Raw genomic sequence first — 115343 nt, 5'->3', positions numbered from 1 at the left:
CATAAGGGGCCAGCGGTTTGGCGCCGATCACCTCGCGGGATATCACCACGTTTTCGTTAAAGTACAGCGTGAGGCCCACGATCAGGCCCAGCCCTACCTGTCCCAGTATCTTGAACCGGCCAGCCAGCCCTTCCTTGTTCTTTTTAAATACCTTGATGTAATCGTCTATAAAACCGATCAGGCCCAGCCATACGGTGCACAGCAGTATCAGCCAGATGTACACGCTGAGGACCTGTGCAAAAAGCAGGGTAGGGATCACAATGGCGGACAGGATGATCAGCCCGCCCATGGTAGGCGTGCCTTTTTTGGTGTTCTCTCCCTGCAGGCCCAGCTCGCGGATGGTTTCCCCGATCTGCTTGCGCTGCAGGTACCTGACAATGCTTTTGCCCAGCAGCAGGGAAATGGCCAGTGATAACAGGAGGGCCATGGTCACCCGGAAGGTGATGTACTGGAACATCCCGCTGCCGCTGATGTTGAATTCAGTTTTCAGGTAATTAAAAAAATAATATAGCATACAGTTAGTTAGTCCTCGTTCGTTCGGTTATTTCTCCATCAGCTTCATCATTTCCTGCAGCACCTGTTTATCGTCAAAGGCATGTTTCACGCCTTTTATTTCCTGGTATTTTTCATGGCCCTTGCCGGCCACCAGCACAATGTCTTCTGCATTGGCCAGGCTGATGGCGGTTTTAATGGCGGCTTTCCTGTCGGTGATGGACAGCACTTTCTTTTTCTGGTGCACGGGCACGCCGGCTTCCATTTCCCGGATGATGGCGTCCGGGTCTTCGGAGCGCGGGTTGTCCGAGGTAAGGATTACCTGGTCGCTGTGCTCTGCCGCTACCTGGGCCATTACCGGGCGCTTGGCGGTATCGCGGTCGCCGCCGCAGCCTACCACGGTGATCACCCGCTCGTTGCCTTTGCGCAGGTTGGCAATGGTGGCCAGCACATTCAGCAGCGCATCGGGGGTATGGGCATAATCCACGATACCGATCACCCTTTCCCGGTCCGAAAGCAGGTAATCAAAGCGGCCTTCCGCACCCTGCAGGTTGCTCAGCGCCTGCAGCACGCTATGTTTGTCCTGGTCCAGCAGCACGGCTGCGCCGTATACCGCCAGCAGGTTATAGGCATTGAATTCTCCTATCAGGCGGAAATGCACTTCCTGCTCGCCTACCTGCATGATCAGCCCCGTGAGGTTGTTCTCCAGTATCTTGCCTTTGAAGTCCGCCATGGCGCGCAGGCTGTAGGTGGCTTTGCGCGCTTTGGTGTTCTGCAGCATCACGTTGCCCCGCTTGTCGTCCAGGTTGGTGAGCGCAAAGGCGGTGTTGGGCAGCCCGTCAAAGAAGGCTTTCTTCACCCGGATGTACTCGTCAAAGGTTTTATGATAGTCCAGGTGATCGTGCGTGATATTGCTGAAAATGCCGCCGGCAAACTGCAGCCCTGCTATCCTTTGCTGGTGTACGGCATGGGAGCTTACCTCCATAAAGGCGTACTGGCAGCCTGCTTCCACCATCCTGGCCAGCAGCGCATGCAGGCTGATGGCATCGGGGGTGGTATGGGTGGCCGGTATCACCGTATCGCCTACCTGGTTCTGCACGGTGGAAAGCAGCCCGCAATGGTAGCCCAGCGTGGTAAACAGGCGGAACAGGAGGGTGGCAATGGTGGTTTTACCATTGGTGCCGGTAACGCCTACCAACTGTAGCTGGCGGGAAGGATGCCCGTAAAAGGTATCGGCCATAATGCCGCAGGCGGCGGTACTGTCCGCCACCTGTACATAACATACGTTCTCTCTCCGCTCGGCCGGCAGGGTTTCGCAGATTACGGCTGCTGCGCCCTGCTCAATGGCTTTGTCAATAAAAGCATGCCCGTCCGCATGTACGCCTTTTACGGCAATAAAGGCATCGCTGGGGCGCACGGCCCTGGAGTCAATACGCAGCTCGTTCACGGAAATATCGTTGTTCCCGTGAACGGCCTGCAGGCTTACTCCGTATAATATGTTGCGTAGTACTGGCACTTCGTTTTAATTGCTTCAGCTTAATTCTATAATGATCTTCTGATCTTTTCCAATTTTTGTACCGCCGGGGATAGACTGGGTGCTGACCTTGCCGGCGCCCCTGATCTCTACCCGCAGCCCGGCGTTCTCCAACAGGTACAGGGCGTCTTTCAGCCCCATGCCGGTTACGTCGGGCACGGCCCCTTTGGTTTGTTTTACCGGCTGCAGGGCTACCTGCTGCCGGTCGTTCACTTCTGCGCTCACCCAGTTGGTGCTGCTTACCTTGCCCTGCCAGGGCAGGTGCAGGGTGGTCAGTATTTCCTGCCACTCGCTGCCTTTGCCGGCTTTCAGGGCCAGCGCAGAATCTATCCGCACCGTGGTTTGCAGGGGTTTCTGTTTTTCCACTGCAATGGCGTACAGTTTGTCCGCCACTTCGCGGAACACCGGCCCTGCTACAGAAGCGCCGTAAAACCGCGCGGCGTGCGGTTTGTTCTTGATCACCACCACGCAGGTGTATTGCGGGTCATTGGCGGGGAAGTACCCGGCAAATGACGATTGGTAGATCTTGTCTGCATACCCCCGCTTGCCGTTGGCCACCAGCGCCGTACCGGTTTTGGCGGCAAAAGGATAGTAGGGGGTCCACAGCTTTTTAGCGGTGCCTTCCAGCACTACGCCTTCCAGCATTTTCTTCACCTGTTTCAGCGTGCTTTGGGAGCAGATGCTGTCCATCAGCACGGTGGGCTCAAATGCTTTTACTACCTGCCCGTATTCCTGGATGGTGTTCACGAGGTAAGGCTTCATCATTTTCCCGTTGTTGGCTACTGCATTATACAACATGCAGGTTTGCAGCGGGCTGATAAGCACCTCGTAGCCAAATGCCATCCAGGGCAGGGTGGTAGCGCTCCAGGTGCGGCTGGCCGTGTTCTTGATGATCGGGCGGCCTTCGCCTACCAGGTCGATGCCGGTAGGATGGTGCAGTCCCAGCTTTTTCAGGTGGGCCACAAAATCATTGGGCCGCTTGTAATAATATTGGTAAGCCAGCTTGGCCATGCCCACGTTGGAGCTTAGCTCAAAGGCCTGCTTAACAGTTACATTGGTACGGTGGTGCGGCTCGGAGTCATACACCGTTCTGCGCCCTACCTGCCAGCGCCCGTAGTTCAGGTCTACCGTGCCGTTAATGGTGGTGTACCTGTCTTCCAGCACAGCGATCATGGTAGCCAGCTTGAAGGTGGAGCCGGGCTCGCCTACCTGCAGGGCATAGTTCATATCCTCCCAGTAGCTGCCGTCCTTTTGGCGGCCCAGGTTGGCAATAGCTTTGATCTTGCCGGTCTTTACCTCCATTAATATACAGGTACCGTGCTCCGCTTCATTCTGCACCATCATGTTCATGAGGGCGGTCTCCACGATGTCCTGCATGTTTACATCGAGGGTGGTGATGATGTCGCGGCCGTTTTCCGGCTCTATATCATATCCTTCCACCGGTACGTAGGTGCCGCCAGCAATGCGGCGCATCAGCCTTTTGCCGGTCACCCCTTTCAGGTAATCGTTGTAGGTTCTTTCCAGTCCCACGTTCTGCGCATTTTTGCGGGCCAGGCCGATGGTCCTGTTGGCCAGCAGCTTGAAGGGGTTGATGCGTTTGTTCTTTGTTTCCGCGATCATGCCGCCTTTATTGGGCCCCAGGCGGAACATGGGGAAGCCGCGCAATTCCCTGAACTGGCTGAAGGGCACGTCGCGCTTCAGGAGGTAGTAGCGGTCCTTGCTTTTATACCCTTCCCGCAGCAGTTGTTTGTACTCGCGTTTGCTGCGGTCGCCAAACAGTTGGGAAAGGTAGTAGGCCAGCGAGTCCACGTTCTCTTTAAATATCCTGCCGTCGTGCTCGCGCAGGCCGTCCGCCGCAAAATCCACCCGGATGTCGAAATAGGGAATGGAAGTAGACAGCATCCTGCCTTCCTCGGAGTAGATGGTGCCCCTCTCCGCGGCCAGTGATACATAGCTGGTATGCAGGCTATCCGCCATGCCGCGCCAGTAGCCGCCCTCCACGTTCTGGAGGATGAACACTCTGGCCAGTATGACCACGCCAAACAGCACCATGCCGATGAAGCACAGGTATACGCGCCATAATATGTCCTTCTTGACTTCCATGTTCTATTTATGAAGTATGAAGTAAGAGGTAGGAAGTATGATTATTGCGTTTTGCTACTTTTCTACCTCTTATTTCCTATCTTCTATTTCATATTTGCGAAGCAGTGTGCAGGAGTTATGATAATGTACACTTTCTTACTTCCTACTTCTTACTTCCTATTTCAATTTTCTGCGGTGGATTATTGAGCGGTTTCAATCCCAGCGGCTCTACTGCCTTGCTCACTTCGCTCATTTTGCTGCGGAACATCAGTTCACTTTTCACGTTCAGGTATTCCCAGCGCAGCTCTTTTATTTCCCTGCCCAGCTTGTTGATACGCCGGATCTTCTTTTCCGCCAGGTGGCTGTTGGCGATGTACACCAATGCCAATGCGCTGAGGAACAGGATAAAGGGCATGTTGTGCACCAGCGCCCGGTAGTTGATGCGCAGGCGCCATTCTTTTTTCTGCTCCGGCAGTTCCGGTATGGTATCCGGGCTTTCCTGCTGATTAATATCGATCGCTTCTGGCTCCATCACTTTTTTAATTATTTGATATGCAGCTATGCAGATGCGCAAATGAATAGGATGTTGTCAATCATTTGTCCATCTGCAGGTCTGCACCATTCACATACTGGTTTAGATCCTCTCCGCTACTCTCAACTTGGCGCTTCTGGCTCTTGGATTCAGCTTAAGTTCCGCGGCGCCTGCAATAATTGGTTTTTTGGTAATCAGTTTAAAAATCTTAGGGGGAATGTCGGTGGTGAAAGCGTAGGATGTGTCCTGGACCTCGAAATTTCCAGTTTTCATGAAATTTTTCACCAGCCGGTCTTCCAGCGAGTGGAAGGTGATAATGGCCAGCCTGCCGCCAGGCTTTAATACCTGGGTAGATTGCAGCAGCAGTTCTTTCAGCGCCCCCAGCTCGTCGTTCACCGCAATGCGCAGGGCCTGGAACACCTGTGCCAGGTACTTTTGCGGATTGCCTTTTACGATGGGCTGTATCAGGGACTTGAATTCGCTGATGGTGCGCATGGGATGTGTTTTGCGCTGCTGTACAATGGTTTTGGCCAGTGTACGGGCGTTGGTCACCTCCCCGTAGTCCTGGAAGAGCAGGTGCAACTGCGGTTCCGTGTAGGTTTGCAGTATCTGCGCTGCTGTGAGGGGGGAACGTTGGTCCATCCGCATATCCATACTGCCTTCAAAGCGGGTGCTGAAACCTCTGTCCGCTGTGTCAAACTGGTAGCTGGATACGCCCAGGTCCGCCAGTATGCCATCCACTTCCGTGGCCCTGTGCAGTTTCAGGAAACGCTGCAGGTGCCGGAAGTTTTGCTGGATAAAGATGACGCGGCTGTCCGGTATGCGGTTACGGTAGGCATCTTCATCCTGGTCAAAGACCAGCAGCCGGCCCTGCTCGTTCAGTTGCGCCAGTATGGCCCTGGCATGGCCGCCGCCGCCAAAGGTTGCGTCCACATAAGTGCCGTCAGGGCGTATCTGCAGGTGCTCAATGGCTTCCTGCAGCAGTACGGGCAGGTGATATTGGTGTCCATCTTCCATGTGTGTTTCCTATTTGAAGAAGGAAGTATGAAGTACGAGGTATGATGATCGTGCCCTTTCCTACATCCCGCTTCCTGCATCCTGTATCCTACTTCCTACATCTGACCTCCTGTCATTACCTGTTGCGCCAGATCACTGAAGGCCCCTGGTGAGAAATTTTCAAAGAACTCCTGGTACTTACTTTTATCCCAGATCTCGATCTTGTTCGTTGCCGAAGCCAGCACAATATCTTTTTCCAGGCTGGCATGCGTCATCAGGTTTTTGGGAATCAGCAGCCGCCCCGCGCTGTCCAGTTCCAGAATAGTGGCGCCGTTCAGAAAATAGCGGCGGAATTCTCTAACTTTCGGATCAAAATCGTTCAACTTGCTGATACGTTCAAAAATGGGCTGCCATTCATTCATCGGATACAAGGTCAGACACTTTTCAAACCCCCTGTTCAGCACAAACTGCTCCCCGGCGCCTTCTGCCAACTGCTTTTTAAAGCCAGCAGGTAGTAGAAAGCGCCCTTTTGCGTCCAGCGTTGCTTCATATTCTCCCAGAAAACCAACCATACAGTGGGGCGAAAGTCCTTGAAATCCATTTTCTAACACAAAATAACACTTTTTCCCACTTTTTAACGAAAAAATGAATTATAAATTTTTTCCACAGCAGGGAATTGCCTGAAACCAAGGTTTTGCACAGGGTGAGCCCGGGGGAGATGTGGATAGTTGAGGCTGTATTGTTAATAACCTGTTGAAAACGGTATATAAATTGTGGATAATGGCTGATTGCCCCTGAAACCTCCGCAGGCTGCCTTTCCCGCCAGACGGCCTGCTGACAAGTAATTACAAATCAATTTTTTGCAAAATTTTAACAACGGCCAATATTGTCCGGCCTTACATTTACATTTAATTCTTAACTTTGCCCTTCTTTTATGCGGAAATTTTTATTATACATCAGTCTCTTTGCCCTGGTTGCCACCGTTGCCTGTAATAATGAGCTGCGCAGGATCGAGAAAAGTAAAGACTTTGAGCGGAAGCTGGCTTATGCAGACAAGCTTTACAAGAAGAAGAAGTACACCCAGGCCCAACTGTTGTATGAGGAGCTGTTTCCCGTATACAAAGGCACGGACAAGTTTGAGCCGATCTATTACAAGTACGCCTACTGTTCCTATTATGTAAAGGACTATGTGCAGGCGGCCTTCCACTTCAAGAATTACCTGGACGCTTTCCCCAACAGCCCCCACGCGCTGGAGGTGGACTATATGCAGGCTTACTGCTACTATAAACAGTCGCCCCGGGTATCACTGGACCAGACCAATACTGTAAAGGCGATCTCCGCCATGCAGACCTTTATCAATAACTACCCTACATCCGACAAAGTAGCGGAGGCCAACCTGGTGATAGAGCTTTGCCGCCGCAAGCTGGAGAAAAAGGAGTATAACAGCGCAGAGCTGTACTACAACCTGGGATATTATAAGGCCGCTGCCATCGCTTTCAAGAACCTGCTGCGCAACTACCCGGACTCCGACAAGAGCGACGGCTATAAGTATATGGCTATCAAGGCTTATTACGATTATGCGAAGAACAGTGTACTGGAAAGGCAGAAAGAACGTTATGAGGAAGTGGTAACCGAGTACCTGGACTTTGCCGACCATTATCCCAACAGCAAGGTTAAGGACGACGCCGAACGGTACTATGGCATGGCCCAGAACAATATCAAGGACCTGGACAACCAACTGGCGCGCATCGAAAAGGAGCGCGCACGCCGGGCCAAAGCCGCAAAGGCAGACAGCACCAGCCGCAGCACTATCAACGAAACGATCAACACGCTTAATAATTCTGATAACAAAAACTAAAGCTACCGGACAATGAGCAAAATAAAGAGAGGTCTTACCAGTAGTATCAACCCCTGGGTGGAGACCAAAAATACCACAGAGATCAAAGGTAAAACCGGCAACCTGTACGAATCCATTGCCGTGATCGCCAAGCGCGCCAACCAGATCAACATATCTGTGAAGGAAGAGCTGCACTCCAAGCTGGAGGAGTTTGCCAGCCACACGGACAACCTGGAGGAAGTGCATGAGAACAAAGAGCAGATAGAAATATCCCGCTTTTATGAAAGAATGGCCAACCCGGCTATTCAGGCTACACAGGAGTTCCTGGAAGACAAGATCTACTTCCGCAGGAATGATGATGACCTGTACAGTTGATCAGCACAAATAAGTTGGCAGTCATTCGTTTACGGCCCGCCGTCATGAATAGCCGGCTGTATACGGAAGACTATCCACTACCGGTAAGGGCGGCAGAACGATTTTTTTCTGCCGCTTTTGTTTTGTAGCTTGCTTTGTTAAGTCTGCATATATCACAACATGTTACAAGGAAAAAAGATCCTATTAGGCGTATCCGGCAGCATTGCTGCATACAAGGCGGCCTCCCTCGTCCGCCTGCTGATAAAAGAAGGCGCCCAGGTAAAGGTGGTGATGACCGCCGCCGCCTGCGATTTTATCACTCCTTTAACGCTGTCCACTTTATCCAAACAGGAGGTATTACGGGATATCAATGATAACCAGAGCTGGAACAACCACGTGATGCTGGGCCGTTGGGCAGACGTGATGCTGATTGCCCCGGCTTCGGCCAACACCATCGCAAAAATGGCGCAGGGGCTGTGCGATAACCTGCTGCAGGCCGTATACCTGTCCGCCACCTGCCCGGTGCTGTTTGCGCCGGCCATGGACGAGGACATGTGGCATCACCCTTCCACGCGTGCCAACGTAGAAAAATTATTGTCATATGGTCACCGGATGCTGCCCGTGGAAAGCGGGGAACTGGCCAGTGGTCTTACCGGGGAAGGCCGCATGGCGGAGCCGGAGCACATACTGGAATTCCTGCAACAGCATTTTACCGCACCCGCCACCGCCGCGCTGCCCCTGAAAGGAAAGCTGGCGCTGGTAACCGCCGGCCCCACCGTGGAGCCGATAGACCCGGTGCGCTTTATCAGCAACCGCTCCAGCGGGAAGATGGGCATTGCTGTGGCCGACGCCCTGGCCCTGGCCGGCGCCACCGTAAAGCTGGTGCTGGGCCCTACCCGTTATGCCCCCACCGTGCCCGGCGTGGAGACCATACACGTAAAAACGGCGGCGGATATGTTCAATAGCTGCATTGCCAACTACCCGATGTCCGACATTGTGGTGATGGCGGCGGCTGTAGCGGATTACCGGCCCAAAACCGTGGTGGACACCAAGATCAAGAAAGGCGCGGAGGACGGGCTGACCCTGGAGCTGGAAAAAACGCATGACATCCTGCGCACCCTGGGCAATAACAAGGGGCAGGACCAGTTGCTGGTAGGTTTTTCACTGGAAACCAACAACGAGAAGGAATATGCGTTGAAAAAGCTGCACGAAAAGAACCTGGACCTGGTAGTACTGAACTCCCTCAAAGATGATGGCGCAGGCTTTGACCATGACACCAATAAAGTGACCCTGTTTGACCGCCTGGGCAGGGAAACTGCGCTGCCGCTCAAAACCAAGCTGGAAGTGGCGCAGGATATCGTATCGGCTATAATTGAATTGCAAAATGGATAAAAAGCAAAAGGCAGAAAGCAGAAAGCAAAAAGCTCAAAATGCCACGCATAGCAATGTAGCGCCTATATTAAGTGTTAGCAACAGTAACAATAATGGCTACCCTATATTACCGGTATCAGGTTTTCGACGTTATATCCACCTGAAGACCACTCTGGCTTTATGCTTTATGCTTTGGGCTTTCGGCTTGAAAGCCCAGGAGATCAGGGCTAATGTGACCGTGGTGGCCAACCAGGTGACCGGCGTAGATAAAAAGATATTTACCACCCTGCAAAACGCTATCCGGGAATTCCTGAATAACCGCCGCTGGACCTCCGACGCCTATACGCCCGCAGAAAGAATAGAATGCAATTTCCTGCTGAACATACAGCAGGAAATAGGCACCAACGCTTACAAGGCGGCCCTCACCATACAGGCTACCCGCCCGGTGTACAACTCCGGCTACGTGACCAGCCTGCTGAATACCCAGGATAACAATGTGGCTTTCCGCTACGTGGAGTTCCAGCCACTGGAATTCAGCGATAACCGCGTGGTGGCCAACGACCCGCTGGTGTCCAACCTTACGGCAACGCTGGCTTACTACGTATACATCATACTGGGGCTGGACTACGATTCCTTTTCGCCCCGCGGTGGAGACGCTTTTTTCAAAAGGGCGCTGAATATTGTGAACAATGCGCCGGACGGCAAGGACATTGCCGGCTGGAAAGCATTTGAGGGTAACCGTAACCGGTACTGGCTGCAGGATAACCTGCTCAATGCCAAGTTCAGCCGGTTTCATGATGTGATGTACCAGTACCACCGGCAGGGCCTGGATGAAATGTACGACAACATCAACAAGGGCCGCAGCGTGATCATGAACTGCCTGAACATGCTGTACGCCATTCACCAGGATGTGCCCAACTCCATGCTGCTGCAGGTGTTCTTCACCGCCAAGTCGGACGAGCTGCTGAAGATATTCGCCAAAGCGCCCCCGCAGGAAAAGAGCCGCGCGGCGCAAATGCTGGCCCAGATGGACGTAACGAACGCCAACAAATACCAGCAGATGAAATAAGGGAAAGGTAATGAACGGAATAAGGAACGATATACGAAAAATAGCGGTGGTATGCCTGCTCCTGTGCGTCGCCGCCTGCGGCATGGCGGACCGTGTGCCGGAGGGAGTGCTGCCCAAGGAAGCCATGCGCGACATACTGGTGGACATGAACCTGGCAGATGCGCACAGCTACGACGTCAGCCCCATGCGGGGCGGTCCCCTGCCGGACTCCGTGCGGCAGGTGCAGGTAAAGGAATACTACCGGCAGATACTGGACCTGCACGGGGTATCCGTGAAAAAGTTCATGGACAGCTACCACTATTATGAATCTCACCCGGACCGGCTCAAGGAAGTGTATGAAATGATGCTGGAGTCCATTGCGCAATACCGGCGCATACAGGAGGCTGAAGAAAGAAAGGAGCAGTATGCTGCTGACCCGGGGCGTTTTTTTCCATATCCGGAGAATACTGTAATTTCAAAAAAACAAGATACCATCCTGCCTTTTCTGAAAAGGCGGCGCTAACCCTTTAAAACACCAAAACATGAACAAAGTTGTGGCGAATGCCGATGAAGCCCTGCATGACGTGCCCGATGGCGCCGTGCTGATGCTGGGCGGTTTCGGGCTATGCGGTATCCCTGAAAACTGTATTGCAGCCCTGGTGCGCAAGGGCGTGAAGCAACTGACCTGTATCTCCAACAATGCCGGCGTGGACGATTTTGGTCTGGGCCTGCTGCTACAGACCCGGCAGATCAAAAAAATGCTTTCCTCCTACGTGGGGGAGAATGCCGAATTTGAACGGCAGTTGCTGAGCGGCGAGCTGGAAGTAGACCTGATCCCCCAGGGCACCCTGGCTACCCGCATACAAATGGCCGGTATGGGCATACCTGCTTTTTTCACCCCCGCCGGCTATGGCACCGAAGTGGCCAACGGCAAGGAGGTGCGCGAGTTCAACGGGAAGCATTACCTGATGGAGCTGGCCCTGCACGCCGATTTTGCCATGGTAAAAGCCTGGAAGGGAGATACCCTGGGCAACCTCGTGTTCCGTAAAACCACCCGCAATTTCAGCACGTCCATGGCCAAGGCCGGGCAGATCACCATTGCAGAAGTAGAGCACCTGGTAGCCCCCGGCGAGCTGGACCCCGACCAGGTACATGTGCCCGGCATCTATGTGCACCGCATTTTCCAGGGAAAGAACTATGAGAAGCGGATAGAAAGGAAAACGGTGAGGATGCAGTAACGCGGATGTTCTTAATTCCTATTTCTTACTTCTTAATTCGTACTAATTTATGCCTTTAGATAAATATGGTATAGCGAAAAGAATAGCGCAGGAGCTGGAGGATGGTATGTATGTGAACCTGGGGATCGGTATTCCTACGCTGGTATCCAACTTTATCCCGGCCGGCATCTCCATTATGCTGCAGTCGGAGAACGGGATGCTGGGCATGGGCCCTTACCCCACCGAAGCCGAAATGGATGCGGACCTGATCAATGCCGGCAAGGAAACGGTGACCCTGCTGCCGGGCGGCTGCTTTTTTGACTCTGCCGAGAGCTTTGGCATGATACGCGCCGGGAAGGTGAACCTCACGGTACTGGGCGCTATGGAAGTGGCAGACAACGGCGATATTGCCAACTGGAAGATACCCGGCAAAATGGTAAAGGGCATGGGCGGCGCCATGGACCTGGTAGCCTCCGCCCAAAACATCATCGTGGCGATGATGCACACCAATCCCAAAGGAGAAAGCAAGCTGCTGCCTCAATGTACCCTGCCGCTCACAGGGGTGCGCTGCGTAAAAAAGATCGTAACGGACCTAGCGGTGCTGGATGTTACACCGGCCGGGTTTAAGTTACTGGAGCGGGCCCCCGGCATCAGTGTGGAGGAGATACAGGCCAAAACCGCCGGGCGGCTGATAGTGGAAGGGGAAGTAAGAGAGATGGAGATTTTTTCGTAACTTAACATACTTACAACCTGTCACATAAAAAGCGTTCGAAGTGCAAGTTGGTTTTATATGTTATAACGGAAGATTCGTCCCCGGATCAGAACCTATTTTGACAGCAGACAACCGTTCCTTTCGATATGGAGACGGATGTTTTGAAACCATGAAGGTTTACCAGGGCCAGGTAATGCTGGCCGATCTGCATATTGAGCGGCTGCTGACCAGCATGAACAGGCTGCATTTTGAAGTGCCGCCCCACTACACAAAAGAATACTTCACCGAATTGATCACGGAACTATGCGCCATGAACGGCGTATCCCGGCTGGCCAGGGTACGGCTGACCGTGTTCCGGTCCAACGGCGGTTTTTATGAGCCAGTGGATAATACGCCGAATTTCATCATACAGTGTGGGGAGCTGAGCCGGCGCATATTTGAGCTGAATGAGAACGGGCTGAGCATAGACGTGTTCCCGGACGCCCGGAAAAGCAGCGATAAGCTGTCCAGCATCAAGTCCAATAACTGCCTGGCCTATGTAATGGCCGCCATGTTTGCCCGGCAGCAGATGCTGGATGAAGCCATCCTGCTGAACCACCATGGCCGGGTAGCAGATACCACCAATGCCAATATATTTATGGTGCGGCACCAGCGGCTTATTACCCCCCCGCTGTCCGAAGGCGGGGTATGCGGCGTAATGCGCAAATACCTGCTCCGCACCGAGCTGCCCTTCCGTATTGAGGAGCGCCCGCTTACCATCAGCGACCTGGAAAATGCCGATGAGATCTTTCTCACCAATGCTATTTACGGTATCCGCTGGGTGGGACTTTTCCGCGAAAGCAGCTATGGCAATGCCACCGCCGCTATTTTACACGAGCTGCTGTTTGAAGGAGTGATTTAAACAGCAGCTTTCATCAGCCGGTCTACCGCCGCATGACCTGCTGTTCCCAGGTCCAGGCTGAAATCATTTACATACAGGTCTATATGCTGGCGCATTACCTGCTCGTCCATTTCCTGCGCATGTTGTTTTACATAATCAGACAGTTGCGGGTATTGCCCGTAAGCATACTGCAGGCTCTGGTGTATCAGGGCGTCTACCTGCTGCTGTACCGGCGCCGGCACATCCTTGCGGATAAAGATGCCGCCCAGGGGAATGGGGTTGCCCGTGGTGGTTTCCCAGAACTCGCCCAGGTCTATGATCTTTACCAGTCCCTTCTGCTGGTAGGTAAAGCGGTTTTCGTGGATGATCACGCCGGCATCCACCCGGCCCTCCAGCACGGCATTCTCAATATCGGAGAACAGCATCACCTCCTTGCGCTGTGCGCCCGGGAAGGCAATGGAGAACAGCAGGTTGGCGGTAGTATGCTCACCGGGAATGGCTATTGTACAGTCTTTCACCGCTTCCTGCGCAATAGGCTTTTTAGCGATCAGTAAAGGGCCGCAGCCTCTTCCCAGCGCGCTGCCGCTGTTCAGCAGCCGGTACTGCTCCCGTACTTTCAGGTACACGGCAAAGCTTAGCTTGGTGATGGCCAGCCGGCCCTCCAGGGCCCATTTGTTAAGGGTTTCCACATCTTCCAGGGCCGTGTCAAAGCGAATGCCGTTCGTGTCGATCTTGTTGTTCACCATCGCATCGAAAATGAAGGTATCATTCGGGCACGGTGAGAATCCTAAGGTTAAATGCATAGATTTCATACTTCTTACTTCTTACTTCCTGCTTCCTATTTCTTCCACATATTTAATAAGCGCACTATTCAGTGTCTCCACTGCCAGCGGAATGTTCCATTTGCTCTTGTCCCTTACCTCCACGTAATTGGAGATGCTGCGCAACTGCAGGAAGGGTACCTGCTCCTGCAGGCAGGCATAGTGGAAGGCGGCACCCTCCATGCTTTCTATGTCCGGCGCATATTTTTCCCGCAGCCGCGCTATCAGCGGCAGGCTGCCGCTTACGGTGTTCACGCTTACGCCGGCGGCTACCGGCATGACTGGCACCAGGGGCAGCCCGGAAAAGGTATTCACCAGCCCGGTGCCTTCAAAAGGCGGCGTGCCGGCAGTCCAGAGCCCGGTATCAAACAGGTCTTTAAAAGTACCGGCATCATCCACGCCCAGGTCTCCCAGTTGTTCCCGGCCTACCGTCACTACCTGGCCCAGGGGCCAGTCATGCCGGAAACTGCCGGCAATGCCAGCCTGCAGCGCGATGTCCGGCTTTTGCCGGACCAGTTGTTTGCCCAGGCGCCAGGCGGTATGCATGAGGCCGATACCCCCGATGCAGGTGTCAACCTGGCAGCCGCGGGGAGCGCCCCGGGTGGCCAGGTATTCCTGGAACGGCTTTATTTCCAATGATGTTGCGGCGATTACAAGTATGCGCATCTTTTAATACGTGCCGGGAATGTTATCATGCCCGGTTTCATCCTGTAAACTTACGGCCGTCTCCGGGATTAATGGTATTTTTGCGGAAAATTTTGATAAAGTAATGATCTATTTAACGCGTGTGGAGAATTTCAACGCAGCGCACAAATTATCCAATCCCGCGTGGAGCAAGGAGAAGAACCTGGAAGTATTCGGTAAATGTGCCAACGATAACTGGCATGGTCATAACTACGAGTTGCACGTCACCATAAAAGGCAATCCTGACAAAGAAACCGGTTTTGTTTTTAATGCGAAAACACTGGGCGATATCATTAAAGACACGATCGTGGAGAAGGTAGACCACCGTAACCTGAACCTGGATGTGGATTTTATGGCCGGAAAGTTCACCTCTGCGGAGAACCTGGCCATTGCCATCTGGGACGAGCTGGCCAGCCACCTGCCTGCGGAAGTACAACTGCATTGTATCAAGTTGTATGAAACGCCCCGCATTTACGTAGAGTATTACGGTGGCAAATAACCGGTATATGCTCCCAGGTCTGTGATCTGGATATTGGAATTTGGAATTTTACATTTTGCATAATGGCTTATAAAAAGATAGAAACATTTGATGAAAAGGTGACGTCCGGTCTTATTGACAATTACAGGGAATGCCTGGGGTTGATAGGGGAGGATGCCGACCGTGAGGGATTGCAGAAAACCCCCGAGCGCCTGGCCAAAGCCATGCAGTACCTTACACAGGGGTACCAGTTGGATGCCAGGGCCATCCTGAGAGGGGCTAAATTCACAGAAGCCTACAGCGAAATGGTGATCGTAAAGGATATAGAGCTATACTCCCTGTGCGAGCATCATATGCTGCCGTTTTTCGGCAAAGCGCATGTAGCCTATATACCCAATGGTTATATTACGGGACTTAGCAAGATAGCGCGGGTGGTGGATGTATATGCCCGCCGCCTGCAGGTGCAGGAACGCCTGACGCACCAGATACTGGATGCGATACAGGAAACCCTGGAACCGCTGGGTGTAGCGGTGGTGATAGAGGCGCAGCACCTGTGCATGATGATGCGCGGCGTGCAGAAGCAGAACTCGGTGACCACTACCTCCGCGTTCTCCGGCCAGTTCGAGGACGGCCGCACCCGCTCGGAATTTATGCGATTGATCGGGAAATAATGGGTAGTAAGTTAGTAACAGATGTGCCATCCGCCAGCCGGCCGATGGCACATCTGATTTATTATTATATTTAATTGATTTATATTTAATTTGCTCATTTTTTCACCTTTTGTAAAAGTTATTGTACTTAAATCACAAGAGTAATGAAGCACGCTTACGTATTTCCCGGCCAGGGATCACAATTCCCGGGAATGGGAAAACACCTGTACGAAACCAGCACCAAAGCAAAGGAACTTTTTGAGCAGGCCAACGAAATACTGGGTTTCCGCATATCCGATACCATGTTCTCCGGTACGGAAGAAGACCTGAAACAGACCAACGTTACACAGCCGGCCGTTTTCCTGCATGCCGTGATCGCCTTCCTGGGCATAGAAAATGCCCGTCCTGATATGGTGGCCGGCCACTCCCTGGGCGAGTTTTCGGCCCTGGTAGCCAATGGCGTATTGTCTTTCGAGGACGCCCTGCGCCTGGTATTCATCCGCGCTACGGCCATGCAGCGCGCCTGCGAAAAGCAGCCCTCCACCATGGCTGCCGTGCTGGCCCTGGCCGATGAGAAAGTAGAAGAGATATGTGCCGCCGTAAGCAGCGAGACCGGCGAGATCGTAGTGCCGGCCAATTACAACTGCCCGGGGCAACTGGTCATTTCCGGTACTATCAACGGCATTAACATTGCCTGTGAAAGAATGAAGGCTGCCGGCGCCAAAAGGGCTTTGGTGCTGCCGGTAGGGGGCGCTTTCCACTCACCCTTAATGGCCCCTGCCAAGGAAGAGCTGCAGTCCGCCATTGAGCGCACCACTTTCAATACGCCTTCCTGCCCGGTATACCAGAACGTGGTGGCCCGGGCCGTAAGCGATCCTGCACAGATCAGGCAAAACCTGATCGACCAGTTGACCGGCGCGGTAAAATGGACGCAGTCCGTGCAGGCCATGGTGGCCGACGGCGCTGCGCAATTCACGGAAGTAGGTCCGGGTAAAGTGCTGCAGGGACTGATCGTGAAGATACACAAGGAAGCAACGGTGGCAGGAGTTAATTAATGTGCGGATGTGTAGATGTGCAGCCATGTGCGTCTACACATCAATGCTCGCATTCCACCATTCCTTATCATATTTCGCGTGGTATTTATCGTAAAAACGAATGGCGGGCTCATTCCATTCCAGCACCTGCCAGGTAATGCCGTTGAACTGCTTTTCCCTGGCTTCCGTTATCAGCCTTTCAAACAGCAGCCGGCCGATGCCTTTGCCCCGCCAGCTTTCCGTTACCACGATGTCTTCCAGGTACATGCGGCAGCCTTTCCAGGTAGAGTAGCGGGTATAGTACAGCGCAAAGCCGGTGATCTGCTCCTGCCCGTTTTCCGTAGTGGCGGCCACAAAGGCTTTCCATACGGGCGCAGGGCCAAAACCGGCCGCTTCAAAATGTTCCGGGCTTACCGTTACCTCCTGCGCAGCCTTTTCATATGCCGCCAGTTCCCTGATCAGCTCCAACAGCCGCGGGCAGTCTTCCTTTCGTGCATCCCTGATCGTTACACTCATATGCAGATGATTTTCAGGCACCAAAATACAATATCCTTCCCTGTCTAAAACGGTATATTTGCCTACCGGCATTAAGCCGGTAGCGTTATGGATACTACTTCCTTTTATGCCGGCGTTCCCAGGCACCTGGTAGCGGTGGACTGTATTATTTTCGGTTTTGAGAACGACCGGCTGAAACTACTGATCATACAACGCAAGGTACATCCCAGGCTGGGAGAGTGGTCGCTGGTGGGTGGCTTTGTTCAGGAGCAGGAAAGCACCGCCGATGCCGCCGCCCGCGTGTTGCGGCAAACCACCGGCCTGCAGCACATCTACATGGACCAGTTGAGCTGTTACGGGGAAGTGGAGCGGGACACCGGGGCCAGGGTGATATCCATTGCCTACTATGCCCTGATCCGTATCATGGAGCATGATCATATATTGTCGGAAGGGCATGGCGCGCACTGGCTGGAGCTGCACCAGATACCGGAACTGATCTTTGATCACGGCAGGATGATAGCCGACGCCCTTAAAAAGCTGCGGGATAATGCGCATTTCCACCCCATCGGTTTTGAGCTGCTGCCGGAAAAGTTCACGCTGTCGCAATTGCGCAGCCTGTATGAAGAGATCTACCAGCATGAGCTGGACAAACGCAATTTTCGCAAGAAGATCCTTTCTATGGGCATCCTGGAAAAGCTGGAGGAAAAGGACAAGACCACCTCTAAAAAGGGCGCCCATTTATACCGCTTTGATAAGCAACAGTATGAGCAGCTCGCAAAGCGGGGCTTCGTGTTCGAGATATAGCCCCTACTGTTCATGTCCTTTTTTTCCCTATTTTCATATCATATTTGTTTTTACATAGAAATTGTTTGGCATATTTTGGATCCACACAGTGAAAGAAAAGCGACACCACACCATAAAAGCATATTGATTGGATCGCATTCGATGTTGTAATACAATACGGAGGGGAGCATTATGTATTTGGCTGTTATGCCTGGCAGCATTGTTACACGCCCAAAGCAGTGAGATCAACGGGTGGAAGGCCCGGTTGCCCCGGTTGACGGACAGTGCGCGTTACGTGGACGCACTGAACCGCCTTTCTTTGCTTTACCTGCCGCAAAACCTCGATACCGCTTTCGGGTATGTAAACCAGGCCCGGGAAATTGCCGAACGCCAGGCCTATGCAAAGGGGAAGGCCGATGTATGGCGCAACCTGGGCAACTATTATGCCCTGCGCGCCAACAGTTACCTGTCTTACCGCTTTTACCTGGAAGCTTTGCAGGCCTATGAGGCCCTGGGCGACAGCGCTGCAGCGTGCCAGGTGCTGAGCAATATCGGCATTTACTATAAATACGCCGGGCAATTGCCTTCCGCGGTTCATTATACTGCAATGGCCATGGACAAAGCCAGCCGGCTGCGCCATGATTCCGTATATGCCGGTGTGCTGGTCAATTATTACTTTGTGCATATAGCCGATTCCGCCCGGCTGGATTCCGCGCAATGGGCGCTGGCAAAGGCACGCAGCATAGCGGAGCGGTATCACGATGAGCGCACCCTGCTGAATATGAGCAAGTATGAGGCCCATGAGCTGTTGCGCAGGGGAGATGCCGCCGGCGCCGAAAAACTGCTGCTGCAGGTTATCCGCAATGCCCGGGAGAACGGCTTTACCTACATTGCCATGTACGCCAGCGCCCAACTGGCGGGATATAAAGGTTATCTGCAACAGGCGGACTCCATGCAGTACAAGGTGGATATGGTAAACTACGGGATGGCCGGCGCTTACCGGGAAGTGATACTACCTATGGTCACCACCCTGTACAAATGGTACAGTGAGCATGGCCAGCAGGCAGCCGCCGCCCGGTACAGCCGCCTGATGCTGGATATCCTGGAAAAGGAGCAGGCCGCCAGAACGCAGGGCGAACTGGATTATACAGCCTACTTCATGCAGGGCCGCCGCCTGAATGCCTTGCGGCTGCAGCACCGCTCCCAGCAACAGCAGTTGGACAAAGAACTGCTGGAGAGCCGGCGCCGCCGCTATGTGCTGATTGGCATATACGCCCTGCTGCCCCTGGCCGCCCTGCTGCTGGCCTTCTTTTATTACGCTTATAAAAGGTCCCGGCAGCGTGCCGCCCTGCTGGCGGAAAAATACCGGGTGATCAGCGAAAAGAATGCACTGCTGAGCAGGCATGATGATTTCAAGAACAAGCTCATTTCCCTGATAGCGCATGATTTCAGGCAACCGCTGGTGCACCTCCTGGAGATCACCGATGTGCTGAGGGACAACCCGCTGGGGCAGGAGGAAACGGCTGCGCTGATGGTGAAGGTGGAACGTAACTCCCGGAACACCCTGCATACCTTTGACAGCATTCTCCGCTGGATCAACTCCCAGTTGTCCGGCTTTGTGTACCTGCCGGAGCAATGCGCGCCGGCAGCGCTGTTGCAGGAGGCTTTGGAGAGCCTGGCGGAAATGATCAGCGAAAAACAGTTGCAGGTAAGGGTTAGCATCCCGGACCACCTGCGGGTGATGGCGGAGCGGGAAATGCTGCAGTTTGTGCACCGCAATTTTATTCACAATGCCGTGAAGTTCTCCTCCCGCCGGGGCGCCATCAGCATTACAGCTACCGTGGCAGGCGGGCAGGTAACGGTAACCGTGGCGGATGAAGGCCCCGGCATACCCGCCGATATTTTGCCGCACCTGTTTGAATACCGGAGCAATGACCGTTCCGGGAAGGGAAAGCAGCAGGGCGCCGGCCTGGCCCTGATCATCTGCCGGGATTTTATGCAGATGATGAACGGATCGGTGCAGGCCGTCAATCAACCCGGCAGGGGCGCAGCCTTGTCGTATACCTTACCCCTTGTTAACTGATGATATGAGGCGGACCATCACATACCTGCTGCTCTGTTGCGGCGCCTGGCTTGGCAGCAACCGGGCAAACGCCCAGTCGGTAGAGATCGCGGATCTCCACCGCAGCCTGCCTTATGCCAAAGACAGCCTGGAGTACGTGGATATGCTGAACCAGTTGGGCATGTATCACCACCTGGGCAATGCAGACAGTTGTTTCTGGTTTGCCGTAAAAGCCAGGGAAATTGCCACCCGCCTGCAGTACAAAAAAGGGATGGCCGGCGCTTTAAAGAACCTGGGCATCTTTTATTCCCAGAAGCTTAACATACAGCAGGCCATTGCCTATGAGCAGGAGGCGCTGGAACTGTACCGCCAGGCCGGCGACTCCGCCAATGTATGCCACATCCTGAATAACCTGAGCATTGATTACGAAGAGAGCGGCGACACCGCGAGGGAACATGATTACCTGCGGCAGGCCATGTACGCGGGCAGCCGGCTCGACAACGATTCCATGTTCAGCCTGGTGCTCAGCAATTACATCCTGGAATATGGTAGTGACAGCACCCGGCAGGATTCCGTGCAATGGGCCTATCAAAAATTACAGGCCATTACCGCCCGCTACCCTTATTCCAGGGAATGGCTGTATGCGAAAATGTTTGAAGCCATAGAGCTGGTGAAAGATGGCCGGGGCCGCCAGGGCGAGCAACTGATCCATGACATTGCGGATACTGCCATCCAGAAGGGATTCCTGCACCTGGCCATTGCAGCGTACTTCCGTATAATCGATGATTTTATTCCTCTGGGCTATAATGCCGACAGCATGGTCTATACTGCCAGGATATTTCGCCTGGCGGAAAGGGCAGGGTATTACGATATCATGATGTCCGTGCTGCCGTCCCTGTACCGGCATTATGCGGGCCGGCAGGACAGCCGCCATACTGCTTACTATGGCAATGCCATGTTACAATTGGCCAGGCACCAACTGGGTTTGCGGAAAAGCAGCCAGGAGATCAACTATATGCGCTATTTCCTGAAGGAGCAGGAAATGAGGTCCCTGCAGTTGCAGAACCAGGTGCAGCGGCAGGCTATTGAGCAGAGCAACCTGCAGCAGGCTAACCGCCGGCTGCTGATATGGGGCCTGTCCGGGCTGTTGTTGCTGCTGCTGGTCGTGGCCGCTGTTTACTATCGGTTTTACCGCGCTTCGTGGCAGTATGAGCGCCGCCTGGCCGCCATGAACATTACCATTGCCGAAAAGAACCGGCAGCTCAAGGCCAACGATGATTTCAAGAACAAGCTTATTTCCGTGGTGGCGCATGATTTCCGCAACCCGCTCAACAATATTATCCGGATGGCCGCTTTGCTGCAAAGCCGCTCACTGAGCCGGGAGGAGATGATGCGGATCATTGAGCAGGTGGAAACCGCATCCGGTAAAACGCTCGCTGTTTTTGACAGCATCCTGCGCTGGATCAAATCACAGTTGTCCGGTTTTGTTTACGCGCCCGCACCTTGCCCCGTGAATGCGATGATGACGGATGCCCGGCAAAGCGTGCAGCAGGCCGCTGCTGAAAAGCAGGTAAGCATAGCCATTGAAGTACCGGACGACATACAGGTAGCAGCGGAGCGGGAAATGCTGCAGTTTGCGCACCGCAGCCTGTTGCACCACGCAGTAACGCTTGCCGCGCAGCAGGGCCGGGTGGTCATTACCGCGCAGGAGGCGGCCGGCGCCGTTAAAGTGCTGGTAACGGTGCCACAGGTAATTGCCGGCACGGCAATGTCCGGGCACCTGTTCGGGTACAGGGGCACCGCTTATTACCAGCAGCACAAACCGGATGATGCGGAGCTGGCACTGATCATCTGCCGCGACTTTATGGATAAAATGGGGGGGCATATCAGCGCCCGCCGGGAGGGAGAGGGGATGGTATTCGAGTATGAGTTGCCATCATTTCATTAATATGCGGATGTGCAAATGCGCACATCCGCATATTAATTATTTCGGATCATACGCCCACCTGATATAGCTGGCGCCCCAGGTAAACCCGCCGCCAAAAGCAGCCAGCACCAGGTTGTCGCCTTTTTTCAATTGCTTTTCATAGTCCCACAGGCATAAGGGAATAGTGCCGCCGGTGGTGTTGCCGTATTTCTGGATGTTGACCATCACTTTTTCATCCGGCAGGCCCATACGGTGAGCGGTGGCGTCTATAATGCGTTTGTTGGCCTGGTGCGGTACCAGCCAGGCTACGCTGTCGGCCGTGAGCTGGTTGCGCTCCATGATCTGGTGCGCCGCTTCAGACATATTGGCTACGGCGTATTTGAATACCATTTTGCCTTCCTGGTACACAAAATGCTCGCGTTGCTGCACGGTTTCCAGGGTAGCGGGACGGGCGGAGCCGCCTGCTTTCATGTGCAGGTACTCGCGGCCGTGGCCGTCGCTTTTAAGGATGCTGTCCAGCAGGCCGAAACCTTCGGTATTGGGCTCCAGCAGCACGCCGGCGCCGCCATCGCCAAAAATGATACAGGTGGTACGGTCGGTATAGTCAATAATAGAGCTCATTTTATCGGCGCCTATCACCATTACCTTTTTATACCGGCCGCTTTCAATAAAGCGGGCGCCGGTATCCAGCGCATATAAAAAACCGGAGCAGGCCGCGTTGATGTCAAATCCCCAGGCATTTTTGGCGCCTATCTTGTCTGTTACCACGTTGGCGGTAGCGGGAAAAACCATATCCGGGGTTACGGTCGCTACGATCAGCAGGTCTATCTCTTCCGGGCTGATGCCGCGCTTGCGGCATATTTCCAGGGCTACCGGCGCACATAACTCGGAAGTGCCCATGTCCGCCCCCTTTAATATCCTTCGTTCCTTGATCCCTGTGCGGGTGGTGATCCATTCATCCGTCGTTTCCACCAGCGTTTCCAGTTCCTTGTTGGTCAGTACATAGTCAGGAACATAGCCACCCACCGCTGTAATAGCGGCCGTAATTTTGCTCATATAATTGAATAGTTATTTTAAACAAGGCGTAAAAATACGATATTAAAAGAATTTCAAAAGTCTTAAGTTATCAGGCATAGTTCGTCGCCGCCGGTTCCGGTGATCACTTACGACTTTTTCCGTAAGTTTGTTCACTTATTAATCCTTATGATCGCTTATCTGAACGGAAAATTAACCCACAAATCGCCTGCCATGGTGCATGTGGAAGTGATGGGAGTTGGCTACGAAGTACAGATCAGTTTGAACACCTATTCCCGGATCCAGGGATTGGAGAACTGCAAACTGCTCACTTACCTGCATATTAAAGAAGACGCCCATACCCTCTATGGCTTTTTTGACGATGCGGAGCGTAATATGTTCCTGCTCCTGATAGGCGTATCCGGCATCGGTGCGGGCACGGCCCGGGTCATGCTGTCCTCCCTGCAGCCCGAGGACATCCAGCGGGCCATTGCTATGGAAAACGAAAAGATGCTGGAAAGCATCAAAGGCATTGGCGCCAAAACGGCTAAAAGAGTTATTTTGGAGCTGAAAGACAAGATAAGAAAGCATAAGGAAACAACCCCGCAATTATCTGTTGCATCAAACAATACATTGCAGGAAGATGCGTTAAATGCATTGGTGACCCTTGGCATAGCCCGTAACGTGGCAGAACAGGCTATACAAAGGGTCCTCAAGGCTGAACCACTATTGCAGGACCTGGAAGGGCTCGTAAAAAAAGCCCTGAAAAGTCTATAATTTTATTACCCTGACCTCTATAAAAACCTATTTCGCTTGGCAAGAAAGACATATTTTGGTGCTTTTGCAGTAATAGGCGTCGTATCTTTTTTTATTGTTGACACTGCCGCAAGAGGAAGTTCGGGAATTGGCCACAAGTATGTAGAATATCAAAAGACAGATACAACCGCTAAAGATACCAGACAGCAGAAAGATACCCTGAAATACCCCCTGGAGGACCGTCATGGCAACGGTATAACAGACCCTGTGCGGAACGCGATCGATCTGAAAGACCCTTCTAACATCAAAAGGTCCGTGGAATACGATCCCGTGACCCGGCAATATATCATCACCGAAAAGATCGGCGATCACTATTACCGGAACCCCACTTACATGAACTTTGACGAGTTCTATAAGCTGCAGTCCGAAAAGAGCGAGCAAAGCTACTGGCAGAAAAGAGCGTCCACCCTGGGCAACCTGAACCAGATAGGCTCCGGTCCCGCCCTGTACAGCGGCAGCAGCCTGTTTGACCGCGTATTCGGCGGCAGCAAGGTGGATATCCGCCCCCAGGGTAGCCTGGACCTTACCTTCGGCTACCAGGGCCAGAACATCAAGAACCCCGTGCTGGTAGAACAGGCCCGTAAGAACGGCGGGTTTGATTTCGACATGAACATCAACATGAACGTGACCGGCCAGATAGGGGACAAGCTGAAGCTGATCACCAACTACAATACCCAGTCTACCTTCGATTTTGAGAACCAGATAAAGCTGGAGTACACCGGCTATGACGATGAGATCATCAAGAAGATCGAGGCCGGTAACGTGAGCTTCCCGCTGCGCAGCCAGTTGATCTCAGGCGTACAGTCCCTTTTCGGTATCAAAACCCAGTTGCAGTTTGGCCGCCTGACGGTGACCAGCGTGCTGTCCAACCAGAAATCACAGAAGCAGAACCTGATGCTGAAAGGCGGTACCCAGGTACAGGACTTCACCATCCGGGCAGACGAGTACGAGGACAACCGCCACTTCCTGCTGGCGCAGTTTTTCCGGGATACCTTCAATTACGCCATGTCCAACCTGCCCATTATCCGCTCCCTTTCCTACGTGAACAGGATAGAAGTATGGGTGACCAATAAAACCGGCGCCACCACCAACACCCGCGACATCGTGGGCCTGATGGACCTGGCGGAGCGCCGGCCCTACAATACCAACCTGCAGGTAACCGGCTCCCAACTGCCATCCAACGGTACCAACAACCTGTACAGCCAACTGGCCAACGACGGGGGCGCCCGCTACACCGGTACGGTGGTAAGCCGCCTGCTGGCCCTGGGCCTGCAACCGGTGCAGGAGTTTGAGAAAACATTCGCCCGCAAGCTGGATTCTACGGAATATACCCTGAACCGGCAACTGGGCTACATCTCCCTGAACCAGCAGTTGCAGCCGGACGAAGTGCTGGCGGTAGCCTACCAGTACAGTTACAATGGCCGGGTATACCAGGTGGGGGAGTTTTCCCAGGATGTGCCGCCGGACCAGAACAACAGCGCCAACCAGCAGATATTGTTCCTGAAACTGCTGAAAGCCACCTCCGCGCGTCCCAGCCTGCCCATCTGGGACCTGATGATGAAGAACATTTATTCTACCAACGCCTTCCAGTTGAACCGCGAGGACTTTAAGCTGGATGTGTACTATAAAGATCCCGGCACCGAGGACCGCGCGCCCAGCGACAAACGCTATATACCGGATGCGCAGGGCCAGTACGCCGGCGCGCCCATTATCACCATCCTGAACCTGGACCGCCTCAATAACCAGAACGACCCCCAGCCCGACGGGGTGTTTGACTATGTAGAAGGTTATACGATCAACTCACAGAACGGGCGTATTATGTTCCCGCAACTGGAACCCTTTGCAGAAGGGCTGCGAAAGGCCTTTGGCGGTGACCCCGCCCTGGAGAAGCAATACCTCTATCCCGTATTGTACGACTCCATCAAGGTGGTGGCGCAGCAGTTCCCGCAACTGAACCGTTATATACTAAGAGGCTCCTACAAGTCCGCCAACTCCTCGGAGATTTCCCTGGGCGGTTATAACATTCCTCCCGGCTCCGTGACCGTTACGGCCGGCGGGCAATTGCTGCGGGAGAACGTGGATTACGTGATAGACTATAACCTGGGCCGTATCAAGATCATTAACGGCGGGGTGCTGAACTCCGGCGTGCCTATCAATGTGCAGTTTGAGAACAATGCTTTGTTTGGCCAGCAGGTGCGCAACTACTTTGGCACCCGCCTGGATTACCTGGTGAACGACAAGCTGAGCTTCGGCGGCACCATGGTGCGCATGAGCGAACGACCCTATTACCAGAAGGTGAACTATGGGGATGACCCCATCAAGAATACCGTGGTGGGCCTGGATGTGAACTATAACTCAGAATGGAAAGGGCTGACCCGCCTGCTGGACAAGCTGCCCAACTACAGCACCACCACGCCTTCCAACATACTGTTTACCGGCGAGGTGGCCCGCCTGTTCCCCGGCCACAGCAAGCTGGTAAACGCCGCCGGCACCAACCAGGGGCAGGTGTTCATCGACGATTTTGAAGGCTCCCAGAGCGGCTACGACCTGAAGTTCCCGGCCACCAGTTGGGCCCTGGCCTCAACACCTGCCTACGCTACGGATGCCAACGGCAACATCCTGTTCCCGGAAGCCACCCTCCCTGATTCACTGGATTATGGCAAGAGCCGGGCAAGGCTGGCCTGGTATATCATTGAGCCTACCCTGCAGATACCCAGGTCACCCGGGCTACCCTCGAATATTACAACCAGGGAACAGTCCGACCCCAGGACACGCCTGGTCTACCAGAGAGAGGTGTTCCCCAACCGTTCTACGGACTTTGGGCAAAGCCAGCTCAGTACCCTGGACCTGGCCTACTATCCAACAGAAAGAGGGCCCTATAACTTTTCACACATGACTTCCGACGTGGAAGCCAGCGGGCGCCTGCGGAACCCGCAGCGGAAATGGGCCGGTATCATGCGGGCGATTGACAACAGCGATTTTGAGACCGCCAACGTGGAGTTCATCGAGTTCTGGATACAGGACCCGTTCATCAAAAATCCCAATAGCAGCGGTGGTCAATTGTATTTTAACCTGGGTAACGTATCTGAAGATGTGCTGAAGGATTCCCGCAAATTCTTCGAGAACGGCCTGCCGGACCCAAACCAGAATGCCAACCAACTGGATTCCTCCCACTGGGGCCGCATTCCCAAGTACCAGCAGCAGTTGACGCAGGCATTCGATAATGATCCCAACATCCGCTCTTACCAGGACGTGGGATATGACGGCCTGCGCTCTACAGCGAACGACAATGCGGAACGAATCTTCTACCGGGATTACCTGAACAAGCTGCAGGCCACCTTTGGCGCCAGCTCTCCCATTTACCAGCAGGCGCTGAACGACCCGGCCAATGATGATTACCACCATTACCGCGGCGAGGACTACGACCGGGCAGGTTTGGATATCCTGCAGCGCTACAAGCGCTTCAGCAACCCGGAAGGCAACTCGCCCGTATCCACCGGCAATTCCCAGTACTCTTCCGCCGCCACGAACATACCGGAGTCCGAGGACCTGAACCGGGACAACACCATGAATGAAACGGAGGAATATTTCCAGTACCGGGTAGAGTTGAAACCCAATATGGACGTAGGGGAGAATTACGTGGTGGACAAGATCACAGTGGATGTAACGCCACCGAATGATAGTGCTTACCAGGAAGTATGGTACCAGTTCAAGGTGCCGGTAAGCCAGTACGACCGCCGTGTGGGCAATATCCCGGACTTCAAGTCCATCCGCTTTATGCGTATGTTCCTTACCGGCTTCCAGGACTCCGTGGTGCTGCGCTTTGCCAAGCTGGAGCTGGTGCGCAACCAGTGGCGCCGCTACCTCTACAAGCTGCAGCCCGGCGATCCCGTGCCGGTGGATGAATCTACCAACTTTAACACTACCGCTGTAAACATTGAGGAGAACTCTTCCCGCAAGCCTATCCCCTACGTGATACCACCGGGCGTGGTGCGGCAGAACACCATCAGCACCAACAACACCACCCTGCAGTTGAACGAGCAGGCCCTTTCCTTACAGGTGTGTAACCTGCAGGACGGCGACAACCGCGGTATTACCAAGAACCTGGGCCTGGACATCCGCCAGTACAAAAGGCTGCAGATGTACGTGCACGCGGAGGCGGTAGACAATCCTACCTCCCTGAAGGACGGGGAGCTGCGCGCTATTGTGCGCCTGGGCAGCGATTTTGTGAGCAACTATTACGAGTATGAAATACCGTTGACGGTATCGCCCTGGTCCAACTCCACCGATGCCTACCAGATATGGCCCGAAGCCAATAACCTGGACCTGGAGCTGGCCAAGCTTACCCAACTGAAGCAAAGACGTAACCTCTGCGATACCTGTTCGCCTATTCTGCCCTACACGGAGCAGGACGGCAACAATTTTATGAGCGTGGTAGGTAATCCCAACCTGGGTGATGTAAGAACGATCTTAATAGGGGTATACAATCCCAAGAACGACGGGCTGGCCAAATGTACCGAGGTATGGTTCAATGAGCTGCGCCTGACAGACTTTGACGAGAAAGGCGGCTATGCGGCCACCGCGCGCATGGACCTGCAACTGGCAGACCTGGGCAGCATCAGCGTGTCCGGCAACATGCACACCGCCGGCTTTGGCAACGTGGACCAGCGGGTGAACGAGCGCTTCCGCGACAACTACCTGCAATACGACGTGGCGGCCAACCTGGACCTGGGTAAGCTGCTGCCCAAGAAAGCCGCCATTTCCATACCGGTGTATGCCGGTTACTCACAGTCCGTGAGCAACCCGGAATATGATCCGTATGATATGGACATCAAGCTGAAGGACAAGCTGCGTATGGCCCGGTCCGATGCGGAGCGGGATTCCATCAAGCGAGATGCGCAGGACTTTACCTCCATCAAGAGCCTGAACTTTACCAACGTGCGCAAGCTGAACCAGGGAAAGTCCAAGCTGCAGTTGTGGGACATCGAGAACTTTGACCTCAGCTATTCCTTTTCCCAGATCAACAGTCACAACCCGCTGATAGAGAATGATGTGCTGACCAAGCACCGCTTTGGGCTGGGGTATAATTTCGCCGGGCAGAGCAAGTTCCTGACGCCGTTCAAAAAGCTGTTCAAGAGCAAGTCCAAATGGCTGGACCTGATCCGCGACTTCAACGTGAATTATGTGCCCTCCATCATCAGCTTCCGGGCAGACGTGTCCCGGCAGTTTGGCGCTACCCGCATCCGCAACATAGGTGGCGACGGCACTTACAAGCTGCCTGAAACGTACAACAAGTACTTTACCTTTGACCGGTATTACGGCCTGAAATGGGACCTGACCCGCAGCCTTACCATAGATTTCAACGCGGTGAACAACGCCCGTATCGATGAACCGTCCGGCCGTATAGATACGGACGCGAAAAAGGACAGCGTGCGCAGCAACCTGTTCAAGGGCGGCAGAACCACCAACTATTTCCATTCCGCCAATGTCACCTATACCCTGCCCACCAGCAAGCTGCCCCTGCTTAGCTGGACCAACATTGCGCTGGGCTATAACACGGAATACCGCTGGACAGGCGCCTCCCGCCTGGCCCTGGAACTGGGTAACGCCATCGAGAACTCGAACAACAAAACCGTAACGGCCGAGTTCAAGTTTAATGAGCTGTATAACCGCTCCAGGTTCCTGAAAAAGGTGAACAGCACCGGGCGCTCCGGCGGCGGCAATAATAACCGCAATATGCAGGGCAACAACCAGAATATGCAGAACAACCAGCAGCAAAACAAGCAGCAGAAGAAGGACGATGAGGAGGAAGCCGAGATATCGCCGCTGCTGAAAGGCCTGCTGCGGCCCCTGCTGTCCATTAAGCGCATTGCCATCAACTATTCTGAAAATGCGGGTACCCGCCTGCCGGGGTATATAGACAGCACCAAGGTGCTGGGTATGAACTGGGCCTCCATGGCACCGGGCCTGGGATTTGTGTTTGGCGCGCAGCCGGACAAGGCCTGGCTGGATGATTTTGCCGCCAGGGGATTAGTTACCCCGGATACCCTGTTCAACATCCAGTTCCAGCAGCAGTTTACCCAGCGCCTGGATGCGCAGGCGCAACTGGAGCCGGTACCGGACCTGCGTATAGACCTGAACATTACCAAATCATTTACCAAAACGCATACGGAGCTGTTTAAGAATACCACGGACTCCCTGGGCAACGAGCTGGGCTTCCAGCACCTCAGCCCCTATGATGCCGGTGGTTTTGAGATCACCTACATTGCTATCAAAACCCTTTTTGGTAAGATCAACGCGGAGAACGGCATGTCTGAAACGTTTAGGAATTTTGAGAACTACCGTCAAACGATTTCCCGGAGGCTGGCGACTCAAAATCCCTACAACAGCATTCCGGGCACGCCTACCTATAATACCAAGGACCCGACCTATTACTACGGTTACAGCCGTTACGCGCAGGATGTGCTGATACCTGCTTTCCTGGCCGCCTATACCGGCAAGGACCCGGAAACCATCGGGCTGCTGAAGCAGAATAATTCCAATGTGCGCAGCAACCCGTTCAGCAATTTTATACCCAAGCCCAACTGGCGTGTTACCTATAACGGGCTTACCAAGCTGGAGCCTTTCCGCGATGTGTTTACCAACTTCGTGCTGTCGCATGCCTATACCGGTACGCTCAGCATGAACTCCTACAACACCGCCATGCTATACCAGGATCCGCGGCTGGCCGGCTATCCCGGTTTCATTGATACGGTGTCCGGCAACTACATCCCGTACTTCCTGGTGCCCAACCTGACGATGACGGAACAGTTTGCACCGCTGATCGGTTTTGACATGACCTTTACCAACAGCCTCAATGCGCGCCTGGAGTTCAGGAAAAGCCGTTCCCTGAGCCTTAGCCTGATAGACTACCAGCTCACGGAGCTGCGCTCCACGGAGATCATACTGGGCGCCGGTTACCGCATGCGCGGCTTCCCGCTGCCCTTCCGCATTGGCAAGGATGGCGGCAAAAAGCTGGAAAATGATATGAACTTCCGCCTGGACCTGAGCTACCGGGATGATAAAACGGTGAACAACCGCCTGGATGCCGACCTGGTGATACCCACCAGCGGACAGAAGGTGATCGGCATTATGCCTACTATTGACTACGTGGTAAATAACCGCCTGAACCTGCGCTTCTTCTACGACCGCAGGCAGACCATACCGGTGATCTCCACGGCCTATCCCATCGTGAACACCCGGGGCGGGATCACGTTACGGTTTATGCTGGCGCAATAGGAAATCCCAAATTCCAAAATGCAGGTAATCGTCCAATTACCGGTAACAGTTCAGTATTATTGATGGCCTGCCTGCATTTTGGGATTTGGGATTTGGAATTTTATATTCTGCACTACTCCTCCACCATCTCCTCAACGCCCAGCTTCAGGGCCCCGTTGGTCCAGGTCCTGATCTCATCACAGAGGCCGGGGTTGTCAGAAAGCCTCAGGCCGTAGGAGGGGATCATTTCCCTCAGCTTGCCCTGCCATTCAGGGGTGGCCATCTGGGTGGCGAAGCAGCGTTTCAGCAGGTCCAGCATGATGGATACGGCGGTGGAAGCGCCGGGCGATGCGCCCAGCAGGGCCGCGATGGTGCCGTCTGCCGCGCTTACTACCTCGGTGCCGAATTCCAGCACGCCGCCGTGCTCGGGATCTTTCTTAATGATCTGCACGCGCTGCCCGGCGGTTTCCAGTTCCCAATCCTCCATTTTAGCGGTGGGCACATAGGCCTTCAGGGCTTCCAGGCGGTCTTCGGGCGACTGCCGCACCTGCTCTATCAGGTAGCGGGTCAGGGGGATATTGTCGATACCCGCCGCCAGCATGGGGCGGATGTTGTAATACTTGATGGATAACGGCAGGTCCAGGAAAGAGCCGTATTTCAGGAACTTGGTGGAGAAGCCGGCGTAGGGGCCAAACAGCAGCGCCTTTTTACCCTCGATCACCCGGGTATCCAGGTGCGGTACGGACATGGGGGGGGCGCCTACAGCAGCTTTGCCATATACTTTGGCCGCATGTTGCTCAATCACTTCCGGGTTATTGCAGATCAGCCATTGCCCGCTCACCGGGAAGCCGCCAAAACCCTTGCCTTCCGGGATGCCGGATTTTTCCAGCAGGGGCAGCGAGCCGCCGCCGGCTCCTATGAATACAAACCTGGTGGTAACGGTCCGTTTGATGCCGGTAGTGGCGTTCCTTACCGTAATATTCCAGCGCCCGTCCTCGTCCTGCTCAATGTCGCGTACTTCGTGGGCGGTGTAGATGGTTACGCCCTCCTGTTCCCGCAGGTAATTGCACAGGCCGCGGGTAAGCGCGCCAAAGTTCACATCGGTACCGGCCTCCATGCGGGTAGCGGCCACCTGCTGCGCAGGGTCGCGGCCTTCCATTACCAGGGGCATCCATTGCGCCAGCAGGGAGGGGTCTTCGGAGTAGGCCATGTCCCCGAACAGCGGGTTGCTTTTCAGCGCCTCCTGCCGTTTTTTCAGGTATGCTACATTGGAAGCGCCCCATACAAAGCTGATGTGGGGGATCTGCCGGATAAAGCTTTCGGGAGATTTGATGTAGCCTTCCTGTACCAGGAAAGCCCAGAATTCCTTGGATACTTCAAAAGATTCAGCGATCTTGACGGCCTTGGAGATATCAATACTACCCTCCGGGCGCTCCGGGGTGTAATTCAGCTCGCAAAAGGCGGAATGACCGGTGCCGGCATTATTCCAGGCATCGGAACTTTCCCCGGCAATAACGTCCAGCCGTTCAAAGATATCGATGGTGATTTCCGGCTGCAGTTTCTTGAGCAACATACCAAGCGTAGCACTCATTATGCCTGCCCCAATTAACACAACATCAGGCGCTGCTTTTGAAGACATATCTATTTATAGCTTTTAAGCCTGCAAAATTAATACTTAATGATCAAAACTAAAACGGCCCCGGCTTTGTAGCCGGGACCGTTCCAAAATCTTTCTTCTACATTGCATACATCAACTGTAGCTGAGCGAGTAGCCCTTTTCGTCCGCCCAGTCCTTACGCATGGCCCAGCGGCCATAGTTGTTTTTCCGGGATCTGTCGGCGTAAAAGCGCCATTCTGCTTTCCACCTGGGATAGTACAGGCGCAACATAAATACTGTTACAAAAGTAAGCATAGGGATATGGTTATAGATTATAGGATAGTTAGCATAGCCTTGATGAAAAGTGTAACAAATAATTAACGTCGTTCCAAATATATGAAAGTTTCCAAATATATTCAAAATATTTAACCTATAAAATCACATGTTGATGTTAATTTAATATACGGGCATTATTGCCGGTGGTAATAGTAGGCGTTGGCCTGCTGCAGGGGGGTAAGCACCAGGTCGTTAATGCACACGTGCGGCGGCAGGGAGGCGCAGTAGCAGATCACATCCGCCACGTCGGCCGCGCTGAGCGGCGTCAGCCCGTTGTATACGCCTTTGGCCCTGTCTTCATCGCCTTTAAAGCGCACTACGGAAAATTCTGTTTCCGCCGCACCCGGGTGTATGCCCGTTACCTTGATGCCGTAAGGCAGCAGGTCTATGCGCATGGCCTGGGAAAGTGCGTCCACGGCCGCTTTACTGGCGCAGTACACATTTCCGTTGGCATATACCTGCCGGCCCGCTATGGAGCCGATATTGATAATGTGGCCCCGGCCCTGTGCCTTCAGCCAGGGGATCACGACGCGCGATACGTATAGCAGCCCTTTCACATTTGTATCCAGCATGGTGTTCCAGTCCTCCGTGCTGCCTTCCTCCACGCTGCTGAAGCCTAGCGCCAGCCCGGCGTTGTTTACGAGCGTGCGCACCTTTTTCCATTCCTCGGGTATGCCGCCCAGCACGGTGTTTACAGCATCTTCATCGCGTACGTCAAAAACAAGGGGCAGCACCCTGATGCCGTGCTGCTGTTCGAGTTTTGCTTTTAATGCGGTGAGTCTTTCCTGCCTGCGCCCGGTGAGGATCAGGTCATGTCCCTGGCCGGCAAATTTCTCTGCGCAGGCGGCTCCAAAGCCGGCGGTTGCGCCGGTGATCAGTATGATAGCCATTCGTTTGGTAGTTTAAAAAGTAATAAGGTATGCTGCAAGATAAACCTGAAGTAGGAAATAGGAAGTAAGATTCTTACTTCCTATTTTAATTACCGCACTAAAGTTACCGTTCCTTTCCGTAAGATGGTCTGGCCGTTCAGATCTTTTCCGCGTAGTATCCAGATGTAGGTATCCACAGGAGCGGGCCTTCCCCTGATGGTGCCGTCCCATCCGTTGCGGAAATCAATGGAAGCATGTATCTCCTCTCCCCAGCGGTTGTAAATGCGGAAGAAGTCGTAGCTGACAAAGCCTACGGGAATGAAACGGAAGCGGTCGTTCATCCCGTCGCCGTTGGGAGAAAAAGCGTTGGGTATATAAACATCCGGGCCCAGGTAGTATTTTATATTAATGGTATCATAGCCCACGCATCCCTGCGAGTTGGATACCCGCAGGAGGTATTGTATGTCCTCATGCCAGTTTACCACCGGGTTGGCAATGCCGTTATTGCTGAGGCCAAGGGCGGGCTGCCACTCATAGAATTCCCCGCCGCTGGCCTGCAGGGGCAGTAGCTGGCCCCTGGCCAGTATGGTATCATTTCCGGCAAAGGGCTTTACTTCGTATATCCGTAACTGCTGGGTGACGGATTTGTTGCAGCCCTTGTCCGTATCAATGGTAAGCGTAATGGTATACATGCCTCCCTCCGGGTATTGCAGGGCTACGCGCTGGCTGCCGGCCGTGAGGTTGGGCAGCCCCAGGTCCCAGTGCCGGCTGGTGATCTGCCCGTATACATAAGAGGAGGTATCTTCAAAAACAACCGGCCGTTCCCGGCACAGCCCGTCCACTGTAAAGCCCACCCGCAGCCCCGGGTAATTGTTGATAATGCCGGTGCTGCTGTCCACGCAGGGCAATCCGCGGTTTACCACCAGCTTTACGGTGTAGCGGCCGGTATCGGGAAACTGGTGGTAGAAAATGGCTTTATCATACGTAGTGGTGTCCGTACCATCGCTGAAGCTCCAGTAATAGGAGGAGGTGAAGCCGGCATTGCTGAAATTGGGAATGGCCACGCGGAGGTCCGCGGTATCGGTGCAATTGTTCAATACATCGGGGAGGTTGGCCCTTACCGTTGTTTTGCAGCTAAATACCGTTAGCAGGATATCCTTGTGATGGGTGCCCAGGAGCCGCCCGGTCACCCGGTCGTATTCGCTTACGCATACGGATACCACAAACTTACCGGGCCGGTTAGGCGTACCGGTCAGCATGCCATGGCTGTCAATCGTGATCTGCGGCGAGCCGCCCATGGGATTGGCGCCGGAGTAGGGAGGGATGTACCGCACCAGGTCGTCATAAGGCGGTGGCGTAGTGGCATTGCTCTCATTGCGGGCGCTGCCGCCTGTCAGGGCGCTGCACAGGCTGTAGGTCAGGCTGTCGCCATCCGGGTCCGTAGCGGCGTAATCATACCGGAAAGGGAAATCGGCGCAGATCACGATCCCTACATCCTTGCTGAAATAAGCGCTGTTATTATTAGGCCGGCTTTCCGTGCCGGGGATCACGGTGTAATAAGTGCTGCCTTCCTGCTCGGAGCTGTAGATGTTGGCCAGCTTTTCGCCGCGGCAGCAGCGCTGGTAGGCAATATAGTACCCGCCGTAACGCGGGGCCAGGTCTACCGTGTCGCGGTAAAACGCTACGGCCAGGTGCTGGGTTTGCGGCGCCAGGCAGGGGTTTTTTAGGGTATCCCTCAGCGACCTGGTTTCCTGGATGTACAACAGTATAGAGGGGGTGGTGCGCATGCCGTCCGCAGTATAGATGTTAATGGGCACCGGGTTCTCAAAGCGGTCCAGGCAGCCCTGCCGGTCCCCGCAGGTAAAGTCCGCATCCCGGTACAGCTTCAGTGTGACCAGGTAGCGGTATTGCCCGCTGATGGCGTTATAGCCTACGGTCTGGTAATAGATCTCTCCCCCAATAATGTGGTAGGCAACTGCTATAACGTGGATCAGACAGCAGCAAATGGTGAGGAGAAGTAGTTTGCTCATGTGATTTGCTAGGGGATGCTGGCATATACCTCTCTGAATTTACTAAAATTCCCGCACTTCCTGAAATGAAGTTGATAACTGGTAGCCGATTGCCTGTAAGTGGATCAGCGCACCAGGGTAACGGTGCCTTTCCGCAGCAGGGTGTTGCCATGAATGTCCTTGCCCTGCACTACCCACACATAAGTGCCGATGGCGGCGGGGCGTCCCTGGAAGGTGCCGTCCCAGCCTTTCATATACTCCACGTTGCTGTACATCATTTTGCCCCAGCGGTCAAATACGCGGAAAAAGTCCATCTGCACAATGCCCACGGGCAGCGGCCGGAAAACATCGTTCAGCCCGTCTCCGTTGGGCGAAAACCCGGTAGGGATGTATATTTCGGGACCGGTAATGAACCGCAGGTGTATATCGTCCGATGCAAAGCAGCCTTCCGCGGTATACACTGTTACGGTATAGGTGAAGTCGCGGTTAATGAAGGTCCAGGGGGTGTCAATGGCCGGATCGCTCAACCCGTCTACAGGCGTCCACTCATAGCGCGTGCCGCCGGTAGCATGCAACTGGAAAGGCTGGTCCTTGATCAGGATGGTATCGTTGCCTGCAAAGGCGGGCACCGGTGGTACTACATTGATGCGCACCGTGTCGTTCACGGCTTTGGGACAGCCCAGTACATCGGTGACCGTTACAATAAAATCGGTGGTGTCCGTGGGCCGGGCGGCGGTTACGGAGCGGGTGGGGAAGGTCACCAGCGAGGCAGGCGTCCACTGGTAGGAGGAGCCGCCGCTGGCCTGCAGGTTCACCTGGTCGCCGTAACAGATGGTGGTATCCTCGCCGGCATAGGCGGCAGGCGGGTCTACCACCCTGTAATTGATGGTGTCCCGTGAGCTGCAGGAGCCCAGCGTTACCTCCACGGCATAGGAGGCTGCCGGGGCAGGGGGTGTTATGTAAGCGTCCGGGTTGTTGCTGACCACTGTATTGGTGGCCAGGTTCCACCAGGCAAATGCGTAAGGCCCGTCGGCTGTTGCCTGCAGGTACAGCTCATCTCCGGTACATACCGTACTGTCCGGCGGTCCGTATACCCGCAAAGTATCTTTTATATCTATAGCTATCCGCTGGCTGTTCACGCAGCCGGTGGCATCGGTAAACGTAACGGTATAGGCCGTATCCTGCGGAGGGTCTACTATGGGCGTGGCCGTATTGGCCCCGGTAATGAAATAGTTATTGGGGGTCCAGGCATAGGTGCCGTTCACAATGCTGGATGCGCTTAGTTGCAGCCGGTCCTGGTGACAAAGCGCGGTATCGCTGGTGGTGGTCAGCGGCGGTCTGTCATAAATGGTAATGGAGTCATGAATGGTGCGCTCGCAGCCCTGGCTGGTGCGTATTAATAATTGCACATCATATACGCCGGGCGTGGTGTATTGATAGGTTGGGCTGTTCAGCAGCGAGGTATCGTCCGTGGCGGCGGTATTGCCAAAATCCCAGCGGTAATAATTGATCGCATCACTGCCGCTGCTGGTGGTGGAAGTGTTGCGGAACTGCGTGGGCCGGGTGGTGCACAGGCCGCTGTAGTCAAAGTCCGGCCGCAGCATGGGAAATACATATACCGTGGCGGTAGCGCTGTCGCCGCAACTGCTATTCCGGTCCACGTACAGCGTCACCGTATATACGCCATCCTGCGTATAGGTATGCTGCAGCGGGTCCAGGCTGGTGGTAGTGGAGTCCGTACCATCGCCAAAATCCCAGTAATAGGTTTTGCCCGGCGTGCTGTTGTTGACGAAGTTGATCGTATAGCCGTCGCAGTCAGCATATTTGTCCGGCATGGAAGCCGTTACCAGCCGGGTGCAGGTAGTTACGGTCACGTGAAAGTCCTTGCGGTGCACGCCGATCAGTTGATTACCCCGGTACTCGCGCACGCATACGGTGATCACGTACTTGCCGGCCGGCGGCGCTATGCCGGAGATGACCCCGGTTTGCGGATCGATGGTGGCATCGGCGCCCAGGGGGCTGCTGCCGGAGTAGGGTGTTTGATACGGCACACTGGAATACGGCGGTCCTACTGCCGCAGGGGGAATGCCCGTCTGGTCAGTGGTTTGCCCCCCTCCGTAAGCCTCGCAGAAGTAGTATTCCAGGCGATCCCCGTCCGGGTCGGTAGCAGAGAAATCATACGTGAATTTTTTACCTGCGCAAACCACCACGGCCTGGTCGTTGGTAAACACGGGGCTGGAATTGCCGAGAATACCGTTATTGCGGCCCGGCAGCTCTGTATAATAGGTGGCGCCGTTGCCGGGGTTGTTAGGATCGCCGGGTACGCGGGTATCTATAATGTTCTCTATAAAATTATCGCGGCAGCAGCTCTGGAAGGCTACGGTGTACCCCTGGTCGTTTTCAGGTACGGTGATCGTGCCTTCATAAATGCCGATCTCGAAACATATCTGCGGTGGGTTTACAATACAGGGGTCCACCTGCCCGGAGGTGACGATCTGCACAGGGCCGCTCCGCGGAAACTGTTGCAGGTCGGTCCGGCTGCCGTTATCCTTGCTGAAAACGGCAAAATATACGCTGGGCGGCATTTCTGCGATATTGCCGCCATGCTCGCACACGCGGAACAGCTTGAGGGTGATCCGGTACTGGTGCATACCTGTACCAGCAGGTCCCAGGTATTCGTAGTACATTTCCCCGCCTATAATATGGGAAGCCTGCGCAATAGATACACAGGCAAGGCATATTATCAGGAGAGAAAGACGTTTCACTTGTGTCAAATAAGGTTAGGTTATTGGGTGCGTAGCCGTTACTACGGCTATTATATTATAACTGGCAAAAATCCATGAATTGCTGCAGCGCCAGGGTACTTGCTTCCGCTGTTTCCCACATGCCCATATGCCCGGTATCCTCAAAAATGTGGATGCTGCTGCGGCGCGGCAGTGTTACCTGCGGCAGCACGCTGTCAATGGGTACGGCCGTATCATCTTTCCCGATGATGAACAGCACCGGCACCCCTGCTTTCTCCAGCACTGCTTTCCGGTCCGGGCGGCGCAGCATGGCTTCGTAGTAAGCCAGCAATGCTTCTACCCGGCATTGCATGCCCATTTGTACCAGGGCATCTACCAGCGCCGGCTGGCTGCTTTTGGTGGCGGGGCTGAACATGCCCGGCACCGCCTGCCGTATGAAAGCTTCCGCGCCATATTGTTCCATCAGTTTGATGGACTTGCGGCGCGCTTCCTTTTTTTCCTCGGTGTCTGCAGCGGCAGTGGAATGCACCAGCCCCAGTCCCTGCAGCAGGTGCGGGTATTTTTCCGCAAAAGCCAGTGCCACATAGCCACCCATGGAATGGCCTGCTATTACCACCTTGTCAATACCTTCTGCTAACACTATGGCATGTACGAAATCCGCCATGCTTTCTATACTCAGGGGGTAAGTGAGCGGCGAGTTGCCGCTGCCGGGCAGGTCGGGCGTAATAACACGGTAGCGCTCCTGCAGCTTGTTTTGCTGATGCTCCCAAATAGCGCCGTTTTCCGGGAACCCGTGGATGAGCAGCAGCGGGGCGCCTTCGCCGTTTACCTGGTACGCGCCGATCGCGTTCTGATCGTTAACTTCTTTCCACATATGCTTTCCTGTTAGTGAAGCGTAAAACAATCGTGTAAACAATCAACAATATACAAAATATCAGCGCTCCCTTGGAAAGCAGGTCGCCGTACCTCACATAGAACGTAAAAGTATACCCAGGTGTTACATTTCCCTTTATAACGGCTTCTTCCCAGTAGGGCTGGGGCTGCTGCAGTTTCCCCGCAGGGGTAATGAAGCAGGAAATGCCGGTATTGGCGCTGCGGGCTATCCAGCGCCGGGTTTCAATGGCGCGCAGCCGCGCGTACTGCAGGTGCTGCCGGTGCCCTTCGGTGCGGCCCCACCAGCCATCATTGGTGATAATAAACAGCAGGTTGGCGCCCAGCCGTACATGTTGGGCCACAAACTCGCCGTAAATAGATTCATAACAGATAGTGGGAAATGCCTTTATGTGTTGTGCGGTGTTTTCCAGCACTTCCGCCCCCGGCGTGCGCCCATAGCTGCCGGTAATGCCGCCCATGTCCAGCGCCCAGCTTTCCATAAAGCGGAGGTAGCGGGAGTAGGGCACCAGTTCCACCCCTGGCACCAGCCTGGATTTATGATATACCTGTATGGTGCGGGAGGTGTCTATCTGCAGGGCGGAGTTAAAAGCGTCAAAATACCCGCCGTTCTCCATAGGCCGGGCGGAGTAAGGCGCTTCTTCCTTGTCCTTGTAGTATTTAAGCGTGGTGGCGCCGGTGATCAGCCTGGCTTTGGGATATTGCCGCAGCAGCTCGCGCACTTTTTGTACGGCCAACTGCTCATTCAGGTTATGCTCCCAGGCGCCGTGTGGGAACAGCGCGGTTTCCGGCCAAACAATATAAGCGGTGTTGCTGTCCGCCTGTTGCCGGGTCAGCGCCAGGAACTTTTGTAGCTGTGGGCCTTCCGCATCGCTGGCAAACTTGTCATAGGGGTCTATATTGGGCTGTACCACCACGATGGGCAGCGGGCTGGCCTTTGACGAGCGGGATACCTGCATGCCCATGCCCACGGCTACGATCGTGCTGACCAGGAAAGGGAGGAGGATCACCAGGGCGGGTTTCCAGGCTTCTTTCCAGAGAAAAGTGCTAAAGGGCACCTTATAATCCCCGCGGTGCTGCCAGCAGGCGTACAGGGCAATATTACCGCCCAGCACCCACAGGGCGCCGCCGCTGCCGCCGGTGTATTCATACCACTGTATCCATTCCGGGTGCATGGCAAATACATTGCCGAGGTTCAGCCAGGGCCAGCTCAGTTCCCAGTTCAGGTGGATGTATTCAAACGTTAACCAATATACGATCAGCGCAAAGTAGCTGCCACGGTTGCCCAGGCGTTTGCGGCTGTTCTTGAACCCCAGCCAGGGCACGGTCATGATCAGGGCATTGGTTACATTGGCCAGTACGCCGCTTATGGGTACCGGCGTATTGCCCACCCACCAGGTAGTGCCCACGTTCCATACCAGCATGGCCAGGAATACGCAGCCGAAATATACGCCCCGGTGCTGTACCAGGTCGGTAAGGCGCAGCAGCGGTATAAAGGCGATGAAAATGAGCAGCGTAAGCGGAGAAGTAGGCCATGCCGCCCACAACAGTAAGCCGCTGAGCAGGCCTAACAGCCAGGGAAGAATGCGTTGGGTACTACGGTTAGCCATATATTATGCAATAGTGGTCAAAAATAAGGTATTGATGTTAACGGTACATGAAAAATCGATCACCGGCCGGTATCTGCCGCTTATGCCGGTGGCGCCATGCGCATAAAAAAGGCCGGGAAAAAATTCCCGGCCCTTTTTCTCTATTTAGCATGAACATTTCTCAGGTTTTTTTCAGCCTTTGGTTAACGGCTGTAGTTCGGCGCTTCCTTGGTGATCACCACATCGTGCGGGTGATTCTCCTTCACGGTAGCCGCAGTGATCTTGATGAACTGCGCTGCCTGCAGGGCCTTCACATCTTTGGAGCCGGTAAGCCCCATGCCTGCGCGCAGGCCGCCTACAAATTGCGCGATCACTTCAGACAGGGTGCCTTTGTAGGGAACCCGGCCTACGATGCCTTCCGGCACCAGTTTCTTGATATCGTCCTCTTCCTGGAAGTAACGGTCCTTGCTGCCTTCCAGCATAGCTTCTACGGAGCCCATGCCGCGATAGGATTTGAATTTACGGCCTTCGTAAATAATGGTCTCTCCGGGGCTTTCTTCCACGCCGGCAAATATGGAACCGGCCATGATGCAGGAAGCGCCTGCGGCCAGGGCTTTTACCATATCGCCGGTATAGCGGATACCACCGTCGGCTATCACCGGTACGCCGTACTTTTTGATCGCTCCGGCAGCATTCATGATGGCGGAGAGCTGCGGAAAGCCTGCGCCCGTTACCACGCGGGTGGTGCAGATGGAGCCGGGGCCCACCCCTACTTTTACCGCATCCGCGCCGGCATCCACGAGGGCTTTGGCGCCTTCGCCGGTAGCTACGTTACCGGCAATGACCTGCAGCTTGGGGAATGCTTTTTTCAGTTTCTTCAGGGTGTTCAGCACGGCAATGGCATGGCCATGGGAGCTGTCCAGGCAAACTACGTCCACACCTACCTGTATGAGGGCCTGCGCCCGGTCCTGCACGTCGGGAGTGATACCCAGGGCGGCGCCTACCAGCAGGCGGCCGTATTCGTCTTTAATAGCATTGGGATAGCTGGTCAACTGCAGGATGTCGCGGTAGGTGATCAGCCCTACCAGCTTACCCTGCTTGCTGACTACCGGCAGCTTTTCGATCTTGTATTGCTGGAGTATTTTTTCTGCTTTTTTCAGGTCGGTGCCTTCGGGAGCGGTTACCAGGTTGTCTTTGGTCATTACCTCGCTTACCAGGCGTTTGGCGTTCCTTTCAAAGCGGAGGTCGCGGTTGGTGAGGATGCCTACCAGTTTCTTCTGCTCATCTACAATGGGAATGCCGCCGATGCCGTTCTCTTTCATCAACTGCAAAGCCTGTCCAATGGTGGCATTGGCGTGCAGGGTAACAGGGTCCAGTATCAGGCCGTTCTCGCTGCGTTTTACGCGGCGCACTTGCTCTGCCTGCTTTTCTATGCTCATATTCTTGTGCAGTATGCCGATACCGCCCTCCCTTGCCAGGGCAATTGCCAGGTTGGCTTCCGTCACCGTATCCATAGCGGCGGACACCATCGGGATGTTCAGCTTTAATTGCTTGGTAAGTTGGGTGGAGATATTTACTTCTTTCGGCAATACTTCAGAATAGGCCGGAACCAGGAGTACATCGTCAAATGTTAGGCCGTCATCTACAAACTTCGGTTTGGTTTTTCCCGCAGGCATGTTGCAATTATTTGTGCTGTTTAAAAATAATTGCACGCAAATGTACGGCTATTTACGGAATTAGAAAAACGTGTTTTGGGGTATTGCCCTGCTTAGCATATTAATCTATACCGCTGCCCCGGCATGCTTTTTACCAGGCTATACATCTCCAGCTTGAGCAGCACGGCGTTCAGCATGCTGCCCGGCAGGCGGCAGTGGCGGGACAGGTCGTCAAAATGCCGCTCGGGGTTTTCCTCGAAAAAGGCCACCACCTCCTGTTCTTCCGGGTCCAGGGGAACGAACATCGCCCGCTGGCGTACGGAGGGCGCCGGGGCGGCAGGCTGCCAGCCCATGAGCTCCAGTATGTCCGCCGCACTGGTAACGAGGGCGGCGCGGTGGGTTTTGATCAGGTGATGACAGCCATCGGCATGTGGATCGCCAACACGGCCGGGAACGGCCAGCACATCGCGGTTATAGCTGTTGGCAATGGCGGCGGTGATCAGGGAGCCGCCCTGCAGGCCGCTTTCTATGACCAGGGTAGCGTCGCTGATGCCGGCTACGATGCGGTTGCGTTTGGGAAAGTTCTGTTTGTCCGGCGCGGTGCCGCTGATAAAGTCGGTGAGCAGGCCGCCGTTTTCCAGCATGGCGGTGGCGGTGCTTTTATGCGCGGCCGGGTAAATACGGTCCAGCCCGTGGGCCAGTACGCCAACAGTGGGTATGCCGTGTTGCAGTGCGGCTTTGTGGGCAATGATATCTATACCGTAGGCCATGCCGCTGACGATGGTTACATGGTGCCCGGTCAGCCCGGCCACGATCTGCTCGCATATGTCCCGGCCATAGCTGCCCGGCGTACGGGTGCCTACAATGCTGAGCACCCGGGAGGTATGGAGCGGGGCATTGCCTTTAAAGTACAGCAGCAAAGGGCTGTCATAGCAGTCCCGCAGCTTTTGCGGGTAGGCGGGGTGCCCGTAAAAAACGGGCTGTATGTTGTATTTTTCAATGAAGCGGATCTCCGCCTCCACGCGGTCAAAATCCCGGAACTGCTTGATGGCGGCGGCTCTTACAGCGCCTATTTCCGGTATCTTTTCCAACTCCCGTTGCAGGGCGCTGAAAATGTTACTGGCGTTACCAAAATGATCTGCTAATTTTTTGGCGAGCACGTCGCCGATCTGTGGAATTTGCGTCAGGGCTATCTGGTAAAATAATTCAGTAGGCGCAAACATGGATGTCCTAAATTTATCCTAAAATACTACTTTCCCTTTGGCCTTAAAAATTTTCTTTTCCACAAGCATGCGTAAACAACAAACAGGCATTGCCGTGATAATCACCGTGTTAATGGCATGCAGCACTCCCCGGCCGCTGCCGCAAAAAGCAGCTACTGCTCCCGCTTCCCTGCTGCCTTACGGCCCCGCATGGGGTGCATTGTGGCAGCAACGCGCGGCGGAATACAAGGCATTATGCTTCCAGGCGTATAACACGGCCGCCCTGCGACTGGACCAGTACCTGCAGCAGGACAGGGCAAAACCTCCTGCTATTGTAACGGATATTGACGAAACCATCCTGGATAACGGTCCCTTTACCGTGCACACCGCATTGGCCGGCCGTGCGTACAGCGACAGCGCCTGGCAGCGCTGGACCGCCCAAGCAGCCTGCGATACGGTGCCCGGTGCATTGTCTTTTCTACGGTATGCGGCATCCAGGGGGGTGCGGGTGTTCTATATTACCAACCGTGCGGAAGCGGAGCGGGAAGGCACGCTGCAGAACCTGCGGCGATGGGGATTCCCGGATGCGGACGCACAGCACCTGCTGCTGAAGACCGTCAGCTCCGGCAAAGAGCCCCGGCGGCAGCAGGTATTGCAAACGCATGATATCCTCCTGCTGCTGGGAGATAACCTGGGCGATTTTTCAGATATCTTCGACAAACAGCCTTATGCGGCAAGGGAACAGGCTACGGACAAGACGGCTACAGCTTTCGGGCGCCGCTTTATTGTACTGCCCAATGCCATGTACGGCGACTGGCTGGGCGCATTGCTCAACTTCCGGTACAACCTGCCGGTACAGCAGCAGGATACGTTGCTGCAGGGGAAACTGGAAACCTACTGATCAAAGCCCTACCACCTTGAACTCCGTTCGCCTGTTCTTTGCACGGCCTTCTTCCGTATCGTTATCTGCCACCGGCCTGGTTTCTCCATAGCCTTTGGCGCGCAGGCGGTCTGCTGCAATGCCATGTTCGGTAAGATAGGCCACCACGGCTTTGGCGCGGTTGGTGGACAGCAGTAAGTTATCCTCGTCGGAGCCCACATTGTCCGTATGCCCGCTGATCTCCGTTACCAGCCCGGCATTTTCCTGCAGTAGTTTTACGAGCTTGTCCAGCTCTGTTTTGGAGGCCGGTTGCAGGGTGTACTGTTTGCTCTCAAAGAAAATGTTGTGCAGCACTACAACGGCATTGGCCTCAATGGGCTGCAGGGGAATGTTCTTTTCAGGCGGCACGCCGGCCTGTTCCTGCGGCAATGAAAAATTACCGGAGTAGAAGAGGTAGCCGCGTTTGTTCACGTTAAAGGCATAGGCTTTTCCTACAGGCAGGGGCACCAGGTACCGGCCGCTGTCACTGCTTTGCACCCGGGCCACGGTAAAGCCGGTCTCCAGGTCTGTCAGTTCCAGGTCGGTAGTCAGGCGTTCCTGCGTTTTAGCATCATATACATAGCCTGTTACGTATAAGGTGGGCAGGGGCCTGGCCGCAGGGTACAGCTCAAAGCTGTAAATGTCCAGCGCGCCCCGGCTGTCCGTACGGTCGGAGGCGAAGTAGGCGGTTTTGCCGTCCGCCGCTACGATCAGGCTGGCGTCTTCGTCAATGGTGTTGATAGGATAGCCCAGGTTGACGGGCGTACCCCAGGCGCCGTCCGGCTGCCGGCGGCTGTAGAAAATGTCCATGCCGCCATAGCCGGGGTGCCCGTTGGAGGCAAAGAAGAGCGTCTGGTTATCTGCATGTATGAAAGGCGTGGTTTCGCGGCCGGGGGTATTAATATTGGGCCCCAGTTTTTCCGCTGTTCCCCACCGCCCGTCGGGCTGCCGCTGGCTCATAAAGATGTCTGCGCCGTTGTCCGGTGTTTCCCGTGTAAAGTACAGGGTCTGTTTGTCTGCGGACAGGCAGGGTTGCGATTCCCAGTCGCGGGTATTCACGGCGGCGCCTATATTTTTGGGGGCGGACCAGCCGTCCTTTGTTTTCAGGGAGTAGTAAATATCGCAACTGCCTCTGCCGTTCGGAAATTCGCAACCGGTAAATACCAGCATCTCGCCATCCTGCGATATCTGCTGGGCGCCTTCATTGAACGCGCTGTTCACCGGCTCGCCCATATCAGCAGCGGGCTGCCATTGAGCGCTGTCGCGCCGGGAAATGAAGAAGTCCTCATTTTTACCATCCACCCTGCGGGTAAAGATCAGCGTCTTATCATCAATGGTCAGGCTGGGGAAATATTCAGGATCTTTTGTGTTCACCGGGTCGCCCAGGTTGTGCGGCTCAAAAGGCACCTGCCCGGAGGGTGCTTTTAAAGCAAATTCGTAGCTGGCTTTCTGTTGCTCCGCCTTGGGGTTTTTCCTGCCGGAGATCTGCAGGTACCGGTTGATCATTTGCAGCGCTTCAGCAAAGCGGCCGTTACCAGCCAGCGCCCTCGAATAAGAGAGCAGCGCAGGGCGCAGGCCGCTGCTGTCCAGTTGTTGCAGCTTTTCAAAGCTGGCAATGGCCTCCGCGTACTTTTTCATCTGCACATAGGTAATGCCCATCTGCCCGTAAGCATCTGCAAAATTCGGCTCGGTGCGGATCGCTTCCTGCAGGTAACGAATGGCTTCCGCATCCTTATACTCCCGGATGGCATTAATAGCATTGTCAAAGCTGGCCTGTGCTTTCTTGCGAGCGTTCTCATAGGTCACCGCCTGTGCCTGCGCATATATACCACCTAATAACAGGCAACCGGTCAATAGTAATTTCATCATGTGCTTAATAATGTGCTGATGTGCAAATCTGCTGATGTGCTAATGAATTAACGCGAAGATATATTATATTATTTCCTCATCAGGATATAGACATATCCGCACGTTGTCAGGGCACATTGATATACTTGTGTACCTGCAGGCTGAGTTGCCATTCCGGGTGGGCTTTGATGTAGTCAATGATCAGCGGGGTCATTTCTGCGGCACGGTCCCATTCCGGCTGCAGGTACAGTTTGCAGTCTTTGCCGGCGAGCGCGGCATATTTTTCCGCCCAGGCAAAATCCGTTTTGTTGAAGATCACCACCTTCAGCTCATTTGCCTGCGCGCATATTTCCGGGAGGGGGGCTTTGAATTTTTTGGGCGAGAGGGTGATCCAGTCCCATTGCCCGCTCAGGGGAGAGGAGCCGGAGGTTTCAATATGGGTACGGAATCCCTGCTGGTGCAGGGCCTGGCAGAGGGCGTCCAGGTTGTGCATTAGGGGCTCACCGCCCGTGATAACGGCAATGCGGCCCGGATGCTGCGCGGCTTCAGCAGCCAGCTCCGTTACCGGCAATACCGGGTGCCGGGCGGCATCCCAGCTATCCTTTACATCGCACCAGTGGCAGCCAACATCACATCCGCCCAGGCGTATAAAATACGCGGCCTGGCCCTGGTAGAAGCCTTCACCCTGCAGGGTGTAGAAGCGCTCCATTACAGGCAAGGTCTCCGTCTGAACGTTACTATGGGTAATGGTTGTTGACATACTGCAAAGGTAGTGAAAAGTGAAAGGTGATCACTTTTCACTAATTCATGTTCACCTTCTGGCCGATAGATGCATGATACGTGTTCTTCAGCAGGGCTGCAATGGTCATGGGGCCTACGCCGCCCGGCACGGGGGTGATGTAGCTGCATTTGGGCGCTACCTCGTCGTATTTTACGTCGCCAATAAGGCGGAACCCGCTTTTCTTACTGGCATCCGGTATCCGGTTGATGCCCACGTCCACTACTACCGCGCCTTCTTTCACCATATCGGCGGTTACAAAGTTGGGCCTGCCGATGGCTGCCACAATGATATCCGCCTGCCGGCACAGCTCGGACAGGTTGGCCGTTTGCGAGTGGCAAAGCGTAACCGTGCTGTTGCCGGGGTAGCTGTTACGGCTCAGCAGTATGCTCACCGGTGTGCCTACAATATGGCTGCGGCCTATTACCACCGCATGCTTTCCCCTGGTAGGGATATTGTAGTGCTCCAGCATCAGCATGATACCGTAAGGCGTAGCCGGGATAAAGGTGGGCAGCCCGCTCACCATCTTGCCTACGTTCACCGGGTGAAAACCGTCTACGTCCTTGCTTGGATCAATAGTGTTGATCACCAGCTCTTCGTTGATATGCTTGGGTAAGGGTAATTGTACAAGAATACCATCCACATCGGCGTTTTCATTGAGCAGGGTGATATTGTCCAGCAGGTGCTTTTCTGATATCTGCGCGTCAAAGCGCAGCAAAGTGCTGTTATACCCTATTTCCGCGCAGGATTTTACTTTGGATGCCACGTACGTTTCACTTGCCGGATTATCGCCAACCAGGATGGCTGCCAGGTGAGGGATTTTTTTTCCGGTGAGCTTTAGTTCGGCCACTTTCTCGGCCAGTTGGGCTTTTATAGCCGCTGAAACAAGTTTCCCGTCTAAAATTTGCATGCGCAAAAGTAATTAATAATTAAGAATGAATAATTAATAATATCCGTAGCACAAGTCTTTCAGCGAAACACCTGATGTAATGCCTATTAATTATTCATTCTTAATAATTCCGAAGGGGGAGGGGGTCAGGGCGGGTAAGTCCCGCAAAACAAGTTCCCGTGTACTATCCCTACAGGATAAATTTACTGGAACTTGTTTTGCGTTGGCGGCTGAAGGCGCGCTGGTGGAACTTACAGTTGATGGTTTAGTGGAAATTATAAAAGCACAAGGCCTACAATATAGGCACTTTTTCGTAAAAGTTAAATTTTATACAAATTTTTTTTAGTTGTTATAACAGTTATGTTACAACATCTTTGGCGCGGCGGCCAGTATCTCTGCCGGTGTTTGTGCGGCGTACTTGCTGAAGTTCTGCACAAACTGCGCGGCCAGGTTACCGGCCTGCCGGTCATAAGCGGCCTTGTCCTCCCAGGTACTCCGCGGGTCCAGTATATCCGCCGGTACGCCGGGGCACAGCTCGGGAACGGCAAAGCCGAAGATGTTATGCTCCATGTAGGCCAGCCTGTCCAGCTCGCCATCCAGGGCAGCGCTGATCATCGCCCGGGTATAGCCTAGTTTGATACGCTGGCCGGTGCCATAAGCGCCGCCGGTCCATCCCGTGTTCACCAGCCATACATTTACCTGGTGCTGCCGCATTTTTTCACCCAGCATGCGGGCGTACTGCACAGGGTGCAGCGGCAGGAAGGGCGCGCCGAAACAGGCGCTGAAAGTAGATTTTGGTTCCGTGATGCCTGTTTCCGTGCCTGCCACCCGGGCCGTATAGCCGGAAATGAACTGGTACATGGCCTGTGCCGGCGTAAGCCGGGAAATGGGGGGCAGCACGCCATAGGCATCACAGGTTAAAAAGAAAATGTTCTTAGGGATACCTCCAATGGATGGTTCCATGGCATTATCTATATAATGCAGCGGGTAGGAAACGCGGGTGTTTTCCGTAATGCTTTTGTCGGCATAGTTCACCTGCTGCGTACCGGGGAAGAATTTGATGTTCTCCAGCAGGGCGCCGGACCTTACCGCCCGGTAGATCTGCGGCTCCTTTTCCTCGCTCAGGTCTATACATTTGGCATAGCAGCCTCCCTCGAAGTTAAATATGCTGCCGGCAGACCATCCATGCTCATCATCGCCGATCAGCTTGCGCGCCGGGTCGGCGCTCAAAGTGGTTTTGCCGGTGCCGCTCAGCCCGAAGAAAACAGCCGTATCGCCGTCTTGTCCCTGGTTGGCGGAGCAGTGCATGCTCAGTACGCCTTTATAATGCGGCAGCTCGTAGTTCAGGATAGTAAAAATACCTTTCTTGATCTCGCCGGTGTAGGCAGAGCCGCCGATCAATATTATTTTCTTCGTAAAGTTCACCACGGAGAAGTTATGCTGCCGGGTGCCGTCCGTGGCCGGATCGGCCAGGCAGCCCGGGGCCTGTATAACGGTCCAGTCCGTATGCAGGTACTCCAGTTCTTCCTCGTGGGGGCGCAGGAGCATGTTGTAGGCAAACAGGTTGGCCCAGGGTGTTTCCGTGATCACCCGTATGCTGGTGCGATGCTCTGGCGCCGCGCAGGCATAGCAGTCCCGTACCCATACTTCTTTTCCTGCAAAATACCGGGTAATCCTGCCGTACAGCTTGTCAAAATACGCCGGGGCGATGGGAATGTTAAAATCGTTCCAGTTAACAGTGTTGGCGGTGTTTTCGTCCTGTACAATGAATTTGTCTTTGGGGCTGCGGCCGGTAAATTCCCCGGTGTGTACTGCCAGCGCGCCGCTATCGGCTAGCACACCTTGCCGCCGGGCTAAGGTCTGGGCCACTAATTGGCTGGGTGAAAGTTGGTAATAAGTGTCAGTTGTGTTGGCAATACCTAACTCCCGAAGCTCAGCTACCGGGTTTCTAATGCTGCTTATTTGCATACAGCAAGATTGTTTTGGTGTACCAGCAAAACTAGGTAATTTTTGATTTCATCTAATTTCATAGGTGTTGTTCCATGTAAATTTAGAAAATTTGACTGTAAAGTGGCTTTTATGTTGAAAATATTTAAAGGGATTCGATTACATGCTAATGAAATTTTAATGGTTTAGCTGCCGCTGCAGGCCCGGCTAAAAAAAGTGTAGCTTTGATCCCGTTTTTGAAACTTTAAAATGTTTACAGATGAAGTATCTGCCACTGGACCCGCAGCTTTTTACCAGGAACCGTCAGCGCTTTATGGCCAAAATGCAACCGCATTCCATCGCCATCTTTAATTCAAATGATGAACTGCCCTCCAATGGCGACGCTTTATATCCTTTCAAACAAAACTCGGACCTCTACTGGCTCACCGGTATTGAGCAGGAAGATACCATGCTGGTACTGTACCCGGACAATCCCGACCCCAAATACCGGGAAGTGCTGGTGCTGGTACGCCCCAATGAGCTGAAGGAAAAGTGGGATGGCCGCCGCCTGCGCAAGGCAGAAGCACAGGCCATTTCCGGCATTGCTACCATCATCTGGCTCGACAGCCTGGATGCCGCCCTGCAGCAATGGATTCATGAAGCAGACAATATCTACCTGAATACCAACGAGAACAACCGCAAGGCCAGCCTGGTGCCGGTGCGCGACTACCGCTACGCCGCTGAAATGCAGGCCCGATACCCGCTCCATCATTACCTGCGCGCCGCCAAACTGGTAAAGGAGCTGCGCGTGGTAAAAACACCGGAAGAAATTAAAGTGATGCAGCAGGCCATGGATATCACGGAAAAGGCCTTCCGCCGCCTGCTTGGTTTTATCCGTCCCGGCGTATGGGAGTACGAGATACATGCCGAAATACTGCATGAGTTCCTGCGCAACCGCGCTACCGGCGAGGCATACAGCTCCATCATCGCCAGCGGCGACCGGGCGCGTATTCTCCATTATATTGCCAATAACCAGGAATGTAAAGCAGGAGAACTGATACTCATGGACTTTGGCGCTGCTTACGGCGGATATAATGCAGACCTGACCCGCACCGTGCCGGTGAGCGGAAAGTTCACTCCCCGCCAGCGCCAGGTGTACGATGCCTGCCTTCACCTGCACAACTATGCCAAATCCATACTGAAGCCCGGCATTACCATTGCCGCTTACCATGAAAAAATGGGCGTGGAAGCCGGGAGGCAGTTCGTGCAGTTGGGATTGCTCACGGAAGGAGATATCAACAACCAGGACCCCGACAATCCTGCCTACCGCAAATACCTGTACCATGGTATTTCCCATTACCTGGGTGTGGATGTGCATGACCTGGGGCCCTCTTTCCAGCAGCCTATACCGGAAGGCGCAGTGCTGACGGTAGAACCGGGTATTTACATTGAAGAAGAGCAGATGGGCATCCGTATTGAGAACAACATCTGGATAGGCGCCAATGCCAATACGGACCTGATGAAAAATATACCCATCACCGCGGATGAGATTGAAACCTTGATGAAGAAATAGTCCTAAAAGCACCTGAATGGTGAGCGGATGTGTGTATATTGCAAAAAAAATGTAGGCATTGAAGCAACTTTCGAACGTTCTTACCCTGGGAAACCTTTTTTGTGGTGCGCTTGCTATCATCTTCATTTTATATACGCCGCAGTATATAGCAACGTTTAACGGTATCGATTATACGGTAACCAACCCGGCGCCGGTATACTGGGCTTCCGGCATGGTGGTGCTGGCCGGGGTGCTGGATTTTTTCGACGGCCTGGTGGCCCGCTGGCTGGGCATACAATCGCCTATGGGCAAGGAACTGGATTCCCTGGCGGATGTAGTGAGCTTTGGCGTGGTGCCCGGCATGATCCTGTTTCGCCTGTTGCGCAGCGCTTATATGCAGCAGCCCGATGTATTTGACGTGTCTTATTTCAACCTGGCCCCGGCCCTGCTGCTGCCCTGCTTTGCCGCCTACCGCCTGGCCAGGTTTAACCTGGATACCCGGCAGTCCCATTTTTTCATTGGCGTGCCTACGCCCGCAGTAGGGCTGCTGGTGGCTTCCTTCCCGCTGATCATGCTCTACAATTCCTTTAACCTGGCGCACTGGCTACAGAATATCTGGCTGTTGTACATCATTATTGGCCTGCTCTGTTACCTGATGGTAGCGGAGATACCCATGATCAGCCTGAAGTTCAAAAGCCTGGGCCTGGCGGAGAACTGGCCCCGCCTGTTGTTGCTGCTGCTGGCCATTATCAGCATACCGCTGCTGCACTATGCAGCCGTGCCGTTTGCTTTTGTATGTTATGTGATACTGTCGCTGGTAGCCCCACCGGGGAGAATAATTAATAATGAATAATTAAGAATTAATAATACCCGTAACGCCGGTGTTGCGCTGCAGCACCAGTGTTCCGTCTATTAATTATTCATTATTAATTATTAATTATTTAGGTTTGCACTCAAAATTTTAGCACAATGACATTTACTGCACACATTAATGTGATGCCACTGAAAGAATTGCTGGATCCCCAGGGGAAAGCGGTGATGAGCGGTTTAAAGAACCTTGGCCTGGGCCAGGTGCACGATGTAAGGATCGGCAAGCACATTACCCTGCAAATAGAGGCCGCTTCCAGAGAAGAAGCCCAACAACTGGCGGAAAATGCCTGCCAGAAGCTCCTGGCCAACCAGGTAATGGAATTTTATGAAGTAAATATTCAGTAAGCCTTTGGCCGCGTAGCTTCGTAGCTACGCAGCTAAAAGCTACGCAGCTAACATAATGTCCAGGCTCTACATCGTTCCTTCTCCCATTGGCAACCTTGCCGATATCACCTACCGCGCTGTAAAAGTGCTGGAAGAAACCGACCTGGTGCTGGCGGAAGATACCCGTACCTCCGGCGTGCTGCTGAAGCATTATAATATCAACAAACCGGTAACGCCTTACCATCAGCATAATGAGCATAAAGTGCTGCAGCACCTGGTGCAGCAGTTGCAGGCCGGTAAAACCATGGCCCTGCTTACGGATGCCGGCACCCCCGGCGTGTCCGATCCCGGTTTCCTGCTGGTACGGGAGTGCATACGCGCCGGCATACCGGTAGAGTGCCTGCCGGGCGCTACGGCCTTTGTGCCTGCCCTGGTGGTGAGCGGCATCCCTATGAACCGCTTCACCTTTGAAGGCTTCCTGCCCCCGAAAAAGGGCCGCCATACCCTGCTTACGCAGTTGGCGCAGGATGAGCGCACGATTGTTTTTTACGAATCCCCCCAGCGCCTGGTAAAGACCCTGGAAGAGCTGGTGCAGTATTTCGGGCCCTCCCGCCCCTGCTGCGTATGCCGTGAGCTGACCAAGCTGTTTGAAGAGCACGCCCGCGGCACCCTGCAAGAAGTGGCGGACCATTTCAGGGAAAAAGGTGTTAAAGGGGAGATTGTGGTGATAGTAGGCGGCGCATGAATGTAAATACCGATTAAATTAGCAGTTTAAACCTACGAACGGATGAAGCAATCTTTCTCAGGAGCTGTCCTGCTCTTATTATTATTGGCAGGCGCATCATTGCACGCACAGCCCGACCGCTGGCAGCAACGGGTAAAATACACGATGGACGTGCAAATGAACGTGCAGACCAACCGCCTCAACGGCCAGCAAAAGCTGGAGTACTTCAATAACTCGCCCGATACCCTTTATAAAGTGTTCTATCACCTGTACTGGAACGCTTTTCAGCCTAACAGCATGATGGATGTGCGCAGCCGCGAGCTGGGCAAAACCGTTCTGCCCAATGGCCGGCAGGACTGGGATGGCCGCGTGCGCGACCGCATCTCCAGGCTGCAGCCCGATGAGATCGGCTACCAGAAAGTAATATCCCTGAAACGCGACGGCCGCCCCCAGGAATATAAAGTGGTAGGCACCATCCTGGAAGTGATGCTGGACAAGCCTGTATTGCCCAATTCCAAAACCGTGTTCGACATGGATTTTGAAGCGCAGGTGCCGGTGCAGGTACGCCGCAGCGGCCGCCAGAACGCCGAAGGAGTGGATTTTTCCATGTCGCAGTGGTATCCTAAAATGTGTGAGTACGATTATGAAGGCTGGCATCCCACCTTTTACGTGGCCCGCGAGTTCTACGGTGTATGGGGCGACTATGATGTAAAGATCACGATCGATAAGCGCTATGTGCTGGGCGGCACCGGCTACCTGCAGAACCCGGAGCAGATCGGCTATGGCTACGAAGCGCCCGGCGCCACCGTAAAGCGCCCCGCCGGCAATACCCTTACCTGGCATTTTGTAGCGCCCAACGTGCATGATTTTATGTGGGCCGCAGACCCGGATTATAAGCATATTACCCAGCAGGTAGATGGCTTTACGGCGCACTTCCTGTACCTGGAGAATGAGACCACCCGGGAAACCTGGCCACAGTTCGCCAAAATGGTGCCCCGCGCCTATGCCTGGATCAGGGACCATTACGGCCCCTATCCTTACAAGCAGTATTCCTTTATACAGGGCGGCGATGGCGGTATGGAATATCCTATGGGCACCCTCATTATGGGCAACGGGAAGCTCAGCGGCCTGTATGGCCTGGCCATGCACGAATGGATGCATACCTGGTACCAGATGATGCTGGGCACCAACGAAAGCCTCTACCCCTGGATGGATGAAGGCTTTACCACTTTTGCGGAAGACAATGTAGTGTATCACACGATTGACTCCCTTAAAGGCAGGAACCCCCATGCCGGCTCTTATAACGGTTATTTTATACTGGTAAAAGCCGGGCTGGAAGAGCCTATGTCCACCCATGCGGACTATTTTGACACCAATGCCGGCTACAGCCTTTCTTCCTACGCCAAAGGCGCCGTGTTCCTGGAGCAGTTGGGCTACGTCATCGGTGCGCAAAACCGGGATAAAGGGCTGCTGCGCTATTACTGGGAATGGCGCTTCAAGCATCCGAACGTGAACGATTTCATGCGCGTCATGGAAAAAGAAAGCGGCCTGCAACTGGACTGGTATCGCATGTTCTTCGTAAATACCACCAGGCATATTGATTACGGTATTGACAGCCTGTATGAGCAGAACGGCAAGGCCGTGGCGCGCCTGCACCGCATTGGCGGCATGCCTATGCCGATAGACCTGGTGCTGACCACCACGAATGGCAAAAAAGTGATGCATTATATTCCCCTGTCCTCCATGTTCGGTGAAAAGCCGCAGGAGGACAGCAGCATGGAACGCGTTACGCACGCCTGGTGGCACTGGACGCATCCTACCTATGAAGTGGAGCTGAATGTGCCGCTTAGCGAGGTGAGCAGCCTGGAAATTGATCCCAGCTACCGCATGGCGGATATAGACCGGGACAATAACGTGATGAGAACGGAGTAAGCAAATTTTACATGCATATATAACTGCATGGCGCATGGTATTACCGTGCGCCATGCTGCTTTTGTGGCTTAGGAGAGCTGATTTCCGGACGAGACAACTACCGCCCGTTACCGGACATCCCTGTACCAAAACCGGACACCCCTGGTTACCCTAAATAACTGATTCCCATTCAATTCATCAATTGGCATATTTTTAACGGGAATAAGCGCATACCTCTCTGTTATGATAAAGAACTATTGCAAAATAGCCTGGCGAAACCTGGTCCGCAATAAAGCCTTTTCCGTGATCAATATATCCGGCCTGGCGCTGGGACTGGCCTGCAGCCTGCTGATCATGCTATGGGTGCAGGATGAGCGTAGGGTGGATGGCTTTCATGCCAATGGTAAGCTGTTGTACCAGGTATATGAGCGCAGCTATTATGATGGCCAGGTAGATGCGGCTTATTACACCCAGGGCCTGCTGGCCCGCGAACTCAAAAGCGCCGTGCCCGAAGTGCAGTATGCCTCTGCATTGGAGCGCAACTGGCCCGCTACACTGTCCGTGGGCGATAAAGTAAGTAAAATCGCGGGCGCTTCTGCAGATGCCGATTTTTTTAAAATGTTCAGCTATCCCATACTGGCAGGCGCCCCGGCTACGGCGCTGCATGCGCCGGGTTTAATAGCGGTGTCCCACAGGATTGCGGAGGCGTTCTTTGGCAGTCCTGCCAATGCCATTGGCAAAACCCTCCGTTTTGATAACAGGCTGGACCTCCAGGTATCCGCCGTTTTTGAGAACCTGCCGGCCAATGCCTCGCAAAAATTTGAATTCCTGAGAAGCTGGGACGACTATATTAAAGAGAACCCCTGGGTGAACAACTGGAGTAACACCAGTCCCGGCACCCTGGTGCAGTTACGTCCCGATGCAGATCCCGCCAAAGTGGAAGCCCGGATCAAAGATTTCATTTACCGTTACAGGAAACCGGAGCCGGGCAACCGGGTAGAGCTGGGCCTGCAACCATACCCGGAAAAATACCTGCACAGCACTTTTAAGAACGGGCAGGTGGATGGCGGCCGTATTGAATACGTGCGTCTTTTCAGCCTGGTGGCGGTATTTATTTTACTGATCGCCTGCATCAATTTCATGAACCTGGCTACGGCCCGTTCCGCAAAAAGGGCCAAAGAAGTAGGCGTGCGTAAGGTGATAGGCGCCGCCCGTACCGCCCTCATCGCACAGTTCATCGGTGAGGCGCTTTTGCTCACCTGTTTCGCGATAGTGGCGGCCCTGCTGCTGGTATGGCTGCTGTTGCCCGCCTTTAATGCGCTTACCGGCAAGCAGTTGGCGCTGCCTGTGGGACAACCTGTTTTCTGGGCCGCCCTGGCAGGCCTCTTGCTGCTTACCGGTATGGTCGCCGGCAGCTATCCCGCGTTGTTCCTGTCTTCGCTTAGCCCGGTGCGCGTGCTGAAGGGTACGCTGAAATTTAGTATGGGCGCCGTATTCTTCCGCAAAGGCCTGGTAGTGTTCCAGTTTGCATTGTCCGTGATGCTGATGATCAGCATGATCGTGATCTACCGGCAGATGGATTATATACAGCACAAGAATCTGGGTTACGATCGTGAAAACCTGTTGTATATCCCGGTAGAAGGAAACCTGGTCAATAAGTACGAGCTGTTCCGGGAAGAAGCCCGTAAAGTGCCCGGCGTGCTGGCCATCTCAAAAATGAAAGAATCGCCTACGGTAATTGGGCATCACCGGGGCGACATTGAATGGCAGGGTAAGCCGGACGACCTGGCCACGTCCTTTGCCGACGCTACGGTAGGTTATGATTTTGTAGAGACCATGGGCCTGAAAGTAAAAGTAGGGCGCGGTTTTTCCCGTGCGTACGGCGCTGATTCCACCAGCTATATGATCAATGAAACGGCCCTGGAAAAAACAGGTTACCGGGATCCTATCGGCAAACCCATGTGGTGGGGTGGCCGCCGGGGCACCATCATCGGCATACTGGAAGATTTTCATATTAATTCCATGCACCAGGCTATTGAGCCGCTGATCCTGCGTGTAGACGAAAACATTCCCTGGGGCACCATCCTGATACGCATCCGTGGCGGCAAAACAAAGGAGGCGCTGGCCGGCCTGGAACAGCTCTGCAAAACACTGAACCCGCAGTTCCCTTTCACGTATACTTTCTCCGACCTGGAGTTTGCGCAGTTGTACCGCAGCGAGCAGGTGGTGAGCAAACTGGCCGGCATCTTTGCCTTCCTGGCCATTTTTATTTCCTGCCTGGGGTTGTTTGGTCTGGCCGCTTTCACGGCGGAGCAGCGCACCAAGGAGATCGGTATCCGCAAGGTGCTGGGGGCATCTGTGCAGCAAATCGTAGCCCGCTTGTCCGCCAGCTTCCTGAAGCCGGTAGCCCTCGCCATGATCATTGCCTTCCCGATAGCGTGGTACGCCATGGACCGCTGGCTGCAGGATTTTGCCTATCGCATTCACGTGGAGTGGTGGATGTTTGTGCTGGCGGGGTTGCTGACAGCCGGCATCGCCCTGCTCACCGTAAGCTTTCAAAGTATAAAAGCAGCAATCATCAACCCTGTAAAGAGCCTGCGGGCAGAATAAACCCTAAAACAGCACCATGTTCAAAAACTATTTTAACAGCATATACCGCCACTTGCTAAAGAACAGGATCGCATCCGTGATCAACATAGGCGGACTGGCCATTGGCCTGGCGGTAGGTATCCTCATCATGATATGGATACAGTATGTTACCGGCTACAATCAATTCCACAAGCGCCTGCCGCAATTGCATTTACTGATGCAGCATACAAAAGTCGGGGGAGAGATTTATACGCACCGGTCTATGCCGGTGCCATTGAAAAGCGCGCTGTACAAATTGCCGGAGATCAGGCGTGTTGCGCGCGCTACTGATGCCGGGCAACAGTTGGTAGCGGCAGGCGACAACAACTTTTACGAAAAAGGGTTGTATGCAGATCCCGACCTTTTCAGCATGATGACCTTCCCTGCCCTGGATGGCAATCCTGTAGCGGTTTTGCAGGATGCAGGCTCAGTGGTGATCACGCAAAGCACGGCCCGGAAATTGTTTGGAAATGAAAATGCGGTAGGGAAGATCATCCGGCATAATAACCTCCGTAACCTGAAAGTAGGTGCGGTGATCCGCGATGTTCCGCATAACAGCACCCTGCAGTTTGATATGGTGCTGCCCTTCTTGCTATATGAACAGGAGAATAAAGACTGGATCGGCTCATGGACAAATTACGCCATCAAGACCTGGATAGAAACGCTGCCGGGCGCCAGCCTGCCCCGCCTCAACAGCAAACTGGAAAAAATGCTCAGCGAGCATAGCGGCAATGACCAGCAATTGTTTGCCTATCCTTTTGCCAGGCTGCACCTGTATGGCACTTTTGAAAACGGGGTGCAGGACGGCGGGTTGATAGAAGTGGTGCTGGTAATGGGCATTACCGGCATAATGGTGCTGCTGATTGCCTGCATCAATTTTATGAACCTGGCTACGGCCCGTTCCGAAAAGCGCGCACGCGAGGTAGGCGTGCGCAAGGTGATGGGCGCTTCCCGCCGCCTCATCATCTTACAGTTCCTGGCGGAAGCTTTGTCCATGGCTTTCCTGGCGCTCATATTGGGTGTGCTGCTGGCCTGGCTGATGATACCCTGGCTCAATCGCCTGCCGGACCTGTATTTCAAACTGGACCTTTCCAACTGGCAGTTATGGTCCGGGCTGATCATCATGACGCTGCTCACCGGCCTGGTGGCGGGCAGTTATCCTGCATTCTTCCTCAGCAGCTTCCGGCCGGTACGTGTGCTCAAAGGCGTTATATTCACCGGCAGGGGAGGAGGCGCTTTTCGCAAGGCGCTGGTCACCTTCCAGTTTATCGTTTCTATTTTCATGATCATCGCTACCATTGTAATGGTCCGGCAGCAGTACTATGCCCAGCAGCGGCCCATCGGCTACGACCCGGAACACCTGCTGGATATACCGGCCCGGGGCGATATGGCAAAAAAATACGAGGTCCTGCGGGCCGGCCTGCTACAGATTGCCGGCGTGCAAAGCGTGTCTGCCGGCAACAGCAACCTGATCCGGTTCAACAGCTTTACAGACGGCCTGCAATGGCCGGGGAAAACTGCAGACGAGCGTTTGTCCGTAGCTATTGCCGATGTGCAGTATGACTGGGTAAAAACGATGGGCCTTAGCCTGGCCGAGGGACGGGATTTCAGCCGCGCTTATGGTGCGGATTCCATGACCTGCCTCCTCAATGAAGCGGCCGTTAGGGAAATGGGGCTGCAAGCGCCGGTTGTTGGGACCAGGGTAGGTGGCAAAACCGTGATCGGGGTGGTGAACGATTTTGTCTACAACGGGCCGATGACCATTCCCCGGCCCATGGTGGTATGGCTGGATAATGGCGCTATCAGCCATTTCTTTGTGCGCTTCCGTAACGACCATAACTGGCGTAATACCCTGGCCCAGGTAGAAACGGTCTTTAAGGAGATCCACCCCGGCTATCCGTTCGAATTCCGTTTTATCAAAGAGGAATACCAGCGATCTTTCGAGGGCGTGAACGCCGCTACCAGCCTGATGGTTTGGCTGGGAGGCCTGGCTATCCTGATCTCCTGCCTGGGCCTGTTTGGCCTGTCTGCTTTCGTGGCGGAACGGCGCACCAAGGAGATTGGCGTGCGCAAAGTGCTGGGCGCCGGCGTAGCCGGGATCTGGGTGATGCTTTCCGGCGATTTCCTGAAGCCGGTATTGATCGCGTTTGCGCTGGCCACGCCGCCGGCCATATGGGTCATGAAAAAGTTGTTGTACAGTATTGAATATCACACGGAGCTTTCCTGGTGGATGTTCGTACTGGCGGGCGCGTTAGCAGTGATCATTGCATTGGCTACGGTCAGCTACCAGGGAATAAAAGCGGCCCTGGTGAACCCGGTAAGATCGTTGCGCGCGGAGTAGCTTTACAACAGCGGCCTATTTCAACTGAACAGTCTTTCCGCCACTTCCATGCCTTTTGCCAGCATGCCCTTCATTTCCTCCGGGTTGAACTCCAGTCCGCCGGGGCCTCCGCCCAGCGGCGCGTCCGGCCGTATGAGGTGGATGGTCAGCTCCTGTTTGCCCAGGAAGGGGTTGGCTCCCGGCACGTCAAAATAATTTTCAATATCCGCCGGTGGTATGCCTGCCGCCTGCATCCGCTGCTTAACGGCGGCTATGTACTGCAGCGCGCGGTTGTACAGCAGGGGTATCTGCACATCATTTACCGCTACATCGTTCGTAAACCAGCCGATGGTTTGCTCCAGTATGCTGAAGGTGCTGGTAAAGCGCTGGTGGCTGGTTTCGGGGGTTTCGGGCGTCAGCAGGATGGCGTAGATCTCGGTGGCGCCGTTATCGATGGCCAGTTGTATGGGCGCATATTCCCGCAGCCCGCCATCTACAAACTGCCGGGGCTTTTCCTCCACCCCGCCGGTTTCTATCGGCGGCATGAACACGGGCTGGCAGCAGGAGGCCAGCACGGATTCCCGCAGGGTTTGCCCGTTGCTGATCCGTACCACATCATACTGTGGGTTCAGCATCGGCATACCGGTAGTGCTGAAATAAGTGATGCGCCCGGTTTGCAGGCATACGGCGGTGAGGAACAGTTCCTTTTTCAGGGCGGCCAGCCTGCGGAAGCGCTCGTCCGTATACACTTCCGTGATCTGCCGGGCCAGGGGGGCGGCGTCGTACAGGGAATTGGCGCGCACAAAACGGTTCACGATATTGCCGGTGAGGACCACATCGGCGGTTTTTTTGGTGGTATACAGGGTTTCCAGCAGCGCTATTTCGTCCAGGGCTACCAGGGGCAGTATTAAAGCGCCGGTGCTGGTGCCGCACAGCGTATCAAAGCGGATATCCGGCCGGTTTTCCGCCAGGTATTTTATCACACCTACGGCAAAGGCGCCCTTGGAGCCGCCGCCGCTAACTACTAAAGCTGTTTTTCCCATAACCGTACATTTTATGCCCGGCCTACCGTATGTCATCAAACGGGTTGTCCGAAGGCTTTTTGCTGAATAGATGCACGCCCAGGCCAGCGCTCAGCCACCATGCGCCCAGGCGGTAATCCCGCAGGGCCTTTAATGAAAAGGTGGCCAACTGTCCCAGCTCCGCGGTGAGCCCGCCGCCGGCCAGGCGCTGTTCCCCGGTGCCCCAGCAATGTTCGGCAGTCAGTTGCACGTTCAGTACCGTACTGTTCAGCACCCTGGGCTGGTCTGTCAGCAGCACGGCCAGGTGTGGCCCGGCAATGCCGTAAACACGCTTGCCGGTATAAGCGCCGGCTACGGTAGCGCCTGTACGCAGGCGGCCGGTTATCAAAGTGTATTGTGGCGTAAAAGAAAGGCTGCCCAGGTACAGATCGGGCGTGTGATCAAAGGCGGTAACGGCGCCTTGCCCTATTTCCAGGGGGAATACCCAGCCTTTGGGAAATTCCTGCGAGGCGGTGATGGCAGGAAACAGTATGCCGGAAAAAAATACGCAGGCTGGCAGCAGTATTTGGGGAACTCTCATACCTATAAGTTACGCAAATTTTCCCCGTTTTCCCGCTTTAATCCAGTATCTCACACAGGAACCCCTGCTGCTGTACAAAATCGATCATCGTATATTCATCCACCTTCATTTCGGTAATACGCAGCACTTTGTCGCAATCCTCCAGGTCCACATAGCAGGTGCCTACCTCAAAGTTGGCCTGTATGGCGGAGATCATGTGTTGCCTGTCTTCATGGGTTGCTATATTGGTCCTGAATATACCTATCATAGCATACGGTTTGGTTTGTTCAAGAATGGCGTGCATAACAGTATATTTAAGCGTTATTGTTGTTCCTTTTCTTCCCAGAAGCCCCCGCCAAAGCGCTGCCGGCAGCGGTCCTTCATCCGTTCCCTTTCTTCGGGCGTCATGGCTTCCATGCGCCGGCGCATCTTTTCCTTCCAGCGCTGTTTCCAGCTCCAGCCGCCGCCATGGGCATGTCCATGCCAGCCAAACAGCAGCTTGCTCAGAAGCAGCAAGCCCAGTGCCTGCCAGAAGCTAATGACCGGTCCGTGAAAAAGGCAGGGTACCAGCCAGTTCCAGAGGCTCATTACTACAAAGCCCAGTACGGTGAGGAACAGCGCTCCCAGGAAAATAAATTTCAGTACGCCCAACCCTGGTCTACGTTTCATTTGTCAACAATTTATTTTTTAGCAGTCAAATGGAACCTCGCATTAGCATGTCCTTGTGTAGGAGTGAAGTACCATGCCCGGTTTCATTTGTCAATATTTTATTTACTTTTTCTAATCATTAAGCAGTTCCCGGTACAGCTCCGCCAGCCGTTCCCGCAGGTACAGCACGGCATAGCGTTTACGGGACAGCAGCGTGTTAATGGACAGTCCTGTTTCAGCGCTCATTTCTTTAAAGGATTTGCCTTCCACCTCATGCTGCAGGAAAACTTCGCGTTGTTCGGCCGGCAGTTCGGCTATGGCCTCCATAATGGTTTCCGCCAGCATTTTCCGCATCATGGGCGTATCCGCCTTGGCGGTATGGTCAGGTAGTATTTCGGAAAGGAACAGCGTTTCTTCCCCCTCGTATTCCAGGGCATTGTCTGAAAAACTGCTCTCCCGCTTTTTGCGGAACCAGTCGGTGATCTTGTTCCGGGTTACGGCAAACAGCCATCCGGTGATGGAATCTATCTGGCTGCCCAACCGCAGGTATTCGGTGAACTGGTAAAATACATCCTGCAAAATATCCTCCGCATCCGCCACATTATTTACCCTTTGCCGGATAAAATGCAGCAAACGCTTGCGCTCCTTTTGAACGGTCTCCTGTATGCGCGCGTTTTGTTCTAAGGCCATAGCTGTCTTTGAGAGGAGCAACTTTTGCATCTTAATTAGGAAGACGAAGGAATGGGCAGGATATTTTACCGGTTTTTCATTTTTTTGTCATACATCCTGCTTGCTTCCATCTCCTGCATCGCACTTCTTACCTCCTGCTTTCTTAAATTTATATCATGTCTCACCATCACCAGCACACACATGCGCCTGCCGGCCAGGCGAACCTCAACAGGGCATTTATCTGGGGAATAGCCATGAACCTGGGCTTCGTGATAGTAGAATTTGTAGTGGGCCTCCTGAACGGCTCCCTGGCACTGTTGTCGGATGCCGGGCACAACCTCAGCGACGTGGCCAGCCTGGCCCTTTCCCTGCTGGCGTTCCGGCTGGCCCGCGTAAAATCCAGCTCCCGCTACACCTACGGTTATCGCAAAAGTACCATTTTGATCTCGTTATTGAACGCCCTCATCCTGCTGGTGGCCGTAGGCGCCATTGCTTACGAGGCGCTGCGCCGTTTTAGCGATCCCGCCCCGGTGCCGGGCAGCACTATGGCCATTGTAGCAGGTATCGGCATCTTCGTCAATACGGCCTCAGCCTTCCTCTTTTTTAAGGACAAGGAGAGCGATCTGAATGTAAAGGGAGCTTACCTGCACCTGGTGGCGGACGCCCTGGTATCCCTGGGTGCGGTGGTGGCCGGCCTGGTGATCATGGGCACCGGCTGGTACTGGGTAGACCCGGTGGTGAGCCTGCTCATTATTATCGTGATCGTGTACAGCACCTGGGGACTGCTGCGCAGCAGCCTCCGCCTTTCCCTGGATGCGGTACCGCCCGGCATTGATATGGAGGAGGTGCGCAAAACCGCGCTGCAGGTACCCGGGGTAAAGGATATATATCATATCCACATCTGGGCCATGAGCACCACGGAAAATGCGCTTACCGCCCAATTGGTGGTAAAGGAGGAGCTGGACCGCGCCGCCGTGGCACAGCTTAAAAATGCGCTGCGCCACGAGCTGGAGCACCTGGGTATCCATCATGTTACGCTGGAAACGAATTTTGGTGAAAAAGAGAGGAATATTCCATAATAGCGATGAAACAATGAGAATTTTTGCTAAATTGGAACAGTTTCTTTAGCAAACCGTTTATCACCCTCAAAGTTTCATTTTTTTTCACCCTCAAATCACCAATTCTATGGAACCTCAAATCAAAACCAAGGTAAAAGCATCTGACGTTAACCTGAACGACGCCATTACGTATGCCCAGCTTATTGCCACCGTTCACGCTGTTTTTTATGGAGTGGGTAATACAAAGGATAATCCCGGGAAAGTTACCAACCCTTCATTGTCCGCCTATCAAAAGGCAATTAAAGATGCATGTGACCCTAATTCTGTTAACTATGACCCATCTGTGTATCCCGGCTTTCTGGAGGATTATCAGCTATTGCATAACATCCAGATGACGGACTTTGCCACTAAAAAAACGGAGAAGGACATCCCTGTCTACTATGGATTCATAGCCAAGTATCTAAAATCGCCCTACAACTATGTGGTAGCGATCCGTGGTACGGAAACGCAGATGGAATTTGAAGACGACGAGCAACTCGATCTGCAACCCTTTACCGAAGTTTCCAATGGAGGGAAGGTGATTCGTGGTTTTCATACGATCTACCAAACAATCGTCCTGCTTACGCCACCCGATGCGGATAAAGACGCCTCCTCCAAAGTGCTCTTGAAGGATGTGGCAGCAAAACCATCTATTGCATTGAGGGATGCCGGGAAGGTGCCCACGGTAGTGACCGGCCACAGCCTGGGAGCCGCCCTGGCTACCATGTATGCAGCCCAGGCGGCTAACAGCCCGGGTAATAGTGGTGAGATGATCGTATATACGTATGCATCACCCAAAGTGGGCGATGCCGACTTCGTAAAAATGTATAATAACAGCGTACAGGAAAATTATCGTATCTATAATACGCAGGACGATGTGCCCAAGCAGCCATATTTATGGGGGCAACATGTAGATGATGGTTACCCGCTTGATTCAAGCCAATATCCCGAGATCGTCGGTTCCAAAAATTGCAATGATCTTCTCAAGTGCCTGGGATGTGCGCATGTCCTACCAACATATTTGTATATGCTGGAAACAAAGAATGGCAGCAACCCGGCCCCGGCCATGCTGAATGCGGAAGGGAATTCGTGCTGGAACAAAACAACTAAATAATTTACCCCTGAAGCAGGTAAGCCCCTTACCTGCTTCAGTTTTTTACCACTACGATATATTTTTCCTTAAAATATTCCTCCGGGAACAGTTTGTAAATATCTACCAGGGCCGGCCGGCAGCCGCTCTCGGATATTTCCTGCGCCAGGTCGCCGCCTTTGAGGCAGATCAGTCCGCCTGCTGCACCGGCAGGCCGGTGGCTGCTTTTCTGCAGCAGGGGCTTGCTCCATCTCCACAGGTCCTTTAAGGGCGCTACCGCCCGGGACACCACCACGTCAAACTTTCGGTTTTTGATCTCCTCCGCACGGGTATGGGCGTAGGTTACATTGGTTAACTGCAGCGCGGAAGCAATACCTTCCACTACTTTTATTTTTTTGCCGATGGAGTCTGCCAGGTGAAACTGTACTTCCGGGAAAAAGATTGCCAGCGGAATGCCGGGGAAGCCGCCACCGGTGCCCAGGTCCAGCACCCGCGTGCCTGGCGGTAGGTCCGTAGTGGCTGCTATGCTCAGGGAGTGCAGCACATGCTTTTCGTACAAGCTGTCAATGTCCTTGCGGGAGATCACGTTGATCTTTTCGTTCCATTCCCGGTACAGGCCATCCAGCGCAGCCAGTTGCTGCAACTGCAAAGGCGTAAAATCAGAGAAATATTTCAGGATAATGTCCATGTGGGTTCACCCTCACCATTTATTCTTCGACTTGAAAAACAGTGCGGGTGCGAAGATAATGTAATACAGCCACATAAACAGGTCCATGAACCAGGAGAGCTTGAACAGGTCGCCCTCGCCCAGCTTGCGCAGCGCAAAAAAGGAGATCACAGTCTGCACCAGCAGCCGGCTGCCAAACGCGATCAGCGTATAGTACAGGAAGGGCTGGTAAAAAAGGCTCACAATAAAAGCGGGATAGAAGAGGAAATGCGTCAGGGAGAACAGTCCCAGCAGGAACTTATGCCCGAAACGGTAATGTTTGCCGGTGGACATATGCCGCGTTTTCTGGCGGAACCAGCGGTCCCAACTGGTCTTGGGCTCGGAATAGGTAAAGGCTTGTTTGTCGAGCACCACGGCTACGTTCCGGCTGTTGGCGGCGCTGTTCACAAACAGGTCGTCGTCGCCGGAGGCTAGGTGCTGGTGGTTGGTAAAGCCCTTGTGCCGGAAGAACAGCTCTTTCTTATAGGCCAGGTTGCGGCCCACGCCCATGTAGGGGATGCCCGCCATGGCAAAGGACAGGTATTGCAGGGCGCTGAAAAAGGTCTCATAACGGATCACCTTGTTCAGGAAGCCCGGTTTTTTATGATAAGGGCCGTAGCCCAGCACGATCTCCTTCCCGTCCCGGAACCCCTGGGACATGATAGACAGCCAGTTAACGCTGGCGGGCTTACAGTCCGCATCCGTCAGCAGCACGTGCTCATGCTGCGCACCCTTGAGGCCGATGGACAGGGGATACTTTTTGCCGGGAATGAATTTGGCCTGCTGCTTCAGCTCTATATGGCGGTAATGCGCATAGCCCGGCTCTATGGAGCGCAGGTAATATTTCGTGTCGTCCTCGGAATTGTCGTTCACCACAATTACTTCGTAATCAGGGGCATGATTGGAGCCGTACCGCTGCTGCAGCACCGTGGGCAGGTTTTTTTGGAGGTTCAGCTCCTCGTTCTTGGCACAGATGATTATGGAAAAACGGTTGTCAGGCGTTTCGTCGCTGTTGAACCTGCGACGGTAAAAAGCTACACGGGAAAAAAAGATCAGGTAGTACAGCACCTGTATACCAGCTATGGTAGCAAAAACATAAAAGGCGATTAAACCCAGGCTTTCCGACATATTGGGGACAAATATATATGTTTTTGTTTATCTGTCTATCGATGGGGATAAAAAAGTTATAGGCTACCTTTGCCCCTGTTTTATGCAGTTCGATCTTATTACCACAGACCACAATTCCCGCGCCCGGGCCGGTGTGCTTACCACGGACCATGGCGCCATTGCCACGCCCATTTTTATGCCCGTAGGCACGGTGGGCAGCGTAAAGGCCGTTACCCAGGAACAGCTCCGCAGCGATGTGCAGGCGCAGATCATCCTGGGCAATACCTACCACCTGTACCTGCGCCCCGGCCTGGAGGTGCTGTCCGCCGCCGGCGGCCTGCACCGGTTTAACGGTTGGGACCGTCCCCTGCTTACGGACAGCGGGGGCTACCAGGTGTTTTCCCTGGCGGCCAACCGCAAGATCAAGGAAGAAGGGGTGGTGTTCCAGTCGCATATTGACGGCAGCCGGCACCTGTTCACCCCGGAGAATGTGATGGATATCCAGCGCACCATCGGGGCGGATATCATTATGGCTTTTGACGAATGCCCGCCCTATCCTTCGGAGTACCGCTACGCCCGCAAGTCCATGGAGCTGACCCACCGCTGGCTGGACCGTTGCATACAGCGCATGCGGGAAACGCAGCCGGCCTGGGGTCACCAGCAATCGCTGTTCCCTATTGTGCAGGGCAGCACCTTCAAGGACCTGCGCACCATTTCCGCCACGGAGATTGCCGCCCGCGAATGCGACGGCAATGCTATTGGCGGCCTCAGTGTAGGGGAGCCGGAAGCCGAAATGTACGATATGTGCGGGCTGGTATGCGATATCCTGCCCGCGCACAAACCCCGCTACCTGATGGGCGTGGGCACGCCCTGGAATATCCTGGAGAACATAGCCCTGGGCGTGGATATGTTTGACTGCGTGATGCCTACCCGCAACGGCCGCAACGGCATGCTGTTCACCTGGCAGGGCGTGATCAATATCAAGAACAAAAAGTGGGCGACCGACTTTTCGCCGCTGGATGAGCAGACCGACTGCTTTGCCAGCAACCACTACACCAGGGCCTATCTCCGCCACCTTTTTGCAGCCGGCGAGATACTGGGCATGCAATTGGCAAGCATTCACAACCTGGCCTTTTACCTGCAGTTGGTAAAAGCCGCCCGGGAGCAGATACTGGCGGGCAATTACGCCGCCTGGAAAACAACAATGGTTAAACAATTGCAAACAAGGTTGTAAAAAGTGAAAGGTAAATTGTGAAAGGAGAAGGGAGAATGGAAAAAGGAAAGGGGGAGCGAGTTTGTTCCCTACTCGCAGCTTTCTCCCTTTTCCTTTCTCCTTTTTCCTATTTTTACACTATTATATATGACAAAGATAGATTGGTATATACTTCGCAAATTCATAGGCACTTTCATTTACTCCCTCATGATCCTGCTGATCATTTCAGTAGTGATCGACATTACGGAAAAGGTGGATGATTTCATGACCCACAATCTTTCGCTGCAAACGATCGTGGTGGACTATTACTTTGGCTTCATCCCCCATATAGCCGCCCTGCTTTTTCCCCTGTTCATATTCATCTCGGTTATATTTTTTACATCCAAGCTGGCCTACCGTTCAGAGATCATCGCTATCCTGAGCGCCGGGGTGAGCTTCCGGCGCTTCCTGCGCCCTTACTGGATCGGCGCTTTCCTGTTCGGCGGCATCCTCTGGCTGGGGAACCGCTGGACCGTGCCCAACGCTAACCGCATCCGCACTACTTTTGAGAATACCTACATCAGGTCGCGCGATGCCGGTAAAACCCAGTACGACCGCACCACCCGCATAGACAGCTTTACTTACGTGACCTTCGGCTCTTATGATCCCGGCTACAAGGGCGGCAGCAATTTCGTACTGGAAAGGGTGGAAGGGCTGGACATGACCTTCAAGCTCCGCGCCGACCGTATTATGTGGGACTCTACCAACGGCACCTGGAAGCTCAGCTATGTATCCCTGCGCCGCATCAACGGGCTGAAGGAGCAGTGGTGGAACAAGCAGGATACCACGCTGAAAATACCCCTCACACCCAAGGAGCTGGTGGAGGAAAGAAATATCCAGGAAGCCATGACCACCCCGGAGCTGAACCGGTATATTGACCGGGAGGAGCTGCGGGGGGCAGAAGGGCTCAACACCTTCTACGTGGAAAAATACCGCCGTACCTCCTCCGCCGCGGCAGTGATTATCCTGAGCCTTATCGGGGCCATCATTGCCTCCCGTAAGGTAAGAGGGGGCAGCGGCCTGCACCTGGCCCTGGGCATTGTGATCAGCGCCAGCTATATTATCTTCCTGCAATTCTCGACGGTGTTTTCCACCAAAGCCAGCCTGAACCCGCTGCTGGCCGTATGGATACCCAATTTTCTGTTTGGCGGCCTGGCAGTATGGCTGTATATGCGGGCGCCTAAATAATAAAAAATTCACATTTCTTTAATAAAACCGCTCAATTGCTTTATTGCCGGGCTAAGTAGCTGTATAACAGTTTTCCGGATTGGCCGCCCGGCAGTGTCCGGTCGTTAACAACTGTCAAAAGACGTGCAACTTCGTTAACAAATCATTACTTTTGACAATTGATCGATTTTGTTTTACTTACCAAACTATAGTATCAGATATGGGATACATAAAAGAAAAATTCAAGGTAAAGGCCGAAGAGCTGGGTCTCGAAGTAAAGGAACTGATTAAGAATCATGGTAGCAGGAAAATAGATGAGGTTACTATTGGGCAGGTATACCAGGGTATGCGTGGTATTACCGGGCTGGTATCTGAAACTTCCCTGCTGGATGCCAATGAAGGAATACGTTTCAGAGGTTATTCCATTCCTGAGCTGAGGGAGCACCTGCCTAAAACGCAGGGTGGCGCGGAGCCCTTACCTGAAGGTTTGTTTTATCTCATGCTGATAGGTGAGCTGCCTACTGAGGCAGATGTGCAGTATCTGTCCGGTATGTGGGCCCGCCGTTCTCATGTGCCGAATTATGTATTTGATGCTATAGAAGCGTTGCCCATCAGCACGCACCCCATGACGATGTTTAACGTAGGCATTATGGCCCTGCAGACGGAATCTGTTTTTGCCAAAGCCTACGCGGAAGGGATGAGCAAAAAGGATTACTGGAGCTACATGTACGAGGACACCATGAACCTGATTGCCCGCCTCCCGCATATTGCCGCCTATGTATACCGCCGTAAGTACAAGGGCGGTCACCATATACAGCCCAACGGCATGCTGGACTGGGCTGCCAACTTTGCCCACATGCTGGGATATGACGATGATGGTTTCAAGGAGCTGATGCGCCTGTACATGACCATCCACGCCGATCACGAAGGTGGTAACGTAAGCGCGCATACGACGCACCTGGTAGGTTCCGCCCTCAGCGATGCCTACCTGGCCTTTGCCGCCGGTATGAACGGCCTGGCCGGCCCCCTGCATGGCCTTGCCAACCAGGAAGTGATCAAGTGGATACTGAACATGCGCGAGGAACTGGGCGGCGGCATTCCCACCAAGGCGCAGATAGAGCAGTATGTGCGTAAAACCCTGTCAGAAGGTAAGGTAGTGCCGGGTTACGGCCATGCCGTGCTGCGTAAGACAGACCCGCGTTTTACCGCGCAGATGGAGTTTGCCAAAAAACACCTGCAGAACGACGAGCTGGTGCGTATTGTGTGGATGGTGTATGACACCGTACCGGGCATACTGCAGGAACTGGGCAAGGTGAAAAATCCCTGGCCTAACGTGGATGCGCATTCCGGCGCGCTGCTGGTGCATTACGGCTTTGTGGAATATGAATTCTATACCGTGCTGTTCGGCGTATCCCGTGCGCTGGGCGTACTGGCTTCCCTGTGCTGGGACCGGGCGCTGGCCCTCCCTATAGAACGTCCCAAATCCGTGACCACGGAGTGGATGAAATTGTTTGTAGAAGGTAAGTTGGAAGCAATCGCAGATTAAATATATCAACCCGTTCAGCCATATTATCCAATCCCATCGAGTACCTGAAGGGCGTAGGACCGCAGCGGGGCGAGCTGCTGCGTAAAGAACTGGACCTGCACACCTTCGGCGACCTGCTGCATTATTTTCCCTTCCGCTATGTAGACCGTACCAAGGTGGAAAAAATAGCCCGGCTGCATGGCGGGATGGATTATGTGCAGATACGGGGCCGCATTACCTCCCTGGAAACAGTGGGAGAGAAGCGCGGCAAAAGGCTGGTGGCCACCCTCCGCGACGAAACAGGAGAGATAGCGCTGGTGTGGTTCCAGGGCTGGCAATGGATGCAGAAATCCCTGCGTGAGCAGGTGGCCTACCTGGTATATGGCCGCCTCTCCATTTTTAACGGCGTGCTGCAGATGGCGCACCCGGAAATGGACCTGCTCACGGAAGACATTGCCGACGGCAAGCAGTTCCTGGAGCCGGTGTATTACACCACGGAAAAGCTGAAAGCCCGGGGGCTCACGGCCCGCGCCATCGGGAAGCTTACCTTCCACCTGCTGGAGCAATTGTCGCCCCTGGAGATCCCCGAGAACCTGCCTGCGCCCATATTGCAGCAATACCGTTTACTACCCAGGCCCCTGGCCTTTTTCAAGATACATTTGCCGGCCGGCGAAGAAGAGGCCCAGCAGGCCCGCCGCCGCCTGAAATTTGAAGAGCTGTTCATTTCCCAGGTACGGATATGCCGGCTCAAGATCCGCCGGCACCGGCAGTCCCAGGGGTTTATATTCAACGCGGTAGGCACGCATTTCAATGATTTCTATAACCATCACCTGCCCTTTCCCCTGACCGGCGCCCAAAAGCGGGTGTTGAAGGAAATAAGGCAGGATACCATGAACGGGCGGCAGATGAACCGCCTGCTGCAGGGCGATGTAGGCAGCGGTAAGACCATCGTGGCCTTGCTTACCATGTTGCTGGCCATTGACAACGGTTTCCAGGCCTGCCTGATGGCGCCTACGGAAATACTGGCGCAGCAGCATTTCAAAGGCATTGCGGAATTGCTGGAGCGGATGGAGCTGAAGGTAGCCCTGCTTACCGGCAGCATTAAAGGCAAGGCCCGTAAAGAGATACTGGCCGCAGCAGCGGATGGCAGCCTGCACATCCTGATAGGCACCCATGCCCTGCTGGAGAAAGAGGTGCAGTTTCAAAACCTGGGCATGGCCATTGTGGACGAGCAGCACCGCTTTGGCGTGGCCCAGCGGGCCCGCCTCTGGCAAAAGAACACCATCCCGCCGCATATCCTGGTCATGACCGCTACGCCCATCCCGCGCACCCTGGCCATGACCATTTACGGCGACCTCGACGTATCCGTGATAGATGAACTGCCGCCTGGCCGCAAACCCATTACCACCGTGCACCGCACGGAGTACCAGCGCCCGCAGGTAATGGAGTTTATCCGGGAGGAGATCGGGAAAGGCAGGCAGGCGTATATTGTGTACCCGCTAATAGAGGACTCTGAGAAGCTGGATTACGAGAACCTTATGAAAGGTTACGAGGAAGTGAAAGCTTTCTTCCCGGAACCAAAGTACTACATCAGTATGGTGCATGGCCGCCAGCCGGCGGAGATGCGGGAAACCAACATGCAGCGCTTTGCCCGGGGCGAAACCCATATCATGGTAGCCACCACGGTGATCGAAGTAGGCGTAAACGTGCCCAACGCTTCCGTAATGGTGATAGAAAGCACGGAGCGTTTTGGCCTTTCCCAGCTTCACCAGTTGCGCGGCAGGGTAGGGCGGGGCGCAGAGCAGTCCTACTGCATCCTGATGACAGGCTATAAGCTGGGTAATGATTCCAGGGAAAGGATCAATGTAATGGTGCAAACCAATAACGGCTTCCTCATCTCCGAAAAAGATATGGAGTTGCGCGGCCCGGGCGATATGGAAGGCACCCGCCAGAGCGGCATACTGGATTTCAAGCTGGCCGATATCCTGCAGGATAAGCCTATACTGGATGCGGCCCGTGCCTGCGCAGAAAAGCTGCTGCAGGAAGACCCGGACCTGGCGCTGCCGGAAAACCATCCTTTACAGGAATTTCTGGCTGCCCAGCGGGGAAAATCCCAATGGAGCAAAATTTCCTGAGGGTTTTAACGTTATACAACCGTAAATCTGTCCACAGCCTGCCCATTATGGCGCTCCGCATTTGCCTGCCAGGTATATGCAGCGGTCCGTAATAGGTTGGCTGTGGATTTTTAAATTTATATGCCCTTGAAAATCACTTCCCTTGCCGTTTTTTTAGGTATCTCCCTCGGGCTGCTGGCAAGCCGGCCTGTTAAAGGGCAAACGCCCGCCAATACGAATTTTACCCCCCTGGAGTTTGTGGAGAACAAAGGCCAGTGGGAGGGAGATTTCCTGTATAAAACAAACCTGGGTGGCAGCACCGTTTTCCTGAAACAGCATGGCTTTACCTTTTACCTGCTGGAAAAGGAAGGCCTGGAAAAAGTACATGATTACATGCATGGCCACGCCGCTACGGGCACGGATAAACCGCCTTATGTGGACTATGATGCCAAAAGCGCTGCTAACGCCAACACCGCCGCCCGGTCGTCCGCATCCGGTCAAAGCAAACCGCAGCCGCTGGTAGTAAAGGCGCATGCCTACGAAGTGACCTTCCTGGGCGCTACCCTGAAACCGGAAATTGTGCCGGATAAACCCCGGGAAGCCTATTCCAATTATTTTATCGGTAACGACTCTACGAAATGGCGCTCCGGTGTAAGATCCTACCAGGGCCTGCTGTACAGGGAGCTGTACAAAGGCATAGACATGCAGGTATATTCCGAGGCTTCCCTCCTGAAGTACGACCTGGTGGTGCATCCCGGCGCTAACCCGGATGACATCCGGCTGCAGTATACGGGCGCCGACAAGCTGGAGATAAAGAAGGGCCAGTTGGAGATCACAACTTCCGTAGGCGTTGCTACCGAGCTGGCGCCCTATGCTTACCAGTATATCAACAACCAGCGTGTGCCCGTAAAGGTAACTTACCGCCTGCATGGCAACGAGGTTAGCTTTAAGGTGTCCGGTAAATATGATCCGCAATACACATTGGTAATAGACCCTACCTATGTTTTTTCCACCGTGTCCGGCGCACGGGCAGATAACTGGGGCTTTACGGCCACTTACGATGCGCAGGGGAACTTCTATGGAGGCGGTATTTCATTTGACCCGGGTAACTATCCCGTTACCCCTGGCGCCGTGCAGAACGCTTACCAGGGCGGGCAGTTCGACATCGCTATCAGCAAGTTCGACCCTACGGGCCGCAGTTTGTTGTATGCCACTTACATTGGCGGCAACGGGGTGGAGCAGCCCCATAGCCTGATCGTGGATTCCCAGGGCAACCTGGTCATCAGCGGCCGCACTACCTCTTCCAACTTCCCCTTCACCAATGTGGTGGGCACCCGGGGGGGCTGGGATATTGCCATCGTAAAGCTCAATGCCGCCGGTACTGCCCGGATTGGGGCGCTTTGTGTGGCCGGCAGCGCAAATGACGGGGTGAATATGACTGATAACAGGGAGGCCGGCACCCAGGTGCTGTTGCGCAACTATGGAGATGATGCCCGCAGCGAGGTGGTAGTGGATGAAAATGATAACGTGTATGTAGCCAGTTGTACTCACTCCGCCAATTTCCCGGTGACCACCGGTGTTTTCCAGACCTCCTTTGGAGGCGCCCAGGATGGCGTGGTGATGAAGCTGACGCCCGATTGCACCGGGTTGCAGTGGGCCAGTTTTATAGGCGGCTCCAGGGAAGATGCGGCATACGTGCTGGCAGTGAGCGGCAATACCGTCTATGTGGCCGGTGGTACGGCCAGCTCCGACTTCCGTACCACGGCCGGCAGTATATATCCCTCCTTCCGGGGCGGTGTATGCGACGGTTTTGTTTCGCATATCAGCAACGACGGGGCTACCGTGCTGCAAAGCACCTTCATGGGATCAGACAACCCTTCGGCCGACCAGGTGTATGGCATACAACTGGACGCCAACGGTTTTGTGTACATTATGGGGACTACGGAAGGTACCTGGCCTGCCAGGCAGCCTGCCGGCACCGCTACTTTTTATAATGATAATTCCAGGCAGTTCATCAGCAAGCTGCAGCCCAACCTCTCTGCCTTTGTGTACTCCACTACCTTCGGCAAGAATAACCAGTTGCCCAGTATTTCCCCGGTAGCCTTCCTGGTAGATAAATGCGAGAACGTGTACATATCAGGTTGGGGTGGCGGCCTTAACAAAACAATCTATGCAAACTCCGGCACCAGGGATTTGCCGGTGAAAAATGCCCTGCAGCGCTCTACAGACGACCAGGACTTTTACTTTTTTGTGCTGCAACGGGATGCTACCGATGTATTGTTTGCCAGCTTCTTTGGCGGTAATGGCCTCTACGAGCATGTGGATGGGGGCACCAGCCGCTTTGACCGCAACGGGGTGATCTACCAGGGCATTTGCGCCTGGTGCGGCAGTGCGCCCAAGCCACGCTATCCCACTACGCCGGGTGCCTATTCTTCCACCGCCCCATCCAACTGCAACCTCGGTGCATTGAAGATCGCTTTTAACCTGGATGGGGTGAGGGCCGGCATCAAGACCCTGGACCGCAAGCAGAACTACTGCGTACCGGCAGACGTTACTTTTGTGGATACCACCGGCACGCCTGCCCAGTCCCGTACCTGGAACTTCGGGGACGGCACGCCGCCCGTTACCGGTAACCTGGATACCGTTACGCATACTTATGCACAAACCGGCGATTACATTGTACAGCTCATCAAATGTGATCCTTCCAGTTGTAACGGTTGCGATACCGCATTTACGGAAGTAAGGATACGCGCGGACGAAGCGACCGTAAACCTGGTGGCCACCCGCCTGCAACCCTGCGAAGCGCTGAGCTACGAGTTTACCAACAATTCCGTGGCGCCTGCCGGCAAGCCCTTCACCAACCAGTCTTTCATACTGGATTACGGGGATGGCACGCCGCCGGTAACGGTAGGGCTGGGCACCTGGCAGCATGCCTACCAGGCAGACGGCATTTACAATGCTACGCTTACCCTGGTGGATACCAACTACTGCAATGCACCGCATACCGATACCGTTCCCCTGCGTGTGGCCGCTAACGTAGTGGCCAGCTTTGTGCCCATGCCGGACAGCGCCTGCGCCCCGGCGGAGATCAGCTTTGACAATACGACCAGGGGCGGGGAGAGCTTTACCTGGGATTTCGGGGACGGCAGCCCCGTTTCCACGGATATTTATCCTACCCATACTTACGCCAACCCCGGTACGTATACCGTAACTCTCCACGCAGTAGATAACAATACCTGTAACCTGGAGGACGACGCTTCCATGACCGTATTCGTCAGCGAATCGCCTACGGCAGATTTCACTTTCTCCCCGGACAAGCCGGAGGAGAATACGCCGGTCACTTTCGTGAACCAGTCCATAGGAGCGGTCAGCTACCTATGGGAGTTCGGGGACGGGCAGGTATCCGCGGAGACCAACCCGGTTCATCAGTACAACCAGTCCGGCACGTATAACGTATGCCTGTACGCTACTAACCAGACAGGTTGTACGGACTCTGCCTGCACCCAGGTGGCTGCCATCGTCATCCCCCTGTTTGACGTGCCGAACGCCTTTTCACCCAACGGCGACGGGATGAACGATGTGCTGCTGGTGCGGGGTTTTGGTATCGCAAAATTCAACCTGAAGATATTCAACCGCTGGGGACAGCTTGTATTTGAGTCCAATGACCCGGCTATTGGGTGGGACGGGCGCTATAAGGGGGCTTTACAATCGATGGATGCGTATGCTTATACCGTATATATCGAGTTCAGCGACGGGACAAAAGCCAATAAGAGTGGCAGTATCACCCTGTTAAGATAAAAGGCTCCCGGATAACAATTTTTGCAACGGCCCGGACGTTTTATTATTGTCCGCCGCCGACAGCTACCTCATTAATTTTTGTGTTATGCATTATACAACCTGTTTATCCGCTTCTTCCGTATAACTGTAACTTATTGAGCGCATGAATGTTGCCTTTAACGGTAACAATTCTGCTCCTTTCCCCGTTAATTGTAGTATATTAGTTATAGGAAAAAACGTAAAATCTATTCCGTGAACTTTACTTTCCGCGCCGGTTTTTTGGGTGTTGCTCTTTGGCTGATTGCAGGACTGCCGGCTCAGGCGCAAGCACAGGAGAACAGTAATTTCACACCTTTGCAGTTTGTTGAGAACAAAGGTCAGTGGGAGGGCGATTTTTTATATAAAACCGACCTTGGCGGCGGCGCCATCTTTCTCAAAAAGAACGGGTTTACCTTTTATCTCCTGAACCGGGACGACTATGTAAAGCTGACCGAATACCTGCACGGCCATGCCGAGCCTCCTGCTCCCCCTTCCGTGGACTACGATGCTAAAAAGGCGGGCGGCGCTGCTGCTGCCGCTCCTGTCAAAGAAGTGCCCGGTTTTGCCAAACCGCCCAAGCCTGTGGTAAGAGGGCATGCCTACGAAGTGACCTTCCTGAACGCATCCCCCAGCCCGCAGGTGCTGCCCGACAAGCCAACAGAGGGGTACAGCAACTATATTATCGGCAGCGACTCCACCAGATGGCAGTCCAATGTCCGGTCCTACCAGCGCATCATGTACAAGGCGCTGTATCCCGGCATCGACATGCAGGTGTACTCCGAAGCCTCTTTACTGAAATACGACCTCATCGTGCATCCCGGGGCCAACCCGGATGCCATACAATTGCAATATACCGGCGCGACCAGGCTGGCGCTGAAGAAGGACCAGCTTGAGATCACCACCTCCGTGGGCACTACCACTGAGCTGATGCCGTATGCTTACCAGTATATCAACAACCAGCGTGTGCCCGTAAAGGTGAACTACCGCCTGAACGGCACCCGGGTAGGCTTTAAGGTGTCCGGCCGGTATGACCCGCAATACCCGCTGGTAATAGACCCTACCTATGTCTTTTCTACCGTATCCGGTTCCCGGGCGGATAACTGGGGCTTTACGGCCACCTATGACAACCAGGGCTTTTTTTACGGCGGCGGCATTGTATGGGCGCAGGGCTACCCGGTAACCACCGGCGCTGTGCAGAATGCCTTCCAGGGCGGGCAGTTTGATATCGGCATCAGCAAGTTCACACCCAATGGTCGCAACCTGGTATACGCCACCTATATAGGGGGCAATGGCGATGAACAGCCGCACAGCCTGTTCACGGACGCACAGGGCAACCTGGTGATCAGCGGCCGGACTACCTCCTCCAATTTTCCTTTTACTACCGTGGCGGGCACCCGCGGCGGCTGGGATATTGCCGTGGTAAAGCTCAATGCCACCGGCACGGCCCGCATTGGTTCCATTTGCATAGCCGGCAGTTCTGATGACGGGGTGAACATGCGGGAGAACCGGCAGGCCGGCGCCTGGGTACTGCTGCGCAACTACGGCGACGACGCCCGCAGCGAGGTGGTGCTGGACGATGCCGGGAACGTGTTTGTAGCGAGTTGTACCCGCTCCGGTAATTTCCCGGTAACCAGCGGCACTTTCCAGACCAGCTATGGCGGCTCGCAGGACGGTGTGGTGATGCGGATAAGCCCGGACTGTAATAACCTGGTATGGGCCAGCTATATAGGAGGCGATAAGGAAGACGCCGCCTACGTGCTGGCGCTGAACGGCGGCTCGCTGTACGTGGCCGGCGGCACGGCCAGCGCCAATTTCCAGACCACCGGCGGCAGCATCTACCCCTCCTACAGGGGCGGTATCTGCGACGGCTTTATCACGCATATCACCAGTGATGGCACCAGCATCCTGCAAAGCACCTTCCTGGGCGCAAACAACATTGGCGCAGACCAGGTGTATGGCATCCAACTGGATGCCAATGGCTTTGTATACGTAATGGGTACTACCGATGGCAGTTGGCCGGTACAGCAGCCGGCCGGCACCGCTACTTTCTATAACGACAATTCCAAACAGTTTATCGCCAAGCTGCAGCCCAACCTGTCGGCCTTTGTGTACTCCACTACCTTTGGCAAACAGGCCACGGATCCCAGCCTGTCTCCCGTAGCGTTCCTGGTAGACCGCTGCGAGAATGTGTATGTGTCCGGCTGGGGCGGCGGTATCAATAAATCATTGCGCTACCCGAACTCCGGCACCAGCGGGCTGATTACCAGGAACCCGCTGCAGCGTACCACGGACGACCAGGACTTTTACTTTTTTGTGCTGCAGCGCAATGCCACGGACGTGCTGTTTGCCAGCTTCTTTGGCGGCAACGGCCTTTACGAGCATGTGGATGGCGGCACCAGCCGTTTTGACCGTAACGGGGTGATCTACCAGGGCATCTGCGCCTGGTGCAATGTGTCTGCCAATACGCAGGCCAAGCCCCGCTATCCTACCACGCCGGGGGCCTACGCCAGCTCCCCGCCTCCTTTCTGTAACCTGGGCTCGCTGAAGATCGCCTTTAACCTGGACGGGGTGAAGGCCGGCGTTAAAACCCTGGACCGCAAAAGGAACTACTGCGTACCGGCCACCATCACTTTTGTAGATACCACCGGCATTCCCGCCGAGACCTGGACCTGGAACTTCGGGGACGGCTCCCCGGAAGTGAGCGGCACGCAGGATACGGTGACGCATACTTATACGCAGATAGGCGATTATACAGTTATGCTGATAAAATGTGATCCCGCCAGTTGTAACGGCTGCGACACCGCCTATACCGAAGTGCGCATACGGGCGGACCAGGCAGATGTAGAGCTGACGGCCACCCGCCTGCAGCCCTGCCAGGACCTGCTGTATGAGTTTACCAATAGCTCCGTAGCGCCGGTTGGCAAGCCTTTCACAGACAGCTCCTTTGTGCTGGATTTCGGGGATGGCACGCCTCCCCAAACCGTAGGGCTGGGGAGCTGGCAGCATGCTTACCAGGCAGACGGCATCTACAACGTGATGCTCACGCTCGTGGATACCAACTACTGTAACGCGCCGCATACCGATACCATTCCTTTACGTGTAGCCGCCAACGTGGTAGCCAGCTTTGTAGCGCCGGACAGCTCCTGCGCGCCCGCTACCATTAGCTTCAACAATACCACCATGGGCGGCGAAACCTTTACCTGGAATTTCGGGGATGGCAGCCCGGTATCGAACGAACCTTATCCCACGCATACTTACCCGAATCCCGGTACCTATACGGTAAGCCTGGAAGCGGTAGACAACAATACCTGTAATATACGGGACGATACCACCATTACCATCACCGTGTTTGGTCCGCCTTCAGCAGACTTCACGTTTACGCCCGTGAAGCCCGTGGAAAATACGCCCACTACTTTTGTAAACCAGACCATTGGCGCTGTGAGCTACCTGTGGGAGTTTGGCGACGGGCAGGTATCTACTGAAACCAACCCGGTGCACCAGTATAACAAGACCGGCACCTATGACGTATGCCTGCTGGCTACCAACGCTGCCGGCTGTACGGATACCGTGTGCCAGCAGGTAGCCGCTATCGTGATACCTTTGTTCGATGTGCCCAATGCCTTCTCGCCCAATGGCGATGGTATGAATGATGTGCTGATGGTACGCGGGTTCGGTATCGCAAGATTCAATTTCAAGATATTCAACCGCTGGGGGCAGCTCGTATTTGAGTCCAACGATCCCAACATAGGCTGGGACGGCCGGTTCAAAGGCGCGATCCAACCCATGGATGCATACGCATATGCCGTGAACGTAGAATTCAGCGACGGTACCACAGCCACCAAGACAGGAAACATAACCTTATTAAGATGATTGACCCATGAAGCAGCAAGTAAGATTAAAATATTGTATAACCGGTATGGTGCTCCTGTTCGCAGCAGCACAGGCAACGGCGCAGGACCTGCATTTTTCGCAGTTCTTCAACTCACCGCTTACCACCAACCCTGCCAATACGGGCTTTATCCCCGACGGTAATTACCGGGTGGGGATCAACTACCGTAACCAGTGGGCAAGCGTTCCCGTACCATATAAGACCATGTCGGCCTTTGCCGATTTCCAGTTGTTCCGCGACCGGCTCGAATATGGCTGGGTAGGCGTTGGCGGGGTGATCCTGCGGGATGTAGCGGGCAGCGGCAATCTTTCTTCCACCAAAGTATATGGTTCCGTGGCTTACCACCAGCTCCTGGGCCAGAGCAGCCTGCTGTCCCTGGGCTTTAACGTGGGATCTGCCAACAAACGGGTGGACCTGGCCAAGCTCACCTTCGGGGACCAGTGGAACGGGAAGTTCTTTGACTCCCAGTTGCCCACGGCAGAGCCCATCACCCAATCAAAGGTGAACTACTTTGACATGCAGGTGGGAATGAACTATGCCTATTTTCCAACGGACAATATCTATATCAACGGCGGTCTTTCCGTGCAGCATGTGAACAAGCCGCGGGAAAGCTTTTATGAAGGCAACAACCAGATAGACCGGCGCTATATCGGCTTCCTGAATGCCATTATCAAGCTCAGTGACAAGGTGATCGCAAACCCGGCCGCCTACTACAGCCGGCAGGCCGGCTCCCGGGAAACGGTGGTGGGCGGCAACCTGGCCTATAACCTCTCCGGCGACGGCACCAAGCAGGTATTTGGCGGCGCCTATTACCGGTTTGACGATGCAGCCGTATTCCTGGTAGGCTATGAAATATCCCGGGTAAGGATGATGTTCAGCTATGACGTTACCACCTCCCAGTTGGCCGCCTCCAATGGCCGCCGCGGGGCTTATGAAATAGGCATTATCTATACCGGCCTGTATCCTAACCGCAGCTTTAACAGCGCCCGCAGGGCCACGCTTTGCCCGTCATTCTAACGGGCAAATGTGCGGATGTGCAGGTATGCAGATGATGGGGCAACGCAAGTGTCTTCGCTGCATTTCATTTGCACATCTGCATATTCGCACATCCGCATATTAGATTTATCTTTGCTGCATGACTAATTTCTCCAGGCTACAGGCCCGGCACCTGGAACTGTTCCGGGACATTGTAGGAGCGGCCAATGTACTAACAGACGAGGAATCACTGGACAGATACGCACATGACGAAACAGAAGACCTGCATTATCCGCCGGAAGTGGTCCTGAAGCCGGATACTACCGCCCAGGTAAGCCGCATTATGCAGTTGTGCAGCCGGGAAAACCTGCCGGTAACGCCCAGGGGCGGCGGCACCGGCCTGAGTGGCGGCGCCTTGCCGCAATGGGGCGGGGTCCTGCTTTCTACCGAACGCCTGAACCGGATCATACAGATAGATGAGCGCAACCTGCAGGTAACCGTGGAACCGGGGGTGATCACCGAAGTGCTGCAGAATGCGGTCCGGGAAAAAGGGCTGTTCTACCCGCCCGATCCCAGCAGCCGTGGCTCCTGCCTGATCGGTGGTAATATTGCAGAGAACTCCGGGGGGCCTAAAGCTGTTAAATATGGAGTGGTGCGGGACTATGTGCTGAACCTGGAGCTGGTGCTGCCCTCCGGCGAGGTGATATGGACCGGCGCCAATGTATTGAAAAACTCCACCGGCTATAATCTGACACAACTGGTGGTAGGCAGTGAAGGTACCCTGGGGGTGGTCACCAAAATCGTGTTGCGCCTGATCCCCCTGCCTAAATATGACCTGCTGATGCTGGTGCCTTTCCGTTCCGCGGAAAATGCCTGCGCAGCGGTCAGCGCCATTTTCCGGGCCGGGTACACACCCTCCGCCCTGGAGTTCATGGAGCGCGACGCCCTGGAATGGGTGACCCGTTACGTGGACAGCAGCACGGTGAAGATTGAGGACGATGTGCAGGCCCACCTGCTGATAGAGGTGGACGGCAACTACCCGGATGTATTGATGCAGGAAATGGAAGGCATAGCGGCGGTGGTCACGGAATTTGACTGCGGGGAGATCCTGTTTGCGGAAGACCACCAGCAGAAAGAGGAATTGTGGAAGCTGCGCAGGCGCGTGGCGGAAGCGGTAAAGGCCAACTCTGTGTACAAGGAGGAAGATACCGTGGTGCCCCGGGCAGAGCTGCCCGCGCTGCTGAAAGGCGTGAAGGAGATAGGCCGTAAATACGGCTTCCATTCCGTATGCTACGGCCATGCCGGCGATGGCAACCTGCATGTGAACATCATCCGCGGGCAGTTGACGGAAGCACAATGGAACGGCACCCTCAAAGAAGGCATCCGTGAAATATTCCGGCTGGTAAAGCAACTGGGCGGCACCATTTCCGGGGAGCATGGCATAGGCCTGGTGCAAAAGCCCTATATGGACGTAATGTTTGAAGCGGCGCACCTGCAGCTTATGAAGCAGATCAAGGAGGTGTTTGACCCGCAGCATATATTGAACCGGGGAAAGATTTTTGACTGATAAACGAATAAAACATTAACGAATGAAAGCGAGCTTCGTCTGCCTGGTTGATACACTGTTTAGGGCGAAGTTCCATGAGACCAATAAAAAAATAAAACATTAACGAATGAAACGTTTGCTTTTATGCCTTTTATTCCTGGGTAGTATACACCTGGCCCATGCACAGTATTACACAACAGATACCGCGCGCAAAGGCTTCGATCCTTCCCGCCTGATGATCGGTGGCTCCCTGGGCCTCATCTTCGGCGATTATACCAATGTGAATATCTCGCCGCTGATAGGATACCGTTTTTCAGAGTTGTTTGCCGCCGGTGTCAGCATCAATGCGCAATATGCTTCCGAGCGGGAGCGGTATATCAACAGCAATGAAACCGCCTACCGGTACACGTATACGGTGTTTGGCGGCGGCGTGTGGGGGCGCATTTACCCGCTGGAAATGCTGTTCCTCCAGGCCCAGCCGGAATACAACTACGTAGGCGAGAAACTGACTGACTATACGGTAGATCCCAAGCAGACCGTCAAATCCAACTACGGGGTGCCCAGCCTGCTGCTGGGCGGCGGCTACTCGCAACCGCTGGGCGCCGGCAATTCTGCATTCTATATCATGGTGCTGTACGATGTGATACAGGATACCCGCTCTCCCTACCAGAACCGCCCGCTGTTCCGCATGGGCTTTAACGTGGGGCTGTAAACCCGCCGGCCGGCAGCCCGCTACCTGGCTGCCGGCTGCTGCCTGACTAGGACACCATAGGATAATTAACCCCTGCTGCCCGTTATCTTTATATTGCAGCAATAGCGTTGCACATTCCGTTCCACGTATGAAGCGTTTACTACTCCATACCTTTTGCTGTTTACTGACGATCCATCTCTGCGCGCAGGAACTGCCGGTAAATCCCGCATTGCTGAAAGGTTCCTGGCCTGCCGCCTGGATATCGGCTGCCGGTATTGCCCCCCGTGACTACGGCGTGTATCATTTCCGCAAAACGTTTACGCTGGCAGTAAAACCTGCCTCCTTCGTCATACATCTTTCCGCGGACAACCGTTACCGCTTTTGGGTAAACGGCCAGGCCGTATGCGCCGGCCCCGCCCGTGGCGACCTGTATAACTGGAACTTCGAGACAGTGGACATTGCCCCCTACCTGCAGGCTGGCAGCAATGTGCTGGCCGCCCTGGTATGGAACATGGGCGTGCATGCCCCTGTAGCGCAGGTATCCAACCAGACGGCCCTGGTGGTGCAGGGCGATACGGACAAGGAAAAAGCCGTGAATACGGACCTTTCCTGGAAAGTGTTCGTGGATACCGCCTACACGCCCTGCTCCACGGATAATATGCAGCGCCTCCATACCTATATGGTAATAGGCCCCGGCGATCATGTAAAAGCCGCCGCCTATCCCTGGGGCTGGGAGCAGCCGGGTTATGACGACAGCCGCTGGCAGCCGGCCGTGAAGGTAACTACGCCGGTGCCGGCCGGCTATGGTACGGATAACCTGTGGACGCTGGTGCCCCGCAGCATTCCGCTGATGGAGGAAACCCCGCAACGCCTGTTAAAGGTGAGGCGGGCAGATGGAGTGGCCGCTACGGATGATTTCCTGGCGGGTACTGCGCCGATTACCATACCCGCCCGTAAAACCGTAAGCATCCTGCTGGATCAGACCTTTAATACCGTGGCCTACCCGGAGCTGACCGTGAGCAAAGGGGCGGGCAGCACCATTAAAATGACCTATGCGGAAGCCCTGTTCCGCGACCGCAAAAAAGGTAACCGTAATGAGATTGCCGGCCGGGAGATCATGGGCAACTACGATATTTTTGAACCGGACGGCGGCGTGCAGCGCACCTTCCGGCCCTTATGGTTCCGTACCTACCGCTACCTGCAACTGGACATCACTACCGGCGCTGAACCGTTAGTGATCAACGACCTGCTGGGCACTTACACCGGCTATCCCTTTGTGCGCAAAGCCCGCTTCAGCAGCAACGATTCTTCCCTGCAGGATATCTGGGAGGTAGGCTGGCGCACCGCCCGCCTCTGCGCCGGCGAAACTTATTTTGACTGTCCTTACTACGAGCAGTTGCAATACGAAGGCGATACCCGCATACAGGCGCTCATATCCTTATACGTAACCGGCGACGACCGGCTGATGCGCAAGGCCATCCATGACTTTTACTGCTCCCGCGTGCCGGAAGGGCTGACGCAGGGCCGCTATCCCAGCAACCGCCTGCAGGTGATACCGCCCTTTTCCCTGTACTGGGTGTCCATGCTCTATGATTACTGGATGCACCGTCCCGACGACGCCTTTGTGCAGCAATATTTAATGGCGGTGCGCGGTGTGCTGGACTGGTATGAAAAACATATAGATGCACAACAGCACATGCTGGGTCCTATGCAATGGTGGGGATTTGTAGACTGGAACCGGGCCTTTCCCAACGGTGTGCCCGATGGCGCTACGGATGGCCATTCCGCCGTGATCACCCTGCAATATGCCTATACGCTGCAGCAGGCCGCCGCCCTGTTCAGGCATTACGGTAAGGAGCGGGAAGCGCAGCATTATGATCAATTGGCCACTGCGTTGAATGAAGCCACCTACCGGCTTTGTTTTGATCCGGCCCGCCGGGAAATGGCCAATACGCCGGAGCGCCGTACTTTCAGCCAGCATGCCGGCATTATGGCTGTGCTGGCCGGCGCCATACCTGTTAGCGAGGAAAAGACCGTACTGCAGCGGGTGCTGGAGGATACTACGTTGAGCCAGGTCACCTTTTACTACCGCTTTTACCTGAACCAGGCCTTGAAAAAGGCCGGCATGGCCAACCTCTACTACGGGCAGTTGCAGCCCTGGCGGGATATGCTGCATACAGGGCTTACCACTTTTGCGGAGAACCCGGAGCCTACCCGCTCCGACTGCCATGCCTGGAGCGCCAGCCCGGACTATGATTTCCTGGCTACCATTTGCGGTATCATGCCGGACAAGCCCGGCTTTGCCGCCGTGAAGATACAGCCGGCGTTAGGCGCGCTGCAGGAAGTGTCCGGCACTATGCCGCATCCGCTGGGAGATATAACGGTTACGCTAAAACGAACAGGAAGCAGCGGCATAGCTGCAGAGGTGACTTTACCAGCCTCGCTTACCGGCCGCTTTATATGGAACATCAGCACCGTGCCCCTGAAGGGAGGAAAACAAAACTTTTTGATAAAAAATTAGGTTATGAGGAACATTATTATTAATTTTTGTTAAAACCACGTTATTATGCATCAGGCAGAGCAATATATCTCGCTGCTAACCCATTCTAATTATCATTTTAAGAGCACCATATAAGTTTCTGTACTGTACGAATGCATGTGCATAATAATGGTTTCCGGCTTCGTAACAATTAAATAATTGCTGACTTTAGATAAAGAGAATGCAGCGCTTAAGCACATAAGCGGCTGCACGTTCATAACGTGTTAAATGTACAGCAGGTTTCTGTCAAGTTACCTGCTCTTTTTTTACAGCGGATACTTCACCCTTCACTGAAATCAGCCACAAGCCTGCCATCGTGATCAGCGCGTTCAGTATCAGTAATTCAATACCGATGTGGAACCCGGAGAACCAGCGGGCGGCATTCTCCGCCAGCAGGTAACAGATCACCGGCGCCGCCAGGCAAACGATCAGCGTGGCAGGGCCCTGCCTTACCGGCCGGCGGGAAAGGATGCCGAAGGCGAACAGTCCCAGCAAAGGGCCGTAGGTATAGCCTGCCAGGGTGAGGATGATATTGATGATGGATTTGTTGTCAATCCATTTGAAGATGATCACGCACAGGAAGAAGATAACGGTAAAGGTAAGGTGCACGGCCCGGCGGGTTTTCTTTTTGCCACGTTCGTCCAGGTCCGTTCTTTTTTTCAGTCCCAGCATATCAATGCAGAAGGAAGAGGTGAGGGCCGTTAAAGCGCCGTCCGCACTGGGAAACAGCGCGGAGATCAACCCGATGATGAACATGAATGCGATCACCGGCGGCAGGTAGCCCAGCGCAATGGTGGGAAACAGGTCATCGCCCGTGATGCCTATCTGCCTGCTTTCCGCAAATACATACAGCAGTCCGCCCAGCAGCAGGAACAGCAGGTTTACCAGCACCATCACCGTGCTGAAGGTGATCATATTCTTCTGGGAATCTTTCAGGTTCTTAACGCTGATGTTCTTCTGCATCATTTCCTGGTCCAGCCCGGTCATGCCTACCGTGATAAAGGCCCCGCCCAGTATCTGTTTCAGCCAGAAGCTGCCGCTGTTCACATCCGGGTTGAATACCTCCGTGTAGCCTTTGGCGCCCAGCGCATGCACCGCATCCGGCAGGGAAAGGTCCAGTTGGCTCATGATATAGACAATGCATACCACCAGGCCTGCCAGCATGAAAGTAGTTTGCAGGGTGTCTGTAAACACGATGGTCTTTACCCCGCCTTCAAAAGTATACAGCAGTATCATGAGCAGTATTACAAAAGTGGTAAGCCAGAACGGTACGTGCAGGTTGTCCAGGATAAAGAGCTGCAGCACGTTGATCACCAGGTAGAGGCGGGCCGTAGCGCCCACCGTGCGGGATATGATGAAGAACAGCGCGCCTGTTTTATAGGCCACCGTTCCAAAACGCTGCTCCAGATAGTGGTAGATGGAAGTGAGGTTCAGCCGGTAATACAACGGCAGCAGCACATAGGCCACAATGAAATAACCGATGAAATAACCGATCACCACCTGCAGGTAACCGAAGTTGTTGCTGCCTACCGTACCGGGCACGCTCACAAACGTTACGCCGCTCAGCGAGGTGCCGATCATGCCAAAGGCCACCAGCATCCAGTTACTGTTGCGGTTACCGATAAAGAAGGAATCGTTGTTGGAATTGCGGCTGGTGATCCAGGCTACGACGAGCAATACAAGAAAATACGCGATGACTAAAGTGAATAGTAAGGTAGCTGACATGCTGGTTGCTTAGATGTAAGTACTAAAAATAAGAAAACTGTTCTTAAATCATAAGTTTTAGCAGCGCTTCGGCCGTGGGGGCCATGCGCAGGTGCTCTACCAGCATGCTGGGCGCAAACTCATGATCGCGGGCGCGCAGCATGTGCTGGTACAGGTGCTCATAGAAATTATCTACGTTCAGCAAGCCTACCATTTTGCTGTGCAGGGTCAACTGGTTCCAGGTAATGATCTCGAAAAACTCATCCAGGGTGCCAAAGCCGCCGGGCAGGGCGATGGCGGCATCGCTCAGCTCATACATGATGGTTTTGCGCTGGTGCATGGTTTCCACCTGGATCTCCTGTGTCAGGTTTTCGTGCTTACGCTCCCGCGTGTTCAGAAACTCAGGGATCACGCCAATTACCTTGCCTCCCCTTTCCAGTACGCTGTCGGCTATAACGCCCATCAGCCCTGCTTTTCCGCCTCCGTATACCAGCGTGATGTCGCGTTCCGCCAGCAGAATGCCCAGTTGCCGGGCCTCCCTTGCATAGGAGGAATGTACGCCCAGGCTCGATCCGCAGAAAACGGCGATATGTGTACTCATAGGCTCTTTTTGAACATTTACTGCCAAATCTAATGGTTAAATGGCTAAATTGCTACACTGTTAAAACTAATACTAAAGATGAACGGTACTTTAAAAAACCTGAAAGAGCGGGACTGGACGGAAACCAAAGCCCATTCCAGTTGGCAGATATTCAAGATCATGGCCGAATTTGTGGATGGATTTGAGGCGCTGGCCAAAATGGGGCCCTGTATATCCATGTTCGGTTCTGCCCGCACCAAGCCGGGGCACAAGTATTATGATCTCACCGTGGAAATAGCCCGCCGCCTGGCAGAGGACGGTTTCGGCATTATATCCGGGGGCGGCCCCGGCGTAATGGAAGCGGCCAACAAGGGCGCGCAACTTGGCAAGGGAAAGTCCGTAGGTGTGAACATTACCCTGCCGCATGAGCAGTATCCCAATAATTTTATAGACCATGACAAGAACCTGCACTTCGACTATTTTTTCGTGCGCAAGGTGATGTTCACCAAGTACGCACAGGGTTTTGTGATGATGCCCGGCGGCTTTGGCACCATGGACGAATTCTTTGAAGTGGCCACGCTCATACAGACCAAGAAAATGACGGAAACCCCCATGGTGCTGGTGGGCAAGGAGTACTGGAATGGCCTGCTGGAGTGGATCCGCAACGTAATGATGGAAAAGGAAAGCAATATCAACCCCGAAGACCTGGACCTGCTGCAGTTATTTGATACCGCAGATGAAGTAGTGGAGTACTTCCGGGTGTTCTATACCACCAACAAGCTCCGGCCCAATTTCTAATTAAGCATAAAGCAAAAAGCTGATGCCGCGGATAAACTCGCTAGGATCAGCTTTTTGCTTTCAGCTTTCTGCCTTATGCTTTTTTCCGTAGGTTTGCAGAAATTTTTCCTTGCGTATGGACGTTATTCCTGTAACGGTAGAAACATTTGCAGAAAAATACACCAGCCCGGAAATTGATGTGCTGCACCGTCTGAACCGCGAAACTTACCTGAAAGTAGAACAACCGCATATGTTAAGCGGGCACCTGCAGGGTCAGTACCTGTCCATGGTCAGCTATATGCTGCAGCCCCGCCGTATACTGGAGATCGGTACGTATACCGGCTATTCCGCCATATGCCTGGCCCAGGGCCTGGCGGCGGACGGCTTGTTGTACACGCTGGATATTAATGAAGAACGGGAGGAGATGTGTAAACGCTATTTCCAGGAGGCCGGCCTGGCGGACAAGATACAGTTGCGCATTGGCAAGGCGGCGGACATTATCCCGCAGTTGCAGGAAACGTTCGACCTGGTGTTCATTGATGCCGACAAGCAGGGATATGAGCAGTACTATGACCTGGTATGGGACAAGCTGCGCCCCGGCGGTTTTATGCTGGCGGATAACGTGCTCTACCACGGCGAGGTGCTGCAGGAGGAAGCGCAGCAAAGCGCCAATGCCAAAGCCATGGTGAGGTTCTGTGAAAAGGTGGCCGCCGACGGGCGCGCCACGCAACTGCTGCTCACCATCCGCGACGGACTGCTGATGATCAGGAAAAATACTTACTAGCCCATTAAATATATACCCATGCAACTAAGGAAATCTCTGCTGGTGGTTAGTTTTCTTATTGGCTGCATGCCTGTGTTGAAAGCGCAAACCATGACTACGCAGCAATACATTGCTACGTACAAAGACATTGCGATAGAAGAAATGCGCCGCTCCGGCGTACCGGCCGCCATCAAGCTGGCCCAGGGCATCCTGGAAACGCAAAGCGGCAACGGCTGGCTGGTGCTGCACTCCAACAATCACTTCGGCATCAAGTGCAAGAACAACTGGATAGGTGAAACCGTTAATTACGATGATGACGCCCGCCAGGAATGCTTTCGTAAATATCCCAGCGCGATGGATTCCTACCGGGATCACTCCACTTTCCTGCGGAACAATCCCCGCTATGCCTTCCTCTTTGAGTTTGCCCCGGACGATTATAAGTCCTGGGCCTATGGCCTGAAGCAGGCCGGGTATGCTACCAGCCGCATCTACCCGCAACAGTTGATAAAGATCATCGAGGACAATCACCTGGAGCAGTACACACAGGAAGGCCTGGGCGCACCCCGGAATACCTCCCTGGCGGTGTCCCGCGACAATACCCGTCCCGAAGACCAGCGCCCGCCGGCCGTGACCCGGCCTGCAGCCCGGCCTGTTAAAACTGCCGCCCGCCGCCCGGATGCCGCTAAAGTATTTGAGATCAATGGCCGCAAAGTGCTGTACCTGCCCAAAGGCACCGCGCTGATACAGGTAGCCGACCGGCACAATATACGCCTGAGCCGGCTGCTGAAATATAATGACCTGTCCACTGATGCGCCCCTGCCGGCAGATATGTACATCTACCTGCAGAAGAAGAGCAAGAAAGGGAAAGACGACTACCACGTGGTGGCGCAGGGAGAATCCCTGCACGATGTGGCGCAGGCGGAAGGCATCCAGATGAAATGGCTGCGCCGGCGCAACCGGATGCAGGAAGGAGAGGAACCCGCCCCCGGCGAAAAGCTGGCCCTGGACGGCTATTCCAATCGCACGCCCCGCCTGGTAAAAGGCGCCACACCCAGGACGGACGAAGATAACTATTCCCTTACGCCGGAAGGCCAGGGCATCACGAAGCAAACCGATGCGCCTGCGCAAACCGCCCCGGCGCCCGCTCCTGCACAGCCGGCGGCCGCCCCGCAGCAAAGCAGTGGCATACCGGTGGCCATGGTAGAAGACCTGAAGAAAGTAGCGCAGGTAAAGCCGGCCGGTGGCGGCCCGCAGGCGGCAACGCCGCAGCCGGATACCACGCCCGCCGCACAGCCGGCCCCAGCGCCTGCCGGCAACCCGGCAGCGGCAGACCGCATTACCGGCATACTGCAGTATCATGACGTACAGCCGAAGGAAACGGCTTACGGTATTTCCAAACGTTATCACATTACCATAGAACAGTTGCTGCGCTGGAACAACCTGCCCACCACGGACCTGAAAATAGGCCAGCGGCTGCTGGTAGGCAAGTAAGCTGTTTATTCAATATCATAAACCGATCATCCGCATGTCAGTTATCAAGGTGCACGACAAAGAATTTCAGCCCTATATCGGTTCAGAGGAGCTGCAACTGCGCATACAGGAAATGGCCGCGCAGCTTAGTAAAGACCTGCAGGGAGAAAAGCCGTTGTTTATCGCCATTCTCAATGGCTCATTCATGTTTGCCGCCGATATTTTCAAGCACCTGTCCATCGAGGCGGAGATATCCTTCATCAAGCTGGTGTCCTACAAAGGCACAAAATCCACCGGCAACGTGGTCACCTCCATTGGCCTGGACGAGGACCTGTATGGCCGTACGGTAGTGATACTGGAAGACATCGTGGACACCGGCAAAACGCTGCACCGGTTCCTCCCGCAACTGGAGCACCAGCAGCCTAAAAAGCTGCTGATAGCCGCCCTGCTGACCAAGCCCGAGGCGCTGACGCACCCCGTGAAAATTGATTACCTGGGCTTTTCCGTGCCCAACAAGTTCTTGCTGGGCTATGGCCTGGACTACGACGGCCTGGGGCGCAACCTACCGGAAATATACCAGTTGATAGAGTAATTAATAATGAAGAATGAATAATGAATAATATTCGCAACGCTGTTGTCTCAATGAAACTTTGGCGTAACGGGAATTATTAATTATTCATTATTAATTATTAATTTTAATTATGCGTGAGCTCCTCCTTTCATTGTGCTGCATATTATTAATGGGGGTACCTGCGGGCGCGCAAACAATATGGGTAACGGGAGCGGTAGAAGACAGTATTACCCATAACCCCCTGCCCGGGGTAACCGTGAGCGTTATGAATGATACGGTAAAGGTACTGACCAACTCCTATGGCCTTTTCCGTATAGTGATACCGCCCGGCGGCAGCGGCCTTTTATTCGAACATCCCCGCTATGTGAGCCGTACCATAGCCATAGAGAACTACGGCCGGATGCTGGTGGCCCTTACGCCCAAAGACAATGGCGCAGATGATATCGCTATTGCCAAAGCCAAGGCCAAAGCCAGGCTGGCCCACAGCTCCAATCCCAATTACGGTAATATAGGCATGGGCATTCATGCCTTTTTTGATGAGACCTACGGCACCATTTATGAGAACAAGTTTGTAGAGACCATGAAAAGCGCCAGCTCCAACTTTGCACTGGACGTGGACCGTGCGGCTTACAGCAATATCCGCCGTTTTGTGCGCCTGAAGGAGCGGGTGCCGGCCGATGCCGTGCGTATAGAGGAGATGGTGAACTATTTCCATTACAATTATCCATTGCCAGACAGCAACCAGCTACTGGCCATTCACACCAGCTACGCTGTATGTCCCTGGCAGCCGGCGCACAAACTGCTGCAGGTAGCCGTGCGCGCCAGGCAGGTGGATATTGACAGCCTGCCGGCCAGCAACCTGGTGTTCCTGATAGACGTATCCGGCTCCATGGGCACGCCCAATAAACTGCCCCTGCTGCAGGCCGCTTTCCGGGTGCTGGTCAATAATCTCCGTCCAAACGACCGCGTGGCCATTGTAGCCTATGCCGGGGCGCCCGGTATCATACTGCCCGCCACCCCCGGAGATCAGAAGGAAAAGATACTGAACGCCATTGACTACCTGAGCGCAGGCGGCGCTACTGCCGGCGAAGCGGCCATTAAAATGGCGTACCAGATAGCGGTGGAGAATTTCATTCCTGATGGCAACAACCGCGTGATCATGGCTACGGACGGTGATTTTAACGTGGGCCAGACCAGCGACCACGAAATGGAGGAGCTGATCCTGGAAAAGAAGGAGAGCGGCGTGCTGCTGACCTGCCTGGGCTTCGGTATGGGCGACTACAAGGACTCCAAGCTGGAAACCCTTTCCAGTAAGGGGAACGGCAACTTTGCCTACATTGATAACCTTGAAGAGGCCAACAAGATATTTGCGCAGGAATTTGGCAGCACCTTGTTCACCGTGGCCAAGGACGCCAGGGCGCAGGTATGGTTCAATCCTGAAGTGGTAAAGGCCTACCGGCTGATCGGCTATGAAAATAAAGTGCTGAAAGAGGATAACAGCAACGGGGATAAGATAGTGGGCGGCATTATTGGCGCGGGCCATTGTGCAGTGGCCCTGTACGAGATCATACCCCGGGACAGCGCCGTGGCGGCAGACAGCCTGCTGGGGGAAGTACGGCTCCGGTACCGGGAGCCTTCAGATTCCGCCGTGCATTCCATACGGTATGATATACCCGGGCACGCTACCGCTTTTGAAGACGCATCTTCCGATTTCCGTTTTGCCAGCTCCGTGGCCCTGCTGGGCATGTTGCTACGCAGGTCCGAGTACAAGGGGAGTGGTACGGCTTCCATGGTTACCAGTATTGCAAAAAAATCCCTGGGGCGGGACCAGGGTGGCTATCGAAAAGAGTTCCTGAAGCTGGTAAAAGAGCTGAGGAAAACGAAGCATGTGCAGTAAAACGTACGTGCGGTCAGGCAAATTCCAGTTGTGTAAGCTCCTGTCCCAACGCTTTTACGCCGGCAAGTATTTTTTTTACCTGCTTTACGGAGGGTTTTTTGATACCATTCACATACTGGGAGAGCAAGGTCTGGTTCATGCCAATCCTTTCAGAAAGGGATTTTGCATTGATCTCTTTATAGTATTCGAAAAACTGCTGCAGGTCCAGTAATATGACGATGTCCTTATCTGGTACAGGTTTCAGGCCCTTGTGGCCGCGGTAGAGGTGCAGTGCTTCCGTGATGTTCTTTTTTAACGTAGCCATGTCCTTACCGGTAGTACCTACCGGTGTTTGCTCAAAATCCTCTGCATAGGCAGAAAACCCCGTTGCTGTTTTCTCTACAATAAATGCAATCTTCTTCATGGCTTGATGCTTTTAAATATGAATGTTCTTGTGGCTTACTTCAAGCCGGCCTGTTTTAAAATCCGGCTGGCCAATCCTTTTGCTATTTCATCTGAGCCGTGGTCCGGAAAAACGATCTCTACGCCTTGCTTGTCGGGGTGTATCAGTAACTTATGACTTCCTTTACCACTACGGTGTATGATCCATCCTTCCCTTTTCAACCTTCTTAACAGTTCGGAACATTTCATCCTTCCGGGTATTACAAAGGTAAACAATTATTTACTTTTTTTGACTACAAAAAATAAAAAAGCCGGACGGTAACGTCCGGCGGTTGCGATACTAAATAATTTAAGGGATGGAAAATATTAACCAGTAGTTAATGCAGCAAACGAGGCGCTACTTCTCTATCCGGTAACACTTCCTTACCATCTTCTGCTGAAAATCAAAGGGCATGGTTTGCCCGGTAATATCCTTAATGGAGCTGGCGTTTAGCTGTCCGGCCTCCAGGGTGAAGCGGCGGTAGTTGTTGCTGAAATATACCACGCCGCCGGGTTTGGTGGCTTGCAATACTTTGTTCAGCAGGCTTACATGATCGCGCTGTATATCCAGGAAATCCTTCATGCGCTTGCTGTTGGAAAAGGTGGGCGGGTCTACGATCACCAGGTCAAAGGTGGCGGGGGCCAGGGTATCCAGGTATTGCAGCACATCCGCATGTACAAAGTGATGGGGCTGCATATCAAAGCCGTTGAGGCGCATGTTCTCTTCCGCCCAGGCCAGGTAGGTTTTGGAAAGGTCTACAGAGGTAACGCCACTGGCGCCGCCGGCTGCCGCATATACGGAGAAGGAGCCGGTGTAGCAGAACAGGTTCAGCACCTGCTTGCCGGCGGCTTCATCCCTCACCATACCGCGGGTGATGCGGTGATCCAGGAAAAGCCCGGTATCCAGGTAGTCGCTCAGGTTCACCTTGAATTTGAGCCCGGCTTCCTGCACCACCATTTCATGCCTTTCAAAGGAGAGCTTTTCGTACTGTGCCTGCCGGTTTTGCTTGCGCTGCCGCTGCTTCAGGAAAATGTTCTCCGGCGGCGTTTCCAGCACGTTGGCCACTACTTCAATGCAGGCTTCCAGCCAGGCATCATGTTCTTCCTCTTCCATGTGGTGCCTGCGCTGGTATTCGGCCATATATACGCACTGCTCGTATACTTCGATGCTGAAGGGAAATTCCGGTATATCGTCATCATACACCCGGTAGCAGGTGATGTTTTGCCGCCGCGCGGTTTTGCGCAGGTGCCGGAACACCTTCACCAGCCGGTTCTCAAACATGGGGAGCTTAGGAAAGGAAGTGTGCATGAAGAAAGATTGAAAATGTAAAATGAAGAATTTCAAATGTAAAAGTTGGTTGCAATGTTTCAATTAAGACAGGAATGCTTATTAAAAGCATATCCGACAACTTTTACATTTAACATTTGAAATTTTACAATTTACATTCTAACTAAAAATGTCCCTTACTTTCTCAAAGAATCCCTTTTCGGATTTTTCCGGGTTAGGCTGGAAATTATCCGCCTGCTGCAGTTTCTCCAGGATGGCTTTTTCCTCTGCGGTTATGTGCTGCGGTGTCCATACGTTCACGTGTATGAGCTGGTCGCCTTTTTCGTAGGAGTTTACGGAGGGGAAGCCCTTGCCTTTCAGGCGGAATATTTTGCCGCTCTGGGTGCCGGCGGGTATTTTTATTTTGGCCTTCCCGTCAATGGTGGGCACTTCCACCTGGGTGCCGAACACGGCGTCCGGGAAGGAGATGTGCAGGTCATAAGCTACGTTCAGCCCATCGCGGTGCAGCTCAGGATGCGGTTCTTCCTCTATCAGTATCAGCAGGTCGCCGGGGGCGCCGCCTCTTTCGCCGGCATTGCCTTTGCCGCTCATGCTCAATTGCATGCCTTCGCCTACGCCGGCCGGGATGTCGATGCTCACCATTTCCTCGCCATATACGCGTCCTTCGCCTTTACAGTGGGAGCATTTGCTGGTAATGGTCTGGCCTTCGCCCTGGCAGGTGGGACAGGTAGTGACGGTCTGCATCTGTCCCAGGAAGGTCTGGGTCACCTTTCTTACCTGGCCGGAGCCACCGCAGGTGCCGCAGGTCTGGAAAGCGTTGCGGTCCTTGGCGCCCAGGCCGTTACACTGGGCGCAGGGCACATATTTTTTAACCTTTATCTTTTTATTGGCGCCTTTGGCTATTTCCTCGTAAGTGAGGCGGATCTTCACGCGCAGGTTGGAGCCGCGGGTGCCCCGGCCGCGCCGGCCGCCACCGCGGTTACCGCCGCCAAAGAAGCTGCCGAAAATATCTTCCCCGAATATATCCCCGAAATTGGAGAATATATCCTCCATGTTCATACTGCCACCATAGCCACCACGGCCGGCGCCGCCCATAGCAGCATGACCAAAGCGGTCGTACTGCGCACGCTTGTCGGGATCACTCAGCACTTCATAGGCCTCCGCCGCCTCCTTGAACTTCTCTTCCGCCTCCTTGTTATTAGGGTTACGGTCAGGATGGTACTGCATGGCCACCTTACGGTAGGCTTTCTTGATCTCATCCTGGGAAGCAGATTTGGCAAGGCCCAGTATTTCGTAATAATCTCGCTTTGTAGACATGCTTTATTGCTTAAAGCCGGGAATGGCCCGGCGTGTTTGTGTTGTGGTATATTAATTACATAGGTATGCCATATCGTCACCCTATTTGCCCACTACCACCTTTGCATAACGGATCAGTTTGTCGTTCAGGTAGTATCCTTTCTGTAATTCATCTATCACTTTTCCCTTCAGGTCTTCCGCAGGGGCAGGTATTTCGGTAATGGCTTCGTGCATGTCAGGGTTAAATTCCTCGTGCATGCTTTCCATAGGCCGGAGACCCTTGGCTTGCAGGGTGGATTTCAGTTTGTTGAACACCAGCACCACGCCGTCCCGCATCGCATCAATATCGGTAGCGGTCTCCAGTTGCCTGTAGGCCCGGTCGCAATCGTCCAGCACATCCAGCATGGCCAGGATCACCTCTTTGTTGGCAGTTTGTATGAGCTCTACCCGTTCCTTGGCGGTACGTTTCCTGAAATTATCAAATTCTGCCACCAAACGCAGGTATTTATCCCGTATTTCGTTCAGTTCCTGCTGTTTTTTCTCCAGTTCGCCCTCTTCCGGCGCTTTTTCCGCCTGTACGTTCCCGCCGGCATTGTTTTCTTCCGCGGCAGGCTGCTGGCCGTTGGCGGTATCCTGACTGTCTGTCTGTATATCTTTTTCTTTATCTGTCATAATGGTTACATTGTTAGCCTTGAATCTGCAAATTTACATCGGACAATTATTTTGCCAACGTGCAGGGAGCGGACAATTTGACACAATTGAGCTGAACGGAGAAAGCGTAAAGCAGAAAGCTGATTACCTCGTAGTCTTTCGTTTTTTCGATTATCTCGATGAACCTCCTTCGTCGGTTTGCTGCGGGTAAATTCGCTATCGTAAGCTTTGAGCCTTCGGCTTTATGCTTTCTGCCTAATTCACGTACCTTTGCCCCGCTTTACTATAAATAATGACAAAGGTTTTCTTAAAGAAAAAGATACAACAGCGGGTATTACTGGGGCATCCCTGGATATTTGGCAACGAAGTAGGGAACGTAGATGGTCCCGTAAACGCGGGCGATATAGTAGAGGTGTTTACCCACCAGGGGCTTTTTGTGGGCCGGGGCTATATCAATCCCCAGTCGCAGATACTGGTGCGCCTGCTTACCCGGGATAAGGAAGAGGCCATAGATGCGGCCTTTTTTCACCGCCGACTGCAAAAAGCCTGGGATTACCGCCGGAAGCTGGGCTACGTGGAAAACTGCCGCCTGATATTCGGGGAGGCGGATGAGATGCCGGCCCTGATCATCGACAAATTCAACGACTATTTTGTGCTGCAAACCCTGGCCCTGGGCATGGACCGCTGGAAAGGGGCCATTGTGGATGCGCTGAACAGCATTTTCAGCCCCAAAGGCATCTACGAGCGCAATGATGTACCGGTGCGGGAGTTGGAAGGGTTGCCCCAGCAAAAGGGCTTCCTGGGCGCGCCTTTTGATACCAATATCATTTTGCGGGAAAACGGGCTGCAGTTCAATGTGGATATCGAGAACGGGCAAAAGACCGGCTATTTCCTGGACCAGCAGGACAACCGCCGCGCTATTGAGCATATTGTAAAAGGGGCCGATGTGCTGGAAGCTTTCTGCTATACCGGCACTTTCTCCTGCCATGCCGGCTATTACGGCGCCAAAAGCGTGCTGGGCCTGGATATTTCAGAACATGCCGTAAATACCGCCCGCCGCAATGCGCAGCTCAACAACCTGGAGGAGGTATGCCAGTTCCAGGCGGTGAACGCCTTTGATGCGCTGAAACAGTGGACGCGCGAAGGCAAACAGTTTGACGTGGTGATACTGGACCCCCCGGCCTTTACCAAAAGCCGCGAGAACATACAAAAAGCCATTACCGGTTATAAAGAGATCAACCTGCGGGGCATGAAGCTGTTGAAACCCGGCGGTTTCCTGGTGACGGCCTCCTGCACCAACCTGGTGCCGCCATCACTGTTCCTGGAGATCATAGAGATGGCTGCCAAAGACGCCAAAAAGAAGCTGCGGCAGGTCACGTTCCAGACACAGTCACAGGATCACCCCATTTTGTGGAATATCGAGAATACCACCTACCTTAAATTTTTGATTGTGGAAGTTTCCTGAAAAATTCCAAATTCCAAGCACCAAATTCCAAAATGGACATAAGTGTTCCCAGCAATTTAAAACTGCTATTTTGTGGGGGCTCCGATGAATAAGTTGGAATTTGGGTTCTGGTATTTTTACTTTGGAACTTGGATTTTGGTATTTGGGATTTTTACTTCACTACATTGAACTTGCCGGATTCTACGAGGTTGCCCTCCCGGTCGCGGAGCTGGAAAATATACACGCCGCTGTAGTAGGAGCCCAGGTCTACGGTAGTCCGGGCATTGATGTTCTTGAGCTTGTCTACCTGCTTTCCGAGAAAGTTGTATACAATAAGCTCGTACATCCGGTCGTTATTATGCTGTTGAATTTCAAAATTGATGATGCTGGAGGCAGGATTGGGATATAGTTTTACGATCTTGGCGCCTCCTTCCATCTCCCTGGCTGGTAAGGTTTTGGTGCTCTGTGCCGTCGCAGTGAGGCAGCAGAAGCTAAGCAAGCATATGAATAGAAGGGTAGAGGTTTTCCACATAGTAATATAAAGATAAAAATTTTTTCAAATATTTCCCAATTTATTTAGAGTACATAACCTATGTAAAAATAGCAAACGACAGGCCAAAAAGTACGGTCTGCCGTTTGTTTTTAGAAAACTTTAACGCTTGCCGCTGCGCTATTGCAGGGAAGTCAGGGTTTGCTGAATATTCCCGAAGTTGGGCTGGTCGCCGGCGCTTTCCAGCACTTCCGAATAGCGTACCGTTCCGTCCTTGTCTATCACAAAAGCCGCTCTTTTGGACACGCCTTTCAGGTCCAGCACAAAAGTGTCATAATAAGCCCCGTATGCCTGGGAAGCCTCCTTGTTAAAGTCGGACAGCAGGGGGAAGTTCAGTTGCTGTTCTGCCTTGAACTTGCCCAGGGTAAAGGGGGAATCCACGGAAATGCCTACCACGGCCGCGTTCAGGCCATTATAGGTGGACAGGTTGTCCCTTACGGAGCACAGTTCTGCCGTGCATACGCTGGTAAAGGCCATCGGGAAGAACAATACTACCAGGTGCTGGCCCTTGTAATCCTCCAGTGACACTTTCTTTTTTTCCGTATCATACAATGAAAATGCCGGTGCTTTAGTTCCTACTGTTACGCTCATGGTGAATGGGTTTAATGGTTTCAGGCGTTAAAATTACACATTTAGCATTTAGCTTCGCAGCTTTTACGTTTCACCACTAAAACCGGGGACAGTTAGTGCTTTCCAGGGTACTGTTGCGGCTGTTGAGAAAGCTCTTGAACACCAGGGATATCTCAAAGCCGCCAAAGGACTGGCTGGCGGTGCGCAGGCTGGAAATGTTGGCGTCATAGCTGGCGCCCATTTCCCAGGTGCCCATGTCCAGCTTCAGCACCGGCACCACGGCATCGTTCCAGCGTACGAACACGCCGCCATACAGGCCCCGATCCGATTCCAGGCCCTGCTCCAGCAGGCCGTAGCCTACCAGGGCGCCGCCAATATATTCCGTATAAGTGCCCTGGTGCAACTGGTTGTACTGGCCTATTACCTTCACCTTTTCGGATACCGGCACGGTAATACCGGCATTGATGGTGAGCTTCATATCCAGCTCCACGCTGGCGTCCTTGTAGAAGGATACCTTGGGCCGGTTAAAGTGGTAAACGGCCGCCCCCACGAAATAGTTTATATCCTCGCCGATGGTGCTGTTATAGCTCAGCCCTATGCCGGCATCCAGGTAGGTGTAGCCGCGTAGGGCCAGCCGTCCTTCCTCGCCGGTAGGGGCATAGGGGTCAAAGCGCCCGTTGGTGTACTGGTTGTTGAACGTAAGGTGCGAGGGATCGAACTGCCGCTGTACCATACCGCCCATAATGCCCAGGGAGAGGAAGCTGCTTTTGTCCGCGCTCAGGGACTTGTGGAAGTTCAGGGCCGGCAGCACCTGTACGGACTGCAGGCGGGAGGTGCCCGCCCGGTCGTAGGTGAGCTGCATGCCCGCGGTTACAAAGTTATTGCTCCTGCCTACGGGAAATTTCATTTCGCCGCTGACCGCACCGGTCTGGTAGGGAATGGTGACGCTGTTCCACTGGTTGCGGTACACGGCCTGTACGCGCACGTCGCCATTAAAGATGCCGATCAGGGCAGGATTTCTCAGGATGGGCGTTTCGTAGAACTGGGACAGGTGGATGTCCTGCGCCATCAGCGCGTGCTGGGTGCAGGTGCCTGCTGAAACCATCAACAGCACACTACGCAACAGCTTTTTGATTGAGCCACTCAAGTTTGGCTTCATAGGTTATGGTTTAAATTATCTTAATAATGTTACGTTCCCCCTCAGTTCAAAACGTTCGTTGGTGTCACAGTAGGCTTCTATGAAATAAATGTATACATCTGCTGGCTGCGGCTCGTTCCTGTAGGTGCCGTTCCATCCTGAACTGACGTCATCTATGGTTATATTTTCCCGCTTGAATACTTCTTGTCCCCATCGGTTGAAAATGCGGAAGGATTGAATAAAGTTAACACCTTTACCGCGTATATAGAAAATATCGTTTGCACCATCTCCATTGGGACTGAATGTGTTAGGTATGAATACCGCCTCCTTGTTGCACACCAGGTTTATATGGACGATATCACTTTTCGTACATCCTGCTGCGTTAGTAGCCGTAATGCTGTAACTGATGGGCCTGCGCACTGTTGCCAGCGTATAGGGGCATGTAGGACAATCGAGGTAATCTGTTGGCGCCCATTCCCAGGCTACTACATCCGCGCTGCCGGTGGCATCCAGCGTTACCGCCGACCCGGTGGTAATGGTCTGGTCCGGTCCTGCTTCCACCTCTGGCAGCGGGTTTACCCGCAGGGTTACCTGCAGGGTTTGTGCTGCGCAGGCTGCATCATTGGAGCCGGTAACCGTATAAGTAACATCCTCTGCCGGTGTAGCGGTGGGGTTGGCTATGGTGCTGTCCGACAAATAGCGTGCCGGCGCCCAGTTGTAGGAGGCCGCCCCGCTGGCCCACAGCCGTACGGCCGTGCCGTTGCAGATGGCCGTGTCCGGCCCTGCGGCCAGCCGTACCTGCGGTACCACGTTCACGTCTACAGAGTCCTGTACGGCGCAGCCAAAGGTATTGACGGTCGTGGCGTAATACCGGGTATCGGCAACCGGGGAAGCGGAAGTAGCGCCACAGTTTACGCAACTGAGGTGATCGTTGGGGCTCCATTGTACGGCAGCATCGGACTGGGCGGTGAGCGTTACGCTGTTGCCTTCACATATTTTGTACTGCGGCGCCGGCATAGCCAGGAAAGGCGTAGGATTGACCGTAAGGGTCTGTGTCACGGAATCCTTGCAGTTACGGGCATCCGTTACCACCAGCTTTATCGTATAGTTACCGGCGGCAGGGTAGCCGGGCGGAGCGGGCGTTTGTACGTTGGCGGTAGTGCCGTTGCCCAGGTTCCAGTCCCAGTTGGTCAGCGGTATATTGGGCCAGGGCTGGGAGGCGTCTGTGATGCTGACCGGTTGCCCGGCGCAGGCCAGCCCGGTGGTAAAGTCTGCTACCGGCGCCAGGATGGTGATATGCTGCTGCTTCACCACCGTATCGTTGCAATACGTGGCCGGGTCTTTATAGAAAATGATCAGCGTATCCGTAAAGGTGCCGCTTTGGTGATAGGCCTTGGTAATATCCGGGCTGGTGGCGTTCTGCACAGTATTATCGCCAAAGCGCCAACTGTAGTGGTCCACCAGTTGACCCGGCACATGCAGCACGCCGTAGCCAATGTTGCTGCCCCGGCAGATGGCGCTGGCGCCGGTATTGAAATCTGCCCGGAAGCAGGATAGGGCCTGGAACTCGCTGCTGGAGCAGGCCCCGCCGCCCGTTTCCCGTACAGTGAGACGCACGGTGTAATTACCGGGCTGGGCGTACACATGCGTGGTATGCCGGGTGTATGCCAGCGGGCTGCCGTCGCCAAAATCCCATTCATAGGTAGCGCCGCCGGTGGTGGCGGAGGTATTGGTAAATACGAACTCGTTCCGGTTGCTGCAGGAGCGGCTGAAGCTGAAGTGGGCGGCCGGCCCGGTTATTTGCACCGTAACCGGTGTGGCGGCCGTATAGCAGCCGTTGTTGCCGGCGCGCAACTGTACGGTAATGCTGCCGTTATCTTTAAACCCGTGGGTAATGTCATTGTCTGGTCCTTCCTCCGTGGTGCCGTCGCCAAAATCCCAACTGTAGCTGTCCGCATTGGTGGCGGTGGCCAGCAGCCTTACCGGGTCGCCGGCGCAGGCGGTCCCCGGTGTGGCAGTAAAGCTTACGTTAGCGGGCGGGCTGCCGGCCCTCACCAACTGGCCGGCGGTCAGCGAGGCGCTGCAGCCCTGCCCGGTGGTCACGGTGAGCGTTACATCATAGGCGCCGGTGCCATTGTACCGGTGCGCAACATCGGGCGTGGCGGTGCTTTGGGAAGTGCCGTCCCCGAAGCTCCAGTTATACCGGGTAACCGGGTCGTTATTGATGGTGCTAACCGTGGCCGACAGGTTGGCATCCAGCGGCGCGCAGCCGGTAATGTTGGTGCCGCTGAGCGTAATGGCAGGTACGGTGATATTGATCAGCGCCGGTTTGGTCAGGGCCTGCGTGCAGTTAAAAGCGTTGGTCACGGTGAGCGTTACGTCAAACTGTCCGGCCCGGGTGTAGCTGTGCATCACGGTGGCGCTGTTGGTAGTGACCGGCGTGCTGCCATCGCCAAAGTCCCAGGTGCGCACGGCCGCACCGGGCGTATGGTCCGTAAAGTTGGCCGTGTAAGGCTGGCAGGCGGCCGCCACATCCACGTCAAAAGCCACAGCCGGGGAGGGCTGTATGGTAATTTCCTTCCATGCCTCGCTGGTGCCGTTGGCATACTGCACGGTGAGGGTCACGCGGTAGGTGCCGGGCTGTGTATAGGTGGCCTGGGCATTGGCGGTATAGGCTACGGTGCCGTTGCCAAAGTCCCAGGTATAGGAGAGCGGGTACCCGGTGCTGGTATTCTGCAGCTCAATCACTGCCGGTGAGCACTGTCCGGCCGGCGCATTATAGACAAAGTTTGCCTGCTGACCTTTTACAGGGTGGCTGTACAGCGCAGTGAGCAGGAATAACGGCAGCAGGGCCGTCAGATATGCAGGTATCAGGCTTTTCATAATAGGTATAGGTATGGCCTTTAATACCACAAATTAACGAAAAATAAATATATGATCTATTGTTAATAAATTAATGCCTTACTAACGTAGCAGCGTTACATTCCCTTTCAGGGTAAAGCTTTCGTTCGTATCGCACACCATTTCCGCATAATAAATAAACACGTCCGGGGGCAGGGGCGTCCCGTTCACCCGGCCGTCCCAGCCGGAGGCCGGGTCTTCCGTGGTCAGGTTGTTCCGCTCAAATACCAACTGGCCCCAGCGGTTGAATATCCTGAATACCTTAATGGTCTTGATGCCCCGTCCCCGCACATAGAAAATATCATTCTGGCCATCGCCGTTGGGACTGAAGGAATTGGGCAGGAATACCGAGCCGGATTCGCAAACCAGCTTAATGTTGATATCGTCTATGCTAATACAGTTGTACTGGTTGCTGGCCGTTACATGATACGTAATGTTTGATTTGGGTTGCGCCAGGGGCGCCAGGCAATCCGTACAGCTCAGGTAGGTGGCGGGCTGCCACTCCACACGGGTCACGTCCGGGGTGCTTTGCAACTGCAGGCGCAGTTCAGCGCCTACGGGCACTACCTGGTCCGGCCCGGCGCTTACCTGCGGGGAGGGATTGACGGTGACCGTTACCTCGGTGGTATCGGTAAAGCATGCATCATCCCCGGAACCGATCACCTGGTAGGTAGTGGTAGCGGAGGGGCTGGCCATCGGGTCGGCTACGTCATCGCGGTTCAAGCCTGTTTGCGGTATCCATTTGTAGCGGGGCGCGCCGCTGGCATGCAACTGCACGCTCTTGCCTTCGCAGATGGCCACATCCGCCGCTGTTACCTCCAGCGGCTGGGTAACGGTAATGAATACATCCGCTTCCCGTGTGCACCCGGCGCTGTTCTCCGCCAGCACGTGGTACACAGCATCCTGCTCCGGGCTTACGGTAGGCGCCGGGCTGCGCGGATCAGAGATGTTGGTGCCGGTCCAGGTCACTTCCGTGCCGGTGCTTACATTGGATTGCAACTGTATGGATTCCCCGCGGCAGATCTTTGCCTGCTGCGGCACGGGCTGCAGCACCGGCAGCGCATCCACCTGCACAACGGCTTCCGCTACGTCGGGACAGGTGCCATTGCCATTGCTGATGGTGAGCTGTACCGGGTTATTGCCCGGGTTTTCGAAGGGAATACGCGGCGGATCCGCGGTCTCAAAGGTTTGTCCCGCCACCTGCCATACCCATTTAGTGCCCGGCAACTGCCTGATTTCGCGGCCCCGCAGCTTTACTTCGCTGCCGGCGCAAACCGGCTCAATGGGCAGTATCTCCGCTTCCGGCTGCGGCTCTACCACCACGGGCAGGGTCACTTCGCCGGTGCAGCCGTAGGTGCTGGTAGCCAGCAGCCTCACGAAATAGGTGCCCGTGGTATCATAGAAGAACCGGGGATTGGCGCCGGCGCCGGTGTCATCGGTGCGGCTGTCTATGCCAAAATCCCACTGGTAGGTCATATCCATGCCTAGCTGGTCTTTGGTGATGCTCCGGCTGCTGTCCCGGAAGTATACATATCCTCCGTCGCAGGCCTGGGTGTTATCGATCGTGAAGTGAGGCATTACCTTGTCTACCACGATGGTATCGCTGCCCAGGGCCGGTACCTGGCAACCTTTGGCATCTTCCAGTATTACGCGGGGGTAGTATATGCCTTCTTTCGTATACTCGTAAGCGGTAGTGGGCGTAGTGGTGGTCACTACATGGCCGTCGTCAAAGTCCCAGATATATTTTACCGCATTGCTGCTTTGTGCGGTCATATTTATTTGCAGTGGCCAGCACCCGGTAGTGGGAGTAGCGGATTGCGAGCCGTCGGGGCCCTGTATGGTCAGATCCCGGGTGAAGGTGCTAAAGCAGCCGCCATCCGTGTATACGCGTAGCTCTACAGTATAGGTGCCGGGGCGGCTGTAGGCATGGCCGGGCGATATTTCCGGCGATGTGCTGCCGTCGCCGAATTGCCAGGCCACCCCGTCATAATCGGATGAGTTGTTGGTAAAGGGCACCAGCACCGGCGGGCAGGGCGGCAGGGTAGCCGGGAAGCTGAAGTCGGCTTCCGGGTTGCGCACGGTGATAAAATTGGTGGCTACCTGGCTGTCCTTACAGCCATCGGCGTCCGTTACCTCCAAGGTTACCGTATATACGCCGGCAGCGGTATAGGTATGCTCCGGCGCCCCTTCCGTACTGGTGCCACCGTCGCCAAAGCTCCAGGCATAGGTCAGGCCGTTGCCGATGGAGTTGTTGGAAAAGTTAAAGACCTTTTGCTGGCAGGCCTCCTGGCCCGGCACCACGATGGAAGCATCTACCGTATTGACCGTTACCTGTTTGGTGGTATTGGAGGTGCAGCCAAACTGGTCCGTTACCGTAAGCGTCACCGGGAAGGTAGCCATACTATCAAACGTATGACCGTATCCGTTAGGTTTTTGCTGCTGGGTTACAGGCGCGCTGCCGTCCCCGAAATCCCAGGTCCAGGAGCTAATGGTGGTGGTGGGGAAAGCGGCCACGGAAGCATCTGTAAAAGTAAAGGGCGCTTCCCTGCACCTGCCGGTATAGGTAAAGTCCGCATTGACGCCGTTGACGGTGATCTGCAATGAATCGGAGTAGTGAGGGCAGCCGTTAATATCCAGCACGTAAAGGCTTACCTTGTAGGTGCCGGGATTGCTGTACGTATGCGTATATACGGCGTTGGGATCAAAATTGGGCGCATCCACGTTGTAGCCGCTGCCATCGCCGAAATCCCAGACATAACCGGCAATCATGTCATAGGTTAGCCGGCTGGTAATGCTGTAGCTGACGGACCTGCCCGCGCATATGCTGGAGGTATTGGCCCGGATGGCCGGCTTTTCATCAATGATATGCACGAATTGCGAAATGGCGGAGGTACAACTGCCATTGCTGACGGTTAGCTGCACCTGGTAGGTGCCGGTCCGGGGAAAGGTGTGCCGTGGCGACTGTTCGGTGGAGGTAGTACCATCCCCGAAATCCCACAACCAGCTTTGGGGCGTGCCGGAAGGGCCAAAGTCAGATGCATCGTTGAACTGGCGTTCGTACTTGTTTACGCAGTCCGGCGATACATTGAAGCGGGCAGCCGGCGGGTTGATCGTAATATAATCCTCCTTGATCAGCACATTGTAGCAGCCGTGGTTGACCACGGTCAGCCGTACGTCATGTTCACCAATGTAAGTGAACTGGTGATTCGGGTGCTCCGTGCTTTCAGCGCTGTTATCCTGCGGAAAATCCCAGAACCACTGGGTGCCGGCGGGCACGGACTTGTTGGTGAACCGGAAAATATCCTCCTGGCAGCCTTCCGTATGATCCACTTCAAAATCCACAGCTACTCTTTCCCCTACGCTGATGGGCATGGAATAGGAGGCGGTACACCCGCCCCGGGTCTCAATTTCCAGTGTTACGGTATAGTCTCCCTGCACGGTAAAAGTATGGGTAGGCTGCGCCAGGCTGGAGCTGCCGCCATCGCCAAAGTTCCAGGTGTACCGGGTGACCGGGTCTGCGCTGAATACCGCAGGGGTAAAGGTAATATCAATGGGGATACAGCCGCCATGCACACTGGGAGTAAAGCTCACGGAAGGCTCCTGTACGCGGATATAGTCCTGCTTGGCAACGGTGCGCGTACAGCCGGTGGCGCTGGTGGCCTGCAGGGTTACGGTATAGAAACCTTCGGCCGTGTAAGTGTGCGCCGGGTTTTGGGTGGTAGCGCTGCCCCCGTTGCCGAAGTTCCAGGTCCAGGCGGTAGCATCCGGGGCCTGCGCGGTAAACTGTATATTGGCAGGCACGCTACAGGCCGGGTTGGGAGTAGCGGTAAAGTCTGCATCCGGCAGTGGGTTTACATGAATGGTTTTGGTAACGGTCTCCTCGCAGCCGGCGCTGGTAGCCGTCATCGTAACGGTATAGTCGCCGGCAGAGGGAAAGGTATAGCGCGCGTTCACTGCCTGCTGCACGCTGCTGTCCGGGAACACCCAGCGGGCGGTTGTGGGAGCGGGCAGCGTCCTGTTCACCAGCAGCACCGGTTGCCCGGCGCATACGCTGCCATCGGGGGCAAAGTCCGGCTGCATCTGGCTGATCTGTATATAGTCCGGCATGGTCAGCGTTTGTGTACAGCCGCCCGGCGTGGTAGCGGTAAGGGTCACGGTAAATGCGCCTTCCCGGGTGTAGGTATGCTGCGGGTTAGTGGCCGTGCTGGTAGTACCGTCCCCGAAATCCCAGCGGTAGGAGAGTGCTACATTGTTGGCCACGGTAGTATTGTTCTGGAAGTTGACGATGAACGGCGTGGTGCAGCTACCCTGCCGGTCGCTGGTGAATTGTACATCAGGCGCGTCCTGTACGGTGATCTGTTGCGTGGCGCCGTTGCTGCAGCCATAGCTGTTGGTCACGATCAGGGAGGCGGTTTGCACGCCGCCCAGCGTATAGGTATGGGTGGCGGTGCTGCCGGTGCCGTTAATGCCGTCCCCGAAGTCCCAGGTAATGCTGGCAATGGTGCCGTCGCCCGGATCGCTCTGGTCCGTAAAAGTAACGGCCAGGGGGGTACAGCCATTGGATGGCGCCACCGAAAAGGCGGCGGCCGGCTTTTTATATACGGTAATGTTCTTTTCCTTTGCAATAACGGCTCCATCGGGGTAGGTCACGGTAAGGGTGATCTTGTAAACACCGGGAGTATTGAATATCCTGGCGGGGTTGGGATCGCTTACATCGGCCCCAACGCTGAAATTCCAGTTCAGGGAGCTGTAACCGGGGTCTGAAAGGTTCCGGAACTGTACGGCCAGGGGCTCGCAGCCGCTCCATTTATCGGCGTCAAAATCCACGTTATGCGTTTGGGCAAGCGCCGGGGTAATGCCGCATAAACACAGATAGATCAAACAGGTGATCACTTGCCTGACATTCCACCGGGATGCCCGGTGGTGGCATAGAAGTAGCTGGCGTTTCATTGGTAATGGCATAGTCCTATCCTGTATTCGGTTATCTTCCGGATATAGTTCTTCTTCCCCCTGTTGCAGGATAGCAGTTTATTTCTTGTCGGTATAGGTGTTGAAAACTCGATTAAAATTAAGCTATTTTACATATTCAATGGCATGATATTTATATGATACTGGTCAACAAATTCCTCCGTATTGGGTGATGTTGATCAGTTTCAGGAACTTTGCAGAGCTAACAGGAATAAAAATAACCAAAACGAATGAATAAATATTTGAAACCGGGCCTGGCCATGATGATCTTTGCCAGCCTTTCACTGGCTGCAAAGGCCCAGGAAGTGGATGTGATCACTTTTGAGAAAGGAGTGCAGCAGCCTGCTGTGCAGTTGTTTGATGTAAGAACGGCGAAGGAATTCAATGCCGGCCACCTGGCGGGTGCGCTGCAGGCGGACTACACGGATAAAAAGGAATTTGCCCACCGGGTGCAGTACCTGGACAAACAAAAGCCGGTATACATCTACTGCCTGAGCGGGGGCCGCAGTGCTGCGGCCGCCAAATGGATGCGGGAGAACGGCTTCAGTAAGGTAGTGGAAATGGAAGGCGGCATCCTGGCCTGGAAGCAGGCCGGCAAAGCGCTGGAAGGCGGCGCGAAGCCTGAAGAACAGCTTTCTGTGGCCGGCTTCCGGCAGGCAATACAAAAAGGGCTGGTGCTGGTAGACGTAGGTGCGCCCTGGTGCCCGCCCTGCCGTAAAATGGAGCCTGTGCTGCAGGAATTCCTGCAGGCCCACCAGCAGGTGCGGCTGGTAAAGGTGGATGGAGGAAATGATCAGCAGGTTATGCAATCCATCCGGGCCCATACATTGCCCACCTTCGTTTTTTACGAGGATGGTAAGGAAACAGGCCGGAAGGAGGGCGTGATATCGCTGCAGGAGCTGGAGGGGATGATGAAATGATAAATGTAAAATGATGAATGTAAAATGTAAAAGTTGGCGGCAATGTCTAATTTGGGCAATTTAGTTGTACTCAAGACATGTCCACCAATTTTTACATTTGATATTGATTATTTGAAATTTTACATTCTAATCTAAGAACTTCCCTTCCGCATACTCCAGGAAATACCGGAAGTCCAGCGGCTGCCCGGTCACCTTTTCGCATAATTCATTGGAGGTATAATAGCGGCCATGGCGGTGAATGTTTTCCCGCAGCCAGGCCAGCAGGGGGCCGAACTGCCCGGCCGCGATCTGTTCCGTCAGCCCGTTTAGCTGCTGCTGCGCGGCGGCAAAGAACTGTGCAGCGTAAAAGCTGCCCAGGGAATAGGTGGGGAAGTACCCGAAGCTGCCGTGCGACCAGTGAATATCCTGCAGGATGCCCCGCGTGTCATCGGGCACGGTTACCTGCAGGTATTGCCGGTAGTGAGCATTCCATACCTGGTGCAGGTCTTTGGTGGTATAGGCGCCTTCCAGCAGTCCCTTCTCTATTTCATAGCGGATCATTACATGGAAATGATAGGTCAGCTCGTCCGCCTCCGTACGGATCAGCGAGGGCTTTACCTGGTTGATGGCCTTGTAGAACTGCTCCAGCGGCACCTGTTGCAGGTGGTCCGGGAAGCTGCGCTGCAACTGCGGGTAATAGTGCTGCCAGTAGGCCAGGCTGCGGCCCACGTTATTTTCCCACAGGCGGGACTGGGACTCATGAATGCCCAGGCTGGCGGCTTCTCCGCAGGGAAGCCCGTATTCCTCCGGGTTCAGTCCCTGCTCATACAGGGCATGGCCGCCTTCATGTATGCAGCTCCAGGTCATATTGCCAAAGTCGTTCTCGTCAATGCGGGTGGTCACGCGCACATCCTGCGGGCTGAAGCTGGTGGTGAAGGGGTGCTCGGAAATATCCTGCCGGCCCGCCGCCATATCGTATCCCATATCTTTCAGCAGGGCCATGCCCAGGTCCCATTGTGGCTGCCGGGCATAATGCCGGTGCAGGAAGCTGCTGTCCACGGCCGGCTGCTGCATTACCTTTTGCAGCAGCGGTGTGAGGGCCGTTTTGGCCGCGTCGAACACCTTGTCCAGCATGGCGGTGGAGGCGCCTTTCTCGTATTCATTCAGCAGGGCGTTGTAGGGATGGCCTTCATAGCCCAGTATGTGGGTTTCCTGCTGCTTGAGCAGGATCATTTTGGCCAGCAGCGGCTCAAACTCCGCGTAGCTGTTGGCTTTGCGGGCTTTTATCCAGGCATGGTAGCAGGTGTTGGTGGTTTGGGAAAGGTCTGCTACAAAACTGGAGGGATATTTTTTATTTTTTTCGTAGTCTTCCAGGGAAAGGGCCACATTCTTTTGCTGCCGGGGCGAAAGGTCGCCACGGTGGCGCAGCTCCTGCAGTATCTCGCCCAGCTCGGGTGCGGTAAATAATTCGTGGGCGATGGTGGAGAGGGTGGTGAGCTGCTGCCCGCGGAAGGCGGCCCCTTTTTCCGGCAGGTAGGTTTCCTGGTCCCAGCCCAGCACGGCCATGGCATTGCGCACATCGGCCACCTGCTGCATCTTTTGTTGATAGGCTGTATAAAGCTCGTCTGTTGATTTAACCGTTATCATGGGGGCAAATTTATCATTTCACAGGGACTTCACAGTAGTTAGACAGGAGTTTACCAAAGGTTTTACCGCAGCTACAGGGGGGAAACACCGGGAAAACACCGCTATTTCATAAGGGCCCGTGAAAATCCTGTTAAAACCATTAATTTTCCCCTATGAAGATAAAAGAAGTGACCGATGTCCTGGCATCGTTTGCCCCTTTGCAATACCAGGAAGGTTATGACAACGCCGGGCTGCTGCTGGGCGATCCCAACCGGGAGCTGACCAATGCGCTGCTAACCCTGGACGCCACGGAGGCGGTGATGGAGGAAGCCATTGCCCGCGGCTGCAACCTGGTGATCGCCCATCACCCCATTATATGGGGCGGGCTGAAGAAGATCACCGGCAGCAATTACGTGGAGCGGGTGGCCATTAAGGCCATTAAGCACGATATAGCGGTATATGCTGCGCATACCAACCTGGACAATGTGCGCAACGGTGTCAGCGCCATGATGGCGCAGCGGCTGGAGCTGCAGGACTGCCGGGTGCTGGCCCCCGGGAAAGACCTGCTGAAAAAGCTGTACACCTTTGTGCCCCATGCGGATGCGGAAAAGGTACGGGCCGCGCTGTTTGCCGCCGGCGCCGGTAATATCGGCCACTACAGCGAGTGCAGCTTTCAGGCGGAAGGCAGCGGCACTTTTAAGGCCGGCGCCGGCACCAACCCTTATGTAGGAGAGCAAGGGCAGCGGCATACGGAGCCGGAAACCAGGCTGGAAGTGGTCTTTCCTGCCTACCTGGAGCGGCCGGTGCTGCAGGCCCTGCTGGGCAGCCATCCCTACGAGGAGGTAGCCTACGACATTGTACGGCTGGACAATGCCTATGAACAGGTAGGATCCGGGCTTAGCGGCCGGCTGCCGCAGCCCATGGAGGAGATGGACTTCCTGCGCCTGGTAAAAGAGCGCTTCAATACCGGCTGCGTACGGTATACGCCCCTGCGGGGCCGGCCGGTACAAAAGGTGGCCCTGTGCGGCGGTGCGGGCAGCTTTTTACTGAAACAGGCCATTGCAGCGGGGGCAGATGCATATATATCCGCCGATTTCAAGTATCATGAGTTCTTTGATGCTGAAAACCAGCTAATTATAGCAGATATAGGTCATTTTGAGAGCGAGCAGTTCACTATAGAATTATTTTACAATATTTTGACGGAAAAATTTCGTAATTTCGCGCCTCTTAAATCTACTATTCAAACAAATCCGGTAAATTATTTATAAAACAATATATGGCTACCGTAAAAGAATACTCCGTAGAAGAAAAACTGGTGTCTGTACTCAAGTTGCAGAAGATCGATTCCAAGCTGGACGGGATCCAGGTGCTGAAGGGAGAATTGCCAATAGAAGTGAAAGACCTGGAAGACGAAGTGGAAGGGCTGAACACCCGCCTGACCCATGTGGAAGACGAGCTGCGCGGCATCCAGGATTTTATCGCCAACAAGAAGGCCGCCATCAAGGAGTCTGAAGCCCTGGTGAAGAAGTATGAGAAGCAGCAGGATAACGTAAAGAACAACCGTGAGTTTGAGGCCATCACCAAGGAAATTGAAATGCAGACGCTGGAGATCAAACTGGCGGAAAAGCATATCAAGGATGCGAATGATGAAATAAAGGATAAAACCCGCCTGCTGGAAAACGCCAAAAAGGCGATCGTGGAGAAAGAAAATAACCTGAAGCACAAGAAAGGCGAGCTGGAAAAGATCATCGCGGAAACCGACAAGGAAGAGCGCCAGATCCGTAAGAACAGCGAGGATGCCCGTACCAAGGTAGAGCCCCGCCTGCTGGCCGCTTATGAGAAGATCCGTAAGAACTACCGCAACGGCCTGGCCGTGGTATCCATCGAGCGCGATTCCTGCGGCGGCTGCTTCAACGCCATTCCCCCGCAGCGCCAGGCAGAGATCCGCCAGCGTAAAAAGATTATTGTATGCGAGCACTGCGGACGTATCGTAGTGGACAATGACCTGGACGCTACCGTAACGATATAATTGGCAGTTTGCAATTGGCAATTGGCAGTAAGACCGCCAACTGCCAACTAACGACTGTCAACTAAAAAAGTCCCGTTCTATCCCGGCTATGCCGGGACAGGAGCGGGACTTTCACTTTTTTATGCATTGCATGCAGCGGACACGTTAGTTGGAATAGAATTTGAAATACTTTTGCGCATGCGCATTTTCTTATCACTGATCTTACTGAGTATAGCTTTTACCGTTACCGCCCGCGAGCCGGTATATGATTTTAACACCCGTTGCCAGCAAGCCTACGAAGCCATTATGCAACTGCGCATTAACGATGGCAAGGCCCTGCTGGCGGCGGAGAAACAGGAGCACCCGGATAACCTGATCCCATATTTCCTGGATAACTATGCTGATTTCTTCCCCCTGTTCTTCAATGAAGACCCGGCCATGTATGCTGCCACCAAAGGAGCCCGCGCCACCCGCCTGTCAAGGATGGAGCAGGGGCCGGACAGCTCTCCCTACCACCTGTTCACCCAGGCGGCCATCCATTTCCAGTGGGCCATGGTACGCATCAAGTTCGGGGAAAAATGGGACGCCGGCTGGGAGATCCGCAAGGCCTATATGCTGCTGAAGGACAACCAGCGCAAGTTCCCGCAGTTCCAGCCTAACAGCATGCTGTTGGGCGCCATGCAAACCGTGTTTGGCACCATCCCGGACGGCTACAAGTGGGTAAGCAATATACTGGGCATGAAAGGCAGTATC

General features: G+C 54.3%; 89 protein-coding genes (2 of these 89 cut by a window edge). 46 read left to right on the top strand and 43 right to left on the bottom strand.

What is annotated here, in order from left to right; genetic code table 11:
- The 6 genes from mraY to mraZ all read right to left on the bottom strand — a co-directional run.
- A protein-coding gene (gene mraY / locus LX66_RS00650) for a phospho-N-acetylmuramoyl-pentapeptide-transferase (protein WP_145709960.1) crosses the window boundary here: on the bottom strand, nt 1-514 show its 5' portion. It extends 737 nt beyond the left edge of the window; only the first 514 of its 1251 coding nucleotides appear in the window; its start codon is at nt 512-514; its stop codon lies off the left edge, out of view.
- A 27-nt stretch (nt 515-541) separates the two neighbouring features.
- On the bottom strand, nt 542-2008 hold the full coding sequence (locus LX66_RS00645; RefSeq protein WP_145709959.1) for a UDP-N-acetylmuramoyl-L-alanyl-D-glutamate--2,6-diaminopimelate ligase: 1467 nt from the start codon (nt 2006-2008) through the stop codon (nt 542-544).
- A 15-nt stretch (nt 2009-2023) separates the two neighbouring features.
- A complete protein-coding gene (locus LX66_RS00640; RefSeq protein ID WP_145709958.1) occupies nt 2024-4129 on the bottom strand; it encodes a penicillin-binding protein in 2106 nt (701 codons plus the stop codon).
- A 142-nt stretch (nt 4130-4271) separates the two neighbouring features.
- Nucleotides 4272-4640, bottom strand: a complete 369-nt coding sequence (locus LX66_RS00635) for an FtsL-like putative cell division protein (protein ID WP_145709957.1) — start codon at nt 4638-4640, stop codon at nt 4272-4274.
- 102 nt (nt 4641-4742) lie between these two features.
- Complete coding sequence (gene rsmH, locus LX66_RS00630) at nt 4743-5657, bottom strand: 16S rRNA (cytosine(1402)-N(4))-methyltransferase RsmH (protein ID WP_145709956.1); 915 nt, start codon at nt 5655-5657, stop codon at nt 4743-4745.
- A 95-nt stretch (nt 5658-5752) separates the two neighbouring features.
- Nucleotides 5753-6208: a division/cell wall cluster transcriptional repressor MraZ gene (mraZ, locus tag LX66_RS00625; RefSeq protein WP_145709955.1), complete on the bottom strand. Its 456-nt coding sequence runs from the start codon at nt 6206-6208 to the stop codon at nt 5753-5755.
- A 362-nt stretch (nt 6209-6570) separates the two neighbouring features.
- Here mraZ and LX66_RS00620 point away from each other — a divergent pair, with 362 nt between their 5' ends.
- The 8 genes from LX66_RS00620 to LX66_RS00585 all read left to right on the top strand — a co-directional run bounded on the left by LX66_RS00620 (nt 6571) and on the right by LX66_RS00585 (nt 13076).
- Complete coding sequence (locus tag LX66_RS00620) at nt 6571-7494, top strand: outer membrane protein assembly factor BamD (RefSeq protein ID WP_145709954.1); 924 nt, start codon at nt 6571-6573, stop codon at nt 7492-7494.
- A 12-nt stretch (nt 7495-7506) separates the two neighbouring features.
- On the top strand, nt 7507-7848 hold the full coding sequence (locus LX66_RS00615; RefSeq protein ID WP_145709953.1) for a DNA-directed RNA polymerase subunit omega: 342 nt from the start codon (nt 7507-7509) through the stop codon (nt 7846-7848).
- Nucleotides 7849-8007: 159 nt separating this feature from the next.
- A complete protein-coding gene (coaBC, locus tag LX66_RS00610) occupies nt 8008-9219 on the top strand; it encodes a bifunctional phosphopantothenoylcysteine decarboxylase/phosphopantothenate--cysteine ligase CoaBC (protein ID WP_145709952.1) in 1212 nt (403 codons plus the stop codon).
- On the top strand, nt 9212-10267 hold the full coding sequence (gene porD, locus LX66_RS00605) for a DUF4835 family protein (RefSeq protein ID WP_456151093.1): 1056 nt from the start codon (nt 9212-9214) through the stop codon (nt 10265-10267). The genes coaBC and porD overlap by 8 nt, the downstream gene beginning before the upstream one ends.
- A gap of 10 nt (nt 10268-10277) precedes the next feature.
- Complete coding sequence (locus LX66_RS00600) at nt 10278-10769, top strand: DUF4296 domain-containing protein (RefSeq protein ID WP_145709950.1); 492 nt, start codon at nt 10278-10280, stop codon at nt 10767-10769.
- A 19-nt stretch (nt 10770-10788) separates the two neighbouring features.
- Nucleotides 10789-11484 (top strand): CoA transferase subunit A, encoded by a 696-nt coding sequence (locus tag LX66_RS00595; protein WP_145709949.1) that lies wholly within the window; start codon nt 10789-10791, stop codon nt 11482-11484.
- A 49-nt stretch (nt 11485-11533) separates the two neighbouring features.
- Complete coding sequence (locus LX66_RS00590; protein ID WP_145709948.1) at nt 11534-12196, top strand: 3-oxoacid CoA-transferase subunit B; 663 nt, start codon at nt 11534-11536, stop codon at nt 12194-12196.
- Nucleotides 12197-12236: 40 nt separating this feature from the next.
- Complete coding sequence (locus LX66_RS00585) at nt 12237-13076, top strand: aminotransferase class IV (protein WP_262713198.1); 840 nt, start codon at nt 12237-12239, stop codon at nt 13074-13076.
- Here LX66_RS00585 and LX66_RS00580 read toward each other — a convergent pair.
- Together LX66_RS00580 and mqnB are read right to left on the bottom strand one after the other, a co-directional pair.
- Nucleotides 13073-13858, bottom strand: coding sequence for a 1,4-dihydroxy-6-naphthoate synthase (locus tag LX66_RS00580; protein WP_145709946.1), 786 nt, complete (start codon nt 13856-13858; stop codon nt 13073-13075). The two genes, LX66_RS00585 and LX66_RS00580, sit on opposite strands and share 4 nt — an antisense overlap.
- Before the next feature lie 21 nt (nt 13859-13879).
- A complete protein-coding gene (gene mqnB, locus LX66_RS00575) occupies nt 13880-14542 on the bottom strand; it encodes a futalosine hydrolase (RefSeq protein ID WP_145709945.1) in 663 nt (220 codons plus the stop codon).
- Between the two features lie 103 nt (nt 14543-14645).
- Between mqnB and LX66_RS00570 the strand changes: the two genes are divergently transcribed.
- The 3 genes from LX66_RS00570 to fabD all read left to right on the top strand — a co-directional run bounded on the left by LX66_RS00570 (nt 14646) and on the right by fabD (nt 16743).
- On the top strand, nt 14646-15059 hold the full coding sequence (locus LX66_RS00570; protein ID WP_145709944.1) for a 6-pyruvoyl trahydropterin synthase family protein: 414 nt from the start codon (nt 14646-14648) through the stop codon (nt 15057-15059).
- 62 nt (nt 15060-15121) lie between these two features.
- Nucleotides 15122-15709, top strand: a complete 588-nt coding sequence (gene folE / locus LX66_RS00565; protein ID WP_145709943.1) for a GTP cyclohydrolase I FolE — start codon at nt 15122-15124, stop codon at nt 15707-15709.
- 143 nt (nt 15710-15852) lie between these two features.
- The gene (fabD, locus tag LX66_RS00560) at nt 15853-16743 is read left to right on the top strand and encodes an ACP S-malonyltransferase (protein WP_145709942.1); all 891 of its coding nucleotides are present in this window, start codon (nt 15853-15855) and stop codon (nt 16741-16743) included.
- 33 nt (nt 16744-16776) lie between these two features.
- Here the strand turns inward: fabD and LX66_RS00555 are convergent, their stop codons facing one another.
- Complete coding sequence (locus LX66_RS00555) at nt 16777-17238, bottom strand: GNAT family N-acetyltransferase (RefSeq protein ID WP_145709941.1); 462 nt, start codon at nt 17236-17238, stop codon at nt 16777-16779.
- Nucleotides 17239-17325: 87 nt separating this feature from the next.
- On the opposite strand from LX66_RS00555, the gene LX66_RS00550 reads away from it, so the two are divergent.
- The 3 genes from LX66_RS00550 (at nt 17326) to LX66_RS00540 (ending at nt 22010) form a co-directional block, all read left to right on the top strand.
- On the top strand, nt 17326-18021 hold the full coding sequence (locus tag LX66_RS00550) for an NUDIX hydrolase (RefSeq protein ID WP_145709940.1): 696 nt from the start codon (nt 17326-17328) through the stop codon (nt 18019-18021).
- A 199-nt stretch (nt 18022-18220) separates the two neighbouring features.
- Nucleotides 18221-20083, top strand: coding sequence for a sensor histidine kinase (locus tag LX66_RS00545; protein ID WP_145709939.1), 1863 nt, complete (start codon nt 18221-18223; stop codon nt 20081-20083).
- Between the two features lie 4 nt (nt 20084-20087).
- The gene (locus LX66_RS00540; protein ID WP_145709938.1) at nt 20088-22010 is read left to right on the top strand and encodes a sensor histidine kinase; all 1923 of its coding nucleotides are present in this window, start codon (nt 20088-20090) and stop codon (nt 22008-22010) included.
- Nucleotides 22011-22046: 36 nt separating this feature from the next.
- On the opposite strand, the gene LX66_RS00535 is transcribed toward LX66_RS00540, so the two are convergent.
- Nucleotides 22047-23045, bottom strand: coding sequence for a beta-ketoacyl-ACP synthase III (locus LX66_RS00535; RefSeq protein WP_145709937.1), 999 nt, complete (start codon nt 23043-23045; stop codon nt 22047-22049).
- 147 nt (nt 23046-23192) lie between these two features.
- Between LX66_RS00535 and ruvA the strand changes: the two genes are divergently transcribed.
- Both ruvA and sov read left to right on the top strand, forming a co-directional pair.
- Nucleotides 23193-23780 (top strand): Holliday junction branch migration protein RuvA, encoded by a 588-nt coding sequence (ruvA, locus tag LX66_RS00530; protein ID WP_145709936.1) that lies wholly within the window; start codon nt 23193-23195, stop codon nt 23778-23780.
- A gap of 36 nt (nt 23781-23816) precedes the next feature.
- Nucleotides 23817-31097 carry a T9SS outer membrane translocon Sov/SprA gene (gene sov / locus LX66_RS00525; protein WP_145709935.1) on the top strand — a complete coding sequence of 2427 codons (7281 nt, stop codon included), beginning with the start codon at nt 23817-23819 and terminating at the stop codon, nt 31095-31097.
- Nucleotides 31098-31209: 112 nt separating this feature from the next.
- On the opposite strand, the gene LX66_RS00520 is transcribed toward sov, so the two are convergent.
- The 9 genes from LX66_RS00520 to dprA form a co-directional block, all read right to left on the bottom strand.
- Nucleotides 31210-32715: a malate:quinone oxidoreductase gene (locus tag LX66_RS00520; RefSeq protein ID WP_145709934.1), complete on the bottom strand. Its 1506-nt coding sequence runs from the start codon at nt 32713-32715 to the stop codon at nt 31210-31212.
- Nucleotides 32716-32826: 111 nt separating this feature from the next.
- Nucleotides 32827-32988, bottom strand: coding sequence for a hypothetical protein (locus LX66_RS28110; RefSeq protein WP_158642497.1), 162 nt, complete (start codon nt 32986-32988; stop codon nt 32827-32829).
- 155 nt (nt 32989-33143) lie between these two features.
- Nucleotides 33144-33899 (bottom strand): SDR family NAD(P)-dependent oxidoreductase, encoded by a 756-nt coding sequence (locus tag LX66_RS00515; RefSeq protein WP_145709933.1) that lies wholly within the window; start codon nt 33897-33899, stop codon nt 33144-33146.
- An 89-nt stretch (nt 33900-33988) separates the two neighbouring features.
- A complete protein-coding gene (locus LX66_RS00510) occupies nt 33989-35908 on the bottom strand; it encodes a PKD domain-containing protein (protein WP_145709932.1) in 1920 nt (639 codons plus the stop codon).
- Nucleotides 35909-36012: 104 nt separating this feature from the next.
- Nucleotides 36013-38652: a PKD domain-containing protein gene (locus LX66_RS00505; protein WP_244620341.1), complete on the bottom strand. Its 2640-nt coding sequence runs from the start codon at nt 38650-38652 to the stop codon at nt 36013-36015.
- Between the two features lie 55 nt (nt 38653-38707).
- A complete protein-coding gene (locus tag LX66_RS00500; protein ID WP_145709930.1) occupies nt 38708-39505 on the bottom strand; it encodes an alpha/beta fold hydrolase in 798 nt (265 codons plus the stop codon).
- Entirely contained in the window at nt 39489-41132 is a 1644-nt protein-coding gene (gene lnt / locus LX66_RS00495; protein WP_145709929.1) for an apolipoprotein N-acyltransferase, read from the bottom strand. Before lnt ends, LX66_RS00500 begins: the two co-directional genes overlap by 17 nt.
- Before the next feature lie 182 nt (nt 41133-41314).
- Nucleotides 41315-42787, bottom strand: coding sequence for an IMP dehydrogenase (guaB, locus tag LX66_RS00490; RefSeq protein ID WP_145709928.1), 1473 nt, complete (start codon nt 42785-42787; stop codon nt 41315-41317).
- 92 nt (nt 42788-42879) lie between these two features.
- A complete protein-coding gene (gene dprA / locus LX66_RS00485) occupies nt 42880-43989 on the bottom strand; it encodes a DNA-processing protein DprA (protein ID WP_145709927.1) in 1110 nt (369 codons plus the stop codon).
- A gap of 67 nt (nt 43990-44056) precedes the next feature.
- Between dprA and LX66_RS00480 the strand changes: the two genes are divergently transcribed.
- Nucleotides 44057-44869, top strand: a complete 813-nt coding sequence (locus LX66_RS00480; RefSeq protein ID WP_145709926.1) for a 5'-nucleotidase, lipoprotein e(P4) family — start codon at nt 44057-44059, stop codon at nt 44867-44869.
- Here the strand turns inward: LX66_RS00480 and LX66_RS00475 are convergent, their stop codons facing one another.
- The 4 genes from LX66_RS00475 to pckA form a co-directional block, all read right to left on the bottom strand.
- Nucleotides 44870-46756, bottom strand: a complete 1887-nt coding sequence (locus tag LX66_RS00475) for an OmpA family protein (RefSeq protein ID WP_145709925.1) — start codon at nt 46754-46756, stop codon at nt 44870-44872.
- Nucleotides 46757-46862: 106 nt separating this feature from the next.
- Nucleotides 46863-47495, bottom strand: coding sequence for a 7-carboxy-7-deazaguanine synthase QueE (locus tag LX66_RS00470; protein WP_145709924.1), 633 nt, complete (start codon nt 47493-47495; stop codon nt 46863-46865).
- A 40-nt stretch (nt 47496-47535) separates the two neighbouring features.
- Complete coding sequence (gene folD, locus LX66_RS00465; protein WP_145709923.1) at nt 47536-48423, bottom strand: bifunctional methylenetetrahydrofolate dehydrogenase/methenyltetrahydrofolate cyclohydrolase FolD; 888 nt, start codon at nt 48421-48423, stop codon at nt 47536-47538.
- Between the two features lie 342 nt (nt 48424-48765).
- Nucleotides 48766-50370: a phosphoenolpyruvate carboxykinase (ATP) gene (gene pckA / locus LX66_RS00460; protein ID WP_145709922.1), complete on the bottom strand. Its 1605-nt coding sequence runs from the start codon at nt 50368-50370 to the stop codon at nt 48766-48768.
- A gap of 238 nt (nt 50371-50608) precedes the next feature.
- On the opposite strand from pckA, the gene LX66_RS00455 reads away from it, so the two are divergent.
- The 7 genes from LX66_RS00455 to LX66_RS00425 all read left to right on the top strand — a co-directional run bounded on the left by LX66_RS00455 (nt 50609) and on the right by LX66_RS00425 (nt 60678).
- Nucleotides 50609-51901, top strand: coding sequence for an aminopeptidase P N-terminal domain-containing protein (locus LX66_RS00455; RefSeq protein WP_145709921.1), 1293 nt, complete (start codon nt 50609-50611; stop codon nt 51899-51901).
- A gap of 58 nt (nt 51902-51959) precedes the next feature.
- Nucleotides 51960-52733: a CDP-alcohol phosphatidyltransferase family protein gene (locus LX66_RS00450; protein WP_145709920.1), complete on the top strand. Its 774-nt coding sequence runs from the start codon at nt 51960-51962 to the stop codon at nt 52731-52733.
- A 116-nt stretch (nt 52734-52849) separates the two neighbouring features.
- Nucleotides 52850-53095 (top strand): phosphoribosylformylglycinamidine synthase subunit PurS, encoded by a 246-nt coding sequence (purS, locus tag LX66_RS00445; protein ID WP_145709919.1) that lies wholly within the window; start codon nt 52850-52852, stop codon nt 53093-53095.
- Between the two features lie 55 nt (nt 53096-53150).
- Complete coding sequence (gene rsmI, locus LX66_RS00440) at nt 53151-53819, top strand: 16S rRNA (cytidine(1402)-2'-O)-methyltransferase (protein WP_145709918.1); 669 nt, start codon at nt 53151-53153, stop codon at nt 53817-53819.
- A gap of 42 nt (nt 53820-53861) precedes the next feature.
- On the top strand, nt 53862-55730 hold the full coding sequence (locus LX66_RS00435; protein WP_145709917.1) for a M1 family metallopeptidase: 1869 nt from the start codon (nt 53862-53864) through the stop codon (nt 55728-55730).
- Nucleotides 55731-55952: 222 nt separating this feature from the next.
- Nucleotides 55953-58319 carry an ABC transporter permease gene (locus LX66_RS00430; protein WP_145709916.1) on the top strand — a complete coding sequence of 789 codons (2367 nt, stop codon included), beginning with the start codon at nt 55953-55955 and terminating at the stop codon, nt 58317-58319.
- 16 nt (nt 58320-58335) lie between these two features.
- On the top strand, nt 58336-60678 hold the full coding sequence (locus LX66_RS00425; protein WP_145709915.1) for an ABC transporter permease: 2343 nt from the start codon (nt 58336-58338) through the stop codon (nt 60676-60678).
- Nucleotides 60679-60698: 20 nt separating this feature from the next.
- On the opposite strand, the gene LX66_RS00420 is transcribed toward LX66_RS00425, so the two are convergent.
- The 5 genes from LX66_RS00420 to LX66_RS00400 form a co-directional block, all read right to left on the bottom strand.
- Nucleotides 60699-61700 (bottom strand): patatin-like phospholipase family protein, encoded by a 1002-nt coding sequence (locus tag LX66_RS00420; protein ID WP_158642496.1) that lies wholly within the window; start codon nt 61698-61700, stop codon nt 60699-60701.
- 22 nt (nt 61701-61722) lie between these two features.
- Nucleotides 61723-62259 carry a hypothetical protein gene (locus LX66_RS00415; RefSeq protein WP_145709913.1) on the bottom strand — a complete coding sequence of 179 codons (537 nt, stop codon included), beginning with the start codon at nt 62257-62259 and terminating at the stop codon, nt 61723-61725.
- Between the two features lie 37 nt (nt 62260-62296).
- Nucleotides 62297-62506, bottom strand: coding sequence for a hypothetical protein (locus tag LX66_RS00410; RefSeq protein ID WP_145709912.1), 210 nt, complete (start codon nt 62504-62506; stop codon nt 62297-62299).
- 53 nt (nt 62507-62559) lie between these two features.
- Complete coding sequence (locus LX66_RS00405; protein WP_145709911.1) at nt 62560-62907, bottom strand: hypothetical protein; 348 nt, start codon at nt 62905-62907, stop codon at nt 62560-62562.
- Between the two features lie 111 nt (nt 62908-63018).
- Entirely contained in the window at nt 63019-63576 is a 558-nt protein-coding gene (locus LX66_RS00400; protein WP_145709910.1) for an RNA polymerase sigma factor, read from the bottom strand.
- A 155-nt stretch (nt 63577-63731) separates the two neighbouring features.
- Here LX66_RS00400 and LX66_RS00395 point away from each other — a divergent pair, with 155 nt between their 5' ends.
- On the top strand, nt 63732-64634 hold the full coding sequence (locus tag LX66_RS00395) for a cation diffusion facilitator family transporter (protein ID WP_145709909.1): 903 nt from the start codon (nt 63732-63734) through the stop codon (nt 64632-64634).
- 106 nt (nt 64635-64740) lie between these two features.
- Nucleotides 64741-65766, top strand: coding sequence for a lipase family protein (locus LX66_RS00390; RefSeq protein ID WP_145709908.1), 1026 nt, complete (start codon nt 64741-64743; stop codon nt 65764-65766).
- A gap of 34 nt (nt 65767-65800) precedes the next feature.
- On the opposite strand, the gene rsmG is transcribed toward LX66_RS00390, so the two are convergent.
- Together rsmG and LX66_RS00380 are read right to left on the bottom strand one after the other, a co-directional pair.
- The gene (gene rsmG / locus LX66_RS00385; protein ID WP_145709907.1) at nt 65801-66430 is read right to left on the bottom strand and encodes a 16S rRNA (guanine(527)-N(7))-methyltransferase RsmG; all 630 of its coding nucleotides are present in this window, start codon (nt 66428-66430) and stop codon (nt 65801-65803) included.
- A gap of 12 nt (nt 66431-66442) precedes the next feature.
- Nucleotides 66443-67576 carry a glycosyltransferase gene (locus LX66_RS00380; protein ID WP_145709906.1) on the bottom strand — a complete coding sequence of 378 codons (1134 nt, stop codon included), beginning with the start codon at nt 67574-67576 and terminating at the stop codon, nt 66443-66445.
- Between the two features lie 82 nt (nt 67577-67658).
- Here LX66_RS00380 and tgt point away from each other — a divergent pair, with 82 nt between their 5' ends.
- The 10 genes from tgt (at nt 67659) to LX66_RS00330 (ending at nt 87051) form a co-directional block, all read left to right on the top strand.
- Nucleotides 67659-68789 (top strand): tRNA guanosine(34) transglycosylase Tgt, encoded by a 1131-nt coding sequence (gene tgt / locus LX66_RS00375; RefSeq protein WP_145709905.1) that lies wholly within the window; start codon nt 67659-67661, stop codon nt 68787-68789.
- Nucleotides 68790-68915: 126 nt separating this feature from the next.
- Nucleotides 68916-69995 carry an LptF/LptG family permease gene (locus LX66_RS00370; protein ID WP_145709904.1) on the top strand — a complete coding sequence of 360 codons (1080 nt, stop codon included), beginning with the start codon at nt 68916-68918 and terminating at the stop codon, nt 69993-69995.
- Between the two features lie 199 nt (nt 69996-70194).
- Complete coding sequence (locus LX66_RS00365; protein WP_145709903.1) at nt 70195-71520, top strand: citrate (Si)-synthase, eukaryotic; 1326 nt, start codon at nt 70195-70197, stop codon at nt 71518-71520.
- A 2-nt stretch (nt 71521-71522) separates the two neighbouring features.
- Nucleotides 71523-73634, top strand: coding sequence for an ATP-dependent DNA helicase RecG (gene recG, locus LX66_RS00360; RefSeq protein ID WP_145709902.1), 2112 nt, complete (start codon nt 71523-71525; stop codon nt 73632-73634).
- 120 nt (nt 73635-73754) lie between these two features.
- Nucleotides 73755-77411, top strand: coding sequence for a DUF7948 domain-containing protein (locus LX66_RS00355; RefSeq protein ID WP_145709901.1), 3657 nt, complete (start codon nt 73755-73757; stop codon nt 77409-77411).
- Between the two features lie 231 nt (nt 77412-77642).
- Nucleotides 77643-81299 (top strand): gliding motility-associated C-terminal domain-containing protein, encoded by a 3657-nt coding sequence (locus LX66_RS00350; protein ID WP_145709900.1) that lies wholly within the window; start codon nt 77643-77645, stop codon nt 81297-81299.
- Between the two features lie 46 nt (nt 81300-81345).
- Nucleotides 81346-82335, top strand: a complete 990-nt coding sequence (locus tag LX66_RS00345; protein ID WP_145709899.1) for a PorP/SprF family type IX secretion system membrane protein — start codon at nt 81346-81348, stop codon at nt 82333-82335.
- A gap of 118 nt (nt 82336-82453) precedes the next feature.
- Complete coding sequence (locus tag LX66_RS00340; protein ID WP_145709898.1) at nt 82454-83860, top strand: FAD-binding oxidoreductase; 1407 nt, start codon at nt 82454-82456, stop codon at nt 83858-83860.
- A 106-nt stretch (nt 83861-83966) separates the two neighbouring features.
- Nucleotides 83967-84551: a hypothetical protein gene (locus tag LX66_RS00335; protein WP_145709897.1), complete on the top strand. Its 585-nt coding sequence runs from the start codon at nt 83967-83969 to the stop codon at nt 84549-84551.
- 127 nt (nt 84552-84678) lie between these two features.
- Entirely contained in the window at nt 84679-87051 is a 2373-nt protein-coding gene (locus LX66_RS00330; RefSeq protein WP_145709896.1) for an alpha-L-rhamnosidase-related protein, read from the top strand.
- Between the two features lie 264 nt (nt 87052-87315).
- On the opposite strand, the gene LX66_RS00325 is transcribed toward LX66_RS00330, so the two are convergent.
- Nucleotides 87316-88794, bottom strand: coding sequence for a sodium:solute symporter (locus LX66_RS00325; RefSeq protein ID WP_145709895.1), 1479 nt, complete (start codon nt 88792-88794; stop codon nt 87316-87318).
- A gap of 43 nt (nt 88795-88837) precedes the next feature.
- Complete coding sequence (locus LX66_RS00320; RefSeq protein WP_145709894.1) at nt 88838-89374, bottom strand: LOG family protein; 537 nt, start codon at nt 89372-89374, stop codon at nt 88838-88840.
- Nucleotides 89375-89452: 78 nt separating this feature from the next.
- On the opposite strand from LX66_RS00320, the gene LX66_RS00315 reads away from it, so the two are divergent.
- The 5 genes from LX66_RS00315 to LX66_RS00295 all read left to right on the top strand — a co-directional run bounded on the left by LX66_RS00315 (nt 89453) and on the right by LX66_RS00295 (nt 94831).
- The gene (locus tag LX66_RS00315; protein WP_145709893.1) at nt 89453-90151 is read left to right on the top strand and encodes an LOG family protein; all 699 of its coding nucleotides are present in this window, start codon (nt 89453-89455) and stop codon (nt 90149-90151) included.
- Between the two features lie 115 nt (nt 90152-90266).
- Nucleotides 90267-90914 (top strand): O-methyltransferase, encoded by a 648-nt coding sequence (locus LX66_RS00310; RefSeq protein WP_145709892.1) that lies wholly within the window; start codon nt 90267-90269, stop codon nt 90912-90914.
- Nucleotides 90915-90932: 18 nt separating this feature from the next.
- Nucleotides 90933-92384 (top strand): glucosaminidase domain-containing protein, encoded by a 1452-nt coding sequence (locus LX66_RS00305; protein ID WP_145709891.1) that lies wholly within the window; start codon nt 90933-90935, stop codon nt 92382-92384.
- 34 nt (nt 92385-92418) lie between these two features.
- Nucleotides 92419-92955, top strand: coding sequence for a hypoxanthine phosphoribosyltransferase (gene hpt, locus LX66_RS00300; protein WP_145709890.1), 537 nt, complete (start codon nt 92419-92421; stop codon nt 92953-92955).
- Nucleotides 92956-93064: 109 nt separating this feature from the next.
- The gene (locus LX66_RS00295; protein WP_145709889.1) at nt 93065-94831 is read left to right on the top strand and encodes a YfbK domain-containing protein; all 1767 of its coding nucleotides are present in this window, start codon (nt 93065-93067) and stop codon (nt 94829-94831) included.
- A 13-nt stretch (nt 94832-94844) separates the two neighbouring features.
- Here the strand turns inward: LX66_RS00295 and LX66_RS00290 are convergent, their stop codons facing one another.
- The 5 genes from LX66_RS00290 to LX66_RS00270 all read right to left on the bottom strand — a co-directional run bounded on the left by LX66_RS00290 (nt 94845) and on the right by LX66_RS00270 (nt 98507).
- Nucleotides 94845-95234, bottom strand: a complete 390-nt coding sequence (locus tag LX66_RS00290; RefSeq protein ID WP_145709888.1) for a helix-turn-helix domain-containing protein — start codon at nt 95232-95234, stop codon at nt 94845-94847.
- 35 nt (nt 95235-95269) lie between these two features.
- The gene (locus LX66_RS28585) at nt 95270-95461 is read right to left on the bottom strand and encodes a type II toxin-antitoxin system HicA family toxin (RefSeq protein WP_145709887.1); all 192 of its coding nucleotides are present in this window, start codon (nt 95459-95461) and stop codon (nt 95270-95272) included.
- Between the two features lie 148 nt (nt 95462-95609).
- Nucleotides 95610-96560 carry a class I SAM-dependent methyltransferase gene (locus tag LX66_RS00280; RefSeq protein WP_244620247.1) on the bottom strand — a complete coding sequence of 317 codons (951 nt, stop codon included), beginning with the start codon at nt 96558-96560 and terminating at the stop codon, nt 95610-95612.
- A gap of 138 nt (nt 96561-96698) precedes the next feature.
- A complete protein-coding gene (dnaJ, locus tag LX66_RS00275; RefSeq protein ID WP_145709886.1) occupies nt 96699-97856 on the bottom strand; it encodes a molecular chaperone DnaJ in 1158 nt (385 codons plus the stop codon).
- 81 nt (nt 97857-97937) lie between these two features.
- The gene (locus LX66_RS00270) at nt 97938-98507 is read right to left on the bottom strand and encodes a nucleotide exchange factor GrpE (protein WP_145709885.1); all 570 of its coding nucleotides are present in this window, start codon (nt 98505-98507) and stop codon (nt 97938-97940) included.
- Between the two features lie 271 nt (nt 98508-98778).
- On the opposite strand from LX66_RS00270, the gene LX66_RS00265 reads away from it, so the two are divergent.
- The gene (locus tag LX66_RS00265; protein ID WP_145709884.1) at nt 98779-99951 is read left to right on the top strand and encodes a class I SAM-dependent rRNA methyltransferase; all 1173 of its coding nucleotides are present in this window, start codon (nt 98779-98781) and stop codon (nt 99949-99951) included.
- A gap of 151 nt (nt 99952-100102) precedes the next feature.
- Here the strand turns inward: LX66_RS00265 and LX66_RS00260 are convergent, their stop codons facing one another.
- The 5 genes from LX66_RS00260 to LX66_RS28420 all read right to left on the bottom strand — a co-directional run bounded on the left by LX66_RS00260 (nt 100103) and on the right by LX66_RS28420 (nt 109970).
- The gene (locus LX66_RS00260; protein WP_145709883.1) at nt 100103-100462 is read right to left on the bottom strand and encodes a T9SS type A sorting domain-containing protein; all 360 of its coding nucleotides are present in this window, start codon (nt 100460-100462) and stop codon (nt 100103-100105) included.
- Between the two features lie 138 nt (nt 100463-100600).
- Nucleotides 100601-101071 carry a redoxin domain-containing protein gene (locus LX66_RS00255; RefSeq protein ID WP_145709882.1) on the bottom strand — a complete coding sequence of 157 codons (471 nt, stop codon included), beginning with the start codon at nt 101069-101071 and terminating at the stop codon, nt 100601-100603.
- Between the two features lie 76 nt (nt 101072-101147).
- On the bottom strand, nt 101148-102209 hold the full coding sequence (locus LX66_RS00250) for a PorP/SprF family type IX secretion system membrane protein (protein WP_145709881.1): 1062 nt from the start codon (nt 102207-102209) through the stop codon (nt 101148-101150).
- 15 nt (nt 102210-102224) lie between these two features.
- The gene (locus LX66_RS00245) at nt 102225-105071 is read right to left on the bottom strand and encodes a gliding motility-associated C-terminal domain-containing protein (protein WP_145709880.1); all 2847 of its coding nucleotides are present in this window, start codon (nt 105069-105071) and stop codon (nt 102225-102227) included.
- Between the two features lie 81 nt (nt 105072-105152).
- Entirely contained in the window at nt 105153-109970 is a 4818-nt protein-coding gene (locus LX66_RS28420; protein ID WP_158642495.1) for a PKD domain-containing protein, read from the bottom strand.
- A gap of 317 nt (nt 109971-110287) precedes the next feature.
- On the opposite strand from LX66_RS28420, the gene LX66_RS00235 reads away from it, so the two are divergent.
- A complete protein-coding gene (locus tag LX66_RS00235) occupies nt 110288-110977 on the top strand; it encodes a thioredoxin domain-containing protein (protein WP_145709878.1) in 690 nt (229 codons plus the stop codon).
- 126 nt (nt 110978-111103) lie between these two features.
- On the opposite strand, the gene LX66_RS00230 is transcribed toward LX66_RS00235, so the two are convergent.
- Nucleotides 111104-112603 (bottom strand): carboxypeptidase M32, encoded by a 1500-nt coding sequence (locus LX66_RS00230; protein ID WP_145709877.1) that lies wholly within the window; start codon nt 112601-112603, stop codon nt 111104-111106.
- A 152-nt stretch (nt 112604-112755) separates the two neighbouring features.
- Here LX66_RS00230 and LX66_RS00225 point away from each other — a divergent pair, with 152 nt between their 5' ends.
- The 3 genes from LX66_RS00225 to LX66_RS00215 form a co-directional block, all read left to right on the top strand.
- Nucleotides 112756-113850, top strand: a complete 1095-nt coding sequence (locus LX66_RS00225) for a Nif3-like dinuclear metal center hexameric protein (RefSeq protein WP_145709876.1) — start codon at nt 112756-112758, stop codon at nt 113848-113850.
- 8 nt (nt 113851-113858) lie between these two features.
- Complete coding sequence (locus LX66_RS00220) at nt 113859-114611, top strand: zinc ribbon domain-containing protein (RefSeq protein ID WP_145709875.1); 753 nt, start codon at nt 113859-113861, stop codon at nt 114609-114611.
- Nucleotides 114612-114788: 177 nt separating this feature from the next.
- Nucleotides 114789-115343: the 5' end (the start) of a tetratricopeptide repeat protein gene (locus LX66_RS00215; protein WP_145709874.1), read on the top strand. The gene runs 924 nt beyond the window's last position; only the first 555 of its 1479 coding nucleotides appear in the window; it begins with the start codon at nt 114789-114791; its stop codon lies off the right edge, out of view.

The organism is Chitinophaga japonensis (genome assembly GCF_007830125.1).
GTDB lineage: Bacteria > Bacteroidota > Bacteroidia > Chitinophagales > Chitinophagaceae > Chitinophaga > Chitinophaga japonensis.
Note: the sequence above shows the minus strand (reverse complement) of the source record. Positions and strands in the feature narration are given on the sequence as shown.

What these genes read in the sequence shown, in the direction of transcription:
- coaBC (WP_145709952.1), top strand. Translation starts at nt 8,008, where the DNA reads ATGTTACAAGGAAAAAAGATCCTATTAGGCGTATCCGGCAGCATTGCT.
- hpt (WP_145709890.1), top strand. Translation starts at nt 92,419, where the DNA reads ATGTCAGTTATCAAGGTGCACGACAAAGAATTTCAGCCCTATATCGGT.
- rsmH (WP_145709956.1), bottom strand. Translation starts at nt 5,657, where the DNA reads ATGGAAGATGGACACCAATATCACCTGCCCGTACTGCTGCAGGAAGCC.
- fabD (WP_145709942.1), top strand. Translation starts at nt 15,853, where the DNA reads ATGAAGCACGCTTACGTATTTCCCGGCCAGGGATCACAATTCCCGGGA.
- LX66_RS00290 (WP_145709888.1), bottom strand. Translation starts at nt 95,234, where the DNA reads ATGAAGAAGATTGCATTTATTGTAGAGAAAACAGCAACGGGGTTTTCT.
- LX66_RS00255 (WP_145709882.1), bottom strand. Translation starts at nt 101,071, where the DNA reads ATGAGCGTAACAGTAGGAACTAAAGCACCGGCATTTTCATTGTATGAT.
- LX66_RS00520 (WP_145709934.1), bottom strand. Translation starts at nt 32,715, where the DNA reads ATGTCTTCAAAAGCAGCGCCTGATGTTGTGTTAATTGGGGCAGGCATA.
- rsmI (WP_145709918.1), top strand. Translation starts at nt 53,151, where the DNA reads ATGTCCAGGCTCTACATCGTTCCTTCTCCCATTGGCAACCTTGCCGAT.
- LX66_RS00615 (WP_145709953.1), top strand. Translation starts at nt 7,507, where the DNA reads ATGAGCAAAATAAAGAGAGGTCTTACCAGTAGTATCAACCCCTGGGTG.
- LX66_RS00295 (WP_145709889.1), top strand. Translation starts at nt 93,065, where the DNA reads ATGCGTGAGCTCCTCCTTTCATTGTGCTGCATATTATTAATGGGGGTA.
- pckA (WP_145709922.1), bottom strand. Translation starts at nt 50,370, where the DNA reads ATGCAAATAAGCAGCATTAGAAACCCGGTAGCTGAGCTTCGGGAGTTA.
- LX66_RS00355 (WP_145709901.1), top strand. Translation starts at nt 73,755, where the DNA reads ATGCCCTTGAAAATCACTTCCCTTGCCGTTTTTTTAGGTATCTCCCTC.
- LX66_RS00390 (WP_145709908.1), top strand. Translation starts at nt 64,741, where the DNA reads ATGGAACCTCAAATCAAAACCAAGGTAAAAGCATCTGACGTTAACCTG.
- dnaJ (WP_145709886.1), bottom strand. Translation starts at nt 97,856, where the DNA reads ATGTCTACAAAGCGAGATTATTACGAAATACTGGGCCTTGCCAAATCT.
- LX66_RS00570 (WP_145709944.1), top strand. Translation starts at nt 14,646, where the DNA reads ATGATCTATTTAACGCGTGTGGAGAATTTCAACGCAGCGCACAAATTA.
- LX66_RS00345 (WP_145709899.1), top strand. Translation starts at nt 81,346, where the DNA reads ATGGTGCTCCTGTTCGCAGCAGCACAGGCAACGGCGCAGGACCTGCAT.
- LX66_RS00580 (WP_145709946.1), bottom strand. Translation starts at nt 13,858, where the DNA reads ATGCATTTAACCTTAGGATTCTCACCGTGCCCGAATGATACCTTCATT.
- LX66_RS00415 (WP_145709913.1), bottom strand. Translation starts at nt 62,259, where the DNA reads ATGAGAGTTCCCCAAATACTGCTGCCAGCCTGCGTATTTTTTTCCGGC.
- LX66_RS00600 (WP_145709950.1), top strand. Translation starts at nt 10,278, where the DNA reads ATGAACGGAATAAGGAACGATATACGAAAAATAGCGGTGGTATGCCTG.
- LX66_RS00410 (WP_145709912.1), bottom strand. Translation starts at nt 62,506, where the DNA reads ATGATAGGTATATTCAGGACCAATATAGCAACCCATGAAGACAGGCAA.
- LX66_RS00550 (WP_145709940.1), top strand. Translation starts at nt 17,326, where the DNA reads ATGGATACTACTTCCTTTTATGCCGGCGTTCCCAGGCACCTGGTAGCG.
- LX66_RS00435 (WP_145709917.1), top strand. Translation starts at nt 53,862, where the DNA reads ATGAAGCAATCTTTCTCAGGAGCTGTCCTGCTCTTATTATTATTGGCA.
- LX66_RS00595 (WP_145709949.1), top strand. Translation starts at nt 10,789, where the DNA reads ATGAACAAAGTTGTGGCGAATGCCGATGAAGCCCTGCATGACGTGCCC.
- LX66_RS00225 (WP_145709876.1), top strand. Translation starts at nt 112,756, where the DNA reads ATGAAGATAAAAGAAGTGACCGATGTCCTGGCATCGTTTGCCCCTTTG.
- mqnB (WP_145709945.1), bottom strand. Translation starts at nt 14,542, where the DNA reads ATGCGCATACTTGTAATCGCCGCAACATCATTGGAAATAAAGCCGTTC.
- LX66_RS00400 (WP_145709910.1), bottom strand. Translation starts at nt 63,576, where the DNA reads ATGGCCTTAGAACAAAACGCGCGCATACAGGAGACCGTTCAAAAGGAG.
- LX66_RS00330 (WP_145709896.1), top strand. Translation starts at nt 84,679, where the DNA reads ATGAAGCGTTTACTACTCCATACCTTTTGCTGTTTACTGACGATCCAT.
- LX66_RS00430 (WP_145709916.1), top strand. Translation starts at nt 55,953, where the DNA reads ATGATAAAGAACTATTGCAAAATAGCCTGGCGAAACCTGGTCCGCAAT.
- lnt (WP_145709929.1), bottom strand. Translation starts at nt 41,132, where the DNA reads ATGGCTAACCGTAGTACCCAACGCATTCTTCCCTGGCTGTTAGGCCTG.
- tgt (WP_145709905.1), top strand. Translation starts at nt 67,659, where the DNA reads ATGCAGTTCGATCTTATTACCACAGACCACAATTCCCGCGCCCGGGCC.
- LX66_RS00245 (WP_145709880.1), bottom strand. Translation starts at nt 105,071, where the DNA reads ATGAAAAGCCTGATACCTGCATATCTGACGGCCCTGCTGCCGTTATTC.
- LX66_RS00475 (WP_145709925.1), bottom strand. Translation starts at nt 46,756, where the DNA reads ATGATGAAATTACTATTGACCGGTTGCCTGTTATTAGGTGGTATATAT.
- LX66_RS00305 (WP_145709891.1), top strand. Translation starts at nt 90,933, where the DNA reads ATGCAACTAAGGAAATCTCTGCTGGTGGTTAGTTTTCTTATTGGCTGC.
- LX66_RS00470 (WP_145709924.1), bottom strand. Translation starts at nt 47,495, where the DNA reads ATGTCAACAACCATTACCCATAGTAACGTTCAGACGGAGACCTTGCCT.
- LX66_RS00220 (WP_145709875.1), top strand. Translation starts at nt 113,859, where the DNA reads ATGGCTACCGTAAAAGAATACTCCGTAGAAGAAAAACTGGTGTCTGTA.
- LX66_RS00620 (WP_145709954.1), top strand. Translation starts at nt 6,571, where the DNA reads ATGCGGAAATTTTTATTATACATCAGTCTCTTTGCCCTGGTTGCCACC.
- LX66_RS28110 (WP_158642497.1), bottom strand. Translation starts at nt 32,988, where the DNA reads ATGCTTACTTTTGTAACAGTATTTATGTTGCGCCTGTACTATCCCAGG.
- LX66_RS00325 (WP_145709895.1), bottom strand. Translation starts at nt 88,794, where the DNA reads ATGTCAGCTACCTTACTATTCACTTTAGTCATCGCGTATTTTCTTGTA.
- LX66_RS00260 (WP_145709883.1), bottom strand. Translation starts at nt 100,462, where the DNA reads ATGTGGAAAACCTCTACCCTTCTATTCATATGCTTGCTTAGCTTCTGC.
- LX66_RS00250 (WP_145709881.1), bottom strand. Translation starts at nt 102,209, where the DNA reads ATGAAGCCAAACTTGAGTGGCTCAATCAAAAAGCTGTTGCGTAGTGTG.
- LX66_RS00310 (WP_145709892.1), top strand. Translation starts at nt 90,267, where the DNA reads ATGGACGTTATTCCTGTAACGGTAGAAACATTTGCAGAAAAATACACC.
- LX66_RS28585 (WP_145709887.1), bottom strand. Translation starts at nt 95,461, where the DNA reads ATGAAATGTTCCGAACTGTTAAGAAGGTTGAAAAGGGAAGGATGGATC.
- LX66_RS00640 (WP_145709958.1), bottom strand. Translation starts at nt 4,129, where the DNA reads ATGGAAGTCAAGAAGGACATATTATGGCGCGTATACCTGTGCTTCATC.
- LX66_RS00265 (WP_145709884.1), top strand. Translation starts at nt 98,779, where the DNA reads ATGACAAAGGTTTTCTTAAAGAAAAAGATACAACAGCGGGTATTACTG.
- LX66_RS00380 (WP_145709906.1), bottom strand. Translation starts at nt 67,576, where the DNA reads ATGTCGGAAAGCCTGGGTTTAATCGCCTTTTATGTTTTTGCTACCATA.
- mraZ (WP_145709955.1), bottom strand. Translation starts at nt 6,208, where the DNA reads ATGGTTGGTTTTCTGGGAGAATATGAAGCAACGCTGGACGCAAAAGGG.
- ruvA (WP_145709936.1), top strand. Translation starts at nt 23,193, where the DNA reads ATGATCGCTTATCTGAACGGAAAATTAACCCACAAATCGCCTGCCATG.
- LX66_RS00425 (WP_145709915.1), top strand. Translation starts at nt 58,336, where the DNA reads ATGTTCAAAAACTATTTTAACAGCATATACCGCCACTTGCTAAAGAAC.
- dprA (WP_145709927.1), bottom strand. Translation starts at nt 43,989, where the DNA reads ATGTTTGCGCCTACTGAATTATTTTACCAGATAGCCCTGACGCAAATT.
- folE (WP_145709943.1), top strand. Translation starts at nt 15,122, where the DNA reads ATGGCTTATAAAAAGATAGAAACATTTGATGAAAAGGTGACGTCCGGT.
- LX66_RS00555 (WP_145709941.1), bottom strand. Translation starts at nt 17,238, where the DNA reads ATGAGTGTAACGATCAGGGATGCACGAAAGGAAGACTGCCCGCGGCTG.
- LX66_RS00405 (WP_145709911.1), bottom strand. Translation starts at nt 62,907, where the DNA reads ATGAAACGTAGACCAGGGTTGGGCGTACTGAAATTTATTTTCCTGGGA.
- LX66_RS00365 (WP_145709903.1), top strand. Translation starts at nt 70,195, where the DNA reads ATGGGATACATAAAAGAAAAATTCAAGGTAAAGGCCGAAGAGCTGGGT.
- LX66_RS00455 (WP_145709921.1), top strand. Translation starts at nt 50,609, where the DNA reads ATGAAGTATCTGCCACTGGACCCGCAGCTTTTTACCAGGAACCGTCAG.
- LX66_RS00235 (WP_145709878.1), top strand. Translation starts at nt 110,288, where the DNA reads ATGAATAAATATTTGAAACCGGGCCTGGCCATGATGATCTTTGCCAGC.
- LX66_RS00480 (WP_145709926.1), top strand. Translation starts at nt 44,057, where the DNA reads ATGCGTAAACAACAAACAGGCATTGCCGTGATAATCACCGTGTTAATG.
- LX66_RS00635 (WP_145709957.1), bottom strand. Translation starts at nt 4,640, where the DNA reads ATGGAGCCAGAAGCGATCGATATTAATCAGCAGGAAAGCCCGGATACC.
- LX66_RS00270 (WP_145709885.1), bottom strand. Translation starts at nt 98,507, where the DNA reads ATGACAGATAAAGAAAAAGATATACAGACAGACAGTCAGGATACCGCC.
- LX66_RS00340 (WP_145709898.1), top strand. Translation starts at nt 82,454, where the DNA reads ATGACTAATTTCTCCAGGCTACAGGCCCGGCACCTGGAACTGTTCCGG.
- LX66_RS00280 (WP_244620247.1), bottom strand. Translation starts at nt 96,560, where the DNA reads ATGCACACTTCCTTTCCTAAGCTCCCCATGTTTGAGAACCGGCTGGTG.
- LX66_RS00510 (WP_145709932.1), bottom strand. Translation starts at nt 35,908, where the DNA reads ATGAGCAAACTACTTCTCCTCACCATTTGCTGCTGTCTGATCCACGTT.
- LX66_RS00230 (WP_145709877.1), bottom strand. Translation starts at nt 112,603, where the DNA reads ATGATAACGGTTAAATCAACAGACGAGCTTTATACAGCCTATCAACAA.
- guaB (WP_145709928.1), bottom strand. Translation starts at nt 42,787, where the DNA reads ATGCCTGCGGGAAAAACCAAACCGAAGTTTGTAGATGACGGCCTAACA.
- LX66_RS00420 (WP_158642496.1), bottom strand. Translation starts at nt 61,700, where the DNA reads ATGGGAAAAACAGCTTTAGTAGTTAGCGGCGGCGGCTCCAAGGGCGCC.
- LX66_RS00320 (WP_145709894.1), bottom strand. Translation starts at nt 89,374, where the DNA reads ATGAGTACACATATCGCCGTTTTCTGCGGATCGAGCCTGGGCGTACAT.
- LX66_RS00315 (WP_145709893.1), top strand. Translation starts at nt 89,453, where the DNA reads ATGAACGGTACTTTAAAAAACCTGAAAGAGCGGGACTGGACGGAAACC.
- purS (WP_145709919.1), top strand. Translation starts at nt 52,850, where the DNA reads ATGACATTTACTGCACACATTAATGTGATGCCACTGAAAGAATTGCTG.
- LX66_RS00370 (WP_145709904.1), top strand. Translation starts at nt 68,916, where the DNA reads ATGACAAAGATAGATTGGTATATACTTCGCAAATTCATAGGCACTTTC.
- folD (WP_145709923.1), bottom strand. Translation starts at nt 48,423, where the DNA reads ATGCAAATTTTAGACGGGAAACTTGTTTCAGCGGCTATAAAAGCCCAA.
- LX66_RS00515 (WP_145709933.1), bottom strand. Translation starts at nt 33,899, where the DNA reads ATGGCTATCATACTGATCACCGGCGCAACCGCCGGCTTTGGAGCCGCC.
- rsmG (WP_145709907.1), bottom strand. Translation starts at nt 66,430, where the DNA reads ATGGACATTATCCTGAAATATTTCTCTGATTTTACGCCTTTGCAGTTG.
- LX66_RS00590 (WP_145709948.1), top strand. Translation starts at nt 11,534, where the DNA reads ATGCCTTTAGATAAATATGGTATAGCGAAAAGAATAGCGCAGGAGCTG.
- LX66_RS00500 (WP_145709930.1), bottom strand. Translation starts at nt 39,505, where the DNA reads ATGTGGAAAGAAGTTAACGATCAGAACGCGATCGGCGCGTACCAGGTA.
- LX66_RS00535 (WP_145709937.1), bottom strand. Translation starts at nt 23,045, where the DNA reads ATGAGCAAAATTACGGCCGCTATTACAGCGGTGGGTGGCTATGTTCCT.
- LX66_RS00395 (WP_145709909.1), top strand. Translation starts at nt 63,732, where the DNA reads ATGTCTCACCATCACCAGCACACACATGCGCCTGCCGGCCAGGCGAAC.
- LX66_RS00540 (WP_145709938.1), top strand. Translation starts at nt 20,088, where the DNA reads ATGAGGCGGACCATCACATACCTGCTGCTCTGTTGCGGCGCCTGGCTT.
- LX66_RS00335 (WP_145709897.1), top strand. Translation starts at nt 83,967, where the DNA reads ATGAAACGTTTGCTTTTATGCCTTTTATTCCTGGGTAGTATACACCTG.
- porD (WP_456151093.1), top strand. Translation starts at nt 9,212, where the DNA reads ATGGATAAAAAGCAAAAGGCAGAAAGCAGAAAGCAAAAAGCTCAAAAT.